Origin of the sequence: Marseilla massiliensis (genome assembly GCF_023336985.1) — a bacterium.
In the GTDB taxonomy this organism is placed as follows: Bacteria; Bacteroidota; Bacteroidia; order Bacteroidales; family Bacteroidaceae; genus Prevotella; species Prevotella intestinigallinarum.
Genome location: NZ_JAMBLP010000013.1, coordinates 1 through 112284, shown reverse-complemented (window position 1 = coordinate 112284; position 112284 = coordinate 1). Strand labels below are relative to the sequence as shown.

At 54.6% G+C, this 112284-nt stretch carries 86 protein-coding genes and 2 tRNA genes; 43 read left to right on the top strand and 45 right to left on the bottom strand.

Translation table 11 applies throughout. The annotated features are described in order from the left end of the window. The 4 genes from M3089_RS10290 to M3089_RS10275 form a co-directional block, all read left to right on the top strand. A partial coding sequence (locus tag M3089_RS10290; protein WP_249083915.1) for a phage integrase SAM-like domain-containing protein occupies positions 1-1243 on the top strand: 1243 nt, incomplete at its 5' end. Between the two features lie 126 nt (positions 1244-1369). Then, complete coding sequence (locus M3089_RS10285; RefSeq protein WP_249083913.1) at positions 1370-2347, top strand: hypothetical protein; 978 nt, start codon at positions 1370-1372, stop codon at positions 2345-2347. 264 nt (positions 2348-2611) lie between these two features. Next, complete coding sequence (locus M3089_RS10280) at positions 2612-2977, top strand: helix-turn-helix transcriptional regulator (RefSeq protein WP_249083911.1); 366 nt, start codon at positions 2612-2614, stop codon at positions 2975-2977. A gap of 1 nt (position 2978) precedes the next feature. Beyond that, positions 2979-4634, top strand: coding sequence for a DUF3987 domain-containing protein (locus M3089_RS10275; RefSeq protein ID WP_249083909.1), 1656 nt, complete (start codon positions 2979-2981; stop codon positions 4632-4634). Positions 4635-4967: 333 nt separating this feature from the next. On the opposite strand, the gene M3089_RS10270 is transcribed toward M3089_RS10275, so the two are convergent. The 9 genes from M3089_RS10270 to M3089_RS10230 all read right to left on the bottom strand — a co-directional run bounded on the left by M3089_RS10270 (position 4968) and on the right by M3089_RS10230 (position 14891). Beyond that, positions 4968-6872 carry a DEAD/DEAH box helicase family protein gene (locus tag M3089_RS10270; protein ID WP_249083907.1) on the bottom strand — a complete coding sequence of 635 codons (1905 nt, stop codon included), beginning with the start codon at positions 6870-6872 and terminating at the stop codon, positions 4968-4970. Positions 6873-7277: 405 nt separating this feature from the next. After that, entirely contained in the window at positions 7278-8351 is a 1074-nt protein-coding gene (locus M3089_RS10265; protein ID WP_249083905.1) for a BT4734/BF3469 family protein, read from the bottom strand. A gap of 146 nt (positions 8352-8497) precedes the next feature. Further along, positions 8498-9322, bottom strand: a complete 825-nt coding sequence (locus M3089_RS10260) for a hypothetical protein (protein WP_249083903.1) — start codon at positions 9320-9322, stop codon at positions 8498-8500. A gap of 182 nt (positions 9323-9504) precedes the next feature. Continuing rightward, entirely contained in the window at positions 9505-10650 is a 1146-nt protein-coding gene (locus tag M3089_RS10255) for an RsiV family protein (protein WP_249083901.1), read from the bottom strand. A gap of 58 nt (positions 10651-10708) precedes the next feature. Continuing rightward, the gene (locus tag M3089_RS10250; protein WP_249083899.1) at positions 10709-11128 is read right to left on the bottom strand and encodes a TM2 domain-containing protein; all 420 of its coding nucleotides are present in this window, start codon (positions 11126-11128) and stop codon (positions 10709-10711) included. 6 nt (positions 11129-11134) lie between these two features. Then, the gene (locus M3089_RS10245; protein ID WP_249083898.1) at positions 11135-11860 is read right to left on the bottom strand and encodes a hypothetical protein; all 726 of its coding nucleotides are present in this window, start codon (positions 11858-11860) and stop codon (positions 11135-11137) included. Positions 11861-11884: 24 nt separating this feature from the next. After that, positions 11885-12976 (bottom strand): SPFH domain-containing protein, encoded by a 1092-nt coding sequence (locus tag M3089_RS10240; RefSeq protein ID WP_249083895.1) that lies wholly within the window; start codon positions 12974-12976, stop codon positions 11885-11887. Positions 12977-13283: 307 nt separating this feature from the next. Then, on the bottom strand, positions 13284-13925 hold the full coding sequence (locus M3089_RS10235) for a hypothetical protein (protein ID WP_249083892.1): 642 nt from the start codon (positions 13923-13925) through the stop codon (positions 13284-13286). Between the two features lie 717 nt (positions 13926-14642). Continuing rightward, entirely contained in the window at positions 14643-14891 is a 249-nt protein-coding gene (locus M3089_RS10230; protein ID WP_249083891.1) for a hypothetical protein, read from the bottom strand. Positions 14892-15065: 174 nt separating this feature from the next. Between M3089_RS10230 and M3089_RS10225 the strand changes: the two genes are divergently transcribed. From M3089_RS10225 to M3089_RS10145, 17 genes are all read left to right on the top strand, one after another. Beyond that, on the top strand, positions 15066-15233 hold the full coding sequence (locus M3089_RS10225; RefSeq protein ID WP_249083889.1) for a hypothetical protein: 168 nt from the start codon (positions 15066-15068) through the stop codon (positions 15231-15233). Between the two features lie 144 nt (positions 15234-15377). Further along, a complete protein-coding gene (locus M3089_RS10220; protein ID WP_249083887.1) occupies positions 15378-15515 on the top strand; it encodes a hypothetical protein in 138 nt (45 codons plus the stop codon). 33 nt (positions 15516-15548) lie between these two features. Then, positions 15549-16550: a DUF3871 family protein gene (locus tag M3089_RS10215; RefSeq protein WP_249083885.1), complete on the top strand. Its 1002-nt coding sequence runs from the start codon at positions 15549-15551 to the stop codon at positions 16548-16550. Between the two features lie 122 nt (positions 16551-16672). Further along, positions 16673-17446 carry a Sak single strand annealing protein gene (locus M3089_RS10210; protein WP_249083882.1) on the top strand — a complete coding sequence of 258 codons (774 nt, stop codon included), beginning with the start codon at positions 16673-16675 and terminating at the stop codon, positions 17444-17446. A gap of 31 nt (positions 17447-17477) precedes the next feature. Next, positions 17478-18410, top strand: coding sequence for a hypothetical protein (locus M3089_RS10205; protein ID WP_249083881.1), 933 nt, complete (start codon positions 17478-17480; stop codon positions 18408-18410). 131 nt (positions 18411-18541) lie between these two features. Continuing rightward, the gene (locus M3089_RS10200) at positions 18542-20122 is read left to right on the top strand and encodes a hypothetical protein (RefSeq protein WP_249083880.1); all 1581 of its coding nucleotides are present in this window, start codon (positions 18542-18544) and stop codon (positions 20120-20122) included. Positions 20123-20244: 122 nt separating this feature from the next. Next, the gene (locus M3089_RS10195) at positions 20245-21219 is read left to right on the top strand and encodes a zinc-binding metallopeptidase family protein (protein WP_249083878.1); all 975 of its coding nucleotides are present in this window, start codon (positions 20245-20247) and stop codon (positions 21217-21219) included. Positions 21220-21468: 249 nt separating this feature from the next. Continuing rightward, positions 21469-21819 (top strand): hypothetical protein, encoded by a 351-nt coding sequence (locus M3089_RS10190; RefSeq protein ID WP_249083877.1) that lies wholly within the window; start codon positions 21469-21471, stop codon positions 21817-21819. 379 nt (positions 21820-22198) lie between these two features. Further along, positions 22199-22432 (top strand): hypothetical protein, encoded by a 234-nt coding sequence (locus M3089_RS10185; RefSeq protein WP_249083874.1) that lies wholly within the window; start codon positions 22199-22201, stop codon positions 22430-22432. Positions 22433-22623: 191 nt separating this feature from the next. Continuing rightward, on the top strand, positions 22624-24183 hold the full coding sequence (locus M3089_RS10180) for an RNA-binding domain-containing protein (protein WP_205106719.1): 1560 nt from the start codon (positions 22624-22626) through the stop codon (positions 24181-24183). Between the two features lie 3 nt (positions 24184-24186). Beyond that, a complete protein-coding gene (locus M3089_RS10175; RefSeq protein WP_249083873.1) occupies positions 24187-27435 on the top strand; it encodes an SNF2-related protein in 3249 nt (1082 codons plus the stop codon). 12 nt (positions 27436-27447) lie between these two features. Next, the gene (locus M3089_RS10170) at positions 27448-30858 is read left to right on the top strand and encodes an Eco57I restriction-modification methylase domain-containing protein (RefSeq protein WP_249083871.1); all 3411 of its coding nucleotides are present in this window, start codon (positions 27448-27450) and stop codon (positions 30856-30858) included. Positions 30859-30868: 10 nt separating this feature from the next. Beyond that, on the top strand, positions 30869-31783 hold the full coding sequence (locus M3089_RS10165) for a hypothetical protein (protein ID WP_249083870.1): 915 nt from the start codon (positions 30869-30871) through the stop codon (positions 31781-31783). A gap of 61 nt (positions 31784-31844) precedes the next feature. Then, positions 31845-32501 carry a protein kinase family protein gene (locus M3089_RS10160; protein ID WP_249083869.1) on the top strand — a complete coding sequence of 219 codons (657 nt, stop codon included), beginning with the start codon at positions 31845-31847 and terminating at the stop codon, positions 32499-32501. 485 nt (positions 32502-32986) lie between these two features. Further along, a complete protein-coding gene (locus M3089_RS10155) occupies positions 32987-34156 on the top strand; it encodes an ATP-binding protein (RefSeq protein ID WP_249083868.1) in 1170 nt (389 codons plus the stop codon). Positions 34157-34665: 509 nt separating this feature from the next. After that, a tRNA-Asn gene (locus M3089_RS10150) sits at positions 34666-34739 on the top strand. Positions 34740-34768: 29 nt separating this feature from the next. Then, positions 34769-35041, top strand: coding sequence for a hypothetical protein (locus tag M3089_RS10145; RefSeq protein WP_249083866.1), 273 nt, complete (start codon positions 34769-34771; stop codon positions 35039-35041). A gap of 59 nt (positions 35042-35100) precedes the next feature. Here M3089_RS10145 and M3089_RS10140 read toward each other — a convergent pair whose 3' ends face one another. The 3 genes from M3089_RS10140 to M3089_RS10130 all read right to left on the bottom strand — a co-directional run bounded on the left by M3089_RS10140 (position 35101) and on the right by M3089_RS10130 (position 39311). Continuing rightward, positions 35101-35787: a hypothetical protein gene (locus M3089_RS10140; RefSeq protein ID WP_249083864.1), complete on the bottom strand. Its 687-nt coding sequence runs from the start codon at positions 35785-35787 to the stop codon at positions 35101-35103. 732 nt (positions 35788-36519) lie between these two features. Beyond that, positions 36520-37629, bottom strand: coding sequence for a hypothetical protein (locus M3089_RS10135; protein ID WP_249083862.1), 1110 nt, complete (start codon positions 37627-37629; stop codon positions 36520-36522). Positions 37630-37901: 272 nt separating this feature from the next. Continuing rightward, positions 37902-39311: an AAA family ATPase gene (locus M3089_RS10130; protein ID WP_249083860.1), complete on the bottom strand. Its 1410-nt coding sequence runs from the start codon at positions 39309-39311 to the stop codon at positions 37902-37904. A gap of 581 nt (positions 39312-39892) precedes the next feature. Between M3089_RS10130 and M3089_RS10125 the strand changes: the two genes are divergently transcribed. Together M3089_RS10125 and M3089_RS10120 are read left to right on the top strand one after the other, a co-directional pair. After that, a complete protein-coding gene (locus M3089_RS10125) occupies positions 39893-40432 on the top strand; it encodes a flavin reductase (protein WP_249083858.1) in 540 nt (179 codons plus the stop codon). A gap of 4 nt (positions 40433-40436) precedes the next feature. Beyond that, entirely contained in the window at positions 40437-40919 is a 483-nt protein-coding gene (locus M3089_RS10120; RefSeq protein ID WP_249083857.1) for a DUF4251 domain-containing protein, read from the top strand. Between the two features lie 120 nt (positions 40920-41039). On the opposite strand, the gene pnp is transcribed toward M3089_RS10120, so the two are convergent. From pnp to M3089_RS10075, 9 genes are all read right to left on the bottom strand, one after another. Further along, the gene (pnp, locus tag M3089_RS10115; protein WP_205111156.1) at positions 41040-43328 is read right to left on the bottom strand and encodes a polyribonucleotide nucleotidyltransferase; all 2289 of its coding nucleotides are present in this window, start codon (positions 43326-43328) and stop codon (positions 41040-41042) included. Between the two features lie 6 nt (positions 43329-43334). Then, complete coding sequence (locus M3089_RS10110; RefSeq protein WP_249083856.1) at positions 43335-43517, bottom strand: hypothetical protein; 183 nt, start codon at positions 43515-43517, stop codon at positions 43335-43337. A 214-nt stretch (positions 43518-43731) separates the two neighbouring features. Beyond that, positions 43732-44658 (bottom strand): leucine-rich repeat domain-containing protein, encoded by a 927-nt coding sequence (locus M3089_RS10105; RefSeq protein WP_249083854.1) that lies wholly within the window; start codon positions 44656-44658, stop codon positions 43732-43734. Further along, positions 44649-47099 carry a leucine-rich repeat protein gene (locus tag M3089_RS10100; protein ID WP_249083852.1) on the bottom strand — a complete coding sequence of 817 codons (2451 nt, stop codon included), beginning with the start codon at positions 47097-47099 and terminating at the stop codon, positions 44649-44651. Before M3089_RS10100 ends, M3089_RS10105 begins: the two co-directional genes overlap by 10 nt. A gap of 438 nt (positions 47100-47537) precedes the next feature. After that, a complete protein-coding gene (locus M3089_RS10095; RefSeq protein WP_249083850.1) occupies positions 47538-50111 on the bottom strand; it encodes a tetratricopeptide repeat protein in 2574 nt (857 codons plus the stop codon). A 30-nt stretch (positions 50112-50141) separates the two neighbouring features. Further along, positions 50142-50924, bottom strand: a complete 783-nt coding sequence (locus tag M3089_RS10090) for a hypothetical protein (RefSeq protein ID WP_249083848.1) — start codon at positions 50922-50924, stop codon at positions 50142-50144. A 10-nt stretch (positions 50925-50934) separates the two neighbouring features. Then, positions 50935-51570, bottom strand: a complete 636-nt coding sequence (locus tag M3089_RS10085; RefSeq protein ID WP_249083846.1) for a hypothetical protein — start codon at positions 51568-51570, stop codon at positions 50935-50937. Further along, positions 51563-52714 carry a caspase family protein gene (locus M3089_RS10080; RefSeq protein ID WP_205111144.1) on the bottom strand — a complete coding sequence of 384 codons (1152 nt, stop codon included), beginning with the start codon at positions 52712-52714 and terminating at the stop codon, positions 51563-51565. The genes M3089_RS10085 and M3089_RS10080 overlap by 8 nt, the downstream gene beginning before the upstream one ends. A gap of 9 nt (positions 52715-52723) precedes the next feature. Further along, positions 52724-53287, bottom strand: coding sequence for a hypothetical protein (locus M3089_RS10075; RefSeq protein ID WP_249083844.1), 564 nt, complete (start codon positions 53285-53287; stop codon positions 52724-52726). A 606-nt stretch (positions 53288-53893) separates the two neighbouring features. On the opposite strand from M3089_RS10075, the gene M3089_RS10070 reads away from it, so the two are divergent. Further along, on the top strand, positions 53894-55042 hold the full coding sequence (locus M3089_RS10070) for a TlpA disulfide reductase family protein (RefSeq protein WP_249083842.1): 1149 nt from the start codon (positions 53894-53896) through the stop codon (positions 55040-55042). A 505-nt stretch (positions 55043-55547) separates the two neighbouring features. Here M3089_RS10070 and M3089_RS10065 read toward each other — a convergent pair. Both M3089_RS10065 and M3089_RS10060 read right to left on the bottom strand, forming a co-directional pair. Continuing rightward, positions 55548-56702 carry a vWA domain-containing protein gene (locus tag M3089_RS10065; RefSeq protein WP_205111138.1) on the bottom strand — a complete coding sequence of 385 codons (1155 nt, stop codon included), beginning with the start codon at positions 56700-56702 and terminating at the stop codon, positions 55548-55550. An 18-nt stretch (positions 56703-56720) separates the two neighbouring features. After that, positions 56721-57998 (bottom strand): OmpA family protein, encoded by a 1278-nt coding sequence (locus tag M3089_RS10060; RefSeq protein ID WP_249083840.1) that lies wholly within the window; start codon positions 57996-57998, stop codon positions 56721-56723. A gap of 560 nt (positions 57999-58558) precedes the next feature. On the opposite strand from M3089_RS10060, the gene M3089_RS10055 reads away from it, so the two are divergent. Further along, positions 58559-59104 (top strand): DUF3332 domain-containing protein, encoded by a 546-nt coding sequence (locus tag M3089_RS10055; RefSeq protein WP_249083838.1) that lies wholly within the window; start codon positions 58559-58561, stop codon positions 59102-59104. A gap of 323 nt (positions 59105-59427) precedes the next feature. Further along, entirely contained in the window at positions 59428-60051 is a 624-nt protein-coding gene (locus M3089_RS10050) for a hypothetical protein (RefSeq protein ID WP_249083837.1), read from the top strand. A gap of 156 nt (positions 60052-60207) precedes the next feature. On the opposite strand, the gene nhaA is transcribed toward M3089_RS10050, so the two are convergent. Then, positions 60208-61572 carry a Na+/H+ antiporter NhaA gene (gene nhaA / locus M3089_RS10045; protein ID WP_249083836.1) on the bottom strand — a complete coding sequence of 455 codons (1365 nt, stop codon included), beginning with the start codon at positions 61570-61572 and terminating at the stop codon, positions 60208-60210. A 456-nt stretch (positions 61573-62028) separates the two neighbouring features. Between nhaA and M3089_RS10040 the strand changes: the two genes are divergently transcribed. Further along, positions 62029-64044, top strand: a complete 2016-nt coding sequence (locus tag M3089_RS10040) for a glycoside hydrolase family 127 protein (protein ID WP_249083835.1) — start codon at positions 62029-62031, stop codon at positions 64042-64044. A 287-nt stretch (positions 64045-64331) separates the two neighbouring features. On the opposite strand, the gene M3089_RS10035 is transcribed toward M3089_RS10040, so the two are convergent. The 6 genes from M3089_RS10035 to M3089_RS10010 form a co-directional block, all read right to left on the bottom strand. Then, positions 64332-65009 carry a WbqC family protein gene (locus M3089_RS10035; protein WP_249083833.1) on the bottom strand — a complete coding sequence of 226 codons (678 nt, stop codon included), beginning with the start codon at positions 65007-65009 and terminating at the stop codon, positions 64332-64334. A 26-nt stretch (positions 65010-65035) separates the two neighbouring features. Next, positions 65036-65584, bottom strand: a complete 549-nt coding sequence (gene lepB / locus M3089_RS10030) for a signal peptidase I (protein ID WP_249083831.1) — start codon at positions 65582-65584, stop codon at positions 65036-65038. Between the two features lie 33 nt (positions 65585-65617). Further along, positions 65618-67048: a signal peptidase I gene (gene lepB, locus M3089_RS10025; RefSeq protein ID WP_239484000.1), complete on the bottom strand. Its 1431-nt coding sequence runs from the start codon at positions 67046-67048 to the stop codon at positions 65618-65620. Positions 67049-67080: 32 nt separating this feature from the next. Next, the gene (gene dapB, locus M3089_RS10020; RefSeq protein WP_249083830.1) at positions 67081-67836 is read right to left on the bottom strand and encodes a 4-hydroxy-tetrahydrodipicolinate reductase; all 756 of its coding nucleotides are present in this window, start codon (positions 67834-67836) and stop codon (positions 67081-67083) included. A 135-nt stretch (positions 67837-67971) separates the two neighbouring features. Continuing rightward, positions 67972-68598: a hypothetical protein gene (locus tag M3089_RS10015; protein WP_249083828.1), complete on the bottom strand. Its 627-nt coding sequence runs from the start codon at positions 68596-68598 to the stop codon at positions 67972-67974. A gap of 14 nt (positions 68599-68612) precedes the next feature. Further along, positions 68613-69098, bottom strand: coding sequence for an RNA polymerase sigma factor (locus M3089_RS10010; RefSeq protein WP_249083826.1), 486 nt, complete (start codon positions 69096-69098; stop codon positions 68613-68615). A gap of 544 nt (positions 69099-69642) precedes the next feature. Between M3089_RS10010 and M3089_RS10005 the strand changes: the two genes are divergently transcribed. The 13 genes from M3089_RS10005 to M3089_RS09945 all read left to right on the top strand — a co-directional run bounded on the left by M3089_RS10005 (position 69643) and on the right by M3089_RS09945 (position 84789). After that, positions 69643-70950, top strand: coding sequence for a DUF2851 family protein (locus tag M3089_RS10005; protein WP_249083825.1), 1308 nt, complete (start codon positions 69643-69645; stop codon positions 70948-70950). A gap of 751 nt (positions 70951-71701) precedes the next feature. Beyond that, positions 71702-72100 carry an acyl-CoA thioesterase gene (locus M3089_RS10000; protein WP_205111116.1) on the top strand — a complete coding sequence of 133 codons (399 nt, stop codon included), beginning with the start codon at positions 71702-71704 and terminating at the stop codon, positions 72098-72100. Positions 72101-72103: 3 nt separating this feature from the next. Continuing rightward, complete coding sequence (dprA, locus tag M3089_RS09995) at positions 72104-73231, top strand: DNA-processing protein DprA (RefSeq protein ID WP_249083824.1); 1128 nt, start codon at positions 72104-72106, stop codon at positions 73229-73231. Positions 73232-73258: 27 nt separating this feature from the next. Further along, entirely contained in the window at positions 73259-74269 is a 1011-nt protein-coding gene (gene dusB, locus M3089_RS09990) for a tRNA dihydrouridine synthase DusB (protein WP_249083822.1), read from the top strand. Between the two features lie 170 nt (positions 74270-74439). Beyond that, entirely contained in the window at positions 74440-74964 is a 525-nt protein-coding gene (locus tag M3089_RS09985; RefSeq protein WP_205111101.1) for an NUDIX hydrolase, read from the top strand. Positions 74965-75228: 264 nt separating this feature from the next. Further along, positions 75229-77577, top strand: coding sequence for a type I DNA topoisomerase (gene topA, locus M3089_RS09980; RefSeq protein ID WP_249083821.1), 2349 nt, complete (start codon positions 75229-75231; stop codon positions 77575-77577). A 35-nt stretch (positions 77578-77612) separates the two neighbouring features. Beyond that, positions 77613-78140 (top strand): shikimate kinase, encoded by a 528-nt coding sequence (locus M3089_RS09975; RefSeq protein ID WP_249083820.1) that lies wholly within the window; start codon positions 77613-77615, stop codon positions 78138-78140. 84 nt (positions 78141-78224) lie between these two features. Continuing rightward, positions 78225-80117, top strand: coding sequence for a biosynthetic arginine decarboxylase (gene speA / locus M3089_RS09970; RefSeq protein WP_205111095.1), 1893 nt, complete (start codon positions 78225-78227; stop codon positions 80115-80117). Between the two features lie 74 nt (positions 80118-80191). Further along, entirely contained in the window at positions 80192-80965 is a 774-nt protein-coding gene (gene argB / locus M3089_RS09965; protein ID WP_249083819.1) for an acetylglutamate kinase, read from the top strand. A 754-nt stretch (positions 80966-81719) separates the two neighbouring features. Further along, a complete protein-coding gene (locus tag M3089_RS09960; RefSeq protein ID WP_249083814.1) occupies positions 81720-82241 on the top strand; it encodes an RNA polymerase sigma factor in 522 nt (173 codons plus the stop codon). After that, on the top strand, positions 82231-82758 hold the full coding sequence (locus tag M3089_RS09955; RefSeq protein WP_205111090.1) for a hypothetical protein: 528 nt from the start codon (positions 82231-82233) through the stop codon (positions 82756-82758). Before M3089_RS09960 ends, M3089_RS09955 begins: the two co-directional genes overlap by 11 nt. Continuing rightward, positions 82755-83264 (top strand): DUF4252 domain-containing protein, encoded by a 510-nt coding sequence (locus M3089_RS09950; protein ID WP_205111088.1) that lies wholly within the window; start codon positions 82755-82757, stop codon positions 83262-83264. The genes M3089_RS09955 and M3089_RS09950 overlap by 4 nt, the downstream gene beginning before the upstream one ends. Before the next feature lie 319 nt (positions 83265-83583). Beyond that, complete coding sequence (locus M3089_RS09945) at positions 83584-84789, top strand: helix-turn-helix domain-containing protein (protein ID WP_249083813.1); 1206 nt, start codon at positions 83584-83586, stop codon at positions 84787-84789. A gap of 86 nt (positions 84790-84875) precedes the next feature. Here the strand turns inward: M3089_RS09945 and M3089_RS09940 are convergent, their stop codons facing one another. Together M3089_RS09940 and M3089_RS09935 are read right to left on the bottom strand one after the other, a co-directional pair. Beyond that, a complete protein-coding gene (locus M3089_RS09940) occupies positions 84876-85475 on the bottom strand; it encodes a hypothetical protein (RefSeq protein WP_249083812.1) in 600 nt (199 codons plus the stop codon). 532 nt (positions 85476-86007) lie between these two features. Then, positions 86008-87180, bottom strand: a complete 1173-nt coding sequence (locus tag M3089_RS09935) for an MFS transporter (RefSeq protein ID WP_249083807.1) — start codon at positions 87178-87180, stop codon at positions 86008-86010. Between the two features lie 351 nt (positions 87181-87531). On the opposite strand from M3089_RS09935, the gene M3089_RS09930 reads away from it, so the two are divergent. Next, positions 87532-88074: a hypothetical protein gene (locus tag M3089_RS09930; protein ID WP_249083806.1), complete on the top strand. Its 543-nt coding sequence runs from the start codon at positions 87532-87534 to the stop codon at positions 88072-88074. A 148-nt stretch (positions 88075-88222) separates the two neighbouring features. On the opposite strand, the gene M3089_RS09925 is transcribed toward M3089_RS09930, so the two are convergent. The 3 genes from M3089_RS09925 to M3089_RS09915 all read right to left on the bottom strand — a co-directional run bounded on the left by M3089_RS09925 (position 88223) and on the right by M3089_RS09915 (position 93347). Continuing rightward, positions 88223-90337 carry a S46 family peptidase gene (locus M3089_RS09925; RefSeq protein ID WP_249083804.1) on the bottom strand — a complete coding sequence of 705 codons (2115 nt, stop codon included), beginning with the start codon at positions 90335-90337 and terminating at the stop codon, positions 88223-88225. 6 nt (positions 90338-90343) lie between these two features. Further along, the gene (locus M3089_RS09920; RefSeq protein WP_249083802.1) at positions 90344-91843 is read right to left on the bottom strand and encodes an oligosaccharide flippase family protein; all 1500 of its coding nucleotides are present in this window, start codon (positions 91841-91843) and stop codon (positions 90344-90346) included. Between the two features lie 274 nt (positions 91844-92117). Next, the gene (locus M3089_RS09915; RefSeq protein ID WP_249083800.1) at positions 92118-93347 is read right to left on the bottom strand and encodes a nucleoside recognition domain-containing protein; all 1230 of its coding nucleotides are present in this window, start codon (positions 93345-93347) and stop codon (positions 92118-92120) included. 975 nt (positions 93348-94322) lie between these two features. Between M3089_RS09915 and M3089_RS09910 the strand changes: the two genes are divergently transcribed. Beyond that, positions 94323-94535: a hypothetical protein gene (locus tag M3089_RS09910; protein WP_249083798.1), complete on the top strand. Its 213-nt coding sequence runs from the start codon at positions 94323-94325 to the stop codon at positions 94533-94535. 17 nt (positions 94536-94552) lie between these two features. Next, positions 94553-94626 (top strand) — tRNA-Arg (locus M3089_RS09905). Between the two features lie 127 nt (positions 94627-94753). Here M3089_RS09905 and M3089_RS09900 read toward each other — a convergent pair. The 10 genes from M3089_RS09900 to M3089_RS09855 form a co-directional block, all read right to left on the bottom strand. Continuing rightward, positions 94754-95236, bottom strand: coding sequence for a DUF4625 domain-containing protein (locus tag M3089_RS09900; RefSeq protein ID WP_249083796.1), 483 nt, complete (start codon positions 95234-95236; stop codon positions 94754-94756). A gap of 57 nt (positions 95237-95293) precedes the next feature. After that, a complete protein-coding gene (locus tag M3089_RS09895) occupies positions 95294-96055 on the bottom strand; it encodes a DUF4625 domain-containing protein (RefSeq protein ID WP_249083794.1) in 762 nt (253 codons plus the stop codon). A 223-nt stretch (positions 96056-96278) separates the two neighbouring features. After that, positions 96279-98474 (bottom strand): TonB-dependent receptor, encoded by a 2196-nt coding sequence (locus M3089_RS09890; protein WP_249083791.1) that lies wholly within the window; start codon positions 98472-98474, stop codon positions 96279-96281. Between the two features lie 170 nt (positions 98475-98644). After that, on the bottom strand, positions 98645-98980 hold the full coding sequence (locus M3089_RS09885) for a hypothetical protein (protein WP_249083789.1): 336 nt from the start codon (positions 98978-98980) through the stop codon (positions 98645-98647). Positions 98981-99679: 699 nt separating this feature from the next. Continuing rightward, positions 99680-101017 carry a leucine-rich repeat domain-containing protein gene (locus M3089_RS09880; RefSeq protein ID WP_249083788.1) on the bottom strand — a complete coding sequence of 446 codons (1338 nt, stop codon included), beginning with the start codon at positions 101015-101017 and terminating at the stop codon, positions 99680-99682. A 52-nt stretch (positions 101018-101069) separates the two neighbouring features. Beyond that, complete coding sequence (locus M3089_RS09875; RefSeq protein WP_249083787.1) at positions 101070-103613, bottom strand: M6 family metalloprotease domain-containing protein; 2544 nt, start codon at positions 103611-103613, stop codon at positions 101070-101072. A gap of 38 nt (positions 103614-103651) precedes the next feature. Next, complete coding sequence (locus M3089_RS09870; RefSeq protein WP_249083785.1) at positions 103652-104590, bottom strand: hypothetical protein; 939 nt, start codon at positions 104588-104590, stop codon at positions 103652-103654. A gap of 103 nt (positions 104591-104693) precedes the next feature. Then, complete coding sequence (locus M3089_RS09865) at positions 104694-106445, bottom strand: RagB/SusD family nutrient uptake outer membrane protein (protein ID WP_249083784.1); 1752 nt, start codon at positions 106443-106445, stop codon at positions 104694-104696. 42 nt (positions 106446-106487) lie between these two features. Continuing rightward, complete coding sequence (locus tag M3089_RS09860) at positions 106488-109577, bottom strand: SusC/RagA family TonB-linked outer membrane protein (RefSeq protein ID WP_249083783.1); 3090 nt, start codon at positions 109575-109577, stop codon at positions 106488-106490. Positions 109578-109597: 20 nt separating this feature from the next. After that, entirely contained in the window at positions 109598-112150 is a 2553-nt protein-coding gene (locus M3089_RS09855; protein WP_249083782.1) for a zinc-dependent metalloprotease, read from the bottom strand. Positions 112151-112284: the final 134 nt, after the last annotated feature.

Genomic DNA, 112284 nt, shown 5'->3' with positions numbered 1-112284 from the left:
GAAAGACGGCCAAAAAGTTGACGGAACGTACAATGTAAAACTCCGATTCACGCTCAATCGTAAAGTAAAAAGGTTGTCTACAAGTCTGTTCGTAAAACCCGAAGAACTGACAAAGACGGGTGATTTTAAGAAAAACACAAAGATTTATAAGGAAATTGAGGCTCTGCTTACGGCTTACCAGAACAAGTGTAACGCCATGCAGACAGACCTTAACCACTATTCTTTGGAGCATATCTTTAAGTTGCTGAAGTTTGGAGAACAGAAAGAAAAGCAAATAGACTTCATCGCTTTCTCTCGTGAATGGCTATCCCGTGCACCGTTGAAAAGAACTGAGACTTATGAAACTGCAATAAGGTCGGTCATGTCATTCATTGGCAGGGAGCATCTGAACATATCTGAAATTAACGTTGCTTTCTTGACCAAATATGCTGAATATCTGAAAAGACGAAGCGATGAAAGAAACCGCAGGCTGGCAGCATCGGGTAAACGCATACCATCTAACAGGACGGTTTCTATGTATATTGGTTGTATCAGACATCTGTTTAGGGAGGCACAAAGGCAATATAACGATATAGAAGATGACCTGTTGCTGATACCCCATTCTCCCTTTGACTATTTCCGAATACCACGCCAGGAAGCAACGAGGAAACGTGCGATACAACCCCAACTGATAAAAGCCATTTGGGAACTGCCATATAAGAATAAGGTGAAAGGAGCTAAAGGAACTTGCCGATATGATTTGGCCAAGGACTGTTTCATCATTTCATTTTGTCTTATGGGCATGAACTCCGTTGACTTGTACAATGCCAAAGAGTTTACAGACGGCAGGATAATCTACAACCGCACCAAGACAAAGGACCGCCGATTGGACAGTGCAAGGATGGAAGTAATTGTCCCAAAGCTGATATTGCCCCTGATAGAGAAATACAAGGACAAGACCGGCCAGCGGCTTTTCAACTTCTACCACTACTACGCCGACCACAAGGCATTCAACAAGGCAATCAACTACGGCCTGAAGGAAATCGGTCAACAACTCGGTATAGACGACTTGGAATATTACGCTGCGAGGCATTCATGGGCGACAATAGCCTTGAACAAAGTGGGCATTGACAAATACACAGTCCATGCAGCCCTCAATCATGTCGATGAATCAATGAGGGTAACGGACATTTACATTGAGCGCGACTTCGTTAACGAGAACAAGGCCAACGCAAAGGTTGTAAAATATGTGTTCGGAGGGTAATAAAATGTCAGTGTTCTGAAATCAGATGTTTTTAATCATAATGTTTGTTAATTTGGAATAGTTGTAAACATCGTTTTATTATTTTTACACATTGTTATCTTCATACAAGCAATAAAAATAACGAATATGGTAGACAAGTTAACCGAGAGACAAATTACAGACATTGCTAAAAATGTCGTTAAAAAAGTCGTTGAGAAAGATGTCATGCAAGTGCTTTATGTCTTAAAACTTGAAGACTTGTGTTACAAACTAAAGCGTGCAATCATCGATAAGGAATGTATGTTGCCGGAAAAAATATCATTTGAACGTTACTTGCATAGGCTGATGAAGGTTGATGATATCATATATACAATGAACCTTTTACACGAATGTTGGCTTTATGCATATCCAGCCTTTCATTTTGATTGCCAGCCAAAAGACACGATGTCCCAAGAAGATATGCTGGATAAGGCTTTAAATAAATTCAAACACATTGAACCTTCTGACGATGAAGACGGTGATAGGAGCAACGATATAAAAGTATCAGATTACGATTTTGTCAAAAACGAAGTTAATAAGCATAAAATTTGGGCTTCACATATAATCAATTATAAAAAATTCACCAACCTACCTAAAGAGCGGAAAGAAGAATGCTTGGACTATTTGGACTCGCTATGGAATACTACCAAGGTTGTTTGTGAAAAAAAGAAGATAGAGTTAGGAACAGGCTTTAGCATAAACTGTTTTCTCATAACACCTTTGTCTCCAAACCAAATCAAGGCTGTATTCAATGCTGTGTCACAAAAAGGATGTGTTAGCGGAGATAATGATACGGAATCTACGTTCTTGGCTATGTTCAATCAGACAACAAATGCTGTTGAGAATAAAATAACGTGGCTGGAAACCACTAAATCCCAAGCTCCTAATTATGCCATGCTTTACACTATGTTTGAAACCATGGGTGTAAAAATGACGGAGTTTGAGAAGATCATAATATGTCGGTTCATCAGGACAACAGAGGGTGATATCAAGCCGGAACAACTGAAGACGAGAAAGAGCAATCAAAGCAAGCAGTTAAAAGACTTTGAATGCATGATAAAGGGTGTTGTAAAGCAATCATCATAAATAAGACATTGTCACGCCTTAGGCACATTCAAGTCTTATTATTTTTTCAAGCGGTACAGTTATGTATCGCTTTTTTGTTTCTATGCTATATGTGTTGTCCCTATCCCCCTATGATAAAATCAATTGAGAAGTGTGTGATAACATTCTTAATGTCAAATCGTTACCACTGCTTAGCCCCATCGTGTCCCAATCCCCTATATGTCCCAATTGCAAATGTAATCAATACATTTTACCTTCGCGGCATAATTTAAAAATTTTACTATAATGAAGACGACCAAGACAATGACTATCTTATTAGGAGTAGGCGTAGGAGCAATACTTCTTAAGAAATGGTTGGACAATAAACCATTGAAGGCAGGCGTGGTGAATGAGAATGCGCCAGTATGTAGTGATGAACCATGTAGTGTATATGCCAATGTTGAAAAGGTGCATCGTAAGACTCGGAAGTGTATAACTAAGCGAATGGTACGTGAATGGTCAAAGTTGGTGAAGCAAGGTGTTACCAGAAAAGATATAGCCCAGATGTATGACGTATCGCTTGTCAGTGTAAATAAACATCTTGCGAGTGTCAAAAAGAAAACAGCTACTAATGCTGATATGAAAAGTAATAAATTTAAAATCAATAAGTAATATGGGAATTAATAATATGAAAAGAAGTTCTATGCAGCAACCAAATAATTGTTGTAATGGAAACAACGGGTATGTATCGAATAACAACAGTGCAGGAAAAAATAATAGCACTGCTATATGGTGTGCTGCAATTACAGGAAGTTTGGGTCTTGTAACAAGTTTAATTCTTTTATTTGCAAAATCAAAGAAGAAAAATGAACACGAAGACAAGAAAACTCAGAACAAGATGAAAGTTGACGACCATAAGGCGAAAGTTGATATACGGAAGCATGAAAAAATCAACAAGCAAGATCTGGAACTCTATCGCGCAAAGAAAGAAATTGACCAAGAATATAAGCATATAAACAAACGGACTGTAGACAAAGTCCGCAAAATTTCCTTATGCGAGTGGCAAGATGTGTTCAGTTCGAAAAGCCCCATGCCTGAGTATTCAGCAATTCCGCATTTAGCTACAATACTTAACTGTTGCCCAGAAAGTTTCAGACAGGCAATGCTTATGCACATATCATCTATGTATGGAGGATTGTGTTTTTCAAAAGTTCGTGCTGAGTATCTTGATGGCAAAAAACAATCACCGAGCGTACAAGTCGTAATAGAGGGCGCACAAGGTTCAGGTAAAGGAACGTTCAACGATATATTCAATTTGTTGTTTGACCGTGTCATAAAAAATGATAGCCAAAAGCTGCAAGATGAAACTTTTGACAAGATCATACAGACTACAGGCATAGAAGTTTCAAGGACAAGATTTCAGACGATGCTGGCTTCAAACAAGGGTGTGCACATATACATCATGGAAACCGAGATTGATGCAGTGAATGAAAGTATCAACAAGAAAGGCGGGATTTCAACAGAACTGTTACGCAAGGCATTTTCCAATGAAAAAATTACGCAGGACAGTATGAATACAAAGTCATACGCACGTGGGTCGTTCCCCGTATATCTGAATTATACATTTACCGGAACGCCAAAGGCTATAGACCGCTTATTCAAAGAAAGAGATTATGAGGACGGTACCGCGTCAAGAATATGTTTCGTTGTAATACCTGAGATTAGTGATAAACTATCCTGTTTCAATAAAATAAGTCCTAAAAAGTTGTCTGCCATGCAAGACCAGATAGACGAATGGCGTAAAAAATACTGTTACAAAACCGATGAAAATGGTATGGACATTCCTGCCACGGAAACAACAATAGACCTGTCGTATGTTAATAACGTACTTAAGCAATGGCTTGATACGATGTTCCACAGCAATGACAAAGCAAGGAAAGGAATCTCGCCACGAATCGCATGCATGGCTTTCCGCTGTGCCATGGTAATGCACATGATGGCCGGTTGTCCAGGCCCGAAAGAATGGAAAAAGAGGAGGCAGGTATGTGACTTGGCGGTTTACATAGCCAATTACTGCATGGAGCGTTTCCTCTACAAGAGCAGTCCTGACAAGGAACAACGGCTGGAGGAACTTGCACAAGGTTCACATTCCGTAATAAAACACAAACGCAATCTTACTGACGAAGAGTTGGAATACTGGTACAACCAACATGGCAAAACTGATGAGAAAGGTAATTTCATAGGCTATGGAACGATTGCCAAGAAACTGGGCATGGAAAAAGACGATGTAAGAAACGCCTTGAAAAAGTATGGGAACAGCCTAAATTGATTAGCAAAAAAAATAATTGCCACCCTCTATTGGGGTGGCTTTTTCATGTTCTTTTTTGAAGGTGTAGACTTGTCTTTCATGGGGTGTAAACTGTCATTCGGAGGGGTGTAAACTGGGTGTTATGTGTCAATGCCATCTGTCTTTATCACGCGACTTAATCCATTGTTACACAGTGTCTTACTGCCATAGAACCACATTCAAATTATATAAAATTGACGGTTTACACCCCTGATTTTGCAATATACGGCAGATTGCACGGTGAAAGGCGGCTAAACGGAGGACGATTTGCGGTGTTTTACAAGGCGGTTTACGGCATTTTACAACACGGTGAAATTATGGCAGTATCAAGTAACCTTCTTTCCTGTTGCCTTCGTCATCGGTAATCATACGTTCCTTGACATTCATGTACCTTTCAAGTTCGGCAGCCTTTGCCTTCTTCCCTACAAGACCGAGGCTGTCATAGATTTGCTGGAGGATGCTTTTCACCTTGGGCTTTGTGTAGAAGTTGCCCACCGTAAACGTTTCCCTGCACTTCTGTATTATCGGCTCATGATTGCAGTAATAGTCATATTCCTGTTCAACTTTCTGTAAGTCGAAGTTAAGGCGCACAAGTTCATTGTAGCCCAACATGTTGAACCATGAATGATAGCGTATGTCGATGAACGGGTTTTGCAGAATGAACGAGTCAAAACAAGGATATGTGTAGCGAAAATCTGAATAGCCTTTGAGCCTGTCATTGCCTTTTGCCGAGTAATACCAAGTTTCAAAGTCCTTCACCTTCTGCGGCTTTACGTTCATCGTTATGGCCGACTGTATGCTTGTTGTCAGTTTGCAGGAATGGGAGTAATAGTGAGTGCGTTGCCTCCATTGGTTCCATTTTGCAACCTGTACGAGAGTGTTTATCCCGAGCGTCTGCCTTCCGTTCATTTGCAATACGTCAACATAATCGTCAACGAACATCTTGTCTTCAGCCCTGTCACGGACCAGTTTTACCAGCCTTTCCTTCATCGAGTCAGGAGCGCTGTTGAAGTCGTTGATAAACCGCTCTGTTTCAAGTTCCATCGCCTTTTGTTGTGCCTCGAACTCCGCCTTGGTCATACAGTCCGGTTTTGTCTTGTAATATATGATAGCATCGTGTCGGAATGGGTTTATGTCGAGCCTTTGCCTACCGAGTATCTGCGGTATGTCGAGCATTATGTCCAAGGTCTGCCACTCCTTACCAGCGTTGATGAATACGAAGGTCATTGCGTTTGTTGAGTAAAAATCCACTCCCTCGAACGAAGCCTTGGTACAGAACGTGAATGTCTTGTTACATGGATTGTCCCTGTCCGTACACAAACCTCCAGTCTTGAAACCCTTTGGCAACCCCGATACTTTCCCTTCGGAGCACAATACCGTAACCTCGTCGGGCTTAAGGTTGTTCTTCACGATTATGTTTATTATTGACCTTACTTCATTAAGGAATATGCAGGCCTCCGTTGAATAAACTACCTGTCCGTTTACCACTTTTCTCGCAAAATACCCGTTAGCCCTGAAATCCTTTATTAACCTACTACAGATTTTCTCCGCGCTCTCGTCCTTCTTCATTTGTATCTCCCTTACGTTTGGTTCTTCAAGTACGTCAGGGTCCCATTCAAGCTTTATGTACGGAAGGCCATTAAATTGCGGAACAAAGTCAAGGTACATGTCGGGGATGGGTGTCGCGGAAAGGTAACAGATGTCTTTAGCCTCGTTGTCAAGACGGATGAGGAAGTTCACGTCGGTTGTTCCCTTGAAAGTAGCGTCACCCATAAGGCACTGGAACTCGTCAACCACGAAAAGGAACCTGTCTATAACGCCGCATTTTTCCAATACGTCAATTACTTTTTCGCATGAATCCAATGTTACGAGTATCTTTGCAGATTTCCTGTCGGTGAACGGTGTGCTTCCGCAATAACTTATGTAACTGTTCAGCTCCGACATCAACCTCTTTATGTCTTCCGCCACTTTACCGTTGCTTGTATAATGTGAGTGGAAGAAGAATGTGTCTGGGTGTTGTTCATGCTTGTCTTTCAGTGCCTGCAAGCGTGGGGATATTATTACCACGTCGATACTTGAATTCAAGAACAACGATGTACCTCCACATCCTGTAACGGTCTTGTTGAGTATGAACTTGTTGAATTGTCGCAAGTAAGGAAGAAGGTCTGTGTCTTCACTCATGTACCTGCAACCTTTGGGCATATCATAATATTTTTCCATTTTTCTATCTTTTAAATTGTTATTGTTGTACGTTCCACCAATATTTACAATGTTAACGGAACGCATTGTTGTTTTACTTTTATTGTTCATTTGCTTAAGCGGCGCAAGCCTACTTCAAACGAAAGAAGAAAGATGTTGTGGCTTAAAGTTCAATCCATAAAAAGCTGCACATTGGTTATATCAAAGTTAACAGGATGCAACTGTTTTACCATTGGATTTCATTGTATTTAAGTATTAACCGGTATTCAACTAAAAAAAGCTGCACATAAGCTACTTCATGGTTAACAGTATGCAACCTTTTTTCTTTCAATATGGTACATATATAAGTATCATCCCTTATTTCTGGAAAAAATCCTGCATCTCTTCTCTCTTTCGTAAGATGTAGGTCAACGCCGCCTGAGTTGGTTATCCATTTGTTCCATTATAGTTGGACACCTGCCTTCGGTTTACCTTGGGCTTCATCCCCTGCAGTGTTTTTTCACTGTTCACCTTGTTTTTTTTGTAAAACGTAAAATCAACAGTGCCGAAGTTGTCTTTCTCTGTCTTGTAGGCATTGGTTACATGGCCTGTTATTTCATCTTCCGACATTGTATCGCTTTCCCAGCCCTTGATGAAATACTCCAAAGCCAAGTCCTCGTCAACTCCCCATCTGCAAAGTTTACAAGCCAAATAGAAGATGCTGCAAGCCCTGTGTCCTTCCTGCCAGTATTCGGGATTGTTCCTTTTCCAGACAGAGTTCATTATGCCTATTTTACTCTTGTCCGATTTTCCCTTTCCTGTTTGGGCATAATGGTTCGTAGGTTGTGCTTGCCTTATTTGCTGTACTTGGTTGATTGGCTTTATTGTCGGCACGTAATGGTAAGGCACTGGATTGGGGTTTGTCCAGATGTACGGATCATAGCTAAGGTAGTTCCTCCTTGCCAAGTCCCTGCAACTCGTGTCAGGGTTTACAATGTTGAACTTATCCAATAGCTGCCCGTACAAGTCCCCATGCATTGCCGGGTCTGCATTGTCGTGAAGGACCAAAGCCTTAAGCCCATCTCCGCCTGGTGTGACAAAGACACAGCAGACACAGGGAATCATTACAAGCCTTCCCCATAAATGCCCCATCTCATTAGGGGTTTGGATGTTGTCAAAGTCCATAGCCGTAATGTTTGAATATTGCGTAAGATGGTGCCTTTCCACTTCCGAGAACAAGCCATTATAAGCCACGGCAGGCAACAGTCTTTCTTTCCACGCTTGTCGTTCGGCCTTTGTTTTAAAAGTCCTGATGTGCTCTACAGCCTGTTTCAAGGTGTACTGTTTATATTCACAATCATTCATCAGGATATCTCCTTCCCTGATGATTTTCACTACATCGTCAACTGTTCCATAACCAAGGTTGAACTTTGTGCAGTTGATTCGCTGGGTTAATGTTACATGTTTCATAAAAACTGATGTTTCTTGATTTTTTGAAACTAATTTTTTTACTTTTTCCATAATATTTCTTTTTTATACACAAGTAAGAATTTGGGGGCTTCATATCCCCTTTTTGTCATTTTACGGCGGATAAGAGCCAGGCATAAAAGAATGCCGCCAGGATTATTCCTCCTGACGGCACGTTCCCCTTGTATTGTCCACCCAAATCAATATGCCAATTTCAGCTTTGCATATTGTGGCGTTATCTCGACGCAGGCTGTCTTCATGTGGCTTGCGCCCAACTTCCTTGCCGACTCCTTGTAGCTGTCGATGAAACAATCCGTGTCGATGAAGGTGTTGAAATAACTTCCAAAAGGTACGCTTGGATATGGTTCCGGCATCATGAAGCCATTTAGTCCCGTGCCTGTTATGGTATCGGCATCGGCAGAGTTTATCTTGTCTTTCTTGACCAAGTCCTGCAATGAAGTACGCTCGAAAATGAACTCGAATTCATTTTCCTTTGGATTGGCAACAGAGAAAACAACCCTGCGCTCATTTGTAACACTATCCAACTCATTCTGTATCTCCTGTTGGATGTTCATAATGGTGTCAGGTTCAATCTCACGAACCTTGCCCACTAAAAAAACTTTTTTCTTCATACTTTTCTTTATTTTTTGTGAACGTATTATTAAGTTTATACCGTAGTTTCTTTTCAGGTATCCGACAAGTCCTTTGTAAGCGTCACTGCGTTTCCTCTCACGCGGACATACTCCAAGCATCACCTGCAAGGTCGTTTCGATGCAGAGTCCGGTCATGAACCGGTCTCCGTATTTTGCTTTCAATGCGTTGATGTCGGATACATATCTTCCATTGCCTGTTTTTTCGATAACATCAGGACAAGTCTCTTTCGTATTATCAACAACCTGACGCCCCGGCAAGCCTTCTGAAAAACAACCGAAGAGCATATTCAATAAATTGACCATTGTTATTTTTCTTATTTCAATGAAATTTATGTTTCCCATTTCAAGAGTAAGGTTTTCATGTATTCTCAAGCGCGTTTTGTTTTTTCAGAATCCGTTACACAGTTTCTAACATTAAATATTGTTTTCATCAGAGATAAGGTTTTGACACCTGTTCAAGCGCAAAACGTCATTTTCAGACAAATAAAAAACGCACCAAGAAATTACTCCCGATGCGTTAGCTATAATGTCAAATGGATTTATCTCAACATGAATTATAATCCTATTGAGTTCTTAAACGAATCTGTAAGAACATCTGCCAGTTCATTATAACCAAAATAAATTTCTGGTTGACCTAAATAACCGGCTCCAATACTGTACTGCGGAAAAACAAATGTAATGCCTGAATCTGACAGAACAAAGTTATCCGGCAGTTCCTCAGCTTTTGAATCATATTGTTCTGATGAAGATATGCGTTGGTTGACAATATCCAACATAGCAGTATAATTATCTGTTATATCGTTTATTCCTAATGCACGCTTTAGGTTTTTATCATAATAAATATAAATATTGTTCGACACGATTGCAGCACCTGCTCCACCTCCCAAATCGGCAAACAGATGGGCCTTAAATACATATAAATCATTAATTTTTTGTAAGAATTGTATTTCTACTTTACCCTCCGTACATCCCTCAAAGAATTTTGCAATACAGTGTTCTATACTATTATAATTACTATTAAATACTTTTTCAATAATTTTTTTTTGTAAATCTGTTATGTCATCGATACCTGACATTGCAACAGGCCACTGTATATCTGCCTCATAATTTTCTTTACGTTCTTTGATATTTTCAAATTCAAAATTGTCGGGCATTTCTTTTTCTTCTACAGCAGCATAATCGGAAGGCACTGTATCTACAGCAGTAGAATCGAAAGCTATTGAATCAACAGCAGATGTATCCACATTCCAGTTTTGTTGCTTACTTACATTGTCGCTTTTATTTAAACTCCAAACTAAAAATGAGATGACACCAACAAGTACGATAATAATAATGCTAATGCCTGATTTGGAATGAAATAATCGGCTAAAAGCATTAGCACCAATATTCCTATTTCTACCTGTTTTTACTTTCCTACCAGATTCTTTTTTATGAATTTCCAAAGTAGCAATTTTTGGATCAAAATTATAAATGCTTTCGTATTCAGCTTTTTTCTTACGTGCGTTAGATATATCTCCTTGTTCAATACATTCTTTGATAATGTAATAATACTTGTCAGTTATTGACTTTTTACATACTTCGACCAATTGTTCTTCTTTTAGAGATAACTTTTCATGAGAATTTATCAACATGGCCAAAGCTGTTTCATAATCCCCTTTCCTGAAAAGGGCCATAGCTTCCGAATATAGATTTTCACTCATATCATTAAAGTATTATACCCAATTAATTCTCACTTATCTTCAAATCTAACAAATTACATCAATAGTTATATTTTTGATCAAATTCGTCATCACTCATTGTCAGATATATAATTCCTTCTATCAATCCTAAGATTGTCGGAATCCAAGACCAGCAAAAAATTAAATAAAGTATTCCGAGCCAAGCATGTCCCAAGTAAAATTTATGCCACCCTAAACCTCCAAGCACAATTGCATACGCCCCGGCTACGCCTCTTTTCCTGTCATGTTTCTTCTGGTTTTGCTCATGATGAACATGCTTTTCCTCTCCTGAAACATATTCATAATTTGTATGCACGTCCTGCTGTGTTTTAGGCTCTTCATGTGATTCATTTTCCTCTATTTTAAACTTTGTCCCACAATAAAGACATTTTGCGGACGTTTCATCAATCATTGAATATTTATTTCCACCACAATTCGGGCATTTAATTTCTTTCTCCATAATTTCTTATAATGATGTTTTTATTGCCGTAACATAATTGTTTAATTGCTCAATACGGTTTGTTATTTGCGACCTTACGCTTTCTGTTTCGCAGCCATCATGAGACAATTCCTGTAATAAATTCTTTATGTCTTCCAAACGACCGTTTGCTTCGCTTATAAAGTTCTCGTTTCTATCAAGTTTCACAGAAGGAATGCTTGTCATTTTATCCAATACTATCTTTATAGAACGTAGTGTTTCATCTTTCCAGATGGAATTATCTAAAGTCATAATAGACTGAACACTTAAATAATAATTGTCCAATGACTGATGAAAATCTTTTCTGTAAGCAGAAAGGGATTTTTGTCTTTTTCCCTCATCCGACATTACGTTACCGCCAACAGACACCATTCCGAAAGCAACAATGAAAACAACACTTACGGCAATCATCCCTATATATAATATGTCAAAGTCGTCTTCTGTTTCAATGAACAGGCTGTATATCACAGTCCACAAGAAAAGGACAACCGCATAAATATCAAGAATAGTGGATACAGCCTCATTCTTAAACGTCAAGAGCCTTGCATTTGAAAGAATGGGGATATTTGCCAGCAATATAAGTTCACAGATACATGTTGTTATTACATTTATATAAAACAGCTTTGTATGTTCATCAAAAATCAGATGAAATATAACTATCGTGCCTATCATTACACACAATAGAATCAAACCTTGTATAATTTTGTCTTTCATTTTTTTATGCTTTTATGTTAACCTTTACATTGACGAAGGAGGTGGTGGAGGTGTCAACAATGACAGCAGGCGGGCTATTTCCGGTTCATTTCCGGCGAAAACCCATTCTTTTCCTCCAACTTTATAAACGTATGTGGTGTTTACTATCTCCTTGCGCTGTATCATTCCTTGTATGACATCCATGGAGTAAGGACCAACTGTCTGTCCGTTTTTTGCCACATAATATGACGACATGGGTGGTGGGGGCGTGGCAATACCGCTTTGCCTTATTGAATCTGCCACCATATTGCCTATATTATTACCCATTCCAAATCCCATACCAATTCCCATGAAAGTTCCGACACCCTCATTGCCTGCTGCTGTCTGGGCTATGTCTATCTGCTTCTGTTGCAGATAGCTTACACCCAGTTTGCTCAGTTTGGCTTGTTCGGCTATACCTTCCATTACAGTTTGGTAACCTTTGTCATTTTCATCGAAATTAATATCTTCGAAGTTGAAATTCAACAGCTGTACACCGTATTCATCGAATGTTGCCTGAAGTTCTTTTGAAACAACCTTTGACAACGCCTTGTATTCAGAGCCCAAGTCATTAATGGTAAAATTGTTTTCCTTCATGAACTTTGCTATGGAAACCTTCACTGCTTCCACTACGTCCACCTTGAACTGTTCCTCTATCAAGTCAGTGCTTGCAAAGCCGATGGTACCAATCAGCTTTTTCAGGAACAAGCCTCCATCTGATATACGGATTCCGTATTGTCCTCTGGCTGAAAGTTTGATTGGTATTTGAAAATACGGATCAACCACACGCAGCCCACCGGTCCCCCATAGCATATTCCTCTTGTCGAGTTTGCTGACAAACCACACTTCAGCCGTAAAAGTAGTGTCTCCACCGCTTGGTATGTTTATAAGATGCTGAAGGATTGGAAGATTTGCTGAAGACAAGACATGCCTTCCGGCTGTAAACGAATCGCACAGCGTTCCGCTTTTATAAAAGAAAGCCTCCTGACTTTCATTAACAGTCAATACGCTGCCCATCGTTACGTTATTGAACGGGAACTTGTAAACCAGTTCTTCTTGGTTGTTTTGTTCCCAATAAATAGATTTTATTATAGCCATAGTATATTGTTTTCCTAATCTGATCCGATATAAAACGTTATTATTACCTGTTGGCGGAATTATTAGTACTTTCTTATGGTAGGAAGATTACGGTTTGTTGCATTTTTATGCTTCTTACTTACGGTTCCCGCCCGCTTCCGACAAGTTTGCAAAAGGTTACCTTTTGTAGTGCTAAAGGTTACCTTTTGACAGGCGAAAAGCCGTGTCTTGCAAGCTTAAAGGTCATCATTTGAAACTGTAGCCATCGTTTGGCTGCTAAAATAATTCCGCCAACGGGTTATTATTATGTCTTTTTAAAACAATGTTATTACCATTCACCATGTATGGCCTCAAATAATATACCTTTATCATACATATATTCTCCAAACAACCCTTGAGAGCCATAAGGCACAATAATATGATTATCTTCCAGATACATTTTATATTGTTCGTCAATAACACCCACCAATTTAAAGGAGGCCTCTTCCGCATTACGGACTCTGTAAATGGCTGTTTTCATAACACCCATCGTCTTATCGCTTAAAGATATCAGGACTTCGTCTTTTCCGTCATTATCCAAATCAAAATAGGATGTTTGTATAAAGCAGTTCTTATTTATATTGCCTTCCGCATCAAAAAAGTCCTCAGTATTAAATTGTAATAAATCTACGCCATATTTTCCCTTCATTCCAACGACTCTCGTTCCGTTAGGATGGTCTGCACCGACAATTATGGTTTCTTTTTCTCCATCCTTGTCAAAATCTGCATACAAAGTTTTTTCTTCGTAAATATCCTTCCACGAGCTTAAAATAAAGTGATTATTCCCTAATACAAATATACCCTTATTTTCTTGCGGATATGTATGTATTTCTTCTTTTACTGACAGAGTACATCCTTTTGCTGCGTCTTTACTGAAAAAAGGAATAAGCAATAAAACTATAAATAAAACAGAGAGTCGTATTGTTCTCATAATTCTTTCTTTTTACTGCCTATAAATCCGCCAAAATTCAGCTGTTATACTTGACGTTACCATACAGAAAAGGCGCGGACTTGATTATCGCTCACGCTCTCATATTCTCAGTATCGCCAAACACTGTCACCAAAAGAACGGAAGAAAACAATCACCCCACGCCGTAACGATATGACGACATGGACAGAATTTCTCTTCCGTCCACGTTCATATACGAAAACAGCAAAAGGGGCATCCTTCACTTGTGTTCTTTGGTGATTCTTAAATTTGGCGATTTTAGAATAAAGAACTAAAGCTCAAATGCCTTTCTGTAACTCCGGATTTCTCCCCGAAGCCGTTGGCAAATTTAGCTATTTTTTGTGAAGTTGCCCCATAAAAAGATGATTATTTTCTTCAAATATAAGGAATTTACGGTTTTTCAGACGTAAACGGTCACCGTAATTAAGAATATTTTATTGTTCAAACATATTGAAGGATACTCTTGCAATATCATTCCTCTTAAAAACCGCCATTATCATTATTTTGCATGCCAATATAACCGACTGTTTTTCTGTTTAACACTTCTTGACAAAAACATGTAGCGGACTTCAATTTACCGTTAATATACATGTCTTCTAAGAGTAAACTGTCTCAGAAGCCCTCAAAGCCTTAATAATGAGGGATTATGATACACAAATATCACCCTTATCCGACAGCCAAGAAAACAGCTGGTTCGGATTATCGTTCGGCTTGTGGAAAGAGAAAAAGAACAAATTCATAGGCTGAACACAAATTAGGCAAGAGGCACCACGGATGAAGAATTTGTGGAAAAGGCAACCAAGAAAAAGTTGTCAGTTTAAGGTCTTGGTGACGAAGCGTATGACCTGCTTTTACCTCATGTGTAGATTTTTGGAAGTACGTGGAACCTAAAGCAATGGTCGGGACATTTGGTGAAGAACCGGGTGTTTCGGCTTTTTTTATTTTCATCACTTCTCACCTTCGCTTTACCTTTTTACCATTTTACTTTTTTACCTTTTCATTCTCACCTTTTTACTTTTTTACCTTTTTACTTTTAATTTTTTCCGTCTGAGAAACCCTGAAAGCCTTAATTGTGTATTAGGAAAACATTTATTATTAATCATTTTAAACAACAAAACAATTATGGAAATCAGGAACATTTTAAGGACAGGTTACAAAGTATTGGTAGTAACCGTGACTTTAATCGAGGCCATTGACTTGAGCAAAAGTCTCATTGGCAAGTACAGGAACAAGAAAACTACCGCTTCATTGGATACGGTAGCAGGGACAAACAGCGTTGAGAGTGCTTAAGGGAAAAGACCTAGACGTTCTGATTAATCTCTTCGAGGGAATAACAACGCTCTTGAAGGGAATAAGGAAATTACAGGGGGTAATCGTGAAACTTTATGAATCGCGAAAGCCCCCTTAGTTTTTCACCGTTTAAACCAAATCAAAATGAAAAAGAAGAACAAGACAACAACGAAATGCAGCATCGTTCCAATCAATGACACAGCTGCAAACCGACCGGACAACAAGGCTAAAATAATAAGAATGCCCCAAAGTCCGGTCCTTTATTTCTTCAACATCGGGTAAATCAATTGTAAAACCAATAAAAACATAAATAAAATGAAGACAAACAACAACGACCAACAGACTATAACCATGCCATTAGAAGGTGAGGTTATGACGAATGACGGTGGAGGTAAAAGACATCCGCACTTCATCGAGAGCAACACACAAGAAATATCGCTTGAAGAACTTACGAAAAAGAACATCATACCAACGTTCAGCGATAATTCATTGACTATCAGCCACCAGAACTTCATATCAGCTGTTACAAAGGTGGCAAGCAATGTGTTCGGGGAGCTTACGCCGGTCGAGTTAAGGGTTTCACATCCCATCATCGGTCGTATTCCATCTGCCCAGCACAAGAAAGCATACGAACTGACCGAAAAAGAAAAAACAGTATTCTATCAAAGGATAGCTTTCTGTTGCCACGTACTGAACCTTACAAGGACCATCAACGGCCAAACAGTTAATCTTTGCATAGGTGGGGTGAGAGCCTATAATGAGGACAAATTATACAGCAGGAAGTCGGCGATGAAGTTCAAGGTGTTCGTAGGCTGGCAAGTAAGGGTATGCTCAAACCTAATGCTCACTTGCGACGGTTATTCGGGTACTATTGAATGCTTGACCGAGGCTGACATAATGCAGAAGACCTTTGAGCTGTTCGGTGGTTTTGAGCCGGGGATGGATAACACTTTACACAGTCTTGAAGATTTACGGACAACGCCAATATCCGAAGAACTGTTTTGCCAGATAATAGGACGGATGAGGTTGTACCAGGCATTACCCATGAACAAGCAAAAGGAACTGCCACAGCTTATTGTTGGAGATACGGCTGTAAATGCTATGGTAAGGAATTACGTAACCAACCCTGATTTCGGAATAACAAGCGGAGGGGACTTTACTTGCTGGAACCTTATGCAGTTGGGAAACGAGGCGGTCAAACAAAGCTATATCGACAAATGGCTTGAGAGGAACCAAAACTGCACCGACTTTGCGATAGGGATACAGAATGCAATAAACGGCGAGGACAACGAAGGCTATTCCTGGTTCATCAACTAAGGAAACGGCTAAACAAAATCACTTACAAGAGGAGAGATACACAATAAAAATAAGAACAAGTGTGTCCCTCCTTTTTTGTTTGGTTCAACTTAAATCAATAATAACTTTAAAAATATAGGACAATGACAAAAACAAGATTTGAAAGACCTGTATTACCGAAGGACGCAACAGACGAGGAAAAGAGGAAAGCAATGTTCGACGCCCTTTATTCACTCGACCTATCCGACAAACTTGAAAGACGGGAGAATGACAAACTAAGTTATTTGTCTTGGGCAAACGCATGGGCTGAGTTCAAGAGGGCATATCCGGACGCAACGTACAGGATTATCAAGGATGCAAATACCAACCTTCCTTTCTTCAACGATTCTGCTATTGGAATCATGGTTTATACAGAGGTTACTGCGGATGGGAAAACTTACGAAATGTGGCTGCCAGTGATGGACGCAAAGAACAAGGCGATGAAGGAACAGCCATACACATACCAAGTTTACGACATTTACAAGAAGGCCTACATTGAAAAGACGGTACAGGCAGCAACAATGTTCGATGTCAATAAGGCTATAATGAGGTGCCTGGTTAAAAACTTGGCAATGTTCGGATTGGGACTTTACGTTTATGCAGGAGAAGATCTGCCAAATGATGAGACCATGCCTGTTGAGAAGGAAGAACAGAAAAAGCAACCAACAAGGCGTTCAAGGGCAATGACCCCTTCACCGACAGCTGCGACACCCCAACAATCCACTGACAAGTATTCGGGGATAAGGACTGCCCTTTCACTATGCAACGACAACACTTCCCTCATGAACCTTTACAGACAGCACCAAACCGAAGTGGAGGGTAACTCTGAAATAAAGGCACTGTTCACCGAAAGGAAGAACCAGTTGAAGGCAGCATAGTTTGCAAATTAAAAATTAAAAATCAAAGGAAATGAAAACAGAAAGGATTGAACTGAAAGACAGCGGCGTTCTTTTCGACAAGGAGCGTCACGAATATTGGCTGGGAAACAGACAGCTATCGGGAATTACGGGAATGCTGCAAAGGCAACTGTTCCCTGATGAATTCGATGGGATACCTGACACCGTAATAAAAGAGGCTGCAAGGTACGGAACTGAAGTTCATGAGAGTATAGAGCTTTTTGATTCAAGCTGGATAAACGACGGGACACAAGAGGTACTGGACTATATCAGTTTGTGTCAAGAAAACGGACTGGTACATGAAAGGTCTGAATACACGGTTACTGACGGGGAGAACTGTGCAAGCAACATAGACAAGGTTTACAGAAGCTCGGATGAAACTTTTTCGTTGGGCGACATCAAGACTTACGGAACAATGACACCGGAGAAGCTGGAGAAAGCAAGGTGGCAACTCTCTATTTATGCCTATTTCTTCGAGCTGCAAAATAAGGATGCAAAGGTTGACAGGCTCTTTATCCTTCATATCCGCAACAAGGCAAAGGCAGACGGGGCATTCGACCACATAAGCAATATCATGCCGGTTGAGAGGATACCAAGTGACATCTGCAAGGAACTCTTGGATGCAGATATAAAAGGCGAGCAGTTCATTAACCCTTATTCCATCCCCGAAAAGTACAGGGAGCAGGAGGACTACATCAGGCGGCTCATCCAGACCAAGAACGAAACGGAGGCAAGACTGAGCGAAATCAAGTCTGAAATCTTGGAGGACATGGAAAGCATGGGAGTGAAAACATGGGATACAGGCACAATGCGGTTGACGAGAAAACTTCCGACCACAAGGCTATCGTTCAACGCCAACAAGTTCAAGGCTGACCATCCTGAGCTTGACTATTCACCATACGAGAGGACTTCAAACGTTTCGGGCAGCTTGCTTATTGCTGTATAAGAAGAAAGATAAATATAACCCACTAAACCAAGGGCGGGGCATTTCACTGAAAAACAAATACAACGGTGAAGTGTCCTGCCTTTTTTCGTTTTATCAATTTCATGTTTAATCATTAAAAAACAAAGAAAACTATGTTATACTATAATTTTAACGGATATGAAGAGTTCCGCTACCGCTTCGGGATAATCGAGCATGGCAACGGTAAGAGAACAAGGAGGAACAAGATACTCCTCGACTTCATCAAGGACAAGCGGCTATTGCACGAGGCTGTGGAAAACGACGACTTCTCGCTGCTCAACATAACCAACATGGCCGACCTCAAGAAAGTAATGTTTGCAAGGATAATGGATTCAGGCGAGGATGACAAGCTGCCTTACGAAGTGCTCCTCATAAATTACAGCTTCCGCTCAAGCAAGTACGAAACTGACATATACAACGGGATATGTGTGGACGGAGATTCACGGGCTGTCAGGTACATCAACCACGACAACGGAGGTAAGGTATTCAAGATGAAGGCAGGAAAGTTTATCAGGCATTTAATCATGGAGACATCATTCGGAAGGACATTACCCGAATCTGTCATTATCTATTTGCAAGAATGCTTTACACAGGACTGGCAGGCATTCTCCATTTCATCGCTACCGAAAGAAAACAGGCTGTTCGTTGATGATAATTTCGGTGGCATATACGACTCAAGTGAATGTGAGGGAGATTTCTACAGTTGCATGACAGACAAGGGATACCACACCTTTTACCGTGACTCAGTGGATGCAAGTGCCGCCTATTTGAGGAACAACGAGGGTAAAATAATAGCGAGGTGCATAATCTTCAACAAGGTCTACGAGGAAGGCACAGGCAAAATCTGGAGGCTTGCGGAGAGGCAATACTCAACGAACCAGGATGACAAACTGAAACGTGCCTTGGTGAACGCACTCATCATAGGCGGTTACATTGACGGTTACAAGCAGGTAGGTTATGATTGCCATCATTCAAGGGCGTTTGTTGACATATATGGGAATTCTTTGGAGGACAAGAGGTTTTACATTGACTGTAGCCTTGAGACTGACGACACGCTCTCTTACCAGGACAGCTTCAAGTGGTACGACATGTCAGAAGGAAGGGCATACAACTACGAGGCGAGCGGCTACGACTACGAGCTTGACACCACGGACGGAAGCATTGACGGAAACGATGACGATGAAAGCTATGACGAGTTCCACGACACATACGGTGATTTTGATACCACAATAGTAATGTACCACGGAAGGGAATACAGTTGCAGCGTTGACGACCTTGGCGAGTTCGTCTGGATTGACCCGAAGGAAATGTACTACCACGAAAGTGATGTCGACCGTTGTCCTTGGTGCGGCGAATGGTTTGTTAAGGATGACGGACACGAATCGGAGTTGACAGGAAACTGCTACTGTTCGGAAGAATGCAGGGAAAAGGCGGAGGATTGCTATATCTCCGAGAATTGGCATAGATGTGACTGGGACGGCAGGTATTACGAGCATGAAGAAGACTTGATAACATACAAGGCGCTGAACATTCTCTCGAATACCTACACTGACAGGACGATACCGAAAGCCCTAATCACCGAAGCCGTCAACAACAACGAGCTTTACTTTGTCAATGGTGTTTACTATGACGCTTTGGATGAAAATGGAAAGCCGTATAAGCCCGAGAGCCGGACAATGCTTACTGCCGCATAACTACTGAAAACAGGAGGAGACTATGATGAAAACCAACATAAAAAATCATGGTTTCCTCCTTCAATCTCTCTTCAAACAAAATTAAAATCAAATTCAACAACAAAACAAAAAACGTAAAAAATATGGACTTCAAATTATTAAAACAGCTTTATAAAATCCACTCTAAGTCAGGATACGAGGGCAAGATTATTTCCTTCGTCTGCAAGTGGATAAACAAGAACATACAAGGCGCAAGAATAGAACTCGACTGGAACACCGGGAACATCTACATAACCAAGGGAACATCAAATACATATCCCTGCATGGTGGCTCATTTGGATCAAGTACAGAAATACCACCCTACAGACTTCACGGTAATCGAAACTAAGGACTTATTGTTCGGCTTCAGTCCCAAGGATAGGAGTTTTTGCGGCCTGGGTGCTGATGACAAGAACGGAGTCTGGTTGTGCCTTCAATGCCTGCAAAAATTCGATTTCATAAAGGTCGCATTTTTCGTAAGTGAGGAAGTCGGTTGTATTGGAAGCTCAAAGGCAAACATGGAATTCTTTAATGACTGCCGTTTTGTAATACAGCCGGACAGAAGGGGAAACACGGACGTAATAACCCAAATCGGATTCATGGATATTTGTTCGGATGATTTCATAAAGGACATAACACCTGAAAAATTTGGATATAAACCGACCGAGGGAATGATGACCGACGTTGAACAGCTGAAGGAGAACGGACTAAATGTTTCCTGCATCAACATAAGCTGCGGTTATTATGAACCACACACCGACAACGAGTTTACCGATAAGAACGACCTGATGAAATGCTTAAACTTCATTGAGCATATAATCACACATTGCAAAAAGGTATATCCACATGAACCGGGAATGATGAAAGGATATGACTGCCAGTTGGTTTGGTGGGAACAGTACGAGGAAATGTATGAGCTTGTAAAGGAAGCACTTATATCAGACCCGACATTGACACCTGCAGACCTTCATTCATTTTACCATGATGAATACCCTTTGTTAGGATTGGATGACTTCGCTATGATATGTGACGACGCAATGACAGAACTCTACTACGAAAGGAACGGGGATGTCGCTTAATCGAATATCACACTCTCTTATATCACTGAATACCAACCAGTTAACACGAAGGAACAACCAACGATGCAAAAGACGGTAAATGGGGCCCTAAAACACGGCCTATTGGAATGCGAAACACGGTCTTTTACAAGCTGATTGACGGTCTTTTAGAAAATGGTGGGTATTTGGTGAAAATTTAATCAACAAAAAATCAACTTCAAAACAATAAAAATCAAGACAACAAAGATTATGGACACGAGAACAACAATCATGAATGAAAAAGAAAATAAACCTTCAATGGCAAGATATATCTGGAGGATTTTTCAGCACAGTGTAATCCCTTTAAGTTGGGGAATATGCTTCGCTTCGGTAAGAACTTTGGAAAACGGCACGGAGTTTCATGTACATGGCTTCAAGTTGACGGGTTATGTAAAAGTCGAATATGATAAAGGCTCCGACACATTCACTGTCACCCTTACTCCTGACGGAAATAAAGGAAACATGAAAATCATAGAAAACGTTTATCTTGACAACTTGATTTCAGTGATAGACGAAAACGTGGAATATTGCGAGGACTATGAAACCAAGGTAAAACAATGGCTAAGAAAACAAGCGGTCTGATTATAGAATATTTGAGTCTTTACAAAAATTACAATTACAGGAGAAAAACAAATAAACGGAAAATCACATTCTGTAAAACTTCGATTTTCAGTAAACACTTAAATATTTGAAAGACTGAACTCTCTTAAATGCAGGGATATGTGAAAACGGTAAATGTGACAAAAGACCGAAAATCACGTATCATTGTTTTTGTTATAACAGCAAGAAAAATCAATAAAACGACAACAGCAAAAATGATTAGATACCACTTTAACATTACAATCAATGGCGTAAAACTGAATGTCAACGTTAATGCAAACAATCAACAGACAGCCTACGGAAATGTTAAACGGCTCTATCCGATGGCAACAAATATCCACTTGACAAGAACTGAAATGCGATGGGACCAAGGTATGTTATAATCCTCGACTTCTGCATCGGTGCCTTGAACATTATCAGGCTGACAGACGAGGAAATAAAAGAATCTGAACGATACGACGACTTCGAGGAATACTTGTTAACACTTGAGGACAAATACGGCTTCAGGCTGGATAATTGCCAGTGGATGACAACAGAGAACTTGAACGTTTACTGGTATGATAACGGACAGGAAGTAAGCAGAGAACAATTTTAATACTGAACGGAGAAGGATGGCCCTAAACGGCTGTCCTTCTTTTATTTTTGTCCTTGTTAAAAATCTTTGGCGTAAGTAAGAACGAACGGGGACAAGAACAACTGATATTTTGCGTTGATTATTTGAAACGTACATTGCTTTAATTCGATAAAAATTGGTATTTTTGCATTTGAGCAATAAGTCATTTCATCATGCCTATACCCGTAAACATAGAAGACCTGTTGAACAAACGGAAGCTGGAATCCAACCGAATAGAATTCAAGCGTGGTTGGAATCCCGACAAAATATACCGTACAATATGTGCCTTTGCTAACGATTTTGACAATATTGGCGGAGGATATGTCCTTGTTGGCGTTGAGGAGGAAAACGGCGTAGCCAAGCGTCCTGTTGTAGGTGTTCCGATGGAGGATTTAGACAGAATACAGAGGGACATGATTGGGTACAACAACAAGATTGAACCTTATTATATGCCACGTGTGGATGTTCAGGAAGTTGACGGCAGATATGTGTTGATAATATGGATACCGGCAGGAGTTAACCGTCCTTACAATGTCAGGGTGCGTGTCACGGCCAATCAGTCGCCTTGCAAGTGGTATGTAAGGAGTGGTACGAACACGATTGAAGCCAAGGGAGAAGTGCTTGATGAGTTGCGCGAAATGGCAAACCGCATTCCTTTTGACGAGAGAGGAAATGAACAGATAGACACAACCGACCTGTCACCTGCATTGGTATTGGATTATTTACAGACAGTAGGCAGCCGTTTGGCGCAAAACTTTGACACAAAGCCGTTTACGGAGATACTTAACCAGATGGACTTGCTCATTGGTCCGACAGAAAGAAGGCTGGTCAAGAATGTTGCGGCAATGATGTTCAGCAAGAATCCTGCGAAGTTCTTTCCCGTAACTCAGATTGACATAGTGGTTTTTCCTGAAGGTTGCGTCGAGAACCCTAACAACATGATAGAGATTCCAAAGATTGTCGGCCCTGTTCCTGAAATGATTAAGCAAACTTTGGACTACATTCGGACAAATGTCATCAAGAAACGGATTGTAAAGCCAAGGGACAAGGCCGAATCAACCACTTACTTCAACTATCCGTACCAAGCCATTGAAGAGGCAGTGGTAAATGCCTTGTATCATAGGGATTATCAGGAACGTGAGCCTGTGGAAATAACTATTGAGCCGAATAAGATTTCCATCCTTAGCTATGCAGGACCGGACCGCTCAATAAGTTCTGAAGCAATACGGAAGGCTGAAAGGCTGAAGTCACGCCGTTACCGTAACCGTAGATTAGGGGATTTCCTGAAAGAGTTGCGATTATCAGAAGGCCGTGCCACAGGCATTCCGACGATACAAGACGAATTGCGCAGGAACGGGTCAGCTCCGGCAAGTATTGAAACAGATGATGACAGAACATATTTTCTGATAGAGATACCATGTCGTGACGGCTTTGTAGAGCGCATGGATTTATCGGCTGGCACAAGCATTGAGGCTATAAATGAGGCTATAAATGAGGCTATAAATAAAAATGCGCTGGCTGTATTATTAGAAATCGCCAAGTCTCCACGAATTAAACGGAAGGCCTTATTGTCGCAGATAAATATTTCAAAAGCGACGTTAGAACGAGCAATAAAACTATTATCATCTGAACTTTTAAATCTGATAGAATATCAGGGCTCTTTAAAGACAGGCGGATATGTGTTAACGGAGAAAGGGGAAACTTTTGTAAAAAGTCAGCAGAATAAATCTTGAATTATGAGCAGTAGTTTTATAACAAATAAAGAAAAATTCTTATCCGATATAATCAATGGCATTTTGCCAAAAACAGATGCTGTTGACATATTGGTCGGTTTTTTTTATTTTTCAGGCTATATGCAATTGTCTGAAAAGTTGAAAGACAAACAAATAAGAATATTGGTCGGCTTGGATGCCGATTTACATATAACCAACTATATACGTGAAGTTGAAGCAATCAGAAGTAAATTTGTATCCCGAAACGCCATTAAGGAAGAATATTACAAACAATTTGTCAGGCTGTTTAATGATTCAGATTTCTTGGATACCGCAGAAAAACTGGAGCAATTCAAAATGTTTTATGGAAAAATCTTGGATGGCACACTTGAAATTCGAAAGACACTTGAGCCTTGCCATTCCAAAATGTACCTGTTTGCTTATAACAACATGATGAATGAAGACGGTGAATTGCCCGGAGTGTTGATTACAGGGTCAAGCAATCTCTCCTATCAGGGATTAAAAGGACGTTTGGAATTGAATGCCCGTTTCAATGATAAGCAAGATTACGAGGAGGGCATAAGAATTTTTGATGAATTATGGGATACGTCTGTGGCTGTTGTTGATAAAGATAATTTAGATGAATGGAATACAAAAGTGATGGCTCACATATGGTATGACAAGATTTATTCTCCTTACCTAATGTATGTCAGGGTTCTCAAGGAATATTTCAACATTCCCTCATCAGATAACATATTGACTCCTTATGATATAACAGAAGGGAAATATTCCAACTTAAGGTATCAGACTGATGCAGTGCAAATGGCCCTGAATGCCTTAAACAACCACAACGGAGCTATCATAGCAGATGTGGTAGGTTTGGGAAAGAGTGTGATAGCTTCAACCATTGCACGTAATTTAAGGTTGCGGACTATCATTGTGTGCCCTCCGCACCTTTACAAGCAATGGGAAAGTTATCGGGATGAATTTGGCTTTACCGCTACAGTATTTAGTGCCGGGAAAATAGAAGACGCTGTTTCGCATTATCAGGAATTAGCCAAAGACGGGGAACAGTTTTTGATAATCATAGACGAAGCCCATCGTTTCCGTAATGAATATACGCAGGATTATGCTTTGTTGCATAACTTGTGTTCCGGTAATAAGGTCTTATTGTTGACGGCAACTCCGTTTAATAATCAGCCGGCCGATATTTATGCACTGATTAAATTATTCCAGATACCTTCTCACTCAACACTTAAAACAGTTGAAAACCTTGGAGCTTCATTCAAGGACCTGATAAATAAATACAGGACATTGCGTGAAGAACAAAGAGAAGGTAAAGCGACAGAAGAAGACGTTAAGACTGAGGTTGATGACATAGCAAAGAAAATCCGCTCAATCATTAGTCCCTTGGTTGTGCGTCGTTCCCGTTTGGATTTGCAAGAAATACCAGAATATGCAAATGATTTAAAACAACAGGACATTCAGTTGGTGTTGCCAGATGACCCGGAGGAGCTTGAATATGATTTGAGTGGGCTTAAAGAATTGTATCTTTCAACCCTTGACAGAATCAGTAAATCAGAAGGAGGCAACGATGCCGTTTACCGCTTTAAGGCTGCCAGGTATTCTCCGGCTCTTTATATTCACGAGAACCTTAAAGAAGAACTTGCAAAAGAACTTGAAGCCAAGACGGGCGTTAAGTTTAACCTTTTAATTGGGCGGCAAACAAATATTTCAAGTTTCATGCGCCATCTGTTGGTAGCGCGTTTTGAAAGTTCGGTGGCAGCTTTTCAAGCGTCATTGGAATATATGATTCGGTCATCTGAGCATATGCTGAAATGGATTGGCAAGCGGAATAAGATTCCTGTTTTCAAGAAAGGAAATCTTCCTGATGTTGATGCCTTCTATGAGTCAAGCGAAGATGGGATGCAGGAAATCGAGGAACTTTTCGAAAAATATGAAGCCAAAGGATTCTTTGAGATAGACATGAAGTATGTCAAGGATGATTTTGTTACAGATGTTAAAGCAGATATTCAGTTACTGAAAAACTTGCGTGAACAATGGTTCGGGAAAGACAATACTATCAAGGAAGACCCTAAACTGGATTCATTCATTCGCATCATCCTTAAGCAGATGAAGGACGAGCCAAATAGGAAATTGGTTGTGTTCTCTGAGTTTGCCGACACCGTAAATTATTTGGGTAAAGCACTCGTTGATGCCGGACTTCCAGTCATGAAATATACCTCAGCCGATGCAACGTCAGCAAATAAAGACTGTATTCGTGCTAATTTTGATGCCGGGCTTAAATCGTCATTGCAAAAGAATGACTTTCATATCTTGGTAGCAACTGATGCCATATCGGAAGGATACAACCTACACCGTGCCGGAGCGATATTCAATTACGACATACCGTATAATCCGACTCGTGTCATCCAGCGAATAGGCCGTATTAACCGTATCAATAAAAAGGTTTTTGACAAACTTTACATCTATAATTATTTCCCTACAGATGTAGGTGAAGCAGAAACGAGAACTAAAGAAATCTCTACGCTAAAAATGGCCATGATTCATGCCATTATGGGAGAAGATACAAAAGCCCTTACCAAAGAAGAAGAGCTTCAGGCTTATTTCAAGGAACGCTATCGCAAAGAATTTTCCCGGAGTGAGGAAGCATCATGGGATACCCCTTACCGTAAATTATTGAATAGCCTGAAAGGTACAGAGGCCTATGACAAGGCAATGGAACTGCCACATCGTGCAAGGACAGCACGCAGTGTGGAGAAGAGCCAAAAAGGAGTATTGATGTTTGGTCGTAAAGGAAATGATTTCGTCTTCAAGATAGGCAATACGGCAAATGTGCCTGCAATGATTTCAGCCGAAGAAGCCATTTCCCTTTTTGAAGCCGAAAAGGATGAGCAACCGGTTGATTTAAGTCATGATTTTGACATGGTTTACCAAAGAGTGAAAACATCCTTATTCTGTAACGATGTAACAACCCGCAATGAAAAAGAACTTATAAACGCATCAGATAAGATAAAAATACTGATAAAGAATCAACTATTGCCAAAAGATTATTTGGCTGATTTAATGCAAGTCATTAAGGCCGATGCTTTGTCTGGTTACGAGATAAGATACATAAACCAATTGGCACCAAAGGACGCTGCAAAATTACCTTTGAAAATTTCTGCCGAATACTTAACGCGCATCATCAATATGCAGAACAAGGCGGATGACAGTGAAGAGACTTTGATTTTAAGTGAAGAACTACAATAAACGAAAATAATCATGGAATTCAATAAAGCATACAACCGTCAGGAGTTTGCGAACTTCCTGTATAACAGTTTTCTACCGAATGATTTTATTCCGGAGTCAACCCCAGTGTCGTTTAGGACAAAAATGAAATATAGCACTCAAGCTGTAAAGTTAGGTGCTTCGGCATTGCTTGATTTGGTTGTTTATGAGGTCAGACATAAATCAAAGCATGATGCAAGAGTTTCTCTTTCAAAAGAAGCTTTCCGTATGCTTGCCGATGAAATGGAGGATAGGGCGTTAGTCGTATTTGTTCCTGAAGACAACAATGACAATTATCGTTTTTCGCTAATAGAGATTACACTCGAAGCGAAAGAGGACTCAGCGCGTATAACCCGGAATTACAGCAATCCACGTAGATATAGTTATTTCTTGGGAAAAGGTATCGCTTATTACACTCCGAATAAGTATCTGAATGAGAAAGGACGCGTCGTTAGCCCGGAAGATTTGCGTAGCCGCTTCTCTGTTGAGGTTCTTACAAAAGAATTCTATCAAGAACTTAGTGACTGGTATGCTTGGGCTATTAAAATCATACGCTTTCCTAATGACCTTAATGACAAGACGGATGATGACAAGTATAACAACGAGAGCGCAATCCGTCTGATTACCCGTTTGATTTTCGTGTGGTTTTTGAAACAGCGCCATCTTATACCTGATGAGTTCTTCGACGAGAAGTATATTGCCGATAATCTGATTAAGGACTTTAATCCTCATGTTAAAGTTGATTTGTTTTATAAATCAAATGAAAGCAGGTATTATAAAGCCATTTTGCAAAATCTGTTTTTTGCAATGCTGAATAGCCCGATTACGCCTGAAGGTAGTACTGATTTGTCTGAGCGGCATTTCAGGAATGGGCGTGGAGATTACGACAATAACAAACTAATGCGTTATGAATCATATTTCAAGAATCCTCAGTTGTTTGTCGATTTGGCGAACAAGACCGTTCCTTTCTTGAATGGAGGTTTGTTTGATTGCTTGGACGAGAAGGATAAAGACATATATTACGATGGCTTCAGCGACCGTGAAGCCGTAAAGAAGTCATTGGTAGTTCCTGATTATCTTTTCTTCGGGGAGGAAGTCGGCAAGAACATTGACCTGTCGGAATGGTATGGCGACAAGAAAAAGAAAAAAGTTTCCGCCCGTGGCATTATCGACATCCTGAAGCGCTATAACTTTACCGTCGAAGAGAATACTCCGTTTGACCAAGAGGTTTCGCTTGACCCTGAGCTGTTGGGCAAGGTGTTCGAGAACCTATTAGCTTCATATAATCCTGAAACCCAAACTACAGCCCGCAAGCAGACGGGGTCGTTCTACACGCCTCGTGAGATTGTGCAATATATGGTTGACGAAAGCCTTGTTGCGCATCTAAAGCGGACTGTGGGCGAAGAACTTGAACCTCAATTCCGTCAACTGATGCAATATACGGACGATGAGGTTGACTTGACCGATGAACAGCGGAAACAGATTATGCTGTCGCTTTATAACTGCAAGGTTCTTGACCCCGCTTGTGGCTCGGGTGCTTTTCCTATGGGTATGCTGCAACAGATGGTGCATATCCTCAGCCGCATTGACCCGGACAACACTCAATGGAAAGATATGATGCTCAACAAGGCTATCAATGAAACGTCTGAAGCCTATCGTACTGCATCTTCTGATGAACGGCGTGAAATCATCACCGATATTGAGCGGAGCTTTGACGAGAGTGTCAACCGTCCGGACTATGCCCGTAAACTTTACCTGATTGAGAATTGCATTTACGGTGTCGATATTCAGCCTATCGCCATCCAGATTAGTAAATTGCGTTTCTTCATTTCCTTAGTCGTTGACCAGAAATCTAACAATAATCCTGTTGAAAACTTCGGTATTCGTCCGCTCCCGAACCTTGAGGCGAAGTTTGTGGCAGCCAACACATTGATTGGCTTAAATAAGAACGACGCAACGCTGTTTGATACTGATGCAATCCGTGCCAAGAAAGAAGAACTGAAAATAGCAAAGCACAAAATCTTCGGAGCAAAAACTGTCAGGACCAAGCGTAAGTATCGCCAGATTGTAAATAATCTGCGTCTTGAAATTGCCGATATGTTAGAGGATTGCGGTGCGGTTGGCAATGCAGAAGCACAACAGTTGGCATCTTGGGATATGTTCGACCAAAACACGTATTCAAAATTCTTCGACCCAGAATGGATGTTTGATGTTAAAGATGGATTTGATATTGTGATTGGGAATCCGCCATACGGTGTATCTGTTAAAGGAGAATATAGAAAGGCTGTAGTTGATAACTTGGGGAAAGTCCCTGATTATGAAATATATTATTACTTTATTGAGAGCGCTAAAAATTTGTTATGTGAAAAAGGAATTTTGTCATATATTATTCCTAATACATGGCTTTTTAATACATATGCTGTAAATTATAGATGTAAAATATTGAGTACATGGAATATTTTTGAAATTCTTGATTGCACAAATTTTCCAATCTTCGACTCTGCAACTGTTTTAAATTCAATTATAATATGGGAAAAAGCAAACTCTCAACTTCTAACTTCTATAGGATTTAGGAATACTAGTAAGGCCTTTTGTCTTAAAGACTTATTAGGTGTACCTCGGTCGTATATGTCTATATCTGATTTAATGCAATTAAACCAAAATTGGAGCTTAGCATTCTCGCGCCCGTTGAATGTGATAAGACTTGTCCGTAAGATTAAAGATAACAAATTACAACTTAAAGATTTATTTCCAGAGATTAGTCAAGGTTTAATTGCTTATGACAAATATAGGGGTCAAACTTTAGATGTGATAGCAAATAGGGCTTATCATTTTTTTGAATATAGAGAAGGATTAAAGAAATGGCTATGGGGTGAAGATGTAAAACGCTATGTAGTTAAATGGAATGGTAAAGAGTATATTGATTATTGTGAAGGAATTGCAAACCCTCGGCATCCAAAATTCTTTAGAGGTAAAAGATTGTTAATTAGAGAGATAACAAATCCCTCTATCTATGCAGCTATTACTACGGAAGAATTATATAATGATCCTGCGATAATAATTGTTTTGGATAACAACAATAATTCTTATCCACTGGAAGTCGTTTTAGCGATACTAAACTCTAAATTAGCTACATTTTATCATTTTAATCATTCACCGAAAGCAACTAAAGGCGCATTTCCTAAAATACTAGTAATGGATATCAAACAATTTCCATTACCAGCATTAACCGATAGTGCAAAAAATAAAATAGTATCAATAGTAAAAGAACAAATTATGGAAGCTACTGATGCTAATGAACAATCACTGAATATTTGTATATATCATCTTTATGGTCTTAATTATGATGAAGTCTTAATAGTTGATCCTCAAACACCTATAACACGAGAACAATACGAATCATAAATATAAATATATGAATAATCTTGATAAAGAAATAATTATTCGGAGATTGGCAATTATTAAATACTTGTACAATCTCGGAGTGCAACAGTCAATGCAAGTTGATACTGTTGCCGGCTTTTCGATTCTGTCATTTCACGATTGTGCGGAGATGTTTCTTCTTTTGGTTGCGGAAAATAAAGGAATGAAAGGAGAAAATGTATTTATGGACTATTGGAACAAAATCCCAGAATTAACACTTAAGGAATCAATGCGCATTCTTAAGGAAAGACGTGTTAACATAAAACATAAAGGATTATTTCCTTCTAAGAATGATGTTGAAATAAGTCGTATAACTATGGCTGATTTTTTAAGTCAGAATACGAAAATACAATTTGGGTTGGATTTTTCATCAGTATCTGTATCATCTTTAATTTCATATAACGAGGTAAAAACATACATTGATGTGGCAGAAGAATATTTTGTAAAAAATGATTTCTACAATTGTATGGTGAATGCTAAAATAGCATTTATGGAATTATTATCATCTTATGAAGATACTAAAAGAGGAAAGTATAATGTAAATAGCATAACTGATGTAGGCAGAAAAATTGGTAACGAGTATCAAAAACTTATTGGACATGATGAAAAATCTGGTGCGCGATGGTTTCGTGATGTTTCGGAAACAACGAATCGGATACGTGAGGTATTGAAAATTACTGCTCTTGGTATTGATTATCGAAAATATGCCTTTTTTGAATACATTACTCCAGAAACTAATGTTTATTGGAGTAATGGTTGTTGCGAATATCATTCAATACCAAAAGATTATTATGAAAGCAAAATCAATCTGCGTGCGAGTGATTGTCAATTTTGTATTGATTTCGTCATTGATAGTGCGCTGAAATTGCAGGAATTTGATTATGATATAAGTAATTTAATAAAATAGTTATGCCTTAAAATATGAGATTAGCACTCATAAAGATTATACACTATTTAATAATTGAAATATGTCCAGATTAAGCGATTTATATAAAGCAATGGAAACCCTGCGTAAAGAGGGGCTTCCTGTAAATGAAGACCTTGAAAAGAAGGCAAACGAGTTGGAGGAGGATATTATCAAGAAAGAAATACTCCCCGTGTTGAGCAAAACAATAGAACCGGCCTTGCAACCAGTAAAACGCGAATTGGTGTTAGTCGTAGATTATGTGCCTGGCCAACCTTTAAGCGTTCACCTTAGCCGTAAACGAAACTTCACAGCAGAACTTGAAGACGCAAAAGAAATTGTGCTTGACCCAGAAGTGTTGCATAAAAGTCATAATCCCCATTCTGACGAAAAGTTTGAAAGAGGACCGGCTAAAGATTTGTCAGTAATCTTTCCTGATGGAACCGTAATAGCAGAAAGAAACGCAGCGGAAACCTTGTTCGCATTTGTAAAAAGGATTGGCGTAGCAAAAGTTCGCAAGGTGGTGGAAGAGTATAATCTTAAGTTTAATAAAGTTCCTGTAATATCAAACCGAAGAGATACAAAATACGGAAAAAGCCAGAAAGATTTAGGCGGGGGATGGTTACTTATCACCCATAGCAATAATAGGACGAAAAAGACGTTTATAGAAAAGGTATCAGAGGCTCTACATCTTGGCATTAAGGTCCTTCTAAAAGAGTAAAACTGAGCTTTGAAGATTTATGGTTAGAGATTAGCTTGCCCGTTGACTGAATTATTTTTTGCCTCTTTGTGGCGGATGCTTACGGTTTATTGTATTTCAGAGGGGTGGTGCTTACGGTTTCCACCTGCGCTCAGTAAATTTGCAAGAGACATCCTTTTTATAATGTAAAAGATTGTCTTTCAAAAGGCGAAAAACCATGTCTTGCAGACCGAAAGAATACCATTTGAAACTGTAACTATCGCCGTGCCGCTCAAAATAATACCACCGATGGGTTAGCTTGCCGTTTACATAAAAATATCTTTAACACAAACTTCTAAAGCCAAGAAACGATGCAACACTTGGAATGACGTTGCAGAAGATTATTAGTCCCCCTTTCATCATTGTTTTTTTATATTTGCATCGTTTTATTGCTATTATATCTAAAATATTGCATTAATTTTATGCAAAAACATTATCTTTGCGCTAAGAATTAATGCAAAATACGTATGGAACGGTTATATGAATTTTTTAACAGGAAGCTGAAAAGCACACCTACCGATTTCCTCAGATACAAGTACGAAAGGATAAAGTGGGACGGAAGGGCGTTCGGTATTGTCGGGCCAAGAGGTGTAGGTAAATCGACAATGATTTTACAACATATCAAGCTCAATTTGGATACTGCGGACACACTGTACGTATCTGCCGACCACATATATTTTTCCGAACACAGCCTTGTCGACCTAGCCGATTACTTCGTCAAGATGGGAGGAAAGCACCTTTTCATTGACGAGATACACAAATACGACGGCTGGTCGAAGGAAATAAAACAGATTTATGACAGCTATGATGACTTGCAGATTGTTATCTCAGGATCGTCCATACTTGACATATACAAGGGGATGGCTGACCTTAGCCGACGGTTCCCGATTTACGAGATGCAGGGACTTTCGTTCCGTGAATATCTGCGTTTGTTCCATGACATAAATGTTCCGACATACAGCCTTGACGAGATATTGAGCAATAAAGCCGTATTGCCCGACGTGAAACATCCTTTGCCTTTGTTTAAGGATTATCTTCGTAAAGGGTATTATCCATTCGGGCGGGATGAGGAATATGAAATGGAGTTACTTCAGGTAATAAACCAAACAATGGAAGTTGACATCCCTACACATTTGCAAGCCAATGTGTCTTTGGGAAAGAAACTGAAAAGCCTCTTGATGGTTGTATCAAAGAGCGTTCCGTTCAAGCCTGTAATGCAAAGGTTTGCAGAAGCGACTGGAATAAGCAGGAACGACATCCCCAATTATCTCGTTTATATGGAACGCGCCGGAATGATAACCCAGCTAAGGAACTCTACCGGAGGGATTCGTGGAGTGGGAAAAGTTGAGAAATTGTATCTCGACAACACCAATCTTATATACGCTCTTTCGCCTGAACATGCTGACATAGGAAACGTAAGGGAAACATTTTTCATGAACCAGACGAGGGTGATGAACGATGCTACAAGTTCGTCCATTTCAGACTTTGAGATTGACGGTAAAGTGTTTGAAATCGGTGGAAGGAAGAAAGGACAGAAGCGGATAGAAAACGCCGAAGAAGGTTATATCGTAAAAGATGACATCGAGAGTGGGTATGCAAATGTTATACCGCTTTGGGCTTTTGGGCTGAATTATTAAATAGACTTGCAAGAAGGATTATTGCCAACGCCATTACCACAAAATATAGCAGTATGGAAATATTGTCAAGAAGTCAATAATGCACTCAAGGCATGATGAAAACATTACTTTAGCCAAACAACAAAGTAACCACTATAATTATATGTTCATGCAGTTTTTATCTTTGTAGGATGACATTGTTCATGGTTAACAGAATGCAGGATTTTTTCTTTCAATATGGTATATATATAAGTATCACCCTGAAATCCATGTAAAAAAGCTGCATTTCTTTCTCTTTCGTAAGATGTAGGTCAACGCCGCCTGAGTGGATGATTATATTGTTGTTTACACTTGCCTTCGGTTAACTATGAAGTCCATGATAACAAAACTGTAATATCTTAGCATGTAATTTGTGCTTTTCATCAATTATGCGTATATTTGCAAAGAGGATAAATGTTGACTTATTGTTGACTGATAGATATAAGCAAATCCTCAAGAGAGTTCGTTAAATGGTTGATAGATAGCACTTTGCTTCAATAGCTCAGTTGGTTAGAGCACCTGACTGTTAATCAGGGGGTCGTTGGTTCAAGCCCATCTTGAAGCGCTGTTTCAATTGGAGTGCCAACCGCAGCAATGTGGTTGGCACTTTTCTTTTTTGCCCGCAACCAAGTTGCGGCGCCCCGGGGCATAGGCGGTTTGAAATCCGTTGCATTCGTTGCTTGGCAAAAATTCCCCAAAACAGCAGGAATCCGCACGGTTGCCAGCGCGGCCCCGCCTGCCAGATGCCACACTGAAAGCATATTCAACTATTGGTTTTATAAAACCGCTGAACGCCCAACCGACAATGCCGCCGATGATGCCAAGCGGCGCCCCTCATTGTGCCAAGGCAATGCCGGCGCGGGCTGATATCGCCGTGCACATGCCTCATGCATCTACAAACACTCCCCAACCTCAGCCCCACCCCGTCACAGCGAATAGGCCACCCGCAGGAAGGCGCCGCCCAGGTTTTTCCGCTCGGGATAGAAAGGGCCGAAGCTCGTGCCCTTGTATGCCATGCCGCGCCTCATGGCGTATACGTCGAGGTCGGACCAGGCGTAGCCCAGCGACAGGGTGACGGGGTCGAACGCCGCGTAAACGCCTATGCGCACACTGAACGCATACCACCGGCCACGGTTGCCACTCACACGGTCATACCCTGTGGGCAAGCCCCATTTGTCTTTCATTTCAATGGTAACACTGCTGTAAGGCACGTTCATCATGAAGCCCGGCTCGGCCATGAGGCCGATGCCTACGCTTTCCGTCCTGATGAGCGCGGGCGTTCGCAGCAGCAGCGACGGCATGAGAAACGCGCTCATCATGCAACGGCTGTCATCGTCGGTGCGCCACTCATTTGTCGCGGGCACACCGCCATACGAATATTGCTCCCACATGCCCAGGGAGACGCCTATGCCCGCATACCTCACGGGAAACCAGTGGTAAGAGGCTTCCAGCTGCCATGTGTCGCTTGATGTAAGCTCGCCGGTAAGCCCCAGGCAGTGGCGCCAGGCAGCGTCGTCTTGACCTTTGTCGGCTGCGCCCGCCACAACCGCCACCATCAATGCCAAGGCGAGCGCCATGATACGAAAACCATTAATATGCCTAACCAATTCCATATCCCATTTACTTTATACCTGATTTCTTTATACCTGATGCAGCAACAGGCCGCGTAATGTTTATGTCAATGCGGATGCCGTCAAGTTGCAAATAGCAATGGTGAGCTATATGAGTGATAGTAAGTTAGCGGACAACAGCCTTGGTGGGTAATGTCTTCTGACTCCTTCTAACTTCCCATTACTCCCAGCTCTCCCATTACTCCCAGAGCTCCCATTACTCCCAGCTCTCCCAGCTCCCCATCTCCTTTTCCCCTTCCTTTTCGCCCCGGTACCACAGCCCGCCACAGCGGCACCTGGCCCGCCGCCATTGCCCCGCCGATGCCCCTGCGATGGTCCTGCCGCCGGAGAGCCCGCAGGTTCTTTTCCACTTCTCACATGTTCCTCATGCAAATATAGTCAATGGCGGCCGCCTTATGAAGCCTTGATGCAAAAACTTTCACAGTCTGGTACTGTTGCGAACAATCATAAGGCAATGTCAACCAACGGCCCCGCTTCCCCACCGCCCCAGGCAAGCGAAAAGGCCCGTACACAAAAGCCACCGTCCGCCCCAGCCGCAAAAGCCCGGCCAAAACCGGCGACAGCCAAGGCCGGGACAGCCTCCCGGCAAGCGCCGAATCATGAGATGCCATGGCTTAGGGGCACAACGGCCGTTGCTTACGCATCAAGGCATGGCGCACAACCGGCCTGCGCCACAGCCATGAGGGCCATGCCCGGCCGTGGCGCCCGTGGCGTTCAATAGGCTTCCATCCAGTTGCCATGTTTCAGCGGGTTCATCTCGTCTTCCTCATGAGGCATGCCGGAAAGGGGCAGCATGGTCACTATGGCGGGCTTCATCTGCAGTGTCTTGAAATCAATGTTCCTTTCCTCCACCCTCACCATGCCTGAAAGCAGGCTGGTGTAATGCCTTGTGCAGAGTATCGTCCCCCATTCGCTTCTGAGCACTTCCTCCCGCAGTAGCCCGCCTTTCCAGATGCGCGCCAATGTGTCACGGCTGCTTCCATACACCTTGGTGTAAATGTTGGCCCCGTCCACCGCTGTGAGCGTCACCGTCTCCTTGACATCGCCCGGACATCTCGGGTTGGGGTGGCACACAGACTTGAACAGCCGCCCGCCAGCATAATGCATTTCCGTTGTGGGCATGAAGTCGACGAATCGCTTTATGAAATACGTGCCACCTCCGGCGGATATGGGCACGATGTCGGCCTTAAGCAGGTAACGGCCGCCGTCCAGGTCGCTCGACCAGAACCCCACGCATTGGTCCACCTTCACCTCAATCCTGTACCCCTCGGGGGCCGCCAGGCATTTGCCAGTCGGCGTCTCCCTGATCTCGCTCACCCACCCGCCGTCGCCATAAACCATTTCGGTCAAGGTGTGCCGCGTGGTGTCGGGATTGTGGAAGTCGACACTGTCTATGGCCATCCTGAAGCCCAGGTATGCACTGTCTGTGTTCTCTTCCCAAAGCTGCGGCTCGCCCAGCTCGTCGAAACGCAGCAGATAGCGCAGCCTGCCTTTGTCGTCGTATCCGTACACCAGGCGCTGCGCGTAGGTTTCCGAAGGCGCCGAGACGGTTGCCATCAGCCTGCCGCCGCTGTCAACATATCGCGTGAGCATGTTTTGCGGTGCATTCCTCAGCTCCATCACGGCATACGAATTGTCGGAAAACACAATGGAGTCGTATTCAATGCATCCTTTCTCGGCAACAAGGCTTTCATCGTCCAACTGGCTGTAACGGACGCTGCTTGAAATCTCCAGCGGCTTGTCGTGACAGCACGCAGCCACCGTCAACGACAACAAAAGCGCAACGGCGGCGGGCGCATGGCTGTTGTTCAGTTTGTTATTCATGTCAGTCATTGTTTGGTCGTCACGATAAAAAACGTAACAACGGCATGCAATATTGCAGGCCCTGCGTTGATTATGAGCATTTTCATCTGCCGGGCTTGTTTCACCGGCTGCACCAGTAAGGCTGCACCGCGACGTGGTGACAGGTGGTGACAGGTGGTGACAAGCGACAGGGCTGCAAGCCACAACAGACGTGGGTGTAGATTGGTGCCAACTGCAATATATATTTATATATATATTGCAGTTGGCACCATCACCCCCGCAGTGAACATTAATCAACCACCCTTCAGAGAATATTTCTCTGTGTGCCTGTCAACGGCCAGTATGCCCATGGCGCGTGCCTCGGTCACCTTGCGCTTGGCCGTGCGCCCCGACACGGCGGCGTGCACCGCCACGGCCTCGCACAGCTCACCGTAGGTAAGCTCGGGGTTGGGGCCGAACGACTCGCGCATCACGGCGGTCAGCCTGGCTGCCCGAACCTCGGCCGCCGCCTGGCCCCGCCCCATCTCGACAGGCATTATCACCCCGCTGTCGGTGATTGAGAAGGCGAATGGCGCCACGGGGCGGTTGCGGCAGTCGGTCTGCTCGACCACGAAGTCGTCGGCGCGGCGGGTCACCTCGAACACCTCGCTGGCCTTCTGCAGCAGCAGCGTGCCCAGGTGGCCCTTCATGCCGTGGTCGCCGTCGCCCTTGTTGGTGTGCAGCACGCAGCACACGGCGCAGTCGGCCCCGGCCGAGAGCCTCATGAGCTCGCCTATGAGGGCCGTGCTCTGGCCCACCTCGTTGAAGTCGGCCAGCAGGTCGGCCACGCCGTCGATGAACACCGCCGCTGGCCTGGCGCGCTCCACCGTGCGGCGTATGAAGGGCAGCCGCTCGGCCATGGGCATGGCTCGCAGGCAGTAGGCTGCCAGACGCGGGTTGTTGCGGTCGGTGTGCCACCCGAGCATGGCGTGGATGCGCCTCACCAGGCGCATGGTGCTCCTGGGGTGCTGCTCGGTGTCGAAGTATACCACGCCCGCCTGGCCGCAGCAGGAGCTGATGCCGAAGGCGGCGCAGCCCAGCACCGAGGCGGCGAGCACGGCCGAGAGCAGGCTCTTGCCGCTCTTCGACTTGGCCTTGATGGCCTGCAGGTCGCCCCGGGGCATGAAGCCCACGCCGTCCTGGCTGAGCAGGAAGGTGGGTCCGGGGCAGGGCTTGGCCAGGTCGACCGACCACTCGGCGCCGGCGGGCCCGGCGGCGGTGTCAACGCTGCGCAGCCCCTCGGCCACGGCCTCAACGGCCTGGCGGAGCCCCACCACCTCCGACGTGGCCGCGGCGCGCGCCAGCGAGGCCACGGCGGCCATGCGGCGGCGGGCGGCGAGCTCGCGCAGGCGGGCCAGGTTGCGGGCAAAGGGCGACGCGGGGTTGGGCCTGTCGAAGAGTGACGTGAGCGCCTCGGGGCTGATGCCCGCCTGGTGGGCTGCCGACCACGCCATGACGCCCACCACGTCGGCCTCGCCGCCCGCCGAGCGCACGGCCCTGGCGGCGGTGAAGATGGCCGAGCAGGAGGGGTCGCGGAAGAGCTCGGGCGAGAGCGAGTCGAGCAGCTGGTTGTAGGTGAGCGCCGCCCCGAGGGCGTCGCGCTCGCACTGTGCGTCGGCCATCGGCGCCGGCGCGGGTGTTGTCTGTGCAATTGTGTGTTCCATGGTTGTGTGCTGTTTTGTGTAGTTGCGGGCCAGGGCGGCGTGCCCCGGCCCGACGGCAAAGATACACTGCGGGGAAGGCCATGGCAAGGCCCGGGCGGGCAAAAGCGGCCATCCCGACCTGCAAAACGGCATGTCCGGCCATGCGGCGGGGCCCCCGCGGGCGGGCCGGGGCGTGGCGGGCCTGACGGCTACAGGACCATGAGGCTGTAGGCCCTGACGCCGGTTTGGGTTAAATCATATAAAAATGAGGGGCGCGGCAGACCGCGTTGGCAGAAAAAGGCTATCTTTGCAACTGACGGCGGGCACCGCCGCCAACGGGCGGGCTGGGAGAGCTGAGAGAACTGAGAGGGCTGGGAGGGCTGGGAGAACTGGGAGAGCTGAGAGTAATGGGAAGTTGGAGAAGACATTACCCACTAACGCCGTTGCCCGCTAACTCCCTATCATTCCCAATAATTCCCAAAGCTCCCAGAACTCCCAAAGCTCCCAGAGTTCCCAGTTCTCCCAGAACTCCTACCACTCCTATAGCAACTTTGCAACTTGACAACATTAATATAGTTTTTTAAAAGAAAAGACATCAGACTATGGAAAAAATCGATGTGAAGGCCCTGACCGACAATGTGTTCAGGGCCATCGGCACGGAATGGATGCTGGTGACGGCCGGCACGGCCGAAAGCTTCAACACCATGACGGCCTCGTGGGGCTGCCTGGGGTGGCTGTGGAACAAGCCCGTGGCGGTGGTGTTCATACGCCCCGAGCGGCTTACCCACGACTTTGCCGAGCGCAGCGACACGCTCACGCTCGCCTTCCTGGGCACCTCGGCCCAGGCGCGCCGGGCCTACGAATACTGCGGCAGCCACTCGGGGCGCGACACCGACAAGATGGCGGCCACGGGGCTCAAGCCTGTGGGGCTGCCCGGCGGCGGCGTTGGCTTCGCCCAGGCGCGGCTGGTGCTCGAGTGCCGCAAGCTGTACAGCGACAGCCTCAGGGCCGACCGCTTTGCCGACAGCAGCCTCGGCAGGTGGTATGGCGGCAAGATGGGAGGGCTGCACGATGTGTATGTGGCCGAGATAAAGGCGGCCTACGCCGGCGACGGCTGTTGGGCCGGGGCAACCAACGGATAGGGCCATGATGAGGTTTGCAATGTCACTGGCCGTGGCCGCCATGATGGCGGCCTGCGCCACGGGGCCCGCCGCCGGCGGCGGTGGCGGTGCCGAGGGCGGCGTGAGCCCTGCCGCCTACGCCGACGGGCGCCTGCTGCTGCGCCCCACCATGGCCATGACGCAGCGCGGGCGCAGCGTTTCGCTCACCGACGGTTTCTTCCTGGAGCTCAGGGGCGACAGCGTGGTGTCGCGGCTGCCCTACTTCGGCCGGGCCTACACGCCCACGCTGGGCACGGGCAGCGTGCTCGACTTCGAGGCGAGGGCCACGGGGCTGAGCAAGGGGCGCACGGCCGACGGGGCGCTGAGCATAGAGTTTTCGGCACGCACCACGGAAGACAGCTTCAGGTTCAGGGTGAGGGTGTACGACGGCGACAGGGCCACCGTCGACGTGAGGCCGCAGCGGCGCGACCAGATTAGCTTCGACTGCGACGTCGACGGCAGCCGCTGACACACCGAAGGCCGCCGCTCGCCCTTAGGCACAAAGGGGTAAAAAAAGACACCCGGCCTCACGGCCGGGTGTCCCGATATCAGTCTATTTTTGCCTAAAACAATGGTATGTGTTGTTTACTTAATATCCCATCTTGTCGAGCGAGTCGTTGAAGTCGCGCGGCTCGCGCTCCTCGTCGCGGAAGGCGCCGTCCTGGCGGTGGTCGCCGCGGGGCTTGCGCTCGGGCCTGGGCCTGCGCTCGCCGCGCTCACGGCGCGTGGGCCGCTCAACGTAGCCCTCGGGCTTGGGTATGAGCACGCGGTGCGACAGCTTGTACTTGCCCGTCTTGGGGTCTATCTCCATGAGCTTCACCTTGATCTTGTCGCCCTCCTTGATGCCGGCTTCCTCGACGGTCTCGAGGCGCTTCCAGTCAATCTCGCTGATGTGCAACAGTCCGTCCTTGCCGGGCAGTATCTCGACGAAGCAGCCGTAGGGCATTATCGAGCGCACGGTGCCGTCGTAGACCTCGCCCACCTCGGGTATGGCCACTATGGCGCGTATCTTTGCCAGGGCGGCGTCGATGCTGTCCTTGCCGGGGCCGCTTATCTGCACCTTGCCCACGCCGTCGGTCTCGTCGATGGCTATGGTGGTGCCTGTCTCCTCCTGCATCTGCTGGATGATCTTCCCGCCCGGGCCTATCACGGCGCCGATGAACTCCTTGGGTATCTCTATCTGCACTATGCGCGGCACCTGGGGCTTGAGCTCGGCGCGCGGCTCGGCTATGGTCTCGGTGAGCTTGCCCAGGATGTATTCGCGGCCGGCCTTGGCCTGCATGAGGGCCTTCTCGAGAATGTCGAAGCTCAGTCCGTCGCACTTGATGTCCATCTGGGTGGCCGTGAGGCCGTCCTTGGTGCCGGTGGTCTTGAAGTCCATGTCGCCCAGGTGGTCTTCGTCGCCCAGGATGTCGCTAAGCACGGCATACTTGTCTTCGCCCGGGTTCTTTATCAGGCCCATGGCTATGCCGCTGACGGGCTTCTTCATGGGCACCCCGGCGTCCATCAGCGCCAGCGTGCCGGCGCATACGGTGGCCATCGACGACGAGCCGTTGCTCTCCAATATCTGGCTCACCAGGCGGACGGTGTAGGGGAAGTCCTCGGGTATCTGGCCCTTCAGGGCGCGCCATGCCAGGTGGCCGTGGCCTATCTCGCGGCGGCCCACCCCGCGCTGCGCCTTTGCCTCGCCGGTGCAGAACGGCGGGAAGTTGTAGTGCAGCAGGAAGCGCATGTAGCTCTTGTCGAGCACGTCGTCGACGAGCTTCTCGTCGAGCTTGGTGCCGAGGGTGCAGGTGGTGAGGCTCTGCGTCTCGCCGCGGGTGAAGATTGAGCTTCCGTGGGGCATGGGCAGCGGGCCCACCTCACACCAGATAGGGCGTATCTCGTCGCACTTGCGGCCGTCGAGGCGTATGCCCTCGTCGAGTATGCATCGGCGCATGGCGTCGCGCATCACGTCGTGGTAGTAGCGGTCCATCATGGCCTGCTTCTCCTCCATCTCGTCCTCGCCGAGGTCGGCGTGGGCGGCGGCGTAAGCCTCCTTGAAGTCGGCCAGTATCTTGTCGAAGGCCTCCTCGCGGGCATGCTTGTCGAGGGCCTGCTTGGTCACGTCGTAAGCCTTCTGGTAGAGCTCGTCGGCCATCTGCTTGCGCAGGTCGTCGTCGTTCACCTCGTGGCAGTATTCGCGCTTGGTGTCCTTGCCCAGCTCCCTTGAGAGCTCGGCCTGCAGCTCGCACATGGGCTTGATGGCTGCCATGGCGGCCTTGAGGGCGCCTATCATGTCTTGCTCGGACACCTCTTTCATCTCGCCCTCCACCATCATGATGTTCTCTGCCGAGGCGCCCACCATGATGTCCATGTCGGCCTCTGCCATCTGCTGGAACGTGGGGTTGATGACATACTCGCCGCCTATGCGGGCCACGCGCACCTCGCTGATGGGGCACTCGAACGGTATGTCGGAGCAGGCCAGGGCCGTCGAGGCGGCGAAGCCTGCCAGGGCGTCGGGCTGGTCGACCCCGTCGGCCGAGAAGAGTATTATGTTCACAAACACCTCTGCGTGGTAGTTCGACGGGAATAGCGGGCGGAGCACGCGGTCAACGAGCCTCGAGGTGAGTATCTCGTTGTCGCCCGGCTTGCCTTCGCGCTTGGTAAACCCGCCGGGGAAGCGCCCTGCGGCCGAGTACTGTTCTCTGTAATCCACTTGCAAAGGCATGAAATCTGTTCCGGGAACTGCATCTTTTGCGGCACAAACAGTGGCCAGTAGCACGGTGTTGCCCATGCGGAGCATGCACGACCCGTCGCACTGTTTTGCCACCTTCCCGGTCTCGATGCTGATGGTGCGTCCATCAGGCAGCGATACGGTCTTCGTAATAACGTTCATCTAAAACTAAAACTTTATTGTTTCTTTAACATCTAAATCGCCACAAAGGTAAGTAAAATAAGTGTAACCGACGAAGGATGGCGCAATTAATTTGCACTTATTATGAAAATATGCAGCAATGTGATCCGGAGGTTGCAGGCGCGGGGCAAACCGTCGTGCCGCCAGTGCGGCTGCAAATGAGTGTTTCATGTCGTTACGTCTTTTGGATGTTCATCATCGGCCCGGCCCCACGAGGTCCACCTTCCACCCGCAGGCCGGGAGCATGGCGGCCATGAGGCAGGCCGCGAGCCATGATTTCTTCCTCATTGCGATGGTGCTGATTAATGGTTGTTGCGGACAGCCACTTTGGTTGCGGCAGCCCGGCGCACGCTGTACGCACCGTGTGCGCCGGGCCGCCGCAGGGTCATTCGAGCCGGAGCTTCACGGCCTGCGTGCGCCCCGCGCCGTCGGTGAGCCGCAGGATGTACACGCCAGGCTGGCGGGCAGCGAGGCTGGGCGTGCTACCCGCGGCCACGTCCACATGCGCCCCGGCGGCGGAGAAGAGCGCGGCCCGGCTGCCTTCGGGCAGTCCGCCGACATTCACGCGCAGCCCGCTGATGCCAATCTCCACGCCGTCGAGCGGCAACCGCCCGGCAGCCGACGGCCCGCTTACGGAGAATTCGCCCCAGAACGTGAACAACGGCATGTCGGTGCAAGTCATCTCAACGCTGTACCAGCCAGTCTCCGTGATGGCGTACAAACCTCCCAGCGGCGGCATCTCGGTGCCGTCGCGGGCAAGCGAGATGACCACGGGGTGGCCGTCGGCGGAGAACAGCTCGCCGCTGAGGTCGAGCAAGTCGCCCGTGCCGGGGTCGAACGGCGGCTGATACCACAGGCTGAAGGGTGTGCCGTCACCGATGGAGCCATTCACCACGGCGGCCTGCATACGGTCGGGTATCTGCGAAAAGCCGAACGAGTTGCCTGTGCAGCCCAGCTCGAAGAGCTTGGCCTCCGGTGCGAAGGCCAGCCGCCTTATGCGGTTGTACTCGCAGTAGAGATACTTCAGCCCCGTGTTTTCGGTGAGGTCAAGCTCCGTGAGCTGGTTCATGTTGCACGACAGTGTGCGCAGCCAGAGGCACGGCGACACGTCGAGCGAGGTGAGCGCGTTGGCACCGAGGCTAAGCTCGTAAAGCCCCGGCATGGTGGAAAGGTCTATGCGGTCGAGCTGCATCCCGTCTATCTCAAGGTAGAGCAGGCCGGGCATGGGCTGCGTGCGCAGGCCCGACATACTTACGCTGCCATAGGCGTCGGCCGCTCTTATGGTCACCCGCGACGGCCCGTCTATTGCCATGGCATGGCGCGTGGTGCCGGCGGGCAGGCTGTAGGGCGTTGCGCCGTTGGCGCCCCATCCAACATCACGCGCCCTTGGCCGTCGTAAATCTCGAAGCCGTAGCTGCTGCGCACATCCAGGAGCACCTGGCACGGCTCGTCGGCGGTGAGGTCGAAGCTCATGTGCGCGGCGTCGAGGTCGGCCTTGCCCACGGCGTATGAAGCGGTAGCGGTAACGTTGGCACCTGCGGCGAACTCGGCCACGGGCGCGCCGTAGTCCTGCCCGCCCACGCTCCAACCATCGAACGCGCACTCCTTGCCGCCCAGGGTCTCAGCCGTGGCGGAGGCTTCGAGGCGCACCTCCTGGCCCGGGGCGTAAAGCCCGGCACCCTTTAGCACCGCGCCCTCCACGGCCGACTTGGTGCGCACCGTGTAGCCATACTCCTCTATCTGCGGGCAGCGGCTCCAGTCTGCGTCGGCAAAGTAAAGGCCGCGGCTGCCTATGGGCACGTGGAGCGTGGCGGCCTCGAGCACGCCTTCGCCGAAAGCATCGCCGTAGCCGGGGGCGGCTGTGTCGGCGGCCAAATATATGTCGGTGAGCGCGGGGCAGTCGTACACTTCAATGCTGCGAAGGTCGGCGGGCAGGCGCAGCGTGGTGAGCGAGGTGAGGCCACGGAGCGAGGATATGCCTTCAAGGGCGGCGCAGCCCTGCAGGTCAAGCTCAGTGAGCTTGGCGCAGCCCACGATGCCGTCTCCCGATATGCTACGCAGCGTGGATGGCAGGCGCAGCGTGGTGAGCGATGAGTGTATGCAGCCATCGTGGATGCCGCCTGTCACCACCACGCGCGTGGCAGGAACTGCCGTGTCATTGTCCGGCATGCCCTCTGGCAACAGGTCGAAGCTGAGGCCGTAGTGCTGCTGCAGGGGCGAGGCCGAGAAGTCTACCTCCTCCAACAGCGGGCAGTAGCTCGGCCCGGCAGCCTCGCGCAGCTGCGTGGCGGCCGAGGCGTCGAGCGTGCGCAGGCGCAGCATATAGTTTATGTCGAGCCTTTCGAGCGAGGCGGGCAGGCGCAGCGTCTCCACGTTCCAGCCACCCACGCTGAGCTCGCGCAGCCCCTCGGGCAGCGTCACGGTCTCCACGGGGCCGTATGCCCCACTGAGCACCTGCAGGCCGGCGGGCAGCAGCAGCGTGCGCAGGCGGTGGCACGAGCCGAAGCCACTGAGGCTGGCAAGGCCGGTGCAGGCCGAGAGGTCGGCCTCGGCCACGAGCGAAGAATTGAATGAATTGGGCTCCAGGCCGGTGAGCGTGGATGGCAGGCGCACGGCGGTGAGCATGGGCGCGCCCGTGCAGCTGAGGCAGGTCACGCCCTCGGGCACGGTGAGGCTGCCGCCGAGGAAGGGGCAGTCGGTGATGGCAAGAGCATACCGGCCTTGTGGCAGCGAGAGCGAGCAGAGGGCGTTGTCCGCAAACGCCACCTCGCTGCCGGTGAACGCGGCTCCGGCGAGGTTGAGGAAGTGGAGGTTGGGCAACTGCGCCAGCCACTCCACGTCGGCCTGGCCTATGGTGCCGCTTACGGTGAGGCTGCGCACGTCGGCAGCGCGCAGCCCCATGCCGCCCACGGTGCGGGCCAGCTGTCCCTCGGCCGCGTTGCTTACCACAATCTCGTCTATCTTATCGGTGACGTCGACGCCGGGGAACGCCTCGGCGTAGTCAGCCGGATTGGGGGCTATGACGTAGGGGCAGCTTACATTGCCCTGCTCGCCGAAGCTCACCGTGGCCACGCCCTTTATCTCGATGCCGCACAGGGTGGCGCCGTGCAGGGCGCTGTCGGCCACCGAGGTGACCGTGGCGGGCAGCGTGAGGCAGCCCGTGTGCCTCGGGGCAACGGCCAGCAGGCGGGTGAGGCCACGGTCGTACACGGCTCCGCCTATGCTCCGCGCCGTGGCCGACCCCTCTGGCACTTCTATCTCGGCGAGGTGGCCCATCTTCCAGAACGCCTCGGGGCTTACCGAGCGGAGGCCTGCGGGGAGTATTATCTTGGTGATGGAGGCGCCATAGTGCCACTTGGTGAGCGAGTTGTCGCCCACCTTGGTGAAAGCGTACACGGGCATCTCGCCGGCCGGATAGAGGCGCGGTCGCCCGCCGCCCACAATCCATTCGGGGACGATGGGCGAGTAGCTGCCGCCTGTGCCGCGGTACTCGCAGATGGTGGCCTCCGAGAGGTCGAGCTCCTGCGTGGCGGTCATCGTGGCGGCCTTCAGCGTCCCGAAGTCGCGCGCGTCGACATAGCCCGTCACCTTCAGGTGCGTGGCTATGAGGGCTTCGGGCGTTAGCTGCAACTGGCCGGGGCCGGGGCTGCTGACCGTCACCACGTCGGCGGCTGCCGCTACAAAGGATAGTGCTGTGACGCAAACCGCAAGCACACACTTACGGATGCAGGTTGTGGTTTTACGGATTCTCATGTTTTATGTCTCAGTTAATGGTAAGTTGCTACACAATAAAAAAACTATATCCGGCATGGCATTAAGAGGTGTGCGGCGCACGGCGCAATCCCACGGACAAAGGCATGGGGCCCATGCCCCAACCGTCACGCGCAGACCGTACTATCCAAAGGCAATGCAGGCGTTCATCAGGCGGGCCTGCCCGAAATGCCGGGGCGAAACTAGTATATGACACAAAGGTAAATATATTTTCCTTGCCCACACCTTCCGTTAATATTTATTAACAATGAAATTGCGCGGGCGGGCCCGGAAGCCTGCCCGCGCTCTGCTGCAAACCCATCAAGACACAGGCCATGCAGCCACTGCACTGTCCATCCAAGCAAATTGTGGCCCGCCTGTTTTCCTGGAAACCGGAAAACTGAATGAATGGCAAACAGAAAACAATCCAATGCTACAGCACTATTTTTCCTCCCTGACAATAAGTTCAATTATCTTGCCTTCCGCATTGAGTTCCGAGCTTACACGCACCACCTTGACCCTAGCAGGGGCCGTGCTCAGGCGCATAAGGAAATCAGCTGCAGTCTCTGTCGCCACTATTGTTGTGCCGTTACTGCCGATTATCTTAACCACCGCATCAGACGACGCAAACAACAGTGGCAAAAGCCTTTCCGACTCCGCTATCCTCTCATCGGGCGACAATACCTGGTCGGACAGCACGTCAAGCTGTGTCATATAGCTTGTGGACGGCTCTGGCGAATCGGCAAGAGTTCCATTAACCGAAGCTGCCTCTATCTGCCCAAGACGAAGTTTTGCCTCGGCAATCAAGTCTGCGCCCGATGGCGAAAACTGCACCTGCAAGAATTCTTCCACCATGCTCAAATAGAACTTTGCCCTTTCTAAGTCTTTTACATGTCCATGCCTCCCTTCAAGGTATATCTTTCCGACTTCCAATGCCGCCGAAGCTTCTTTCATGTCGATTGCCTTGAGATACAAATCCATTTCTTTCTTGTAATCATGGTTTACCTCTGCCTCGTATTCAGCCAACAACACATAACCTATAGGGAAGTTCCTTTCCACCAACTGATTTGCCCAATATGGCACTTGCCCATAGTCCCTTGCAACATTAACGCCAGAACTGTAAGAGGCTGCAATATCGTATAATCCCTGATAGAAACCGCCCTCGGCACTTTTGCGCAAATATTCGAACCCCATGACAGTATCGCGCTCCACATAGCAATATAATTGATAGCTGACATAAGCGGCCGCAGGGTCTCCCTGAGCCGCCTTGCGCTCAAAAGCAGACAGTATGTCCTTATCCTTGTTCTGAAGATAAAAGTTAACTATCCAGCCAATGCCAGCCCCAACCAAACGGGCATGTGAATAGCCTGCAGAGTTTGCAAAACGGCAAACCCACTCCACGCCGGACCCAACATCGAGAGGCAACCCGATAGAGGGTCCGTCAAAACACATCTGCACCATGCGGAATTCAGCATCTGCGTGACCCTGCTCGGCCGCCATCTTTGCAAACGACAGGCTTTTGGCCGCATCCTTGTCTGGCCGTGGAGAATACAAGAAGCGGTCAAACCCGTCGGCAACCTGAGAAATGTCAATGCCCGATGAAGGAATATAATAGAAGCTCATCACGTAAGCAGCGTCGGGTTCTCCGCCATCGGCAGCCAACCTATAATATTTCAAGGCTTCTTCATACTTATTTGCTTCACGATATTCGCATGCAAGTAACTTATTGCATACAGGTGTATTCAACGTTTTCAACTTGCCCAAATATTCTTCATATTTAGCCGTGTTCTTTTCCTTTTTGTATATCCCGAGCAAGCCACCGTATACATAACTGTAAAGTATTAGCTTGTAATCAGCACCAAGAGTTAAAACCGGAAACAGATTTTCCAATATAATGAGATTGGACTTCAACTCAAGCAAATCGTCACGCACCGACGCAATGCCGATCCTCAACAAGTATGGCAACACTAAGAAATTGCCATCATGAGCATTGTTTTCTTCTACATACTTGTCTACCTTTCCCAAATACATCCCGGCTTTGTCCAGGTTGCGTGGAACAATGTTACCCTGTATATAAAAAGCAGCAAGATTGTAACTCGCCACAAGCGATGCTTCAGGGCAATCTTTGTCTTCTACCGAAGCATACCGCTCAAGCAGCTGCATGGCCTTAGTGGGATTATAGTAGTGGGCAGGAATCCTTAAATCCACGGTTTGCGAAGACATTACGTACATTTGTGCCAGCATGACACCGCCTACAGGATCTTGTTCGGAAGCCATGGTAAGCATGCGTTCAGCTTCGGCCCACTTGGCTTTGCAAAACAAATGCACTCCCATAATCGTCATTGCCCTAAAACGCCCCGGGTAAGTTTTGTAGCCCGAACATTTCTCAAGAAGCTCCATTCCCTTACGTTCATCACCGTTTTCAAGCATCTCAACCCCTTCAAGATAGAGAGAATACGGGTCTTCGTACTCCTCCGAGACGGTACCGCCAATCTTAAATGACGACAGGTTGACCATGATTCGCAGCGGCACCGACTTGTCGATGCCACTACCCTTAATCTTTTTCACCACACGCACCGAGGCATAAGCATTGGTAAGAGAAACGCCGCCCGGCATTCCACTTCCGCCAAGGCCGAGGCTGTTCATCTTCGGTTCGGAAACCACTTTCTCGCATCTGAAGCCTGAATATTCCACCTGAAGAGAATTATCGAACTTTGACGTGATATTCTGAAGATACTGGAACAGCGGCAAAGAATTGTACTCTATATCGCCCGACTTGGCTCTCGGCGAGATGTCATCGAAAGTCTGCACCTTGTCATTCTCACACATAGCAAATATGGAATCCATCTTGTCTATCTGCTCCAAATTCCCGGCAAACAACTCCATAAAGCCACAATATTTCTTGACACGCTCCTCTACGGCACCGCGCTCATCGGCAGACAGCCTGACCGTTTGCGACATAACAGGAGCACCAATGCCTAACACAAAACCTATAATCAAAAATAATCTACACATGTTATTATTAACACTACACCTAATATGACATCAAAACTTTTTAAGCTGAGTTATCAGCCAACCTGTGTTGTACTCACCGCGTTTTTCTACAACCTCGACAGTGAAGCTATAGCCCGGAACAGAATGAAAATGGAACCGCACACAATCTACAGATACAATGTCGAGCAGGCCATTGCCAAGCAGCACGGCAAGCATTGACAACCTGTCCGGAGAATACACGCGCCTGTCCATAAGGCCGGATACGTTGCGGCGTCGGCCACCCATGGACAGCAGCCCGACAAAACCAACTTCGTGTTCTACGGGCGATATGGACACCCCGCCTGCGGCATCGGTTGCCGCCACCTCGAACATATCACCATAAGCATTGCTTATCACCCACCGATACTCGCTCTTGCCAACCTTGAGAGTGTGCAAGTAGAGTTTCAACTTGCCCAACCGTCCGCCAACTCTCACAGAGCACTGCACTTCGGCCGTCCACGTAGAGTCTTCGTAACGCAACTGATAGTCGTGGCCCACAACATCGTTGACAAAGCTGACCGCCATGCTATCGAACACGCCATTTACATCACGAAACCTAGAATAATCGAACAATGTGAAAAGATACTTCTTGCGGTATGACGTGTCGTTACGCTCGGTTATCTTCTGTCCATCCCATGCCTCTGTTGCATTGAAACGAGCCATGAACTCATCTATCTGCTTCACCCTGCCCTTTAGGAGGCTCTCGTAAGCAGAAGGAACTGGCATCAATGCCTGAGCCGACACCAACAAGCGACAGGCAAGGGCAAAGGAAAGAATGGTGATAAACCTACACATAAATACAAACTCAATAAGCCATAGTCTCCATCACCTCTATGTCGCCAAGCCTAACACTCCAATGCTGACCAAGCACATAGTCATTCTCAGGAATTATATAGACCTTAATGTTCTTTTGCGTAACATCCCTATAGACCTTACGCATTTCCTTGCCCATAAAGCCCTCAAAACGTTGGAATATAGTGGCAGTAGCCTCATAGTGGTCGCCAACTTTATAAATGTTACTTATCCTATATGTGTCGGCCTTGGACAACCTCACTTCTGCATAAGGTAATTTTATGAGATTATCAAGATAAGTAACCAAAGGCGTTTTGCGCTTCACCTCCTTGCCATTGCGTACTGACGAGACCTGCATCGACACACCTTCACGATACTGCCCGTTGGGATCGGTGTATGCCTGCCCCTCACCTATAAACAGCTTCAAGACACTTTTCTTGTAGGTCTGCTTCACCCTCTGCGAATACTTTTTTCCTCCCAATATTGACAGATTGTTCTGGAACATGTCTATTACCTCGCCAACACGGTCCTTGAATGCCTGTATATCACTCTCGGACAAGTCGCTTACTTGTGCATTTACTTTCGATACAGAAAAAGACAAGCTCAACAATAGCAGAAACAATACTCTCTTCATCATTATTCTATTCATAATCCTTATATATTTCATGCACTTTCAAATATGTATATTTCCCATTAGAATCCCTTTTAAAATCGACCTCTACAAGATTAACAAGATTTCTCAATGTACACAATCGCAACATGAAATCTTTAGCCCTCTCGGTAGAAACCACGGTTGTTCCATTGCGGCCTACAGACTCAACCTTGACATCAGGAGAGGCAAAGACAACAGGCAATGTGCGCTCCATGACCTCTATCCTCAAGTCAATGTCATATTTATCGTTGCCGATTGCGGTCAGCAGGTCGATAGGTGCTTGCAGACCGTCTGTATCATCGGGCGTGGCTGCATTCTCCGGCGCATGACCCTCATGCCTGTCGACAGTGGTTTCAACATCAACTGAGTATACGGGAGTGTGCTTAACAGCATTCTTCGTAGCCTCCCGCGCATTGCTCAATACAATATCCCAATCGGCATCCATACCATTTGACACGACAAACTGAAGTGACCTCAAGAAGAAAATGGTAAACGCACCACCCGCAGGCGAACCGTCGTTATAATTCAACGTGACAGAGTTCTCGCCCTTCTGGCTACCCGAAGCTATTATGGTGCCTTTGTAATTCATAAAAAGATTGGTGTAGGCATTGACCGGACTCTTGCTGAGCACAGTGAATCCCTTTGACGCCTGTTCCTTGCTTGTCACCCCGGGAGCCACTGAGTTACAACAATCGCCAAAGACTATCTTAAGCCGCGCAGGCATATCTTCCAGCCTTCGCAAAACATATTCCAACGGAACGAACTCATTATCATAATGACTTCCAAGACACATCTGGGGGTAATCCGACTCGTCTTGCACCGACCTGGTGCCATGGCCAGAATAATAAAACATTACCACATCACCTGAAGATGTTTGCAAACGGTCAAGCACACCCATCAAGTTTGACTTGGAGCAATTGGATCCGGAATAGAAGTATTTTTCCAAATGCAGACCCGTTGCAGAGGCGATGGTGCTCATCTCCATGGTCATGTTCACAAAATCTTGCTTATCCCCACTCCCTATCGAAGGGTCGTTGGTATCTGCGAAGACTATTGCATGAAGCGACTGGGAAAAAGCCTCCCCCGCATGAAGCATGCATAAAGCAAGCAAAGGGAAATAACAAACTAAGAACTTTTTCATATCTATCTGTTAATACATGGTTATCGAACTCAAGTATTCATCGCCGGGGAACAGTTCCAGGCCGAATTGAACCAACAAGTCTTTGCACCCCCAAGCCACCTTTTTCACTATCTTGCCCTCTTTGGCAAATGCCAACTCACTGGTATTGAAAGCAAGCAACAAATACATATCACCGTCTTCTCCATTTACTTCTATCGCAAAATATGGAGCAAACAATGTTTTCACAACAGGGGCGTCATATACATAAGACTTCTCGTTGCCCAAAATAAAACGCAACACGGCCAACTGTTCCACAGTCAAGGATTGTGCACTACCTACGACACTGAAACCGACTATACTGCGACCCTTACCGCTTGCGACAGAATCGGCCAACGGATTCAACTTGTAAACAACAACTCTCTTCGAACCATCCAGGCCATTCACAAAGGCCGAATCCCAATGCCTGAACATAACGGGAGAACTGTTTATACCACCGGTACTGGCACTACGCCTAACGCAACCGCAACCGCAAAACAGTACAACATTAGCCACAAGCAGGAACAAAACGGCTCCCTTCTTTCGCTTTGATTTCATAAACTAAACTTTAATACCTAAGGACAACGCAAAAAGAATATTTATCATTCTCTGAAACATTGCACACATAGTAATTTCAACTTATTTTCCTATTAGCAAGACGTACACGCCTTTTGAGGTACAAATATACTCATAAAACAATAAAAGACAGCCTGGAGCAAAGAAAATAATGTTAATCTTATGTGTAAAATTGCAAAATACAAAACAGCATTACCGACAAAAGGCTTCAAACGGATACAAAAGCAAACAATCAACACACAAAAGTGGCCTAAACAACAATAACGAACAACAATTGCACCTGAGGTTTCCCATGAACAACCATCACAATTCTTTAACTGCCAAGCAGATTCAAAATACATGAACCTGCCATCTAACCGGCCAAACAAATATTCAGCAACCATCTTGCAACCATCTTGCGGACAAAAGCGCCCGCCCCCGCGCGGCGGCGCAAAAAGGGGGGGGCGCGGGCCATTTTCTTGGCGGCGGCTGCCAACGTCTCGATTATTTTTCGTAATTTTACCACCGCTTTCGCGGGGGCGCGGCCGGAGGGGCCCGGCGGCCCTGGGCGCCCGCCCGCACCATGCAACAAAAAGAAAACCTACAGATATGAGACAACTAACGCTTGCCGCCACCATGGCGGCCGCCCTCGCGCTGGCTTCGTGCGGCGAGGACAAGTTCCGCGTAGAGGGCAGCATCGGCTCGGCCGAGGACTCGCTGCTGTACTTCGAGCAGATGACACTGCAGGGCCCGGTGGCCCTTGACTCCGTGAGGCTGGGGGCCGACGGCGGCTTCAGCTTCAGCGCGGCGCGCTCCGACGCGCCCGAGTTCTACCGCCTGCGCATTGCCGGGCAGATTGTGAACCTGGCCGCCGACTCGACCGAGACGATAACCGTAAGGGCCGACTACCCCACCATGGCCACCGGCTACGAGGTGGAGGGCTCCGACGACAACAGGCGCATCAGGGAGCTGGCGCTCATGCAGATAGCCCTGCAGCAGAAGGCGCTGGCCCTGACCCGCAACACGGCGCTCGGGCAGCAGGAGGCCGCCGACAGCATCAGGGCGCTGCTCAAGGCGCACAAGGACAGAGTGACGCGCGACTACATATTCAAGGACCCCAAGGCCCCGTCGTCGTACTTCGCGCTGTTCCAGGCGCTGGGCAACACGCTGATATTCAACCCCGGAGGGGCTGATGGCGACATAAGGGTGTTTGCCGCCGTGGCCACGGCGTGGGACACGTTCTACCCCGGCAGCCTGCGCGGCGAGAACCTGCACAACATTGCCATCGAGGGGATGAAAAACGAGCGCATCATCGAGGCCAAGAGCAGCGCCTCGGTAGACCCGGCCAAGGTGACCACCACGGGCATAATAGACATCTCGCTGACCGACAACCACGGCCGCAGGCGCTCGCTGAGCGAGCTGAAGGGCCAGGTGGTGCTGCTCGACTTCCACCTCTTTGCGCTGAAGGACTCGCCGCAGCGCATACTGATGCTGCGCGAGCTGTACAACAAGTACCACGGCCGCGGGCTGGAGATATACCAGGTGTCGGTGGACGGCGACGAGCACTTCTGGAAGCAGCAGACGGCCCAGCTGCCGTGGATTAGCGTGCGCGACGCCGACGGGGTGGGCTCGCAGCGCCTGGCCACGTACAACGTGACGGGGCTGCCCGAGTATTTCCTCATCGACAGGGGCAACAACCTTGTGAGCCGCTCGTCGCAGATGCCCGACCTGGAGAAGGCCATCGAGGCGCTGCTCTGACCGCACGGGCGGCCTGGCGCGGCACGTGGCCGCCACGGCCGGGACGACACGCAACGGGGCGACACACAACGAGGCGGCGCATCCCCATCGCGGGGGTCGCCGCCTCTCTCTTTTTATGTTCAACTCTATATTTATCAAAATACGGATATCCGCATCCTGCAAAACGGGAATGGCAGAAGGAGTTTGAATTAGAAGGAGTTAGGAGGAGTTAGAAGGAGTTAGGGGAGTTAGAAGACATTACCCACCAAAGCTGCTGCCCGCCAACTCCCTATCAGCCCTATCACTCCTATGATATCCCATATCGTCCTATATCATCCTATGATATCCTATCGCCCTATATCATCCTATGATATCCTATCATCCTACTATCATCCTATGATATCCTATCGTCCTACAATATCCTATAATTTCCTATCACTCCTATGTCCCCCATTGCCATTGGCAACTTGCGGACATTCATTTGTCAAAAGCGGGCCGGAGGCCGCGCCCCCGGCCCAGGCCGCGATCATGGTTCCCCGAAAACGATGTAGAACGTGCGCTCGGCCCTTGTCCTGCCGTCGGCCGACAGGATGGTGATGCGCACCTCGTGGGCCTGGCCATCCATGAACTCGCCCACGTTGGTGAAGCGTATCACATAGGAGTTCTGCATGGCCCCGGTGACGGGCAGCGACGTGAGCGTCACGCCCGAGAAGTCGGACGAGGCGTAGAGCACCGTGCCGCCGGTGTACTCGGATATCCGCCACGGGCGCTCCTTGTAGCGGATTGACTCTGCGAACGAGCTGCTGCCGCTGAACACGGTGTGGACGGTGCCCTGCACGGTGCTCCAGTTTTCCTGCGAGCTGAAGTACTCCGTCGACCATGCCGAGTAGCCCGACGGCTGGTTGGGCTCGTCGGTGAAGTTGACGTATATCCTGTTGGAGCCCGTGCGGAAGTCCATGTGCTTGTCGCCGAAGAGGATGGCCATGGCGCCGCACTCGTCGTCGACGCTGCCGAAGGTTGACGCCGCCGACTGCAGCGCCCTGGCGTCGGTGCCGCCGAAGCCCATGGTGCGGTTGGTGCCGGTGCTGCGGTTGAGGTAGTCGCCCAGGGCGTCGGCGTCGGTGAGGTTGAGCGCCCCGTTGACGTAGCCGTTTTCAGAATATCCCACGCAGCCGAAGCGTATGTCGATGTTAGAGCTTTCGAGCAACTGCGCCCACGAGATGATGTCGCGCGCAATGGCGTTGGCCTCCTCCGACATGCTCCCGGAGTTGTCCACGCAGAACACAAGGTCTACCACCGAGGCCTGCTCGCCCTGGTTGTCGGCGTTGTTGGTAACGAGTATTCCCTTTGGCTTGCCGTCCACCTCGACCCATACGTTCTGGCCGGGCTCCCCGGTGCCCAGCAGCCTCATCCACCCGTAGTCGTCGGCGTTCTGCACGCCGGTCATGTCGATGCGCACGATGGCGTCGCCCCCGTCGTTCTCAACGGTGTACTGTATGTTGGGTATGGTGGTTGTCGACCCGTCGATGTCGGGGTTGGGGCCTGCGAGCTCGTCGCTCGGAATGCCGCTGCGGTTGCCCTCCTCGAGCACAATGGTGTCGTCGCCGTCGCTCAGGCATGAGGTCAGCGACAGGGCAGCCGCCATGAGCAGCGTGCCCACTGATGATATGTAACGTTTCATAGCTGTTGTCTTTGTTGTTTAGAAATTGTTAAGTATGGTGAACTCCACCCTGCGGTTCATGGCCCGGCCCTCGTCGGTGTCGTTGGTCGACAGCGGGCGCGACATGCCGTAGAAGCTGTAGGTGAGCTTGTTGCGGTCGACGCCCTTCTTCACGAGGTAGTCCACCACGGCCTCGGCCCTCTGCCTAGACAGGTCCATGTTAAACTCGGCCGAGCCCACGTTGTCGGTGTGGCCCTTCACCTCGATGCGCCGGTTGGAGCGTATGAGCGTGGTGGCCAGCTTGTCGAGGTATTCGTGCGACTCGGGGCGTATGGTGCTCTTGGCGAAGTCGAACGTGATGGCGTCGACGGCGCAGATGGTCTTGCCCTCTATGCTCTCGTTCTTGGCCATGAGGTCTATTATCTCGTCGAGCGTGTAGCACGGCTTGTCGGCCGGCTCGGGCTCGGGCGCCGCCACCACTGGCTCGGGCTCCGGCTCGGGGGCGGGCTGCCCTTTGCCGGAGAATATGCTGAACGGCACGGCCAGCACGGCCCCTATCTCAAACCCGCTGAGCTTGCGCGTGCCGTCGATGCGGTAGTTGCGGTTGAAGAGCTGCGCCACGTCGTTGGCCTCGCCGTCCTTCTCCTTGCCGCCGTAGGTGTCGGTGAAGCCCAGCTCGTAGCTGGCCTCGATGCCCAGCCAGCAGCGGTCGGAGGCCACGGGTATGGCAAACTTCACGCCCACGCCCACCTGCCCGGCAAAGTAGGTCGACGCCATGTTGGCGTCGGACAGGTCGGTCTTGTAGCCCGCCACGCTGCAGTCATCGTACTCGGCCATGAGCTGTATGTCGCCGGCCGTGGCAAAGCCCAGCACGGGGGCCACGTAGGCATAGGGCCTCACCTTGGCCGAGGCCTTGCCAAACTGGTAGATTAGCGGCACGCGTATGTCGATGTATCGCGAGCGCAGGGCATAGTAGATGTCGCTGACGCCCCCCTGCTCGTAGGCGTCGCCCATGTTGGCTATGTCGGTGAGCTTGCCCCCGCGCGTGAGCAGCGACAACTGCGGGCGCACGGCAAAGCGGCCCTCGCGGCCAAACTCGCCCTGGGCGAACACCGAGAAGACGCCGCTGCCGCGGTTCTTGCTCTCGGGGAAGAGCTCCTCGTCGATGTCAGAGAAGCTCATGTGCGACGAACGGTAGGCGCCGCCAAGCCCGAAATACCACTTGCCCCGGGGCGCGTCCTGCGCCCACGCCCCCGCAAGGGGCAGGGCCGCCAGGGCCATCGTGGCGATGATTGATTTCATTTTCCTTTTCTCCATATTTCCACTTGTATTTTAATTAGTAATGTGCAAAACCCTGTGTCACGGCATCGGCCGCGCGGCCGCGGCGGCTTGCGCCACGTGGCCCGCGCCTTGCAAAGTTACAAAAAACTACGACACCCGCAGTGCGGCCGCCGGGCGGAGCGGGAGCAAACGTTGCCGCGGCGTGAGCAAGCTGACAAAAATCGTGACCATCCGGCAAAAAATATCAGGCCCCGGCAGCCGTTTGGCCGGCGGCATCAGCCGTTTGGCAGCTTAAAAACCGGCGATGCGCCGCCAAAAGCGGCCTTGCCCGGCCTGCGCCAAGGGCGCTTTTCCTTACACAGAGCAGCAGCGGAGGCGCCAAGGGCCACCGCCCCGGCGGCACGCCCCAGGCAGCCACCCGCCGGCGGCAAAAAAGCGCCCGCCGGGGGCCGACAAAGGCAAAAAAGCGGGCAGCGGCTTTGCCCGTTCGCAGGTTTTATGTATATTTGCAATGCAGCAACCCGCGGGCCACGGCAGCCCCGGGGCCGGCACGGGCCGCGCGGGTGCTGCCGGCTAACCACTAAAAACATATCAAGATGAAGAAAGCAACAATCAAGGCAGCTGCCTGCCTCATGGCAGCCACAGTGGCGTTCAGCTCGTGCATAGGCTCGTTCGGGCTGTTCAACAAGGTGCTCGACTGGAACAAGGGCATCAGCAACAAGTTTGTCAACGAAGTGGTGTTCATACTCATATCGCCGGCCTATGCCGTCTGCGGCATGGTCGACCTGCTCGTGCTCAACACCGTGGAGTTCTGGAGCGGCTCCAACCCCGTGGCCAAGGTGGGCCATGTAGAGAACGTATGGGGCAGCGACGGCCGCCAGTATGCCGTCAAGACGCTCAAGGACGGCTACGAGGTGACCAAGCCCACGGGCGAGAAGGTGCTCTTCACCTACGACGAGAAGCACCGCAGCTGGTCGATGCAGGCCGAGGGGCAGGAGCGCGAGCTCTTCCGCTTCAACGGCGACGGCACCGTCGAGGCCACGCTGCCCAGCGGCGAGAAGAAAAACGTGGCACTGTCCGACGAGGGCATAGGCTCGCTGCGCCTGGCCATGGGCGACGGCCTGTTCTTCGCTGCGCGCTGAGGCAGGCGCCGCCGTCCGCCAAGGGCCGCCGGGGCAGGGGCATGGCGCCACTGCCCCTGGGCGGCCCGGGCCATGCCGTGCCACACAACCAGACTGGCGACTATATCAACATGAGAAGCTGTTTTGAATTTCTACAAAAAGTTTTTCTTGGCTTTGTGTTTCCGTTTTCGTGCGTACTTTGGGCGATTTTTTGGCCATTTCCGCATCTGTGCTTCGTCAGATAGCCCGCTATCTTCCTCATCACAGAAGCAAAACAGCCCCAAAGACTCATCCCAAATCATCGCACGATAATTTCAAAACAGCTTCTGAGCAAACTGACAAGAATGCTGCTGCCGGCGGCCGCAGCGGCCCTCATGGCCGCAACCGGCGGCTGCCAACGGGCGGGCCAGGCCGACCGGCCCAAGGGCAACACGGCCACGGCCAACGGACGCGGGCAGGAAGAGGCACTGAACATATACCAAGACCTCGACGACTCTTTCTTCGGAATACGCACACGAGTTGCCGGCGAGCAGGAATATCCAGACTATTACGGAGGATCTTACATAGATGACTATGGGGGCCTGGTGATTCTCGCGACCGACACAAGCAACGAAATAATATCCGACCTGCAACAACGGGCCAAGTCGACCAACTTCCGCGTAGAGAAATGTGAGTTTTCGTTCAACGAACTTTCGGCACTTAACAAGCAGCTGGGCGAAAAATTCAAGGCCATAGGCAAACTCCGCGAGAAGCTCGGCTGGGAGTCGGTGGGCATTGTAATCGACGCAAACAAGGTGTGCATCTTCCTCAACGACTGCACCCCCGGGCGCATTGCCGAGTTCAAGCAACTCGTCTATGACTCGCCGATGCTCACCTACCGCGAACTGAAACCTATAAAGCCCTATGTAATGCAAATGCCAAAACCGGCCACCGACAGCGGCCGCCACCACGCCGGCCGGCAGCAGTGAGCGCCCGACGGGCAGGGGGCAGGCGGTGAAGGCACCCGGCCACGGGGCCGCGGGCATGGCATCGGCAACACCAAACAACGACAAACGCCATTGCCGCATACGGCAGGCTGCCGTATGCGGCAATGGCGCAACAGGCCCAAAGGCCAGCCCCCGGGCTCACTCGCCGGCCCCGGGGCTGTAGCAGCGGCGCAGCATCACGTAGCCGATGGCCCCGCCCGCCAGCGACGCGGCAAAGATGCCGAGCTTGGCCTGCATGAGCATAGTGTCGTCGGAAAAGGCGAGCGTGGATATGAACATCGACATGGTGAAGCCTATCGAGGCCAGGAAGCCCAGCCCAACCATGCCGCCCATGCCCACGCCGCGGGGCAGCGAGGCCACGCGCAGGCGCACCATCAGCCAAACAGACAGGCAAACGCCCAGCGGCTTGCCCAAGAGCAGGCCCAGGCAAACGCCCGGGGCCACGGCCGTGGAGAACACGTCGGACGGCTCAAGGCCGGCAAACGACACGCCGGCGTTGGCCAGCGCGAACACCGGCATGACCACAAACGACACGAAGGGATGCATGGAGTGCTCCAGCCGCTGCAGCGGGGGCATGGCGTCGCGCGCGTCGGAGCGCATGGCCGCCACGGCGTCGAGCTGCTCGCCGGTGAGCGTGGCCACGCCGTTGGGCGGCAGGTGGCGGAAGTGTATCAGGTGGGAGGCGGCACGCCTCACATAGGCCATCTCGGGCAGAAGCGCGTCGGACGGGATGGCAAAGGCGGCCAGCACGGCGGCTATGGTGGCGTGGATGCCCGACATGAGGAAGGCCGTCCACACGCCAGCCACGGCCACGATGGAATAGAAGGCCACGTTTTTCACGCCCATGCGGTTGGCCGCCACCATCAGGCCGAGGAAGGCCACGCCCACGCCCACGCTCTCAATAGATATCTCCGACGTGTAGAACAGGGCTATCACCACCACCGCCCCGAGGTCGTCGACGATGGCCAGCGTGGTAAGGAACACCTTGGCCGCCAGCGGCACACGGCTGCCCAGGGCGTAGAGTATGGCCAGCGAGAAGGCTATGTCGGTGGCCATGGGTATGCCCCAGCCGTGGGCCGAGGCGCTGCCGCCGTTGAGGGCCAGGTATACCAGCGCCGGCACCACCATGCCGCCCACGGCAGCACCGGCCGGCAGCAGCACGTTGCGCACGTGCGACAGCTCGCCGCCGATGAACTCGCGCTTGAGCTCCAGGCCCACCACAAAGAAGAACAGCGACATCAGCCCGTCGTTTATCCAGTGGTGCAGCGAGTGGTACAGGTAGGGCTCGCCGTCGAACACGAAGCCCACCTTGAGCCCGAACAGGCGGAAATAGTCGGCCGCCAGCGGCGAGTTGGCCAGCGCCATGGCCACCACTATGCTCACCCCGAGCACTATGCCGGCCGAGCGCTCGCGGCCCATGAACTGGTGCAGTGGAGCCACAATGCGGTCTATGCGGCGGCTCTCGGCTTGCATGCCTTTCTCTTCTGTAATATCCTTTTGCATCCTTTTATATGTTATTTGACTGCAAAGGTAGCCTTTTTGGCGCACACGGCAAAGGAAGGGGGCCATCAAACGTGCGTGGCAGAACAAAACAAATGACGACCGGAACAACCGCGCGGGCCGCTGCCGCCCCGCCCCGCTGCCTCCGAACAAAGGCGAGGCGGAGCCGTCGTGGGCCGAAACGGGCCCTGCGGCAACCCCGAACGGCCCGTCAGGCAGGGCAAAACCGGCCCGGCGGCCCGGCGGCCCCACACCCACAGCGGCAAAGGCGGCAAAAGGCCGGAGGCACCCGAAGGCGTTAAGCAATGCAAAACGTTCGTAACCGAGGTTAAAATGGCCCGTTGTAGTGTAACGGGCACACATAAAAAGGGTAACTTTACAACCGCTGCCCCCGGCGGCAGCCGTAGCAACCACTACCAGGCAACATCAATAACTGAATTCAACCACAACCTGCTTACAATGAAAACAACCATCATCACCCTGGCCCTTGCCGCGCTCACAGCCACGGGGGCCACAGCAAAGAAACACCAGCCCACGGCCGGCTACCCCATCACGCAAGTGCCTTTCACCTCGGTCAAGATAGCCGAAGGCACGTTCTGGGGGCAGCGCATCAAGGCCGCACGCAACGTCACGATACCCCTGGCCTTCAGCAAGTGCCAGTCGGAGGGCCGCTACGACAACTTCGTCAAGGCCGCCCACCCGTCGGCCGACTACGACGTGTCGTCGTTCATGGGCTACTCGTTCGACGACACCGACGTATACAAGACCATAGAGGGGGCGAGCTACGTGCTGCAGACCTATCCCGACAAGCGCCTCGAGGCATACATCGACAGCGTGCTCGACATAGTGGCCGCCGCACAGGAGGCAGACGGCTACCTATACACCGCGCGCACCATCAACCCCGACAAGCCCCACCGCTGGGCCGGCAAGCAGCGCTGGACGAGCGAGGAGAACCTGAGCCACGAGCTCTACAACCTGGGCCACATGGTCGACGCGGCCTGCGCCCACTACCAGGCCACCGGCTCGCGCAAGTTCCTCGACATAGCCCGCCGCTACGCCGACTGCGTGGTGCGCGAGGTGGGGCCCGCCAAGGGGCAGGCGTGCGTGGTGCCCGGACACCAGATAGCAGAGATGGCGCTGGCACGCCTCTACGTGCTCACGGGCGAGAGGAAATACCTCGACGAGGCCAAGTTCTTCCTCGACTACCGCGGCAAGACAGCCACCAAGCGCGAATACAGCCAGAGCCACAAGCCCGTCACCGAGCAAGACGAGGCCGTGGGCCACGCCGTGAGGGCCGGATACATGTATGCGGGCATGGCCGACGTGGCCGCCCTCACCGGCGACTCGGCATACATCAGGGCCATCGACGCCATCTGGCGCAACATCACCGAGAAGAAATACTACCTCACCGGGGGCGTGGGCGCACGCCACGCGGGCGAGGCCTTCGGCGCAAACTATGAGCTGCCCAACCTCACGGCATACAACGAGACGTGCGCCGCCATCTCGATGGTGTACCTCAACCAGCGCATGTTCCTGCTGCACGGCGACGCCAAGTACATCGACTGCCTGGAGCGCACGCTCTACAACGGCGTAATCAGCGGCATGAGCGCCGACGGCGGGCGCTTCTTCTACCCCAACCCGCTGGCAGCCGACGGCAGCTACGGCTTCAACCACGACGGCTCGCGCGAGCGGCAGCCGTGGTTCGGATGCGCGTGCTGCCCGAGCAACCTGTGCCGGTTCATACCATCGGTGCCCGGCTACGTCTACGCCACGCGCGGCGACAGCCTCTATGTCAACCTGTTCGCGGCAGGCAGGGCCACCGTCGACGTGGGCGGGCGCAGCGTGACGCTGAGCCAGCTGACGCAATACCCATGGAACGGCAACGTGGAGCTGAAGGTGGAGTCGGCCAAGGGCGGCCGCTTCACCATGATGGTGCGCGTGCCGGGATGGGTGCGCGGCGAGGTGACGCCAGGCGGCCTCTACCAGTATGCCGACTCGGCACGCCAGGACTACTGGGTCACCGTCAACGGCGAGCGCGTCGACGCGCCCCTGCAAAAGGGCTACATGGCCATCACCCGCGAGTGGAAGAAGGGCGACGCCGTGAGCCTGCACATGGACATGACGCCGAGGCTCGTCAAGGCCGACGGACGAGTGGCTGCCGACCGGGGGAGGCTGGCCGTTGAGCGCGGACCGCTGGTTTACTGCGCCGAGTGGGCCGACAACTCGTTCGACGTGTTCCACTTTGTCATCGACCGCAACCCCAAGTTCGCCATCGCCGACGCACCCACGCTGGCCGGAGGCGTGAAGAAGCTCGCCGCCACGGGCACCGTGCTCGCCACGGCAGCCGACGGCAAGCTCACGGCCACGCCCACGCGCATCACCCTCATACCCTACTACGCCTGGTGCCACCGCGGACCGGGCCGCATGCAGGTGTGGATGGCCGCAGGCCCCGAGGTGATGGACGAGCGGAAGTAGGCCCGGAGCGCCTTGCCCTACAGGCAATACGGCACGCATCTTTGTTTGATGCGTGCCGTATTGCCATATAAAGAAACTGTTGATAATTAACCGATACTCAACCATTTGATGATAATTATCGTTCAACAGTTGATCACAGTGGCAGCTTTTACAATACAAGTAAAGCTGCTTTTCAAGAAGCAAAATGCTGTTTTCCCATAAAAAACGGCCGCATTGACATATAAAGTATGATGTTGCCGCAAGAGGCAGGTGGCGCCCCGGCCGCGACGCGGCCTCACCCGGTGCGGTCAGACGAGCCAGAAGATGGCCTCGGGGCCCATGTTGAACAGCAGGTCGAGCACGCTGAGGTTGGGCCTGAAGCCATGGCGGCGGGCGAAGACCTGGTAGTAGGGCCGCGGCTCGAAGGCCGGGTCGGGCAGCGGGTGCTTGGGGTCGATGGCGTCGCGGTAGTCGTCGGCCATCGCGCCGCCGGCCTCGGCCCGGGGCAGCGGGGGCGCGGCGCCGTCGCCCGGGGCCGCGCATGGCGTCACGGCGGGGCTGTAGGCCGAGGTGTGGCCGATGTTGGGGTGTATGTCGAGCAGGCCGCACACCGTTTCGCAGATGGCCTGGTTGAAGTCGCACAGGTATTGCCAGCGGCGCTCGAAGAAGGGGCGCAGGTCGTCGGCATAATACTCGAAGAAGGGCGACTCGCTGTAGGCCGACATCAGGGCGTGCCAGTGCAGGTGGCGCCAGTTGCCGTGGTCGCTGATGCGCACGTCGCGCGTGAGCAGGCGCCGCCCGCCGTCGGTGCGCTCCACGGGCACTGTGAGCGCCTGCAGGCCGTTGGCAGTGGCTATTACGCATCGGTTGCGGTAGGTCTGCTTGCGGTAAGTGTCGCAGCGCTCTATGAGCACGCTGTCGTAGCGGCACAGCTTCTGGTACCACTGCACGGGGCCGAAGTAAGTTGTGGAGAGTAGTGCTTGCATATCGTTGGTTGTGGTTGGCGTGCGGCTCAGTAAGGCATGAGCAGCGTTCGCCCGCGGCGGTAGCCGGTGTAGAAGGGGCGGCTGTCGTCGTGGCTGTAGACTATGAGGCAGACGCGGCCCAGTATGAGGCTCTCGGGCACGGGGCCGAACAGTCGGCTGTCTATGGTGTCGGCCTCGCCCAAGGCCTGCATCCAGTAGTAGTCTTCGGGGGCGCAGGTGGCTGCCCGGCCCGGCACTACGATGGTGCCCTCGGGCGTGGCCACGGTGTCGCCGGGCAGCGCGGCGCAGCGGCACACGTACACCCCCTCGCCGCCGGGTGCAGGGCTGTCGAAGGCCACGATGTCGCCCACGCCGACGCTGTCGGCGAAGACGCGGCCGTAGCCGAACAGGCCGTTCATGCCGCCTGTGCGCAGCCCGTAGCTCCACCGGTTCACCAGCACGCGGTCGCCCGCCTTGAACACTGGCTCAAAGCGGTCGCCGCCCACGGTGTAGAGGGTGAAGAAGAGAGCACGGAACAGAGCCACGGCCAGTGCCGCGGCTGCCAGTGTCAATATGGTTTTCAGCCATGCCCTCATCTGCCGGTCGGTGTGTTGGTGCCCCGTGGGGCGTCACTTGATGTTGTCGACAAACTTGAACAGCCTGTTCCAGCGCACGCCTGCCAGGCCTTTGCGATCGGGGTCGCTCGACCACCAGATGAAGATGGGCTTGCCCACTATGTGGTCTTCGGGCACGAAGCCCCAGTAGCGCGAGTCGGCCGAGTTGTGGCGGTTGTCGCCCATCATCCAGTAGTAGTCCATCTTGAAGGTGTACGAGCTGGCCTCGCGGCCGTTGATGTATATCTTGCCGTTGCGCACCTGCAGGTCGTTGCCCTCGTATGTGCGTATGGGGCGCTCGTAGACGGGCAGGTTGTCGAGCGTGAGGTCGATGCTCTTGCCCTTGGCCGGTATCCACACGGGGCCGTAGTTGTCGCGCGTCCAGTGCTTGTTGCCGTCGAGGGGGTAGATGTCCATGTCGGTGGCGTCGGTGTTCAGCTCTATGCTCTCCACCAGGTCGCGGCGCTGCGAGAGCACGGCCACGGCCCGCTTTGTGAGCGGCATGTAGCCCATGGTGTTCAGGCTCATGATGTCTTCGTTGGAAATGCCGAGCTCGCGCACTATGTCTTCGGGCAGCGACTGGCGCAGCTTGACGTAGTATGTGTACTGCACGTTGTCGGGCTCCTTGTTTGGCTTGCCGTCAAGGTACACTATGCGGTTCTTTATCTGCAGCGTCTGGCCGGGCAGTCCCACGCACCGCTTGACGTAGTTCTCGCGGCGGTCGGCCGGGCGCGTTATCACCTCGCCATACTCGCCGGGGTTGTCGGCTATGTACTTCCGGCCTGCGCTGTACACGGCGTTGTAGTATCCCATGCGCTGCTCGGCCGTGAGCGAGTCGGGGGCGGGGCCCTGGCCCGTTATCTGGTAGCCCAGCGCGTAGCACAGCGAGTAGAAGTCCATGGCCTGGTATTGCGGCGCGGAGCACAGCGTGTCGCCCGAGGGGTAGTTGAACACCACTATGTCGTTGAGCTCAACGTGGCCGAGGCCCTTTACGCGGCGGTAGTCCCAGTGGGGCCACTCTATGTACGACTTGCACTCAACCACGGGCAGCGTGTGCTGCGTGAGCGGCATGGTGAGCGGCGTCTGGGGTATTCGCGGGCCGTAGCTCACCTTGCTCACGAAGAGGTAGTCGCCGGTGAGGAGCGACTTCTCGAGCGACGACGACGGTATGACGTAGTTCTGGAAGAAGAACAGGTTGATGAAATACACTGCCACGAGGGCGAAGACGATGGCGTCGACCCACGACATCACGAACCTCACGGGCGGCTCGGAGTCTTTCCACCACTGCCAGCGTATCTTCTTGGTGATGTACACGTCGTAGATGAAGGGCACCACTATGAGCCCCCACCAGCTCTTCACCCATATCAGGAACAGCAGGTAGAGGGCCATGACCACGCCGCACTTGATCCACTGGCGGCGCATGTTTCTCTTTTTTTCGATAGCCATTTCGGTTGCGCTTTACTGTTGGTTGTGTGATGTCAGAACTTGAACATGTCGCCGATGGTGAGCAGCCCGGTGTGGCCGGCGGTGTATTCGGCGGCGAGCACCGCCCCCAGGGCGAACCCCTGGCGCGAGTGGGCGTCGTGGGTTATGGTGATGCTGTCGGCCGGGCTGTCATACTTCACCGTGTGTATGCCGGGCACCTCGCCGCGGCGCACGGCGTCGATGCGCAGCTCGCCCGGGGCGCATGCCTCGGTGCCGCTTACGGTGCCGTCGGCGGCCTGCACGGTGCCCTTCACCCAGCGCTGCTTGCGGTCGAGGCGGTCTACTATCTCTTCGGCCAGGGTGATGGCCGTGCCGCTGGGCGCGTCGAGCTTGTGCACGTGGTGGGTCTCCTCCATGGTCACGTCATACTCGGGAAACGAGTTCATGATGGTGGCCAGGTATCGGTTGACGGCCGAGAAGATGGCCACGCCTATCGAGAAGTTCGACGCCCAGAACAGCGTCTGCCCTCCCTCGGTGCACATGCGCTCCACGTCGGCCTTGTGGTCTTTGAGCCAGCCGGTGGAGCCGCTCACCACCTTCACCCCCTTGGCAAAGGCCTTGAGGTAGTTGCCGTAGGCGGCAGTGGGGTTGGTGAATTCTATGGCCACGTCGGCCGATGCGAACTCCGGCGAGTCGAAGTCCTGCTGGTTGTCCACGTCGATGATGCTTACAATCTGGTGGCCGCGGCCCAAGGCAATCTGCTCTATCATCTTGCCCATCTTGCCGTAGCCGATCAATGCTATTTTCATATTATTTCGTATTAAACGTTGCAAAGTTAGTGAATTTTGCCCATACAATGCTGATTTTCAGCAAAAAATCGCCATGTCCGGGCGCGAACAAGGCGATTTGGGGGCGCACATGCGGGCGCTGGGGCGGCCTGGGCGTCAGTCGCCGGCCACGAATGCGTCGATCTGCCGTATCAGCTCGTCGTTGGTGCGCTGCATCTTCCTGACCACGGCCACCGACGCCACAAGGCCCGCCACGGTGCCCACAACGCCGCCCACGACTCCGGCGAAGGCCGCCGGCCTCCACTCGCTGACAGGCGGCACGCCCGGACCGAAGATGCCGCACGACAGTAGCTCGAGCACGAGCACGGCCAGCCACACGGCCACCACGGGGAAAGACACCATCAGCTGGCGGCGGCGCAGCTTTTTCATGCGCACCAGGCGGCGACGCACCTCGACCATGCTGCCGCCCTGCCACAGCGAGCCGGCCAGGATGTTCACCTTGTGGTCGGCCACCACATCGGCCACACACATGGCCATGGTGAAGGCGAAGAACCACCACGACAGGCCTATCGCCAACTTGAGGCCTAAGAACACCACCACCGCCAGCGGCAGGAGCAAGTATTCCTCAAAGCGCACATAGCGGCCTATCCACCCCATTCGCGACTGCATGGCCGTGCGCACCAGCCTGTCGTTGACTATCTGCTGACTGTCGAGCTTGCGCCTGAGGGCATCGAGCTGCGAGCGCATCTGCTCCAGCCCCGTTTCGTTTACCTTGTTTTCCATATTGATTCCTCCATTTATTTCGTTTGCATATTCTTCAGTTTCTCTCTTATGCGAGTGAGCCTCACCGACACGTTTTTGGGTGAAATGCCCACAATTTGGCCGATTTCATCGTAAGGAAGGCTCTCGAGCCACAGCAATATGATGGCGCGGTCGAAGGGCTCCAGGCGGCTGATGCGGTCGTATAGCATCCGCACCTGCTGCGACTCGGCGTCGCTGTCTTCAAACAGGTTGATGTCGATGGAGAGCGGAACGGTCTTGGCCCGGCGCCGCTTGCGGTCGTGGCTCACGCAGGTGTTCAGGCTCACGCGGTAAATCCACGTGCGCACGTCGCTGCGCCCCTCGAAGCCGCCCATGCCCCGCCACAGGTTGACGAGCACCTCCTGGAAGAGGTCGGCCACCTCGTCGGCATCCTTAGAGAACATGTAGCACACGGTGTATATCGTGGCGCGGTGCTCGGTGACGAGCCGCTCAAATTCTTTCTCGCTGTCGCTTGGTCTCATATTTTAGCAATTACATTGTTTTCAAATGCCATTTTATCCCTTAGACGCGCGCCGGGCCCGTTTTGCTACACACGCGGCGCAGTTTTTTTCGCAGCCCCTTTCGCGGAAGCCGCGCGCGCAGCCCCACGCACCGCCATGCACCATGCGTGCGGCCATGGTTGCGCCGCGGCTTGCAAAAACGTGCCTGACGGGCTCGCCAAACGGCCTCCGCTGCCCGATGAAACGGCCCGTTTTGCGCTACAATGGCGCATTTTCTGGCGAAAACGCCACGGCGGCCCCACCGCCATCCGGCTGCGCCGCCACCCCGCCCCGCCTCTTTTTCTTGCCTCCCCGGTGCATATTCTTGCCCCGGGCGGGCATAATGTCGGCTATTTGCATTATCTTTGCATAAGATAAGCTGCGCTCGGCAAAATGTGAACAAGTTCAAATTGCCCTTGCTTGCATTATCTTTGCAATAAGACAAGCGCCCCGCCCACCGGCGGCAACAGGCCTCACGCAGGCAACGGGGCGCCGGCCTCAAACAAGTAATAACGGTTAGCCAAGCATGGAACAACTGCTGCACTACGTATGGAAGCACCGACTGTATGACCGCGCGGGGCTCTCGACCACCGACGGGCGCGAGGTCGAGGTCATCGACCCGGGGCTGCACAACACCGACGCCGGGCCCGACTTCTTCAACGCCAAGGTGAAGATTGGGGGCACGCTGTGGGTGGGCAACGTCGAGATTCACGACAGGGCGTCAGACTGGACGGCCCACGGCCACCACACCGACGCCGCCTACGACAGCGTGGTGCTGCACGTGGTGGCCTGCGCCGACGCCACCACGGCCGACAGCCGGGGGCGCCGGGTGACGCAGATGGTGATGGGCGTGCCGCCATACGTGGCCGACAACTACCGCGAACTGCTTGCCACCGACACCTACCCGCCCTGCTACCGCATCATACCGGCACTGCCGCCGATGACGGTCACCTCGTGGCTGGCCGCGCTGCAGGCCGAGCGGCTGGAGCAGAAGACCGGGGCCATCAGCCGCAGGGCAGCCATGAGGGCGGGCTCGTGGGAAGAGGCTTACTTCGTGACGCTGGCCCGCAACTACGGCTTCGGCATCAACGGCGACGCCTTCGAGGCCTGGGCCATGAACGTGCCCCTGCAGGCGGCAGCCCACCACCGCGACGACCCGTTCCAGGTGGAGGCCCTGTTCATGGGGCAGGCGGGCCTGCTCGGCGACGGAACCGACGGACGGGGGCGCGGCAAGGGGACTGCCGCCGACGCATACCTGGCCCGCCTGCAGGCCGAATACGCCTATCTGGCCCGCAAGTTCTCGCTCAGGCCCATCGACCGCACGCTGTGGCGATTCATGAGGCTCAGGCCGCAGAACTTCCCGCACATACGCATATCGCAGATGGCCACCCTCTACCACGAGGGCCGCACGGGCCTCAGCCAGCTGCTCGAATGCCGCAGCGCCGACGACGTGAGGCAGCTGCTGGCCACCCGCGTGTCACCATACTGGGAGACGCACTACACGTTCGGGGCCGAGAGCGCGCGCAACCCAAAGCGCCTGTCGGGGCAGTCGCTCAACCTGCTGGCCATCAACACCGCCATACCCATGCTCTTCGCCTACGGCCGCCACACCATGGACGAGTCGCTGTGCGAGCGGGCCTTCGAGCTGCTCGACAGCCTGAAGCCCGAAAACAACGCCATCATACGCACATGGCGCGAGTGTGGAATCAACGCCAGGACAGCCGCCGACAGCCAAGCCCTCATACAGCTCAAGCACGCATACTGCGACCGCCGCGACTGCCTGCGCTGCCGCTTCGGCTACGAATACCTGAAAAAGGCCAAGGCCCACACCTAAGCCGCTGCCCAACCCCGCACCGGCCAACAGCCCAAGCCGCACCGGCCGAAAAGCCAAGCTGCACCGGCCAAAAAGCCAAGCAACACAAGCCCAAAGGCCAAACAACCCCGGCCAAAAAGCCAAGCTGCACCGGCCGAAAGCCCAAGCTGAACCGGGCGAAAGGCCAAGCTGAACCGGGCGAAAGGCCAAGCTGAACCGGGCGAAAGGCCAAGCTGCCCAAGCCCAAAGGCAAAGCTGCCCAAGCCCAAAGGCAAAGCCGCACCAGCCCAAAGACAAAGCCGCACCGACCAAAAAGCCAAGCTGCCCAAGTCGAAAGCCCAAGCTGCCCAAGCCCAAAGCCCAAGCTGCCAAAGCCGAAAAGCCAAGCCGCCCAAGCCCAAAAGCCAAGCAGCACCGGACGAAAAGCCAAGCAACACCGGCCAAAAGCCCAAGCCGCACCGGCCAAAAGCCCAAGCCGCACCGGCCGAAAAGCCAAGCAGCCCAAGCCGAAAAGCCAAGCTGCACAAGCCGAAAGGCCAAGCAGCACCGGCCAAAAAGCCAAGCAACACCGGCCGAAAAGCCAAACAACACCGGCCGAAAGGCCAAGCTGCACCGGGCGAAAGGCCAAGCTGCACCGGGCGAAAAGGCAAACCATCCTGTCTGCCTCGGCCGAATGGTCAGTCCTCCCAGTTCTCCCATTCCTCCCAGAGCTCCCAAAAAATCCCCAGCTCTCCCACCCCAGCTCTCCCAGAGCTCCCAAAAGCAAAAGCCAATGGAATATATCTTTGAGACAAAAATGCTAGTCCGCGACTACGAGTGCGACATCGAAGGCATAGTGAACAACGCCAACTACCTGCACTACACCGAGCACACCCGCCACCTGTTCCTAAAGCAGTGCGGCCTGAGCTTCGCCGAGATGCACCGCCGCGGCACCGACGCCGTGGTGGCAAGGATGAACCTGCAATACAAGGTGCCGCTAAGGTGCGACGACGAGTTCGTATCGCGCCTGGCCCTCAGGAAAGAGGGCCTGCGCTACATCTTCTACCACGACATCTACCGGGCCACCGACGACAGGCTCTGCTTCAGGAGCACCGTCGAGGTGGTGTGCCTCGTGGGCGGCAGGCTGGCCAACAGCCCCGACTACGACCGCGCCCTGGCCAAATACATCTGACCGATGGGCGAGCAAGAAAGACTGTACGCCATGGCCCTGGCGCGCATCTGCCGCTTCAACTTCGCGGCGGCACAGGCCATCTACCGCGCCATGGGCAGCGCCACGGCCACCTACGACAACCGCGCCGACATAGCCCGCCTGGCCGGCGGCTGCCCCACGAGGATGCTCAAGGAGCTCGGCAACTGGGACACGGCCCTACGGCGGGCCGAGGCCGAGATGGAGTTTGCCGCCAGGCACTCCGTCAGGGTGCTCACCCCCGCCGACCCCGACTACCCCCGCCGCCTCGACGAATGCCCCGACGCGCCACTGGCCCTCTACTACCGCGGCACGGCCAACCTCAACAGCGCCAGGGTGATAAGCGTGGTAGGCACACGCCACTGCACGGCCTACGGCCGCGACATGGTGCAAGAGCTCATGGCAGGGCTGCGCGGCATGTTCGACGACGTGCTCGTGGTGAGCGGACTGGCCTACGGCGTCGACATCTGCGCCCACAGGCAGGCACTGGCCGAAGGCTTCGACACAGTGGCCGTGATGGCCCACGGGCTCGACCGCATCTACCCCCCGAGCCACCGCGACACGGCCAAGGCCATGCTCGAGCAGGGCGGGCTGCTCACCGAGTTCATGAGCGGCACCAACGCCGACAAGGCCAACTTCGTGATGCGCAACCGCATAGTGGCAGGCATGGCCGACGCCACAGTGCTCGTGGAGAGCGCAGCCCGGGGCGGCGGACTGATAACAGCCGGCATAGCGCGCAGCTACAACCGCGAGGTGCTGGCATACCCCGGGGCCGTGGGGGCGCCCTACTCCGAAGGGTGCAACAGGCTCATACGCGACAACGCCGCCGTGCTCGTCACCTCGGCCGCCGACGTGGCCGAGACGCTCGGATGGGCTACGCAGGCCCACGCCGAGGCCGCACGCCGCGCCGGCATAGCCAGGCAGCTCTTCCCCGAACTGACCGACGAGGAACAGGCCGTGGCCCGGCTGCTGCAACAATCCAACGACATGCAGCTCAACACCATGGCCGCGCAGACGCGAATGCCCGTGGCACGGCTCGCCGCCCTGCTCTTCCAGATGGAGATGAAAGGGCTCGTAAGGCCGCTCGCCGGAGGGGCCTACCACTGGATTGACTGACAAACAAGACTTTAGCAACTACAGAAAATGAAAATAGCAAACATCGACTTAGGACCCCGGCCGGTGCTGCTCGCACCGATGGAAGACGTCACCGACATTGGATTCAGGCTGCTGTGCAAGCGCTTCGGGGCATCAATGGTATACACAGAGTTCGTCAGCGCCGAGGCACTGGTGCGCTCGGTGAAGGCCACAGAGCGCAAACTGGCCATCAGCGACGACGAGAGGCCCGTGGGAATACAGATATACGGCCGCTCCGTCGACGCCATGGTAGAGGCCGCGCGCATTGTCGAACAGGCACGCCCCGACCTCATCGACCTCAACTTCGGGTGCCCCGTGAAGAAGGTGGCCGGCAAGGGCGCCGGGGCGGGCATGCTACAGAACATACCCCTGATGCTCGAGATAACGCGCGAGGTGGTAAAGGCCGTGAGCCTGCCCGTGACGGTGAAGACCAGGCTCGGGTGGGACGCGTCGCACATCATCATACCCGAACTGGCCGAACAGCTGCAAGACTGCGGCATAAGCGCCCTGACCATACACGGCCGCACAAGGGCGCAGATGTACACCGGCGAGGCCGACTGGGGCCCCATAGCCGACGTCAGGCGCAACCCGCGCATCAAGATACCGATAATAGGCAACGGCGACATCACCACCCCCGAGCAGGCGCGGCGGGCCTTCGAGCTCTACGGCGTCGACGCCGTGATGGTGGGCAGGGCCACGTTCGGACGCCCGTGGATATTCAAGGAGATACGCGACTGCCTCGACCTCGGCCCCGGGGCCCCGCCGCCACTGACCACCGACGAGAAGATAGACGTGCTGCTGGAGCAGCTGCGCATCAACGTGGAGCGCATCGACGAATACCGGGGCATACTGCACACACGACGCCACCTGGCCGCCACGCCCGTGTTCAAGGGCATAGCCGACTTCAGGCCCACCCGCATAGCCATGCTGCGGGCCGAGACCACGGCCGGGCTTACCGCCATAATAGAGCAGGCCAGGCAAATGCTGGCCCGACGCGACAACACCCAGGCACCGCAATGACATGAAACGCCCAGCCGCCATAGCCACCATCACGGCCTGTTGCATCATGGCAGCGGCAAGGCCGGCGTTGGCCGTGGCATCCGGCGCCCGGGCGAAAAAAAACAAGCCGGGACATTACATTGCTTGACATTTTTTTCGTAATATTGCAGAAGATTTCAACAAAACAGGCTATGCACCCATTAGAAAAATTCACCTACTGCCCGGTATGCGGCAGCAAACACTTCGCCGAACACAACGCGAAGAGCAAGCAGTGCGAGAACTGCGGCTTCACTTACTACATGAACCCCAGCGCCGCCACGGCGGCCTTCATCACCAACGGGCGCGGCGAGCTGCTCGTGGAGCGCAGGGGCAAGGAGCCGGCCAAGGGCACGCTCGACCTGCCCGGGGGCTTCATCGACAACGACGAGACGGCCGAGGAAGGCGTGGCGCGCGAGATACTCGAAGAGACGGGCCTCACCGTGACCTCGGCCAAGTATATGTTCAGCCTGCCCAACATCTACCTCTACTCGGGCATCACCATCCACACGCTCGACATGTTCTTCAGGTGCACCGTCGACGAAGGCGCCGCCCCGGCTGCCGCCGACGACGCCGCCGAGTGCTTCTGGCTGCCGCTGGGCGAGATACACACCGAGCAGTTCGGGCTGCGCTCCATACGCCAGGCCCTCTACATGTTCCTCAAGGAGCACGGGCTGTGAGCCCCGCCCAGCCGGGCCCGGGCCACGCGGCGGCGGCGCGCGGCGGCGGGGAGCAGGCAAGACGTGCCGTCCCGGGTTGCGGGACGGCACGTCTTGGCTTGCCAAACGGCCCCCGCCGCCACGCCAGACGGCCCCCGCGGCAAGGGCCGCCAGCGTACGGGCCGCCTGGAAAACAATTAAAAAAGTAGAAAAAAGGGCTTATATATAATGTGGTAGCGAAGTTTTTGCTTACTTTTGCACCCCAAACAAACCATCATACCGAGTATGCTTAAGAATTTAGTCATAGTAGAGTCGCCGGCCAAGGCGAAAACGATAGAGAAGTTTCTGGGCAGTGACTACAAGGTCATGTCGAGCTACGGCCACATACGCGACCTCAAGAAAAAGGAGCTGAGCATAGACACCGAGACGCTCGAACCCCACTACGAGGTGCCCGACGAGAAGCAGAAGCTCGTCAAGGAGCTGCGCCAATGCGCCGGGCAGGCAAGCCAGGTATGGCTCGCCTCCGATGAAGACCGCGAGGGAGAGGCCATATCCTGGCACCTGTGCGAGGTGCTCGGGCTCGACGAGAAGAACACCAACCGCATAGTGTTCCACGAGATAACGAAGCCAGCCATACTCGAAGCCATAAAGCACCCGCGCCACATCGACATGAACCTGGTCAACGCCCAGCAGGCGCGCCGGGTGCTCGACCGCCTCGTGGGCTTCAAGCTCTCGCCCGTGCTGTGGCGCAAGGTGAAGCCCGCCCTGTCGGCCGGGCGCGTGCAGAGCGTGGCCGTGAGGCTCATAGTAGAGCGCGAGCGCGAGATACAGGCGTTCAAGAGCGAGCCCTACTACCGCGTGGCGGCCGTGTTCGCCCTGACCGCCGCCGACGGCTCGGCCACCGAGGTGAAGGCCGAGCTCGACACCCGGTTCAAGGCGCACAGCGAGGTCGAGGCCTTCCTCGAGAGCTGCAAGGACGCCACCTTCCGCGTGAGCTCGGTGGCGAAGAAGCCGCTGCGCCGCATGCCCGCGCCGCCGTTCACCACCTCGACGCTGCAGCAGGAGGCCGCGCGCAAGCTCGGCTTCACCGTGTCGCAGACGATGATGATAGCCCAGAGGCTCTATGAGAGCGGGCGGATAACATACATGCGTACCGACTCGGTAAACCTGTCGACGCTCTGCCTGGCCGCCAGCCGCGACGAGATAGTGAGGCTCTGGGGCGAGAGATACAGCAAGACGCGCCAGTACCACACCCACGCCAAGGGGGCGCAGGAGGCCCACGAGGCCATACGCCCCACATACATGGACGCCACCACCATCGACGGCACGGCGCAGGAGAAACGGCTCTACGACCTGATATGGAAGCGCACGGCCGCCAGCCAGATGGCCGACGCCGAGATAGAGAAGACCACCGTGACCATAGCCATAGAGCCCGCGGGGGGCAAGGCCGCGGCCGGCGCGCCGCAGTTCACGGCCACCGGCGAGGTGGTCAAGTTCGACGGCTTCCTGAAAGTATACCGCGAGTCGTCCGACGACGACGACCAGGGCGCCGACGAAGGCTCGCGCCTGCTGCCGCCCATGGCCGAGGGGCAGGAGCTGCAGCGCCGCGAGGTGACCGCCACCGAGCGCTTCAGCCAGGGCCCCGTGCGCTACACCGAGGCCAGCCTGGTGCACAAGCTCGAGGAGCTGGGCATAGGCCGCCCGTCGACCTACGCCCCCACGATAAGCACCATACAGCAGCGCGACTACGTGCACAAGGGCGACCACAAGGGCGAGGAGCGCCAGTACACCGTCGACACGCTCAAGGGCAAGGTGGTGACGCAGAAGACCCGCACCGAGATGGCGGGCAGCGACAAGGGCAAGCTGCTGCCCACCGACATAGGCATCGTGGTGAACGACTTCCTGATGAAATACTTCCCGGTGATAATGGACTACAACTTCACGGCCAAGGTGGAGCAGAAGTTCGACGAGATAGCCGAGGGGGGCGAGAAGTGGACCGACATGATGAAAGACTTCTACCGCGACTTCGAGCCCGTGGTTGAGAAGACCCTCAACACCCGCTCGGAGCACAAGGCCGGCGAGCGCGAGCTGGGCACCGACCCGGCCACGGGCAAGCCGGTGTTCGTGAAGATAGGCCGCTACGGCCCCGTGGTGCAGATAGGGGCGGCCGACGACAACGACAAGCCCCGCTTCGCGCAGCTGCCGTCGGACAAGGGCATGGAGACCATCACGCTGGCCGAGGCCCTCGAGCTGTTCAAGCTGCCCAGGGAGCTGGGCGAGTTTGAGGGCCACAAGGTCACGGTGGGCGCCGGCAGGTTCGGGCCCTACATACTGCACAACAAGAAATACGTGTCGCTGCCCAAGGAAGACGACCCGCTCACCGTCACGCTCGGCAAGGCCGTGGCGCTGATAGAGAAGAAAAGGCTGCTCGAGCAGCAGCGCCACATAAAGACATTCAACGGCGACAACCCCATAGAGGTGCTCAACGGGCGCTACGGCCCCTACCTCACCTTCGGCGGCAAGAACTACCGCCTGCCAAAGGCCATGCACGCCCGGGCAGCCGACCTGACGCTCGAGGAGTGCGTGGAGGTGATAGACGCCGCCGAGCAAAAGAGCGAGCAGAAGAAGAAATGACACCGCCCCGACAGGGCGACAACACCACGCAAGCAATGACCCGGATAATCATCATAGGCTACATGGGGGCCGGCAAGACCACCGTGGGCAAGGCGCTGGCCAGGGAGCTGGGCCTGCAGTTCTACGACCTCGACTGGTACATCGAGGCCCGGATGCACAAGACGGTGCCCCAACTCTTCGCCGAGCGGGGCGAGCAGGGCTTCCGCCAGGTGGAGAGGGCCATGCTCCACGAGGCCGCCGAGTTCGAAGACGTGGTGCTGAGCTGCGGCGGCGGCACGCCGTGCTTCTTCGACAACATCGACTACATGAACAGCCGGGGGCCCGTGGTCTACCTCAAGGCCACGCCCGAGGTGCTGCACAGCCACCTGATGATGGGCAAGACGGAGCGCCCGCTCATCAAGGGCAAGACGGGCGACGAGCTCACCGGCTTCATAGCCAGGCAGCTGGGCGAGCGCGAGCCCTACTACGCCAAGGCCCGCTACACCTACGACGTCAACCTGCTCGACAGCCACGGCAAGGTGGGGCTGGCCGTGGCGGGCATCAGGAAGATGCTCGGCGTCTGACCGACGCGGCCGGCGGCAACGCCCGTACGGCCGGCGCAAGGCTAAACCATACACATCATAGAAACCCAACGACACAGAGAGAAAATGAAAAAGTGGACCATTGAAGACTCCAAGGAGCTGTACAACATCAACGGGTGGGGCACGTCGTACTTCGGCGTCAACGACCGAGGCCACGCCTACGTCACGCCATGCAAGGACGAGACGCAGATAGACCTGCGCGACGTGATGGACGAGCTCGCGCTGCGGGACGTTACTCCCCCGGTGCTGCTCCGCTTCCCCGACATCCTCGACAACCGCATCGAGAAGACCAGCAGCTGCTTCAGGAAAGCGGCCCAGGAGTACGACTACAAAGGCGAGAACTTCATAATCTACCCCATAAAGGTGAACCAGATGCAGCCCGTGGTAGAGGAGATAATAAGCCACGGGCGCAAGTTCAACCTCGGGCTCGAGGCCGGCTCCAAGCCCGAGCTCCACGCCGTCATCGCCGTGCAGTGCCAGAGCGACTCGCTCATCATCTGCAACGGATACAAGGACCAGAGCTACATAGAGCTTGCCCTGCTCGCCCAGAAGATGGGCAAGCGCATATTCATAGTGGTCGAGAAGCTCAACGAGCTCGACATCATAGCCCGCGTGGCCAAGAAGCTCGACGTGAAGCCCAACCTGGGCATACGCATAAAGCTGGCCTCGTCGGGCAGCGGCAAGTGGGAAGACAGCGGCGGCGACGCCAGCAAGTTCGGACTGACGAGCAGCGAGCTGCTCGAGGCGCTCGAGCTGCTCGACAAGAAGAACATGCGCGAATGCCTCAGGCTGATACACTTCCACATAGGCAGCCAGATAACGAAGATACGACGCATACAGGCCGCCCTGCGCGAGGCGTCGCAGTTCTACATACAGTTGCACAAGATGGGATACAACGTCGACTTCGTCGACTGCGGCGGAGGGCTCGGCGTAGACTACGACGGCACGCGCTCGCCCAGCAGCGAGAGCTCCGTGAACTACTCAATACAGGAGTATGTCAACGACTGCATCTACACCTTCGTCGAGGCAGCCAACAAGAACGGCCTGCCCCACCCAAACATCATAACCGAGAGCGGCCGCTCGCTCACGGCACACCACTCGGTGCTCGTAATAGACGTGCTCGAGACGGCGTCGCTGCCAGAGATGCCCGAGGAATACGAGCCCACGGCCGACAGCCACCAGCTCGTGCGCGACCTGTACGACATCTGGGACAACCTGAACCCGCGCACCATGCTCGAAGACTGGCACGACGCGGAGCAGATACGCGAGGAGTCGCTCGACCTGTTCAGCCACGGCATAGTAGACCTGCGCACACGCGCCGAGATTGAAAGCATGTACTGGAGCGTATGCAGGGAAATCAACATACTGGCCAAGCAGCTCAAGCACACGCCCGAGGAGCTGGTGAACCTCGACAAGCTGCTGGCCGACAAGTATTTCTGCAACTTCTCGCTCTTCCAGTCGCTGCCCGACGCCTGGGCCATCGACCAGCTCTTCCCGATAGTGCCCATACAGCGGCTCGACGAGCGGCCCACGCGCAGCGCCACGCTGCAAGACATAACGTGCGACAGCGACGGCAAGATAACCAACTTCGTGACCAACCGCAACAACTCGCACATACTGCCCGTGCACGCGCTCAAGAAAAACGAGCCCTACTACCTCGGGGTGTTCCTCGTGGGGGCCTACCAGGAGATTCTGGGCGACATGCACAACCTGTTCGGCGACACCACGGCCGTGCACATCAGCGTGAGAGACAGCCACTACCACATAGACCAGGTGATAGACGGCGAGACGGTGGCCGAGGTGCTCGACTACGTGCAGTACAACCCGCGCAAGCTGGTGCGCCAGCTGGAGATGTGGGTGACCAAGAGCGTGAAGGAAGGGCGCATCACCCTCGACGAGGGCAAGGAGTTCCTGAGCAACTACCGCTCCGGGCTCTATGGCTACACTTACCTTGAGTGAACGACAGCAGGGCACGGGGCTGCAGCCGCCACGCGCCGGCCGGAGCCCCCGACACCCAAACAGCAGACATTGAGATGAAAGAAAAACTGACAATAGTCAAGGTTGGCGGCGCCGTAGTGGAAGACCCGGCGCAGCTCGGAGCCCTGCTCGACGGCTTCTGCCGCATCGGCGGGCGCAAGGCCCTTGTCCACGGGGGCGGGCGCCGCGCCACCCAGGTGGCATCGCGCCTCGGCATAGAGAGCCGCATGGTGGGCGGGCGCCGCATCACCGACGAGGCCATGCTCGAGGTGGTGACCATGGTCTACGGCGGCCTTGTCAACAAGGGCATAGTGGCCGCCCTGGCCTCGCGCGGCGTGAGCGCCATAGGCCTCACCGGTGCCGACATGGACGTGATGCGCTCACACCGCCGCCCGGTGAGAGACGGCATCGACTTCGGCTTCGTGGGCGACGTCGACCGCGCCGACGCCAAACGGCTCTCGGCGCTCATCGAGGGCGGAGCCGTGCCGGTGCTGGCACCGCTCACCCACGACGGCAAAGGCCAGCTGCTCAACACCAACGCCGACACCATAGCCTCGGAGGCCGCCAAGGCACTGGCCCAGGCATACGACGTGACGCTCGTCTACAGCTTCGAGAAACCCGGCGTGATGGCCGACGCCGACGACCCCACGTCGGTGATACCGTCGATCACCCGGGCCGACTTCGAGCGGCTCACGGCCGACGGCACCGTGGCCGGCGGCATGATACCGAAAATAGAAAACGCCCTCGCGGCCGTGGAGGCCGGCGTGAGCCGGGTGGTCATCACCCAGGCATCGGCCATAGGCACCGATGCCGGCACCGTGGTGCACTGACGGCACACAGCCATGCCACGCCCCGAGCCAAACAGCAATACGGCCCGTATCACCCGCTGATACGGGCCGTTTCGCATTGCAAAACAGCCCTCCCTGCAACGCCATGAGGCCCACGGCGGCTCACCGGATAAACCCGGGGGCTTTTTAGGAGGTGTTTTTTTAGGAGTGCAGGAGTACAGGAGTGCAGGAGTACAGACAATGGTTTTTGTGTATAACGGAGTTAGAGGGAGGTAGAAGGATTTATGGGGAGTTAGATGACAATAGTATTTGACTATCTCTTCCTGCAACACTTTCCCCATGCTCCCAGAGCTCCCATGTTTCCAAAACCATTGCCTCAACTCCTTTACTTCCTAACTCCTTAACTCCATCCCACCCTCCATCAAGCAAACGCCATTGTCCTCTAACTCCCCATAAATCCTTCTACCTCCCTCTAACTCCATTGTACACAAAACCATAACTCCTTCTACCTCACTCTAACTCCATTGTAAACAAAACCATCGTCTTAACTCCTTTACTTCCTAACTCCTTAACTCCCTACCTCCCTCCATCAAGCAAACGCCATTGTCCTCTAACTCCCCATAACTCCTTCTACCTCCCTCTAACTCCATTGTACACAAAAACCATTGTCTTAACTCCTTTACTTCCTAACTCCTTAACTCCCAAATAAAATATACACCGCGCAAAAAGACAACATAAAAAAAATTGCCCCGGCGTGTAACATTTCCCCCGCACAATCGTCTACAGTATAGAGAGGATGAAAGAAATAAGTTTTCGGAACGACGTCTTGCCACTGAAGAACGAACTCTTCCGGCTCGCTCTCCGCATTACTCTCAATAACGCGGAGGCAGAAGACGTTGTGCAAGAAACGATGATAAAAGTGTGGAACCGCCGCGACGAATGGCACGCCATAGAGTCGATGGAAGCCTTCTGCCTCACCGTTTGCCGCAACCTGGCCCTCGACAAAAACAAGAAGATGGCAAGCCAGGGCCGCAGCATGGACGACACCCCAGGCGCAGAGCCCACCGACGATTCCACCGCCTCGAACCCCGAGCGCAAGGCCATGCTCACCGACAGCGTGAGCCTGGTGAGGCGCCTGATAGACAGCCTGCCCGAAACGCAGCGCAGCGTGATGCAGCTACGCGACATAGAGGGCAAGAGCTACAAGGAAATAGCCGCCGTGCTTGGCATCAGCGAAGACCGCGTGAAGGTGACGCTCTTCCGCGCACGGCAGGCGATAAGACAACGATTCAACGAAACAGAAAGATATGGACTATAAGTACATCGAACAGTTGATAGAGCGCTACTGGCAGTGCCAGACCTCTCTTGAAGAGGAGCAGATACTGCGCGCCTTCTTCAGCCAAGAGCAAGTGCCGGAGAACCTCCGCCGCTACGCGCCGCTGTTCGCCTACAGCCGCGCGGCCAGCCAAGAGCAGTTGCCCGGCGACGACTTTGACTCCAGGATTCTGGCCATGACCGAAGACAGGCCCGCACCCGTCAGGGCACGCACCGTGACCATGCGCAGCAGGCTCATGCCCCTGTTCAAGGCAGCCGCCGTGGTGGCCATCATAGTCACCATAGGCAACGCAGCACGCTTCTCCGCCGGGCACGACGCCGCCAAGGACGACATCAACTATGCCGGCTACAAAGACACATACACCGACCCCGCCGTGGCCTACGACGAGATGGAAAACGCCCTGCAGCTTGTCTCCGAGGGCATCAGCAGCGCTGCGGCAGCCGACACCGCAAGCAAAGCCGCGCCGGCAGCCGGGGCCGACTCAACACTGAAGCGATGAGACGCCTGCTATGCTACATAGCCGCAATGGTCGCCACAGTGGCGGCAGCGGCGCAGACCAGCCTCGACTTCGCATCGAAGTTCATGCAGCTCTGCACCGAGGACACGGCCGTACACTGCGTGACGATCAGCCCATCGATGATGGAGCAGCTAACCAAGCAGCCAGGGGCCGCCCGCGACGAGGCCATGGCCGAGGCCATCGAGAAGCTCAAGAGCGCACGAATAATAACGGCAAGCGTGCACGGGGCCGACTACTACAAGAGGGCCGAGAGCCTGCTCAAGGACAACCCGCAGCGCTTCCGCCACGCACAAGACTACCGCAGCGCCCACGCCTACGGCACGTTCTACGTGAGGCAGACAACCAGCGGCGACACCGTAGAGCTGGTGATGATACACACAGACACCAAGGCCGGCAGCATGGTCATAGTCAACCTGACGGGCGACATAGACCGCGACTTCATAAGGAGCCTGACAAAGAGCATCGCCGGGCGAACGGCACGGGCCTGACAAACAAGACATTTCTATGCTTTCTCATATAATAATCATGTTTAGTTAAAACAAAAAAAGAAACTGTGAAGTTTCGATTCTCTCAAATTTTTCAAACATACTAACGTTGACGCGGGGCCGCCTGGGAACAATCCCAAGGCGGCCCCGGTCTGTTGTGGCGCCGCCACGGGCCCCGGGGGCGGCAGGCCTGCCCATGCGCCACGCCACCGGCGAAAGCCGGCCACAGGCCCGCAAAACGGCGCCGGAGGCAAAAAAAATGGATGAACAACGCAAAAACACAGGCAGGCGACGCAATAAATGCGGATAAAAATGATTATTTTTGCAGACAAAAGCCCCAACCACGACCCACTGCCGCGCCACGCGCCGCAGGGCCACAAGCACCGAAGGCAAGGGCCGCGGGGGCGGAAACAAACCTAAGACAACACAGAAGCACATGCCACAACTGAGCCTGACCACATTCTTCAACGGCGTGTCGACAGCCTACTTCGCAATAAACGCCTGCCAACTGCTGGCCAGGCGGCAGCGCACGCGCCTGCAAACGCTGCTCGGGGCCATCTGCGCCTACTGGGCACTGACCACGGCCAAAGACCTGGCGGCGCTGCTGCCACACGCCTATACGCCGCGCATGCTCGACGCAATACAAGTGGCCGACGGGTGGAGCGCCATCACCTTTGCCTGCCTACTGTTCGAGCTGACCACGCCGGGGTGGGTCAACGCCCGCAGGGTGGCGCTCACGGCACTGCCCTTCGCCCTGCTGACGGCGCTCTATACGGCCATGCCATCGCACACCATGGCCACCGTCTACATGGCCTTCCTGGCCCTGTTCGGGGCCACGGTGATAAGGATTGGCTACGCAAGGGCCGAGATTTACACCGCCTATCTCTACACCAACTTCTCTGACATAGACAACATGGACATATCGTGGCTCAAGAAACTGTATGTGGCGGGCTTCGCCTACATGCTTCTCTGGGTGGTAGTGTCGGTGGTGAGGCACCCCGCCGCCGACTCGCTGATATACCTGGCGGGCATAGCCTTCTGGCAGCTCACCATACACTTCTGCGACAGGCTGAGGCCCGTGGCGCCCGAACCCTACGACGACGGGGCCGACATCAAGGCCGCCCCCAACCCTCGCGACTTCACCTTTGCAGGCCGGATGGAGAGCATGGTGGAAAACGACAGGCTGTATCTCGACCCGAAACTGTCGCTCAGACAACTGGCCGAGAGGCTCGGCACCAACCGCACTTACCTGAGCCAATACTTCAACGAGGTGAAGGGGGTGACGTTTTACGACTACATCAACGCCATGCGCATAAACAAGAAAAGCGTACCCCTGATGCAAGAGCACCCGGAGTACACCCTGGATTACGTGGCGCAGCAAAGCGGCTTCAACTCACTGTCAACCTTCAGGAGGGCCTTCCGCAAGTACACCGGCACCACGCCGGGCTGCTATGCGCCCCCAGGAAGCCCGTCGCCCAACAACGGCGACAGTGGCGCCGCGCCGATGGAACGGGCCGAAAACGGCTGAAATGCGCCACAAACATGCTGTTTTGCCGGCGGCGGCACACCCCCGCGGGCGTGCCGCACAGGGCCCGACGGCGGCCGAGGCAGCCGTCATTGCGGCTCGGCATCCCACACCACGGGCACATTCTTGAACGTTATCATGCCCTTTGACTGCGGGTCTATGAACGCCCCGACCTTGATAACCTGCATCTGCCTGACCGACCTCGGCACGTCGCGGTAGTGGGCATCGGCATCGTCGAGGGCCACCTTGACAGCCACACCCTCGGTCAGAGGCTTGCGAAACTGGCCGTCGGTGCCCGTCAGATACTGGTTGCCGTCTTGGTCTACGGCCATCGACTTCACGTTGTCTACAGCCCCGCCAAGGCCCACAGAGGCCTTGTTGGCCAGCATCTTGATCTTGAACACAAGGTAGACCGTGCCGTAATTCTCAGACGTGCTCCTGCCGTAGGCACCCACCAGCTCTACATCCATCACCGAAGCGAGCGGGTTGATCATGGTGCCGCCCGACGCAACGGGCACCTCGCGGCCCTCGGCAGCCTCCTGGCCGGTAAACTGCCCCACCACCTTGTCTACTGCCTCTATTCCCTGCTTGGCCTTCTTCAGTATGTCGCCAAGCTGGGCGCAGGCCGGCTGGCTGCCGGCCAGCGCCATCGCCGCACACACGGCGAGCGTCTTCATCCTGCTTTTCATTTTCCTCTTCTTTTTACGGTTGCGTACTCAATAATATGTAGTTATCATTTCCCTATGGGCAGCTTGACTTTTGCAAAGGCAATGCAAACGAGAGCATTGTGGTACACCCGATAAACATAGTGGGCTTTTAGAAGTTAAGGAGTTAGGGAGTAAAGGAGTAAAGACAATAGTATTCGACTGTCTTCCCGCAACACTTTCCCCATGCTCCCAGAGCTCCAATGTTTCCATAGCTATTGTCTGTACCCCTGCCTTCTGTCTACCGCCACCTAAATATACCCTAAACTATTGTCTGTACTCCTGAACTCCTGTACTCCTGAACTCCTAATAAGCCTCCTGGATTTATCTGGTGAGCCGGCATTGTGAGCTCGCTCACTGATTGCCGAGTGCAGCTTGACTTATGCAAAGATAAGCCAAAATGCGGAAAAAGCCGAACCCTGAGGCCCGGCGCACAAGTCAATGGATAAAAAGAAGAGGTCAATTAGTAAAAAACGGGGCATGAGGCGCAAAAAAGCCACATTCCATCGGCACGCTGTCAGTAGCGCGAACAGAGCGTAACCACGAGCGAGGCAGCAGCCAGCAGGGCGCCGACGGCACACACACCGTCCCATCCGGCCATGTTCCAGCCCAGTGCCGACAGCATGGTGCCCATGGCCCCGCCCACGAAATAGGTGGTCATGAAGATGGTGTTGGCGCGGTTTGCCGCGTCGGGCACCTCTATCATGCACGCGCTCTGGTTTGACAGTTGCAGGCACTGCAGCCCGATGTCTATAAGAATGATGGCCACCACAAGGCCCGCATAGGTGCCGTCGAAGCCCCAGGCCACAGCCCACGCCCCCATCAAGACCACCGCCCCGGCCACGCTGAAGCGGCGAACGCCGAAGCGGCCTACCAACCGCCCCATGCCGCCGGCAACCATGGCGCCTGCCACGCCGCACAGGCCGAGGGCCCCCACGGCGTCGGCACCGGCGCAGAATGGCTCGGCCGCCAGCCTGAAAGCCATGCACGACCACACCGACAGCATCGACCCGAAGCCCAGGGCGGCCCGCACCGAGCACACGCGTATGCGCCCGCTACCGGCCACCATGCGCCCCACGCTGGCCATGAGCTGGGCCCACGAGCCGCTGAAGTTGGGCTTCATGGCGGGCATCATGGCCAGTATGACCGCAAGCGAGGCCACCATGGCCACCGAAGCCACGGCAAACATGGTGCGCCACCCGAGCCATTGGCCCACCATGCCGCTGACCACCCGCGAGGCCAGAATGCCGCACAGCAGTCCGCTGAGCACGCACCCTATGTTGCGGGCCTTGTCGGCCGGGCGCGAATACTGGCCCGCCATGGGCATGAACAGCTGCGGCACCACCGAGCAGGCGCCCATCACGAGCGACGCCGCCCACAGCACCCATGCCTCGGTGGCGATGGCAATGGCGGCCGTCATCAGCGCCGCCCCCACCATGCACGTCACTATGATGCGCCGCCGCGACCACAGGTCGCCCAGCGGGATGATGAGGCACAGGCCCAGGGCATAGCCTGCCTGGGTTACCACGGTGACCATGTTGGCCTCTACCTCGCCCATGCCAATGTCGGCACGCATCAGCTCGAGCAGCGGCTGGTTGTAGTACAGGTTGGCCACGGTGAGCCCCGCCATGGCTGCCATCATGAACAAAAGGCGGCGGGGGATGCCTTTGTCTGGCTGCAGTTCTATCATGTAGCGTTATGTTTTCTTTTCATCACATAAGCGGCGCTCGGCAATTCGCAAGTAAACTTGCATTGCTCTCGCTTGCATTGTCTTTGCCGTGACAGCCCGCCGAGGCAGGCACGGGGCTGCCGCCACGGGCAGTTACGGCCTGCAAAGTTACGACATTTATCCCAAACGGGGCATCACAACCACCACCTATTACATTTTATCGGTGTGCAAACCGCCTGCCACTGTTGCCCGCAGGGCGGCATGTCGCCGAAGAGAAGGCTGCCTACATGTGCCGTAATGCGGCATCATTGGCCAGCATGCCGGGCCGTTGTCGTTTTCCCCCGCCGGACGCTTCCGTTGCCATTATAAAAAGTGTATATTTGCGAAGAGACAGTCTTCAAATCGAACCGGGCAGATGTTGAAATTGAAAGGTCGATGCACCTGTCGATGAAACGTGCCGTATTGGCTTATGAAACAGGCCGTATGGCAGTGAAATACGGCCTGTTTCATGGCTCGGAATGGCACAGGAGCGAAAACGATGCCAACGGAGCATGGCACAAGCCAAGCAACCACAGCAGCGGCGCGACAAGCCGACTGAAGGCCGCAGACATTAAGTATAACAAAAAAATGATGCGCGATGAAGAAGTTTTTGACAAACACAATGCTCTTGTTGATTATCTGCTGGGTGTTCAATGCCGCCGAATGCCTGCTGACACCCCCGCATTAACTCAGCCTCAAGGACATAGTGACCTTGCAGAGCTTTGCATTTTCCATACTTACGATAATGGCATTGAATTATGTAAACAAAGAAAAAGAATAGGTAAAACCAGCACCTTTGGCCATGTGGCTGCTTTCGCAGCAGCGCCTTGCCACGGCAACAGCCTTTGGGGGGCGAGCCTCCGTCATGCCTATTGACGCTTGGCCAGGCGCCAAAGCCTTGCCCGCCAAGAGCCGCCGCCGCGGCCTCGGTGCCATGCCGGGCTGCCACCGGCCCGGAGGAAACGCAAGCGGGGAGAGCCATCAGGCCCTCCCCGCATGTTTACACATAGGCAGCGCCGGAGCGTCACTTGCGGAACATCTCCTCAAGCAGGCGGTCGGCGTGGCCCCACTTGTCCATCATGTAGATGACATAGCGTATGTCTACGCCAATGCAGCGGGCCAGGCGGGAGTCGAAGAAAATGTCGCTCGACAGGCTGTCCCAGTTGCCGTCGAAGGCCAGTCCGATGAGTCGTCCCTTGCCGTCGAACATCGGCGAGCCGCTGTTGCCGCCCGTTATGTCGTTGTTGGTGAGGAAGCAGAGCTGCATCTTGCCCGTGGCCTTGTCGGTGTAGCGGCCGAAGTCGGCGGCCGACATGAGCTGCTGCATCACCGGCTCGGCAAAGTAGTCGGGCTGCACGGCGCTCTTCTTCATCTTCTCGACTATGCTCTCGGCCGTGGTGTAGTAGCCCGAGGGCTTGCCTCCGAGCGTGAACCCGCCCACCTGGCCGTAGCTAAGCCGCATCGTGAAGTTGGCGTCGCTGTAGTTGGGCATGTCTTGCTCCATGCGCAGCTTGGCCGCGCAGAGGTAGCGCTCCTGCTCGTCGATGGAGTCCATGATGGCTTGCAGCGGGGCGGTGAGGTCGCCCATCACGGCCGTTATGTCGAGGCCCATCTTCACGCCGGGGTCTTTCATGAACGACTTCTTGTTGATGTAAATCTTCTGCCCGGGCTTCATCAGCACGGAGTTGGCCCACACGTAGTCCACATACTTGCGGCAGTCGCCGGCATAGTCGGCGTCGATGGTCTTGTAGAAGTCGGGCAGGTACTTGGCCGGCACCTGCTTGCGGTAGTTGTCGAGCAGCACGGCAAACATCTCCTTGTCGGTGGCCTCGTCCCAGTGCTCGCTGTTGTCTTCAAACTCAACGTACTGTTTCTTTTTGCTCTTCTTCGGGCCCTTCACCTCCATGCCGTTGTGCACGCGTATGGCCCGGGCCGCCAGCTCGCTCGTGCCGTAGAAAGTCTCGCCGAAGAACGTGCGCGACTTCACCAGGTCGAAGCACCCGTCGTAGATGCGCTTGAGCTCGTCGAAGTCGAGCTTGCCCTTGAGGTAGCCCGTTGAGTCGACGTAGGCGCGCACCTTGCGCTCGAAGGCGGCCTTCTGCGCAATCAGCCCTATGCTGTCGATGCACTTGTTCATGCCCAGTGAGTTTTTCCAATAGTTGGAGCTCGAGGCGTATGCCGTCTCATACTTTATGCGCACGGCGTCGCTCTGCCTCATGTGGCGCATCATCACTTCCTGCTTCACGCCCCTCACCTGTGCCCTCGGTGCGTTGCGCGCATCGCGCCGCTCGCGTATGCCGTACGACGAGAGGTAGCGGCTGGTAGAGCCCGGGTAGCCTATGGTCATGGAGAAGTCGCCCTCCTTGTAGCCGTCGAGCGACACCGGCGCCCACGATGCCGGATGGTAGGGCACGTTGTCTTTGCTGTATTCGGCGGGGCCGTTGGTCTTCGGGTCGGCATATATGCGGAACACGGAGAAGTCGCACGTCTGCCTGGGCCACATCCAGTTGTCGGTCTCTCCGCCGAACTTGCCCATCGACTTTGGCACGGTGAACACCAGGCGCACGTCGCGGAAGTCGCGGTATGTGGTGGCGTAGTACTTGTTGCCCTCGTAGAACGGCTTTATCTCGAGGCGCAGCGTAGAGTCTTTCTGCTTCACCTCCTTCGACCATGCGTTCTCGAGCGAGTCGACAAAGTCGGCCTGCCTCGACGGCTTCATGTCGTAGATGCCCATCTGGCTGAGCCTGTCGGTGACGTCTTTCTGCTCGACCATGAAGCTCACGAAGAGGTCTTCGTTGGGCAGCTCGTCGGCATACGTCTTGGCGAAGAATCCGTTTTTCATGTAGTCGTGCTCCACTGTGGAGTGGGCGTTGATGGCCCCGAAGCCGCAGTGGTGGTTGGTGAACACAAGCCCGTCGGGCGATACGACCACGCCGGAGCAGAAGCCCCCGAAGTTGAGCACCACGTTCTTGATGGCGTCGGGGCCCGCGTAGAGGCCGTCGTAGGGCACGGAGAAGCCGTAGCCCTGCATCTGGTTGTAGACAGCCTGTGGCAGGTCGTAGAGCGTCCACATGCCTTCGTCGGCATGGACGGCCGCGGCCGAAAGCACCGCAGCGATAAGCAATGTTGACTTTTTCATGATTGTTTATTTATTGTCTTGGGTATTGTCGTTGTCGGTTCCCTTGCCGCGGGCAAGCCTCCGGCCCACCACGGGCAGCGCCCCGAGGGGAAAGTCGCGCCAAATGGTGTAGGCCACGAACACGGCTATGAGCGCCGTGTTCACCGCCAAGGCAGCCGCCAGGGGCAGCCGGGCGTTGGCCTGGGCCATGCCGGCGTAGAGCACGGCCGCCAGGGCCACGTATGAGAAGATGCGGCCCAGGGGATAGCTGATGGGGTAATAGCGCTGGCCTACGAAGTAACTGAGCAGCATGGCCGTGGCGTAGCCCGCCACCCCGGCCCACGCGCAGGCCATGTAGCCGTAGCGCGGCACGAAGACCACGTTGACGGCGATGAGCACCACGCAGCCCGCCCCCGAGAACCAGGCCCCCCACACGGTGCGGTCGGTGAGCTTGTACCAGAACGACAGGTTGAAGTAAACGCCCATCATTATCTCGGCCGCCATCACTATGGGCACCACGCGCAGCCCGCCCCAGTAGTCGCGGGCTATGATGAACTTGAGCAGCCCTATGTATCCCACGACCACGAGGAAGGCCATCAGCGTGAATATCACGAAGAACTTCATGGCCCGGGCGTAGGTGTCGCGGTTGTCGCTGTCGCGCGACTTGCCGAACACGAAGGGCTCGTAGGCATAGCGGAAGGCCTGGGTTATCATGGCCATGACCATGGCCACCTTCGACGCGGCGCCGTAGATGCCCAGCTGCTGGTGGGCGTCGGGGGCGTCGTAGATGTATGGGAAGAGTATCTTGTCGGCCGTCTGGTTGAGTATGCCGGCAATGCCCAGCACGAGCACCGGCCATCCGTAGGACAGCATGCGGCCCATCAGGCGGCGGTCGAACACATAGCCGAAGCCGGTGAGCTCGCGGCGGAAGCACAGCGTTATGCCGGCCGTGCAGGCCAGGTTGATGTAGAAGGCGTAGCCAACGTCGGTGGGCCTGCCCGTGATGTGGGGCAGGGCGATGAAGCAAAACAGGTTGAGGGCTATGTTAACCACGATGAAGAGCAGCTTGAGGGCCGCAAACTTTACTGGGCGCTTCATGTACCTGAGGTAGGCGAACGGTATGCACTGGAAGGCGTCGATGGCCACGGTCATGGCCATCACCCACACGTACGACGGATGGTCGGCGTAGCCCATGAAGGCCGACAGCGGCCCGATGAAGGCCAGCACCAGCGCCACGAAGGCGGCCGAGGTGGCTCCCACGCTTATGAGGATGGTGGAGTAGACGCGCTGTGGGTCTTCGCCCTCTTTGTTGGCAAAGCGGAAGAAGGTGGTCTCCATGCCGTAGGTGAGTATGACAAGCAACAGGGCCGTGTAGGCATACATGTTGGTTATCACACCGTAACCGCCGCTCTCGGCCGACAGCTTGGCTGTGTAGAGTGGCACGAGCAGGTAGTTGAGAAACCTACCAACTATGCTCGACAGTCCGTAGATGGCCGTATCCTTGGCCAATGACTTTAAGTTTGCCATACTTTTTCTATATTCTTGAGAATGCAGGAGTCAGGAGTACGGGAGTGCAGACATTTGCATCGGGATGCAGGAGTGCAGGAGTACTGCAGTGCAGACATTTGCATCGGAATGCAGGAGTGCAGGAGTACAGGAGTGCAGACATTTGCATCGGAATGCAGGGGCCTGGAGTGCGGGAGTGCAGACATTAGTCTTTCCCACAACCTTCTGTTGACACCGCGCAGCCCTTTCTTAATCCTTAATTCTTAATACTTAATACTTAATTCAATCATTAATTCTAAAAGAACATGTAGCACACACCTATGGCGGCGACGACACCGGCCAGGTCGGCCAGCAGTCCGCACGCCACGGCATGGCGGGTGTAACGTATGCCCACGCTGCCGAAGTAAACGGCGAGGATGTAAAACGTGGTGTCGGTAGAGCCCTGGAATATGCAGCTCAGCCTGCCCACAAACGAGTCGGGGCCGTAGGTGGCCATGGCGTCGACCATCATGCCCCGCGCCCCGCTGCCCGACAGGGGTTTCATGAGCGCCGTGGGCAGTGCCCCCACAAAGTCACTGTTGCCTCCGCAGGCCTCGACGGCCCATCTCACGCCGCCCACAATCATGTCCATGGCCCCCGAGGCACGGAACACGCCGATGCCCACGAGTATGGCCACGAGGTAGGGAATGATGCGCACGGCGGTGGTAAAGCCCTCCTTGGCTCCCTCGATAAAGGCGTCGTAGACGTTGACCCGCCTACGCACGCCGGCCAGTATGAACGCCACGATGATGGTCATCAGCAGTATGTTGGCCACGCTTGTGCTCACAAGGTTCATCCGGTCTTTGTCCATCTGGCCGAAACCCCATATCACCGCGGCCACGGCCACGCACATGCCGCCAAGCGTGAGCAGCAGCGTGCGGTTGAGCAGGTTGATGCGCTGGTAGATGCTGGTGGCCACAATGCCCGCCAGGGTTGAGAAGAACGTGGCCAGGAGTATGGGTATGAACACGTCGGTGGGCTGCCCGGCACCCATCTGCGCGCGGTAGACGAGTATGCTCACGGGTATGATGGTGAGCCCGCTCGTGTTGAGCACGAGGAACATTATCATGGGGTTGGTGGCCGTGTCCTTGCGCGGGTTGAGCCCCTGCAGCTGCTCCATGGCCCTCAGGCCCAGCGGTGTGGCGGCGTTGTCGAGGCCAAGCATGTTGGCGGCAATGTTCATGAAGATGCTGCCGGTGGCCGGGTGGCCCTTGGGTATGTCGGGAAACAGGCGCGTGAACACTGGGCTGAGCAACCGCGACAGCGCGTCAACCACTCCGCCACGCTCGCCTATCTTCATGATGCCGAGCCAGAGCGAGAGCACGCCCGTGAGCCCGAGAGATATCTCGAAGGCTGTCTTCGACGAGGCGAACGTGGAGTCGATCATGGCGGGAAACACGCCGGTGTCGCCCATCAGAACCAGTTTCACCACGCCAATGGCGAAGGCTATGACGAAGAACGATATCCAGATATAGTTTAAAACCATTGCTCTATTCTTTTTTTATTAGGAGTTCAGGAGTACAGGAGTTCAGACATTTGCTACAGTATGCAGGAGTGCAGGAGTACAGAAGTGCAGACATTTGCAGCAGTATGCAGGAGTGCAGGAGTACAGAAGTACAGACATTTGCAGAAGTATGCTGGAGTGCAGGAGTACTGAAGTGCAGACATTTGCTACAGTATGCTGGAGTGCAGGAGTACTGGAGTACAGACATTTGCAGCAGTATGCTGGAGTGCAGGAGTACAGAAGTGCAGACATTTGCATCGGGATGCAGGAGTGCAGGGGCGCAGACATCAGCATCTGTATGCTGGAGTGCCGGAGTACGGGAGTGCAGACATTTGCCTTTTCCGTCGCCTTACGCTCACACCGCGCAACCCTTTCTTAATCCTTAATCCTTTATTCTTAATAACTTGGATGCGCAGACATTTGCCCTTTCTACAGCATTCTGTTGTTACCGCGCAGCCCTTTCTTAATCCTTAATCCTTTATTCTTAATAACTTGGATGCGCAGACATCAGCCTTTTCCGTCGCCTTACGCTCACACCGCACAGCCCTTTCTTAATCCTTAATCCTTTATTCTTAATACTTAACCCTTAGCCTGGGGCAGCATCAGCCATTGCCAACGGCAACTTGCGGCATGGCGCAGCCCTTTTTCACTTTTACCTTTTTTATTTATTATCTTTTCACTTTTTTACTTTTATACGTCTTGCAAAGATAGCCCAAAAAGACTAAACGGCAAAAAAAATGGACACAGACTTGACCGTAGGCGCAAAAAAAACGGAATCTGCCCACGGTCAAGAGGCGGGCTGCAACGCTGTTTGCGTTCACCGGAGTATGCGGGTGCACAACGGGCCGGGCGCCACCGGCCTGTCCGGCCGTAGACACAAAGCATCATGACCAAGGCCGCAGAGGCGGGCACACGGCTGCAAAGAAATACGCAAAGGGTGGCACATAGCCATGAACAATGAAGTACATAGCCATGAACAATGAAGCAAGGAGCCATGGAAAAGAAAGCACGAAGCCATGGAAAAAGAGGCACGAAGACATGCAAAACCGGGCACAGAGGGCAAAAAACAGGCTAAAACGCACTTTTTTTGAGTGCCGCGGCATTTTTTTGGCGAAAATGTTTGGCCGTTCAAAAAAAACTGCGTACCTTTGCACCGCAATTCAGAAATGAGGCGCAAACAAAGCGTTGGCTCCGTAGCTCAACTGAATAGAGCATCTGACTACGGATCAGAAGGTTACGGGTTTGAATCCCATCGGAGTCACAACAAGCAAAGAGACGCATCCACAAGGATGCGTCTCTTTTTTTTCATTCCGCCCAACGGGCCTGCTTGGGTCGGCCCTCCGGCGCGCCGCCCTGGTGGCAGCATGGCCGGAAAGGCCGCCCGCAGGTCAGTAGGCACCGTCTGTAATCTTTATGCTCACGGCCTTAAGCTGCTGCCAGCCGGCCTTGTCGGTAACGCGCACCATGAAGTGGTAGTCGCCCGTGTCGATGTCGGCGGGTATGTCGATATCTACCTTCGCCTCATAGCGGCGGCTTCCGTCGGGAATGGCGAACGACCGGTTGTATACCCATGGCCTCACGGGTTGCTTCTTTGGGTCGAAGTCGCAGTCGCCCGCCGATGTAGAGTGCGAATGGTGGTCAAAGTTGTTGTGCACCTCGATGTTGTAGTTGCCGAGCTCCACATTGTCGGAAAACACATAGCGCACAGCCACCGTCTCGCCCCTGTGGTACACCTGGCAGTCGGCCGGCGAGGCCACCGCCCCACTGGCAATCACGGGTTTCTCGAGGTCGGCCTCGGCCTCGTCGGCGGCAGAGCATGCCGCCGCCATCAGCGCGGCGCATACCAAATGACATATATTCCTGGTTTTCATAACGTTTTGTTGTTGTGCCGCCGGCCCGCGCCAGCAGCGGCGCGGGCCGGCCGCGGTTCATTTCCTTGTCACCACAAGCCCCTCGGCCTCTTCGGTCACAGAGTTGCCTTCAGCGTCGGTGACGGTAAAGTGCAGGTGGTATTCGCCCGCCGGGGCGTCGGCCGGCACGGCAATGTGCTCGTGGAACATGGCGCTTGTCTTGCCCACATACTTACCGGCAAACTCAAACGTCTTTTCGTATCCGGCGGCGCCGTTGTGCAGTTCCACCTCTATGGCCGCTATCCCGCTTGGCGCGTTCACCTCGGCCTCAAGGTGCAGCTCGCCGCCGGCCACCGCCTTCATCGAGTTGTCCTTGCCCACCTCGACTATGCTTGCCGACAACTTGCCTGCCGACGGTTCCCTGACGGTGAGCACGGCCGTGGCCGAAGCCGACTGCCCTGCCTTGTCGGTCACGGTCAGCACAAGCCTGTAGCGGCCTGCGGGCATGTCGGCCGGTATGTCCACATGCTCGTGGAAGTCGGCGTTGCGCACACCCACATACTTGCCCTCGGCCCAGGCCGCGGCCAGCCGTGGCGCCTTGCCGCCCTCGGGGGTCAGGGTCATGTCTATGCGGGCTATGCCTCCCTCGGCTTCGGCCTCGGCCTCGAGGTGCAGGTCGGAGCCGGCCGTCACCTCGCCGCTGTTGCCCGCCCCCACTTCGGTGAGCTCCACCACAGGCTTTTTCACCTTGGCTGCATCGTCGTCGTTGTCACACGAGGCCAGGCCAAACACTAACACGCTCAGCAGCATTGACGCTGCGAAAACTAAACTTTTCTTCATCTCTTTTCTTTTTTTGTGGATGCAAACCATCCGGTTAATAACTATGGTTGATTAGGGTTTTTGCATTCGTTGCAGCCCCGGCGGCGGACAACGCCCGCCCCCGGCCGCTCCCGGCGTGCCGTTTTGCGCCGCCAAACGGGCTCGGCGGCCGTGCAGCGCGGGCCGTTTGGCAAGGCCGCGGGGGCCGTTTTGCAAACGGCTGTGACCGAGCCACTTGCGCGGCTCACAGCGCCCACGAGGCCATGAGCGCGAAACTGCGCCCCGGCTCGGGCACGCCAATCAGGCGGTAGTAGCTGGTGTGGTCGTAGTAGCGGCTGCCCAGCAGGTTGTCGCAGCGCAGCGTGATGTGCAGGCTGTGGCCCGCCACCGCCACAGCCTGACCCACGGCCACGTTGACCAGGCAATGGCCGGCGGTGGGTTCCTCGGGCGGCACCACCCGGCGCTGGGCGCCCACGGCCACAAACTCGGCCGAGGCATGGCCCCCGCCCGCCCGGCGGCCCCCGCCCCACATGAAGCGCAGGCCGCAGCTAACCCGCCACGGGGCCGAGAAAGGCAGCGTGTAGCCCTTCTTGTCGCCCGAGAGCTGGCGGGCCCACAGATACTCGCCGCCGGCGCCGAGCTCAAGCCAGTCAACCAGGCGCCACGACAGCGAGGCCTCGCCGCCCCAGCGCAGCACGCGGCCCTGGGTGTAGCGGTAGAGCTGCAGGCCCTCAAGGTATTCTGGCGTGGGGTTGAGGCAGATGTAGTTGGGAAAGTAGTTGACGTATGGCGTGAGCGAGGCCTCGACACCCCTGTGGGCATAGACCACCCCGGCGTCGGCCTGGTAAGACACCTCGGGGGCGAGCGAGGCGTTGCCCCGCTCATAGCGGAAGATGCTGTAGTTGACGCCGTCGGTGCCCAGCTCCTTGGCTATGGGCATGCGGAAGCCCTTGCCGGCGTTGGCCTTGAGCACAAGACGGCCCAGCCTGCGGTTGACGCCCACCGACCACGTGACGGCCGAAAACCAACGGTTGAGCCCGGCCGAGCGCTCCATGAAAACCGAATCGGCCCCGTCGACGGGCGTCTTGTACCAGTCGCGGTAACTGTGTATGCCCACCGAGCCGCAGTCGAAGCGCACGCCAGCGCTCAATATGAGGTCGGTGCCCAGCACCAGGCGCCCGGCCACAAACGCCCCGAAGCCCAGTTGCTCGAAGTCGGGCAGTATGAAGCCCCAGCCGCCGCGCCGGTTGACCTGGCGCTCGATGGCGGCCCCCGCCCTCACTGCACACATGCCCACCTGCTGGCGCACAGTGGCCGTGGCGGTGAGCGTGTGCTTGTCGAAGCTGCGCTCGAGCGTGCCGGGCGGCTTGGGCATGTAGCCGTGAGACACGGGCTCGGAGCGTTCTCGCCTGCTGTTGGCCTGCCACCCGAGGCAGGCCTCGGCGCCGCCCCCGGCCCAGCTGCGCCCGGCGCGTGCCGTGGCCGAGAGGTGCAGGGCCGTCTGTGAGGGCAGGTCAATGTCGCGGCGCGATCTGTCGTAGTCGATGTCAGACAGCATCACCTCCAGCCCGTGGGCGTTGGCGAAGTAGCCGCTGCGGGTGCTGACGGCGGCCACGCGCACAAAGGCCCGCCACGGCCCCGACTCGAAGCCCGCGGCCAGGCTGGCGTCGGCCTCGCGGCCGGCGGTGTTGCGCAGCCGGCGGCGGTGCAGCCTGATGTAGTATGAGTGATACCTGATGCTGTCGGCCGGTATGCCATAGTCGGCGTAGCTCACGAGGGTGGCGTCGGCCTTGTACCATAGGCGGCGGCCGCGGCCCTCGACCCTGAGCGACGTGCCCACCGACTCGTTGTTCGTGCGGGCGAAGAGCCGGAGCCGCCCGCCGAAACGCGACTGCGGGGGCGCGTCGCTGTGCAGGTCGATCACACCGCCAATGGCGTCGGAGCCGTAGGCAAGGGCGGCCGGGCCCTTTATCACCTCTACCCTGTCGACGGCATACTGGTCGGCCTCGAGCCCGTGGTCGTCGCCCCACTGCTGGCCCTCGTGCTTCATGCCGTTCTCGGCCACCACCACGCGGTTGAAGCCAAGGCCCCTGATCATGGGCTTCGAGCTGCCCGAGCCTATCGACATGGCCCTCACGCCGGGCAGGCCCGACAGGCTCTGCATGAGCGAGCCGCCAAAGTTGTCTTCAATGTAACGGCTGTCGGCACCGACGGTGTTGAGCGCCGAGCGCATCTGCACGCCGGTGGCACCTGTGCTGCCGCCTACCACCACTTCACCCAGGGTTACGCTGCGACCCACCGGAGGCTCGCCGACAGTGTCGGCAACCACGGCCACGGCACCGCCACGCACCGCCGCCGGGGCCGGCATTCCGGCCGGGCACAGCGCACGGCATGGCAGGATGAAGAAGGGAAGCGCAGCCATTGCTATCTTCCTTTCCATCTTGATGAAATTAAAATGTGTTACGGATTGGGGGCGGCCGTCAACGCCGGGCGGGGCAAGGGGCCACCGCCATGGCAATCAGCGCCGGCACCGCCAAAGGCGGCAACGGCCATGGGTGCGGCAAGATATGGCAACCATGGCGCTCGGGGCCGGCCGGGCCGCAAGGCTGATTAGCCGAGAAGGCCCGACGGAGGGGCACGCAGCGAGGCCGCAAGCACGCCGGCTTTCACCACGCCCGCACAAGGAGGGGCAACGAAGAAAGCCACGAGCCGGGCACAGAACGAAACGCGAAGCACGGGGGCCTCGACGAATGGAGACACGAAGAAATGGCAGATGGGGCATGAGTCTGACTGCGACACGCTCTGGCCCGCGCCAGCGGGCGCGGCCTGCATGGCCACGGCACCCTTCCTAACGTGGAGGTGGGTGGCCTTCACGATGCACATCGGCATGAGTGTAAACAACAGCACCCACGCGAGAATTATCCTATTTCTTCTCCTCCGTCTCATTATATTAATATCCGCAAAGATAGTAAATTTTGGCGTAACTCAATGCGCCGCAGCCACTATATTTTCTGTTTTTTTTAGTCCTCTGTCCTATTTGCAACAGCGGCAAAACTATTTGCAACATATTGCCAAAAAACAGGGCCGGGGCAACGCCCCTGTGGCGGCAAAGCCCAGGGGCAGCGGGCGCCTACGAGGGCGCACGGGCCGCAAGGCAGGCGTTGGCCAGCCACGCCATTCACGCAGCGCTTTCACGGCGCCACAGCCGGCCCGGCGGCGTGCGGCCATACGCCTTGCCGCAGCACGGCCCGCCACGACCCGGGCAAAGGCGGCAGCCGGACGGCACCACCGGCACAGCCCGGACGGAACCCGACCCGACGGCCGGCCGGAATAAAAAACAACACCCCCCGCAGGCGGGAGGCCTGCAGGGGGCTGGAATGCGGGCAACGACGAGCGTGACTCACCGGGCCCGACGGGCAGCTGAGCCGTTGGCCCGGAGGCCGGGGCCGGCGAGCCCCGGACCGGGCGGCGCGGCCTGCGCCACCACTGCCTGCCCATCGTTGCGCCATGCGCCAAAGTAAATGTCGAAGCCCGGCAACCGGTTGCGAACCCGGCACTTGTGCGAACTATATTTAAGGGTTATGATCATTTATAACGCAAACAAGGCTTGGCAAATGCTCCTGATGACGATGGGCACATGCAAGATTATTTCACAACAATCTTTTTTCCGTTGCTTATATATATGCCTTTGGGCAACCTTGCGGGCTCGCTGCCCATGGGCACGCCCTGCAGGCTGAACACCTCACGGGGCGTGGCGTCCGCTACGGCCGGCTTGCAGATGGCTGTGGCCACGGCAACGCCAAACGGGGTGGTGACAGCCGGGGCGGCCACCGTGGCCGGGAACGCCTGGGTAGACATGCGCACCACCACGCTGTCGAACGCCCGGCTGAAGGTTATCACGCCGTTGTCGATGGTGTAGTCGGTGCCCTCGGCCAGCTCGGCGGGCTCGTCGCCCATGGCCACCACGGTGAACGACGTGGGCTGGGGCCCGTCGGCAAGCCCCGTCAGAGTGGCCTGGGCCGACAGGTCGAGCTGCCCGTCGACGGTGGCAGGCACGGCCACGGTCTGCCCGCCGTAGGTGTATTTGTACGGCGTGTTCTCGGGCACTGGCAGCTTGTCGAGCGCAAAGCAGTTGCGGTCGATGTTGACTGTGCGCGGAAACTCGCTCCACTTAAGCTCGGTGAGCTTGTTGTCGGTTGCCGACAGGCTTCCCTTGTTTGACAGCCCGAGCCCCGTGAGGCGGGTGATGTCGAGCGCCGTCAGGCTGTTCTTGCTGAGCGAGAGGGTCTTGAGCTCGGTGTTGTCGCCGCTCACAAACTCCGTCAGGCCGCAGCCCACGGCATACAGGCTCTTGAGCTTTGGCATGCCCGAAATGTCGAGCCGCCCGAGCGGGTTGCCGTTGAGCTGCAGGTATTCCACCTTCGGCTCGTCGGGCAGCGCTATGGTTGACACACTGTTGTTGATGAGCTCAATCCTCAATATGTCGGGGTTGGCGCTGAAGTCGGCCTGCGTGAGCCTGTTGTTTGTCAGCGACACCCGCTCGAGCCTGGGGTTGCGCGAGAAGTCAACGGCCGCGATGTCGTTTGAGGCTGCCGTCAGGTCAATCAGCTCGGGGGCGTTGGTCACGTCTATCTCGGTCACCTTCTCTTCGTCGAGCTTGGCGTTGAGCGTGATGTCGAGGCTGGCAATGTCGGGCCCGAAGAGCCTCACCACGCCCGTGCCCACGGGCTTTCCCTGCAGGCTGGTGGGCACCCCGTAGATGTCGTAGACGGCTATCTCGACGTCGCTTTCCACTATGTTGCCGTCGCCCCAGTCTATCCTGATCTTGGCGGGGGCCGCCCCCGGCTTGAGGGCTACGGCAAACGACTTTGTCTTGCCTTCTGCCACGGGTATCTTGAACGATACCGTGGGCTTTTCATCCTGCGCCGTGGCACCTGTGAGCGCGGCCATGGCAAGCAGTGCTGTCATGCATATCTTTTTCATTCTTTGCTGTTTTTTGATTTCTGTTGTTGATTGTTGGGTTAAACCATGGGGGCTAACGGGCCGGCAGGCACTTGCGCGTAATCTGCCGTCCGCCCACCACCATCCTCACTATCAGGGGCATGGGGCCGGGAAGCCACAGGGTGGCCCTGCCATTGCACCGCGCCACCCGGCCCACCGGCCTGCCGTCGGCGGTATATGCCTCCACGGCCGTGAGCCCTGGCGCGCTCACCGTGAGCACGCCGCCACGCCAATCCACCACCGGCCCGGGCCCGGCTTGGGTCGCAGCCACGGCCGTGGCCACGTCGAAGGCCGCGGGGTCGGAGGGCATTGTCTCGCCGAACGAGCCGCGGGCCGTCACCTGGTATGTGTTGGTGCCGTCGGCGGGGTGCGCGTCGACAAACGAGGTTGTGGCCGACGTGCCTATGAGCGTGCCGTCGCGGTAGATGTTGTAGCCCTCTACCATGCTGCCGGCGGCCTCGGGGTAGACGGCCACGTCGTCGATGGTCCACCAGTAGGCCAGGCCCTCGCTCTCGTCCCATGCGTGGAAGCGTATCTTCATGTTGTCGCTGCGGTAGGGGCCGAGGTCGACGGTTATCTGCTCATACCTGTTTTTGGCCTTGCCCTCCTTTATCAGGTCGAAGGCGGTGTGCCATGTCTGCCCGCCGTCGGCGCTGGCCTCGACCACATAGTGGTATACGGGCGAAATGCTGCCCGGCGCGGTAGACTTAGACCAGAACGTGAGCCACGATCCGCCGGCAAACGACGGCGAGGTGAGCCGCTGGTCTTCGCTGACGGGGTCCCAGCCGTAGTTGAGCCACACGGAGCGCGTGCCCCCGTGGGCCTTTGTCCACGAGTGCTTGCCGCTCTGCTGGCGCTGCCACCCGCGGTCGTCGCTGTTTTCGATGAGCCACCCGTCGAGGCTGTCGTCGCCCTCGAAGTCGTTGGCCAACAGGGGCGCGCCCTCAAGAGGCGCCCGCCACACGAGCTCCACGCCCTGCCCCGCCGGCCTGGCCTCGAGCCCCGTGGGGGCCTGGATGAGGTTTGACGGCTGCCGGATGGTGATGGTGTCGGCCTGGGTGGCGTCGTCGGTGCCCACAAACACGAGGTCGGCCGAGCGCCCCCGGGCCGTCTCGTTGGCCGTGGCGGCAGTGACGGTGATGGTGGCTGTGCCCGCGGGGCCTTCGCCCGGGGTCACGGTGAGCCACGAGGGGGCCTCGGCGAGCCGCCACGGCTGGTCGGCCTGCAGCTCAAACGACGCCGTGCTGCCGGCCTGCGCCGACACGTCGAGGCTGCCACGGGCCACATACACCCGCTTGGCGGCCTCGAGCAGCCTGAAGCTGATGGTGGGGCCGCAGGGCCCTATCTGGTCGATGGCGAAGTTGGCCCTTTCGCCGTTGCTGTAGAACGGGGCGAAAGAGGGGTCGATGCCGAACGAGCTGCGCCCGTAGTCGCTGCTCAGGGCGGCGTCGGCGATGGCTCCGTCGGCCGTGGTGGTGCCTCCGGGGCGGAACACGTAGGTCTCGTCGAGGCGCGTGGTGCCGTTGTAGTTGACGTTGCCGCCGGTGTAGGCGGGGTTGATGCGGTAGACGATGAGCCCCGACCGGGGTATGCTGCCGTCGTAGCCCTCGCGCCTGCGGTATTCCACCACGAAGTACTCGTCGCTGCCGGTGGGCTTTATCCTGTAGGCCACGTTGCCGCTGCCGTCGCCCCCCACGGGGTGCAGCGTGTATGTGCCTGGCTGCGATATCTCGGGTATGTCGTCAATCCAGCGGCAGTAGCGCCACTTGGTGTAGGCCAGCATCTGCTGCGGACGGTCCTGGTTGTCGGCCATGAGGTCCCACACGCCCACTGGCGACAGCCTGTCGGCGGCGTGGTACAGGTCGTAGGTACCGAGCGAGTGCGACATCTCGTGGCACAGCACTCCGGTGGTGATGGGCAGGTCGCGCATGATGTCAAACCCGTTTGAGCGGTCGAACACCATGATGAAGCTCACCATCTTCTTGCCGTGTATGGTGACGGCCTTGTCGGCCGAGGCTATGAGGTCGGAGCGGTGGGGCCACAGCTTGTAGCGGCTGCTGACGTCGCTCGCCCCGGCAAAGACGAGGGTGACGTTGTCCACGAAGCCGTCGCCATCGGCATCGATGCTCACGTCGGCCGGCACGTTGCTGTCGAGCCACTGCCCTATCTCCTTGGCCAGGGCCTGCTCGCGCGCGGCGGCCTCAACATCGTCGCTATATCCCAGCGTGTTGATTTCGCCCTTAGGCTGGTAGTAGCCCTTGGGCATGGCGGTGCGGTAGAAGCGTATGCTGCCGCCGGCGGGCGCGGGGCAGAACGACGACGTCCACGACAGGCTGCCGTAGGAGGAGTGCCTGAAGTAGGCGTAGACGGAGTTTGCCCCCGGCGCGGGGTCGTTGAACAGGCGCTCGTAAAACGCCATGTCGTGTACAAACGGCTCGGGCTCTTCGTCCTGGAAGGCCACAAACACCACCAGGTTGCTCATCTGCGGCCTCGACGCTGCCCGGAGAAGGAGCGGACAGAGCGCGGCCACGAGCAGCGTGGCGGCTGCAATGCTGAAACGGTGTCGGTACATAGTCATTCGTTGTTGGCGGTTGTGCTGTGCATGGCCCGGCGGGGTCAGCGTATTACTACCTTGCGGCTCTTGTCGCCTGCCCTGACTATGTAGGCCCCGGCGGGCAGCGAGGCCAGCGACAGGGTGCGGGCAGCCTTGGCCGAGGCCACCACGGCGCCGGCGAGCGTGCACACGGATATGTCGCGGGGCTCGGTGAGCGTCACGGCGCGGCGGCTGATGTTGATGCCTAAGCCCGGGGCGGCCACCTCGTCGATGCCGAGCGTCGAGGGCTCGTAGGTGTAGATGCGCACGGCCTGCAGGTAGAGCGTGTCGCTGGCGCAGTTCTCAAGCAGCGCCACCATGGGCTGGCGGGTGTCGAACTTCAGGTCGTCGGAGCCGTTGGTGAGGTTCTGCAGGTCGTACCACTCCTTCATCCCGGGGCCGCTCAGCTTGCCGAACACCGTGGCGTACTTGGCGTTGACCACGCGGTAGTCGGTGTAGGCCAGCCCGGCGTCGTCGGGGGTGGTGTTGGCCTTGAGCCTCACCTTGATGCTCGACTCCGATGCGAGCACCATGTCAAACTTCTTGCACGTGGGCAGGTAGAACATCACGCAGCCGCCGTTGAACGTCATGTTGGCCGAGCTGGGCTGGATGGCTATGCCGCCTGTGCGGGCGCCGTCGGAGCCGATGGTGCCGTCGGTGCCCACGCCCTCGAAGTCGGGCAGGGCGTAGCATTCGTCGTAAGGCGAATAGTTGGTGGTGCCGAGCTGCACCAGCTTGCCGCCAACCTGCCATGCGCCGTCTTCATTGTTGGCCGCGCCGACATAGCGGTCTATCTTGTCCTGTGTGTCAAACCACAGCCACCCGTCCTCGTCGCAGTCGGACGGCTGGAAGAGATTGTCGGCCTGGGGTGAGAGTCTTGGCGGAAGGCCGTTGCCGCCATCCTGCGAATAAGCTGCGGCTGCAAGCGCGAGCGCAGCGATGATTGTGTAGGTTTTCTTCATGTCTTGTCGTTTAAAATTAAATGTATGTCTGTGTTGATTATTATGCCAATGCCTGGCCATGCGCCGGCGGCGGCCGTGCAGGCCGCCGCGCGGGCCACCCGCGTCAGAGCTCCACCCACTCGGGGTTCTGCTCTATGTGCTGGTAGCGCACCTCGTCCCACGGCAGCGGCCAGTAGAACTGCCTTGGCCTGAACACCCGCACCCGCTTGGGGTAGCGGTTGACGCGGCCGTAGGTGTAGCGCGTGGGCTTGCCCTCTTGCTCCACTATCTTCACGCCCATGAGCGGGGTGGTGCCACCGTTCATCTTGTCCATGGCCGTGCCCCAGCGGTACATGTCCCAGTAGACGGTCTCCTCGAAGGCCATCTCCACCCGGCGCTCGTTGGCATAGGCATCCCACGTGAGCGCGGCCAGCGGCGGCATCTTGGCCCTCTGGCGCACCTGGTTGACCTTTTGCAGGGCGGCGGCGGCGTTGCCAAGCCTAAGCTCTATCTCGGCATAGTCGAGCAGCAGCTCGGCGTAGCGCCAGATGATGTAGTTCTGGCTTGAGGCATAGGTGGGGTCGTTGTTTATCTCGGTGGCGGGGTTGACGAACTTGCCCATGTAGTAGCCCGTGACGGTGACGGCCGCCGTCTCCGACGTGCCGTAGGGCTTGAGGTCGGCGCCGGGCACTTCCCTGCCGCCCTCGACCCTGTAGTGTATGTCCATGACGTGGCCCCGGTAGGTGCATCCGTCGTAGAGCACGTTGGCATAGAACCTGTAGTCGCGGTTGTTGTAGGGGCGTGCCGGGTCGGGCTGGCCCTGCCTCATGCCGTACTCGTCGACATGGTTCTGCGTGGGCACGTAGGCGCAGTCGGTGCCGCCGAAGTATGGCGACGCCGCGTCGCGGTCGAGCTTGTGGCCCCACCCTGCCGCATAGTTGCCGTCGTTGTTGTGCTGCACCTCGAATATCGACTCGGCCGAGTTCTTGGTCAGGAATATCTTGCGGTACGAGTCTTTTATCTCGTCTTGCGTGCTGCCCTCAAGCGGCACGAGCGAATACAGGCCCAGGGCCGTCACCTCGTCGTAGGCGGCCTTGGCCTTGGCCAGCATCTCGCGGCTGCGGTCGCCCTTGAAGCCCAGCCATGCGGTGTCGCGCTCCTGGAACATGGGCGAGGCGGCCCACAGGTAGGTCTTGGCCTTGAGCATGAGCGCGGCCCCCTTGGTGGCCCGGCCCGCGTCGGCGCTCTCGTGCTGCCGCGGCAGCAGGCGGGCGGCCTCGTCGGCGTCGGCCACGATGAAGTCTACCATTTCGTCGTAGCTTGCGCGCGGGAAGCGGGCCGGGTCGTTCAGGGTGTTGTACTCGCGGTCTACGAGCAGCACGCCCCCGTAGCGCCTCAGCAGCAGGTAGTAATAGTATGCGCGCATGAAGTGGGCCTCGCCCAGCACGCGGTCGCGCGTCGGGGTGGTTATCTCGCCGGCGTGGTCAAGCAGCGTGTTGATGCTGCGCAGCTGGCCGTAGCATGCGTTCCAGTACTGGTAGGCCCGCTTGTATATCTCCTCGTCGCTGCTCTTGAGTATGTCGCCGTACGATGTGCTCGACCAAGTGGTCTTGCTCACCGTCATCTGGTCGGTGTACCACGCGGGGTAGTCGCGCCCCAGGCTCTTGACGAGCCCGTTGGTTGGCATGTATATCGAGAAGCCGTTGCTCATGTTGCGGTACCAGGAGTTCTCGTATTCGTCGAGCAGCAGGCGGTCGCCCCATATATTCACCCCCGACAGCTTGTCGATGGGGGCGTCGCTGAACAGGCCGTCGCATGACGTCGCCCCGAAGAGGACGCCCGCTGCCATGGCGGCTAAACAGATGTATCTTTTCATGTTGGGTTGTCTGGTTGGTGTGTCAATTGGGTTGATTTCGGCTCAGAAGCCGATGTTAAGGCTCATGCCGTAAGAGCGCTGTATGGGGTAGCCCCGTTGCGACTCGGGGTCCATCTCCTCCAGGTCGGTCCATGTGTGCAGGTTGCTGGCGGTGAGCGATATGCTGGCCGAGGCCATGCCGATGCGCCTGATGAGCTTCTCTGGGAAGTTGTAGCCTACGTTGATGTACTTCAGCCTTACGAAGTTGCAGTCTTTTATCCAGAATGTAGACTCCTTGCGGTTGTTGTCGTTGGCCGTGGCGAACTTCACCCTGGGGTAGGTTGCGCCGGGGTTGTCGGGCGTCCAGCTGTCTCTCATGTGGTAGTCCTGGAACTTTGGCAGGCTGTTGCTGTAGAGCGTGTAGTAGTCGGTGATGTTTGCCCTGTAGCCGGCCACGCCCTGGAACATCACGGAGAAGAAGAAACCCTTGTATCCGGCCCCCAGGCGCAGGCTCCCGTTCATGTCGGGGTAGCTTGAGTTGTGCACGGCTATGCGGTCGAGGTCGGTTATCTTCTTGTCGCCGTTCTGGTCTTTGTACTTTATGTCACCGGGGGCCAGCGTGGCGTTGCCCTGGCCGTCCTGGTCGACGTCGTATGCCGCCAGCTCCTCCTCCGACCTGAACAGTCCGTCGGCCTCGTACATGAACCACAGCAGGCTTCTCCTGCCCGTGCGCCTGCGGTTGGGCGCCACGGTGCTCTCGTCGCCGTAGTCGAGCACCTTGTCGGTGGTGTGCGACAGCGTCAGGGCTACGTCATACTTGAAGTCGCCGTAGCTGTTGCGGTGTGTCAGGGTGAGGTCCCAGCCCCATGCCTTCACCTTTCCGAAGTTGACGCTCGGCGTGAGTCCCTCCACTCCGGTCGACGGGGGGAAGGTGTAGCTCGGCGCCGCCGTTATCAGGTTGGTGCGGTAGCGCCAGTAGTGCTCGAAGGTTAGCCCTATGCGGTTGCCCCAGAAGCCCAGGTCGACGCCGATGTTGTAGTCGCGCGTCTTGCCCCACTGCAGGTCGGGGTTGGGGAAGCTCGACGTGTCGAGCGTTATGCCCTGCCTGAAATTGCCGCCGATGTTGTAGCCGGCCCCGTTGGCATAGACATACTTCAGCAGGTAGCTGAAGTCGCCCACGGCGCCGTCGTCGCCCAGCACGCCCGTCGATGCCCTCAGCTTGGCGTTGGAGATCACCGCCTGGCGCCAGTCTTTGAAGAAGGCCTCGTTGGAGAGAACCCACGATGCCGACACCGTGGGGAAGAAGCCCCAGCGGTGGTCGGGGGTAAACCTGGTGGAGCCGTCCAACCGGAAGCTGGCCTCGACGAAGTAGCGGTTGGCGTAGCCGTAGGTGGCCCTGCCTATGAGCGAGGCGCGCTCGCTGCGGCTCTCGGTGCCCACGATGCGTCCCGACGACGTGGTGCCGAGTATTTCGGGGTAGGCCCCCGACAGGTCTTGGTTCTCGGCCGTGAGGGCGTTGACCTCGTAGCGCTGGTAGTTGGCCACGAGCGTCAGGCCCACGTCGTGCTTGCCGGCAAACGTGCCCTGGTAGCTGGCCCCCACCTCATACAGGTAGTTGTCGATGCCCCTGTCGGCCTGCTGCATCGATATCTTTGCCCGGGGGTACTCGGTGTTGGGGTCTACGGAGTACTCGCCGGCCTCGGCGTCGTAGAGGTAGAGCGCCGTTGGCTTGGCAAACGACTTGTCGCGGAAGTGGTTGTCGTCGAGCGTGAAGCGCACGTATGCCGACAGGCCCTTGAGGAACGGCGCCTCGTAGCGCAGCGTGGCCGAGAGCTGGTGGAAGCGCGCCGCGTCGTCGTAATAGCCCCCGATGCCGTAGATGGGTATGAGCGGGTTGGCGCCGTTGATGCTTGCCAGGTCGCCGTTGGTGAACCGCAGCGGCTGCAACGGCGAGAAGCTGTAGGCGTTGGTTATGGTCGCGGAGCTCGTGTTGTGGTTGTTCGACCGGTTGCCCGTCATGTCGAGGGCCACCTTGAAGCCCGCTCCGAGCTCGGCGTCGAGCTTTGCCGAGTAGTTGAAGCGCTTGCGCCTCACGCCGCTGTACAGTCCCTGGTTGAATGTGTAGCCAAACGAGATGTAGTAGCTCACGGCCTTGCCCCCTCCGCTTACCGAGGCGGTGTGCATGGTCGAGTATCCCGTCTTGTCGAGGTAGTCAAGCAGGTCGTCGTCGCCGTAGACGTTGGGCATGTCGTGGCGTCGTATGGCCTCGAGCTGCTCGTCGGTGTACTTCTTGTATGTTGTTGCCGGCGAGTTGTCTACGGCCCTGTTGTAGAGCTGCGCAAACTCGTATGCCGGCAGGAAGTGCGGCAGCTGCGTGGCCTGCTGCACGTTCACCTGCCCCGAGTAGTTCACCCGGAGCTTCTGCGAGCCCTTGCCGCGCTTGGTCTGCACGAGTATAACGCCGTTGGCGGCCCTGGCCCCGTAGACGGCCGCGGCGGCAGCGTCCTTGAGCACCGATATGCTCTCAATGTCGTCGGGGTTGAGGTCTGACAGCCTCATCTCGCCGCCCGAGGTGTTGGTGCCGAAGCGCGGTATGCCGTCGACCACGAGCAGCGGCGGGTCGTAGATGCCTCGTATGCGCACGGTGGCCTCGCGCGACGACGACGGGTCGCCCGTCGACGACATCACCGACAGGCCCGCCGTCTGCCCGGCCAGGGCCTGGTCGAGGTTGACGGCCGGCATCTGCTTTATCACGTCGGCCTTGATCACCTCGACAGAGCTTGTCAGCGCCGTCTTCTTCTGCGTGCCGTAGCCCACCACCACAACCTCGTTGAGCGCGGCGGCGTCTTCCTGCATCACTATGGTCAGCGGCCTTGCGCCGGCCGCCTTGGCGTCTTGTGCCACAAAGCCCATTGAGCTCACGGTTATCGTGCCGCCCTTGGGCATCTTTGACTGTGCTATTGAAAACTTGCCGTCGATGTCGGTCACGGCGAGCGTGGCCCCGGTGTCCTTGGCCCTTATGATGGCTCCTACGAGCGGTTCGCCCTGCTGGCTTACCACCGTCCCGGCCACAGTGCCCGCCGGGCGGCTTTGCGCGTGGGCTGCAGCCATGCCGATGACGGCCATGAGCAGTGATATGAGTGTCTTTCGCATATTGTTTTGTTGCTTTAGTTTTACTTGGTCAGTGCGTTCTGCATGAGCAGCAGCTCGTATTCGTAGAAGCTCCTGTCGGTGCCCGCGGCCGTGGCGGCCCTCTGGCGGAACAGGCTCATCACCTGCTTCATGGCCGAGTGCATGAGCACGGCATACTCGGTGTCGGATAGCGTGGGCAGCCCGAAGTTGATGCGCGCAAACCCGTCGGGGGCCCCGTCGGCGTCGGCGTCGGCGGCCAGGGCGGCTGCCGCGGCGGCTTTCTTCTTGTCTACGCTGCAGGCTTTGACCATCACGCCGATGGCCTCGGCCATGATTTTCCTGTCGGCCTCGGTGAGGCGGCCGCCCCTGTAGGCCGGCATGAACAGCTCGCGCCGCGCGTCGTCAAGGTAGGCCTCGGGACTGTAGTTGCCCGCGGGGTCGTATATTCCGCCCTCCTTCACGCGGTAGAGCACGCCGTTGCTGAGCATGGTGCGCACCACCGAGGCCATTATCTTGTCGTTGTCGCTGAGGTAGGCGTATTCAAAGTTGGCTATCAGCCCCTTCGGCGTGAGCCATGTGCCGTAGGTGCGCATCTGGCCCGCCAGCCACCTCATGGCCTGGCGCTGTCTGGCCCGCGGCACGTAGGTGCGCCCGGCCTTGCCGTCGCCCTGCCTCACCTCGTCGTAAACGATGCCGCCCAGGTATGGCAGCACGTGGTTGACGTGCCTCCTGTACTGCGCCACCACCTGCCCGTACATCTCTTCCATGTCGTCGTAGCGCGCGCCGGGCTCCCTTGTCCACTCGTCGAGGTGGGCCATTATTATCTTCAGGTTGCTTATGGCATAGTCGCCGGCCTTGATGTGGTCGTCGCCCAGGTCTTCGGTCTGGTCGGTGGGGTCGACGGTGCCCATGAGCTGCTGCGCCCCGAACCTGTACATCGGGTCGCCGGCCCTGCGGGCAATCCAAGCGTCGAGCGTGTCTTTCTCCTGCCGCGGCGCCAGGCCCCCGGGTATGATGCGGTAGCCCCAGTTGATGGCGTAGCTGTCGTATACGCCGAGCACCGGCGGTGTGAGCCTCACGCCCCTCTCCAGGTCGCCGGGCTGTGCTATGTAGTTGTTGCGGGCGTAGTCCATGATGCTGGGCGTGGTGCCGTAGCGCCGGGTGAAGGAAGGGCTGCGCAGCGAGTCTACCGGGAAGGCGAAGCTGGCGCCCATGTTGTGCATCAGTCCCAGCGTGTGGCCTATCTCGTGGGATGCCACGTATCGCATGCTCTCCCACATCAGGCTGTCGGCAAACACCTTGGTGCGCACGCGGCTGTCTACGGCCGCCGTCTGCACGAAGCGCCAGTCGTGGAGCAGGCTCACCACGTTGTGGTACCATATCACCTCGGCGTTGAGTATCTCGCCCGTGCGCGGGTCGACGTGGCTCGGGCCCATGGCGTTGGCCGTGCGCGTGGCGGCATACTTCACGCAGTTGTAGCCCATGTTGTCGGGGTCGAAGTCGGGGTCTTCGGCGGGCGTGGGGTAGTCGCGGGCCACCATCACGTTCTTGAAGCCCGCGGCCTCGAACGCCGCGTTCCAGTCGAGTATGCCCTGCTTCACGGCGCTCCGCCACTTGGGCGGGAAGGCCGAGTCTACGTAGAACACTATCTTGCGCTTGGGCTCAACCAGCTCGCCCCTGAGGTAGCGCGCCATGTCGGCGCTGTCGGGCTCAATCCTCCATCGGTGTATCACCGGCTGCTTTGTCACGCGGTCTTCGGCCGACGAGTATACGTTGCGCTCGGTGTAGAAGTAGCCCACGCGGTTGTCTTGCAGGCGCAGCGGCATGGGGTTGTCGGGCAGCAGCGCCAGCGAGCGGTGCACCACCACGCTGTAGGGCTTGCCCAGCGGCTGGGTGGTGAACGACATGAGCGTCTCTATCTCTATGTTGCGGGCAAACGCCTTGACCGACTGTATGTTCGAGGCGTCGGCCACGAACGTGCCCTTCAGGTTGTCCTTGCCCCCGAGCAGCTTGCCCAGCGGACTGCTGTCCTTGATGGGGCTTATCGACTTCTCGTTGGCCCCGAAAAACGCCGTGACGTCTATCACCACGCTGCCGCCGTTGGTGGCCTCTATCTTGAACCCCTTGAACACGGGGTTCACGAAGTTGTTGCCGAACGACGCGGCTATGGGGTCGGACGGACCGACCACGCTCCCGTCCTGCACCTCGGTGAGATACACCTTCTGGGCGTCCTTGGCCAGCATGAGCAGGAAGGGCCCGTTGATGGCCTGGCCGGCCACGAAGTCGTGGGTGTCGCTCGTGCGGGCCACGCGGTTGGTAAGCAGCAGGTGCTTGCCAAACAGCGAGTCGGGTATCTCGAAGTAAACCTTGTTTTGCTTTTTGTTGTGTATTACGGTGAAGAGCCCTGCGGTCTTCGTGGCGTTTTTCACCAGCTTGCCGTAGGCCGTGTCGGCCGTGTCTTTTTTCAGGGCCAGGGCCGCGGCGGCGGCCTTCTTCTTGCCACGTGCCTGGAGGCCCGTGCCGGCCGGCGCCGCCAGCAGGAGCGTTGCGGCCAACAGGGCCGGCAGCATTTCGTTTCGTGAAGCTCGGAGCATATCTGTTTTTATATAAATTTACAATTTTCGCAAATTTAAACCTTTTATCCCAAAATGGAAGCCGCAGGTCGACAAAAACCAGCCCAACGTAACATGTCAACCAATAATACAGAATTATTGCACACTTCTGCCAC

Bases quoted from the DNA above. Each gene is read 5' to 3' on its own strand.
- M3089_RS10285 (WP_249083913.1), top strand. From the start codon at position 1,370: ATGGTAGACAAGTTAACCGAGAGACAAATTACAGACATTGCTAAAAAT.
- M3089_RS10280 (WP_249083911.1), top strand. From the start codon at position 2,612: ATGAAGACGACCAAGACAATGACTATCTTATTAGGAGTAGGCGTAGGA.
- M3089_RS10275 (WP_249083909.1), top strand. From the start codon at position 2,979: ATGGGAATTAATAATATGAAAAGAAGTTCTATGCAGCAACCAAATAAT.
- M3089_RS10270 (WP_249083907.1), bottom strand. From the start codon at position 6,872: ATGGAAAAATATTATGATATGCCCAAAGGTTGCAGGTACATGAGTGAA.
- M3089_RS10265 (WP_249083905.1), bottom strand. From the start codon at position 8,351: ATGGAAAAAGTAAAAAAATTAGTTTCAAAAAATCAAGAAACATCAGTT.
- M3089_RS10255 (WP_249083901.1), bottom strand. From the start codon at position 10,650: ATGAGTGAAAATCTATATTCGGAAGCTATGGCCCTTTTCAGGAAAGGG.
- M3089_RS10250 (WP_249083899.1), bottom strand. From the start codon at position 11,128: ATGGAGAAAGAAATTAAATGCCCGAATTGTGGTGGAAATAAATATTCA.
- M3089_RS10245 (WP_249083898.1), bottom strand. From the start codon at position 11,860: ATGAAAGACAAAATTATACAAGGTTTGATTCTATTGTGTGTAATGATA.
- M3089_RS10240 (WP_249083895.1), bottom strand. From the start codon at position 12,976: ATGGCTATAATAAAATCTATTTATTGGGAACAAAACAACCAAGAAGAA.
- M3089_RS10235 (WP_249083892.1), bottom strand. From the start codon at position 13,925: ATGAGAACAATACGACTCTCTGTTTTATTTATAGTTTTATTGCTTATT.
- M3089_RS10230 (WP_249083891.1), bottom strand. From the start codon at position 14,891: ATGAAAATAAAAAAAGCCGAAACACCCGGTTCTTCACCAAATGTCCCG.
- M3089_RS10225 (WP_249083889.1), top strand. From the start codon at position 15,066: ATGGAAATCAGGAACATTTTAAGGACAGGTTACAAAGTATTGGTAGTA.
- M3089_RS10220 (WP_249083887.1), top strand. From the start codon at position 15,378: ATGAAAAAGAAGAACAAGACAACAACGAAATGCAGCATCGTTCCAATC.
- M3089_RS10215 (WP_249083885.1), top strand. From the start codon at position 15,549: ATGAAGACAAACAACAACGACCAACAGACTATAACCATGCCATTAGAA.
- M3089_RS10210 (WP_249083882.1), top strand. From the start codon at position 16,673: ATGACAAAAACAAGATTTGAAAGACCTGTATTACCGAAGGACGCAACA.
- M3089_RS10205 (WP_249083881.1), top strand. From the start codon at position 17,478: ATGAAAACAGAAAGGATTGAACTGAAAGACAGCGGCGTTCTTTTCGAC.
- M3089_RS10200 (WP_249083880.1), top strand. From the start codon at position 18,542: ATGTTATACTATAATTTTAACGGATATGAAGAGTTCCGCTACCGCTTC.
- M3089_RS10195 (WP_249083878.1), top strand. From the start codon at position 20,245: ATGGACTTCAAATTATTAAAACAGCTTTATAAAATCCACTCTAAGTCA.
- M3089_RS10190 (WP_249083877.1), top strand. From the start codon at position 21,469: ATGAATGAAAAAGAAAATAAACCTTCAATGGCAAGATATATCTGGAGG.
- M3089_RS10185 (WP_249083874.1), top strand. From the start codon at position 22,199: ATGGGACCAAGGTATGTTATAATCCTCGACTTCTGCATCGGTGCCTTG.
- M3089_RS10180 (WP_205106719.1), top strand. From the start codon at position 22,624: ATGCCTATACCCGTAAACATAGAAGACCTGTTGAACAAACGGAAGCTG.
- M3089_RS10175 (WP_249083873.1), top strand. From the start codon at position 24,187: ATGAGCAGTAGTTTTATAACAAATAAAGAAAAATTCTTATCCGATATA.
- M3089_RS10170 (WP_249083871.1), top strand. From the start codon at position 27,448: ATGGAATTCAATAAAGCATACAACCGTCAGGAGTTTGCGAACTTCCTG.
- M3089_RS10165 (WP_249083870.1), top strand. From the start codon at position 30,869: ATGAATAATCTTGATAAAGAAATAATTATTCGGAGATTGGCAATTATT.
- M3089_RS10160 (WP_249083869.1), top strand. From the start codon at position 31,845: ATGTCCAGATTAAGCGATTTATATAAAGCAATGGAAACCCTGCGTAAA.
- M3089_RS10155 (WP_249083868.1), top strand. From the start codon at position 32,987: ATGGAACGGTTATATGAATTTTTTAACAGGAAGCTGAAAAGCACACCT.
- M3089_RS10145 (WP_249083866.1), top strand. From the start codon at position 34,769: ATGTGGTTGGCACTTTTCTTTTTTGCCCGCAACCAAGTTGCGGCGCCC.
- M3089_RS10140 (WP_249083864.1), bottom strand. From the start codon at position 35,787: ATGGAATTGGTTAGGCATATTAATGGTTTTCGTATCATGGCGCTCGCC.
- M3089_RS10135 (WP_249083862.1), bottom strand. From the start codon at position 37,629: ATGAATAACAAACTGAACAACAGCCATGCGCCCGCCGCCGTTGCGCTT.
- M3089_RS10130 (WP_249083860.1), bottom strand. From the start codon at position 39,311: ATGGAACACACAATTGCACAGACAACACCCGCGCCGGCGCCGATGGCC.
- M3089_RS10125 (WP_249083858.1), top strand. From the start codon at position 39,893: ATGGAAAAAATCGATGTGAAGGCCCTGACCGACAATGTGTTCAGGGCC.
- M3089_RS10120 (WP_249083857.1), top strand. From the start codon at position 40,437: ATGATGAGGTTTGCAATGTCACTGGCCGTGGCCGCCATGATGGCGGCC.
- pnp (WP_205111156.1), bottom strand. From the start codon at position 43,328: ATGAACGTTATTACGAAGACCGTATCGCTGCCTGATGGACGCACCATC.
- M3089_RS10110 (WP_249083856.1), bottom strand. From the start codon at position 43,517: ATGAAACACTCATTTGCAGCCGCACTGGCGGCACGACGGTTTGCCCCG.
- M3089_RS10105 (WP_249083854.1), bottom strand. From the start codon at position 44,658: ATGGCAATAGACGGGCCGTCGCGGGTGACCATAAGAGCGGCCGACGCC.
- M3089_RS10100 (WP_249083852.1), bottom strand. From the start codon at position 47,099: ATGAGAATCCGTAAAACCACAACCTGCATCCGTAAGTGTGTGCTTGCG.
- M3089_RS10095 (WP_249083850.1), bottom strand. From the start codon at position 50,111: ATGTGTAGATTATTTTTGATTATAGGTTTTGTGTTAGGCATTGGTGCT.
- M3089_RS10090 (WP_249083848.1), bottom strand. From the start codon at position 50,924: ATGTGTAGGTTTATCACCATTCTTTCCTTTGCCCTTGCCTGTCGCTTG.
- M3089_RS10085 (WP_249083846.1), bottom strand. From the start codon at position 51,570: ATGAATAGAATAATGATGAAGAGAGTATTGTTTCTGCTATTGTTGAGC.
- M3089_RS10080 (WP_205111144.1), bottom strand. From the start codon at position 52,714: ATGAAAAAGTTCTTAGTTTGTTATTTCCCTTTGCTTGCTTTATGCATG.
- M3089_RS10075 (WP_249083844.1), bottom strand. From the start codon at position 53,287: ATGAAATCAAAGCGAAAGAAGGGAGCCGTTTTGTTCCTGCTTGTGGCT.
- M3089_RS10070 (WP_249083842.1), top strand. From the start codon at position 53,894: ATGAGACAACTAACGCTTGCCGCCACCATGGCGGCCGCCCTCGCGCTG.
- M3089_RS10065 (WP_205111138.1), bottom strand. From the start codon at position 56,702: ATGAAACGTTACATATCATCAGTGGGCACGCTGCTCATGGCGGCTGCC.
- M3089_RS10060 (WP_249083840.1), bottom strand. From the start codon at position 57,998: ATGGAGAAAAGGAAAATGAAATCAATCATCGCCACGATGGCCCTGGCG.
- M3089_RS10055 (WP_249083838.1), top strand. From the start codon at position 58,559: ATGAAGAAAGCAACAATCAAGGCAGCTGCCTGCCTCATGGCAGCCACA.
- M3089_RS10050 (WP_249083837.1), top strand. From the start codon at position 59,428: ATGCTGCTGCCGGCGGCCGCAGCGGCCCTCATGGCCGCAACCGGCGGC.
- nhaA (WP_249083836.1), bottom strand. From the start codon at position 61,572: ATGCAAAAGGATATTACAGAAGAGAAAGGCATGCAAGCCGAGAGCCGC.
- M3089_RS10040 (WP_249083835.1), top strand. From the start codon at position 62,029: ATGAAAACAACCATCATCACCCTGGCCCTTGCCGCGCTCACAGCCACG.
- M3089_RS10035 (WP_249083833.1), bottom strand. From the start codon at position 65,009: ATGCAAGCACTACTCTCCACAACTTACTTCGGCCCCGTGCAGTGGTAC.
- lepB (WP_249083831.1), bottom strand. From the start codon at position 65,584: ATGAGGGCATGGCTGAAAACCATATTGACACTGGCAGCCGCGGCACTG.
- lepB (WP_239484000.1), bottom strand. From the start codon at position 67,048: ATGGCTATCGAAAAAAAGAGAAACATGCGCCGCCAGTGGATCAAGTGC.
- dapB (WP_249083830.1), bottom strand. From the start codon at position 67,836: ATGAAAATAGCATTGATCGGCTACGGCAAGATGGGCAAGATGATAGAG.
- M3089_RS10015 (WP_249083828.1), bottom strand. From the start codon at position 68,598: ATGGAAAACAAGGTAAACGAAACGGGGCTGGAGCAGATGCGCTCGCAG.
- M3089_RS10010 (WP_249083826.1), bottom strand. From the start codon at position 69,098: ATGAGACCAAGCGACAGCGAGAAAGAATTTGAGCGGCTCGTCACCGAG.
- M3089_RS10005 (WP_249083825.1), top strand. From the start codon at position 69,643: ATGGAACAACTGCTGCACTACGTATGGAAGCACCGACTGTATGACCGC.
- M3089_RS10000 (WP_205111116.1), top strand. From the start codon at position 71,702: ATGGAATATATCTTTGAGACAAAAATGCTAGTCCGCGACTACGAGTGC.
- dprA (WP_249083824.1), top strand. From the start codon at position 72,104: ATGGGCGAGCAAGAAAGACTGTACGCCATGGCCCTGGCGCGCATCTGC.
- dusB (WP_249083822.1), top strand. From the start codon at position 73,259: ATGAAAATAGCAAACATCGACTTAGGACCCCGGCCGGTGCTGCTCGCA.
- M3089_RS09985 (WP_205111101.1), top strand. From the start codon at position 74,440: ATGCACCCATTAGAAAAATTCACCTACTGCCCGGTATGCGGCAGCAAA.
- topA (WP_249083821.1), top strand. From the start codon at position 75,229: ATGCTTAAGAATTTAGTCATAGTAGAGTCGCCGGCCAAGGCGAAAACG.
- M3089_RS09975 (WP_249083820.1), top strand. From the start codon at position 77,613: ATGACCCGGATAATCATCATAGGCTACATGGGGGCCGGCAAGACCACC.
- speA (WP_205111095.1), top strand. From the start codon at position 78,225: ATGAAAAAGTGGACCATTGAAGACTCCAAGGAGCTGTACAACATCAAC.
- argB (WP_249083819.1), top strand. From the start codon at position 80,192: ATGAAAGAAAAACTGACAATAGTCAAGGTTGGCGGCGCCGTAGTGGAA.
- M3089_RS09960 (WP_249083814.1), top strand. From the start codon at position 81,720: ATGAAAGAAATAAGTTTTCGGAACGACGTCTTGCCACTGAAGAACGAA.
- M3089_RS09955 (WP_205111090.1), top strand. From the start codon at position 82,231: ATGGACTATAAGTACATCGAACAGTTGATAGAGCGCTACTGGCAGTGC.
- M3089_RS09950 (WP_205111088.1), top strand. From the start codon at position 82,755: ATGAGACGCCTGCTATGCTACATAGCCGCAATGGTCGCCACAGTGGCG.
- M3089_RS09940 (WP_249083812.1), bottom strand. From the start codon at position 85,475: ATGAAAAGCAGGATGAAGACGCTCGCCGTGTGTGCGGCGATGGCGCTG.
- M3089_RS09935 (WP_249083807.1), bottom strand. From the start codon at position 87,180: ATGATAGAACTGCAGCCAGACAAAGGCATCCCCCGCCGCCTTTTGTTC.
- M3089_RS09925 (WP_249083804.1), bottom strand. From the start codon at position 90,337: ATGAAAAAGTCAACATTGCTTATCGCTGCGGTGCTTTCGGCCGCGGCC.
- M3089_RS09920 (WP_249083802.1), bottom strand. From the start codon at position 91,843: ATGGCAAACTTAAAGTCATTGGCCAAGGATACGGCCATCTACGGACTG.
- M3089_RS09915 (WP_249083800.1), bottom strand. From the start codon at position 93,347: ATGGTTTTAAACTATATCTGGATATCGTTCTTCGTCATAGCCTTCGCC.
- M3089_RS09910 (WP_249083798.1), top strand. From the start codon at position 94,323: ATGAAGTACATAGCCATGAACAATGAAGCAAGGAGCCATGGAAAAGAA.
- M3089_RS09900 (WP_249083796.1), bottom strand. From the start codon at position 95,236: ATGAAAACCAGGAATATATGTCATTTGGTATGCGCCGCGCTGATGGCG.
- M3089_RS09895 (WP_249083794.1), bottom strand. From the start codon at position 96,055: ATGAAGAAAAGTTTAGTTTTCGCAGCGTCAATGCTGCTGAGCGTGTTA.
- M3089_RS09890 (WP_249083791.1), bottom strand. From the start codon at position 98,474: ATGGAAAGGAAGATAGCAATGGCTGCGCTTCCCTTCTTCATCCTGCCA.
- M3089_RS09885 (WP_249083789.1), bottom strand. From the start codon at position 98,980: ATGAGACGGAGGAGAAGAAATAGGATAATTCTCGCGTGGGTGCTGTTG.
- M3089_RS09880 (WP_249083788.1), bottom strand. From the start codon at position 101,017: ATGAAAAAGATATGCATGACAGCACTGCTTGCCATGGCCGCGCTCACA.
- M3089_RS09875 (WP_249083787.1), bottom strand. From the start codon at position 103,613: ATGACTATGTACCGACACCGTTTCAGCATTGCAGCCGCCACGCTGCTC.
- M3089_RS09870 (WP_249083785.1), bottom strand. From the start codon at position 104,590: ATGAAGAAAACCTACACAATCATCGCTGCGCTCGCGCTTGCAGCCGCA.
- M3089_RS09865 (WP_249083784.1), bottom strand. From the start codon at position 106,445: ATGAAAAGATACATCTGTTTAGCCGCCATGGCAGCGGGCGTCCTCTTC.
- M3089_RS09860 (WP_249083783.1), bottom strand. From the start codon at position 109,577: ATGCGAAAGACACTCATATCACTGCTCATGGCCGTCATCGGCATGGCT.
- M3089_RS09855 (WP_249083782.1), bottom strand. From the start codon at position 112,150: ATGCTCCGAGCTTCACGAAACGAAATGCTGCCGGCCCTGTTGGCCGCA.